Below are 112,486 nucleotides of genomic sequence, written 5' to 3'. Positions count from 1 at the left end.
ACGCCGTCGGCACCCCGGACGACTGCGTGGAGTCCCTGGTGGCGACCGTCGAGCGAACCGGCATCCGGCACCTGATCCTGCTGGTCGAGGGCACCGGCGACCCGTTGGAGAACATCGGCCGCCTCGGTGCCGAGGTCCTCCCCCGGATCCGCGCGCACTTCTCCGACTGAACCGGCGGAGGTTATCCACAGGTTCGGCAAGTCCGGTCACAGGCGGCTCCGGATCGGTAACTTCGGGTGGAGACCGCCCCCGGTCACCTGCCGGTGGCGACCCCCGATCCCGCGAGCGAAAGGCCGGTGCCATGTCCTCTGCCAGGTCGTCGCACAGACCCCGAACCCGTGACATCCGACCAACCCCCGATCAAGAAAGGCGGGTGTTAGCGTCATGAGCATGGCGAGCATCGAGTGGCCCGAGGGGATGGACGAGCGGATGCGCGCGCTGGTGAGCCTGGACCTTCAGCGCAATGCCATCCTGCTGTCCGCCATCGAGTCCAGCGTCCAGACCGTCCGCGAGGACGTGCAGCAGTCGCAGGCGGCGAACGTGAAGATGTTCAACGTCATGCGCGATGACCTCACCGACCTGCGCACAGAGGTCACGGTCGTCGGCCAGAAGGTCGATCGCCTCGACCGGCGGTTCGACGGCCTCGACCAGAGAGTCGACGGGCTCGACCAGAAGGTCGACCACCTCGACCGCAGGTTCGACGGGCTCGAGCAGAGAGTCGACAACCTGGACCGCAGGTTCGACGGACTAAGCCAAGAGTTCCGTGATCTCGGCCAGAGGTTCGACGGGCTCGAGCACAAGGTCGGGACTCTCGACGAGAAGCTGGACCTCGTGCTCACCAAACTCGGCTGAGTCCCCCGAGCCGGACGAAGGCGGGGATGTTCGGAGACGGCCGTCTCCGAACATCCCCGCTGTAGACCCGCCACCCGAGGCGGATCAGAAGGCGATCCGGAACCAGATGGTGGTGCTGCCGTCCTCGATCTCGACACCCCATTCGGTGGCGAGTTCCCGCATGAGGAGGATTCCCCGGCCGCTCTCGGCCATGAGATCGCCGTTGACCTCCAGCCTGACCTCGTCCGAGCCCTCGTCCACCACGCTGATCTGCACGAGGCCGTCGCCGGTCGCGACCACGACGGTGATCTGCCCACCGTCACCGGATCGGCTGTGCTGTAGCGAATTGGTAAAAAGCTCACACATGGCGATATTGGCGTCGCACATCGCCGGGTGATCAGAGCCGAGTAGGTCCCGGACGAATTGTCGGGCATATGCCACCGAGCGTTCCATCCCCGGCAGGGTGAGTGTGCCGAGAACCGTCATAGCGCCCATGCCGCCGTCCCTTCACCTCTTGGATATCGCCGTCAGCTTCGTCGCAGGCCGGGACGCCATCAATACAGTCGGCCAACAGGGTCGACCGACGAGGTGCAATTTTGTCCCTCGCCGTTTTTCCATACCGGATGGATTCCCATCGGTCAGAATGTTCAGATGGGCACGATCAAGCCGACCATCCGGTTACGCCGTCTCGGTCTGGAGTTGAAGGGCCATCGCGAGGCCGCCGGCTACAACCTGGCACAGGCGGAACGGCTACTGAAACGTTCAGCCTCGTCCATCAGCCGCATCGAAAAGGGTCTGCACCACCCTCCCGAGCGGGACGTCGAGTACTTCCTCAACAAATACGGTGTGACGGAAGCGGGCATTTACCAACGCCTGTACGCGCTGTCCCGCGACGGCCGCAAGCGTGGTTGGTGGCAGAGGTACGGAACCGACCTGTCACCGGAGACGATGGACCTCATCGGTCTCGAGGCCGATGCCGTCTCCATCGACTTCTTCGAACTCTGCCTGATTCCTGGCCTGCTGCAGACCGAGGACTACGCCCGCGCAGTGATCAGTACGGGTCCTTTCGGATCAGTGCAAGAGCAACTCGATCGGCTGGTCACGGTACGGATGAAACGTCAGGAGGTCCTGATCAAGCCCCGTCCCCCGCATGTCTGGGCGATCATCGATGAGTCGGCGCTGCATCGCCCGGTCGGCTCTTCGGACGTCATGCGGATGCAGCTCAGCCATTTGGTCTCGGCGGCCCGCCTCCCGCACGTGAAATTGCAGGTGCTCCCCTTCCAGGTCGGTGAGCACCCGTGCATGACCGGGGCCTTCAAAATCCTGGACATCGGCGAGCGCGGGGACCTGCAAGTCGTGATCGTCGATTCACTGACGCAGATCACTTACCGCGAAGAGGAGGCCGAGGTCCGCAGATATGCCGACGCTTTCCACCGGTTGAAGGCCGCCGCGCTGCCCGAAGCCGATTCCCTGGCACTGATCGAACGGCTAGTGTCGGAAACATGACCCAAGATCTGTCCCCGGCTCTATGGCGCAGGAGCAGTCGCAGCGGCCCGGAGGGCGGCGACTGTGTCGAGGTGGCCGTTTCGGGGCGGGCAGAGCCATTGATCTCTGTGCGGGACTCGAAGAACCCGGACGGTGTGGTCCTGACGTTCGCGCCCGCCGAGTGGACCGGCCTGGTCCGGCGTATCAAGGCCGATCGCCTCACCGGCTAGCGGCCGTCCTCCCGGCTCCGCCGCTCGCTCAGGCGGGGTCGAGGCGGCGGCCCATGAGGATGTCGTCCACGAAGGTGCCGTCGAGGAAGAACTCTCCGGGCAGCACACCTTCGACGACGAAGCCCATGGACTCGTACAGCCGCCGGGCTTTGGTGTTCACCGACAGGACCCGCAGCGTGATGCGGAGCGCACCCTGGCGTCTGGCCTCGTCCAAGGCGGCGTCGAGCAGGGTGCGGCCGAGACCGCGACGGCGCTCGGCGGGGTCGACGGCCAGACCCTGGATCTGGCGGACGTGGGCCCCGCTCGGCACCGGGACCGCCTGCACCAGGCGGACGAAGCCGATCAGGCGGCCGTCCCGTTCGGCCACCAGGAACTGGTCCGGCAGGTGCCAGTGGTCGAAGAACGCCGAGCCCTTCTCGGGCTTGGGGGTGATCGCGTTGTCGGGAGCCCAGGTACGCCGATCCAACTCGGTCAGCGCCGCCTCGTCGGAGCGGACGGCGGGCCGGATCCTGATATCGCTCACCCGACCAGTCTGCCCGGCTGATCCCTTTTCGGCAGCCTGATCCCGCCAGGGGGCCGACCGGCTCGCCGGAGGGACAGGAGCACATCCGGTGTCGGCGAGCACGCCCCGGCGGCACCGTGGGCTGGGTAGGCTCCATCAGCGTGCGTCTCGTCATCGCGCGGTGCAGCGTCGACTACGTCGGCCGGCTGACCGCCCATCTCCCCATGGCTCCGCGGCTGATCCTGCTCAAGGCGGACGGATCGGTGTCGATCCACGCCGACGACCGGGCCTTCAAGCCGCTGAACTGGATGAACCCGCCGTGCTCGCTCCGTGAGGAGCCCTTCGAGGAGAACGGCGCGATCGCGAAGTGGACGGTCACGCACGGCAAGTCGGGCGAGAAGCTGATCCTCACCATCACCGAGATCCTGCACGACCACTCCCATGAGCTCGGGCTCGACCCGGGGCTGCAGAAGGACGGCGTCGAGGCCCACCTGCAGGAGCTGCTGGCCGAGCACATCACCACGCTGGGCGACGGGTGGACGATGATCCGCCGGGAGTACCCGACCGCCATCGGGCCGGTCGACATCCTCTGCCGCGACAAGGGCGGCGCGACCGTGGCGATCGAGCTGAAGCGGCGCGGGGACATCGACGGCGTGGAGCAGCTGACCCGCTATCTCGAACTGCTCAACCGCGACTCGCTGCTCGCTCCGGTGCGCGGCATCTTCGCGGCGCAGGAGATCAAGCCGCAGGCCAAGGTCCTCGCCCACGACCGTGGCATCGAGTGCGTGACCCTCGACTACGACGAGCTGCGCGGCATCGAACGGGACGGCACCCTCTTCTGATCCTGGCCGGGTGACTGATACGGGTGCCTGGTACAGGTGCCGGGCACGGGATGCCTGGAAGGTACCTGACAGTGGATGACAGCCGGGTGACACCAGACTGGCAGCGCCCGAGGGGACGCTGTTCCCTGTCATCCACCTCCCGGACCTTCGAGGAGATCCCGTGAGCACTCACGCGACCGGCACGTTCGACATCGGCAGCTGGGACGAGCTGTCCAGCGAGGAGGAGATCGGTGCCACGCTCTCCCGCGTACGCCTGACCAAGACCTTCCAGGGCGACCTGGCGGGCACGAGCGTCACCGACATCACCACCGTCGCCACGTCGGCGGGCCCCGCCGCCTATGTCGGGATCGAGCGCTTCGAAGGCTCCCTGCACGGCAGGAAGGGCGCCTTCGTCCTGCAGCACAGCGCCGGCAGCGAGGATGGCACACCCGGCACGGCCTGGCTGCGGTGGGTCATCGTGCCGACCTCGGGTACCGGAGAGCTCTCCGGAGTCCGGGGCGAGGGCCAGATCGTCAACGATGACGGTGCGCACTCGTACACGCTCGATTACGAGATCGGCTGACCGGGCGTCCCGCGCGCCGCCGGGGCGGATCAGCCGCGGCCCCGGACCTCGGCGGTCGCCGGGACGGCCGCCGCGCGGGCATGCGCCTCGTCGATCTGCGGGTAGCGGATGCCGCTGCGCAAGGCCCGGGTGAGGGCATGGCCGGCCGCGCGGGCGGCCAACGGGGTCAGGGCCGTACGCGGTCTGAGACCGAGCAGGTTCTTGGCCCATTCCGGCAGCAGGTCGGTGGCGATCCGGCTGATCAACCGGCTGGAGGTCCGGGTCATCCGGTCCGGGCCGTACGGATTGCGCAGGAACGTCACGGCCTCCAGCGTCTCCTCGCTGACGGTGAGCCGGGGCCGCATCATCGTGAGGTAGTCCTGGACGGCGGCCCGGGACGCCGGTACGTCCACCCCGCCCAGCCTCGAGGTGATCACCGCGTAGTCGGCGAAGTAGCGATCCAGGTCCTCGTCCCGCAACGGCCTGGGGTGATAGACGCTGTGCGCGCGGGCGATGGCGTACGCCTGGGTGACTCCGGTCCAGGTGACGTCGTCGGAGCCGGTGGCGGAGAAGGGCCGCCCGTCCGGCATGGTTCCGTGCACCCGCTGGTGCATGGCCGTGATCATTGCGACGAACCTGTCCGTGACCTGCGTCGAGGCGTACGTCATGCCCAGCACGAACGACGCGGTGAAGCCGAGCCTGCGCATCGGGTCCTGCAGGTAGTCGGAGAACCGGTTGGTGCCATGGGTCACCGGCTCGTTGAGCGTGCCGAGCAGCAGGCCGGCGACCCCGCCGAGCACGCCGGTGACGTCCCCGTGGACGTACCAGATGGCGGAGCCCGGTCCGAAGAGCCCCGGATCGCCGGCCGGCTCGGTGTACTGCTCACCGGGCAGGCGCACACTGGCCATGGTCTGCCAGTAGGCCTTGTCGATCGCCGCGCGGATGGCCATGTGTTTCCTCCGAAGCCGAGTGATCCCATACTCGCCGACCTTGCAACATAAGGCAATATTTGTCTCACGTATCACAGATCACCGGCCGGTAGGCTGCCCTCATGCCGTCCGTTCGTACCGACACCACCCGGGACCGGATCGTCGAGGCCGCCGACGCCTGCTTCGCGAGGTACGGCGTCGCCAAGACCACCGTCGAGGACATCGCCGCGGCCGCCGGGCTGTCCCGGGCGACGGTCTACCGGGCCTTCACCGGCGGGCGCGACGAACTGATCCTCGCGGTGGTCCTGCGCGATCTGGCCCGGTTCCTCGACCGGCTGGCGGTGCGGTTGGCCGGTCAGCACTCGGTGCCGGACGGGATCGTCGAGGGAGTGCTGGACGCCGTCTCCTTCGTCCGGAGCGAGCCGCAGATGGCGCAGTTCCTCGCCCCGGAGGCCGCCGGGCACACCCAGGCGGTCGTGGCGGGGGCGGCCGAGCGGGTCCTGGAACTCTGCTGCGACTACGTACGTCCTTACTTCGACCTGGCTCAGCGGGAGCGGCTGCTGCGCAGCGACGTGGACGTCGAGGGTGCGATGGAGTTCCTGTTCCGGATCATCTCCTCGATGACCGTGATGCCGCTGCACCGCGACGACGCCGCCACCCGGCGGTTCGTCGAGACCTATGTGGTGCCCGCGCTGGTCGCCTGATCGGATAGCGTCAGGCTCGACGAGGTCGGGCAGGACGCGGAAGGACGCGCATGGGCACGGTGCACGAGATGCGGAACGACCGGTCGGCCGTTCAGCCGAGCCCGGTGTTCCTGGGAGTCCTCGGGGCCTGCGTGCTCTTCGGCCTGATGACCTGGCGGTACGGCGCGATCCCGTTCACCGATCCGCCCGGGTCGTACGCGGCGCCGCGGCTCGCGCTGTTCGGTTTCGTGCTGACCGGCTGGATCGTCTCGCTGTGCCTGCATGAGTTCGGGCACGCGTACTTCGCCTACCGCTCGGGTGACCACAGCATCGCCAGCAAGGGCTACCTCACCCTCAACCCGCTGAAGTACGGCGACGTCATCCTCAGTTTCGCGATCCCCGTGCTGTTCGTGCTGCTCGGAGGCATCGGCCTGCCCGGTGGCGCGGTCTGGATCGACCGCGGTTCGATCAAGGGCCGGTTGCGGCACAGCCTGATCTCCGCCGCCGGGCCGATCGCCAACCTGATCTTCGCGATCGTGCTGGCGGTGGCCGTCAGCAACCTCGCCGGCGGCACGCACGGCTACTTCTGGACCGGCCTGGCCTACCTCACCTTCCTCCAGGTCACCGCCGCGCTGCTCAACCTGCTCCCCGTCCCCGGCCTGGACGGGTTCGGCATCATCGAGCCGTACCTGCCGCGCAAGTGGGTCCAGCAGGCCAACGAGATCGGCGGCTACGCGTTCTTCGGCCTGATCGCGCTGCTGTGGATACCGGCGGTCAACAAGGCCTTCTTCAGCGGCATCTTCCACATCACCGACCTGCTGCACGTCAACCAGACCCTCATCGCCCTGGGCGACTACCTCTTCCGCTTCTGGCGCTCCTGACACCGCGCGGACGTTCCCGGCGCCGACGTTCAAGGCCCGGACGTGGCACTGAGCCGATCCGTCCATCCACCGATCGGTGGACACGGGCCTAACCGGGCGGACGATCGCCCCAGCCATGATCCGGCCGGACAGTGGTGCCATGACCGCTGTGCGCGTGAGAGACCTCCATAAACGTTACGGCGACACCTCCGCCGTCGACGGTGTCGACCTGGACATCGCCGCCGGTGAGGTGTTCGCCCTGCTCGGGCCCAACGGGGCGGGCAAGAGCACGACCGTCGAGATCCTGGAGGGCCACCGCCGCCGTGACGGCGGCGAGGTCTCCGTGCTCGGCGTCGACCCCGGGGAGGCGACCAGGCGGTGGCGCGCCAGGATCGGGATCGTGCTCCAGACCTCCCACGAGTCACCCGAGCTGACGGTGCGGGAGCTGGTCCGGCACTTCGCCGGCTACTACCCCTCACCCCGCGACCCGGACGAGGTGATCGAGGCGGTCGGGCTGACCGCCAAGGCCGGCGCCAGGCCCGCGCAGCTCTCGGGCGGTCAGCGCCGCCGGGTGGACGTGGCGCTCGGCATCATCGGCGACCCGGAGCTGGTCTTCCTGGACGAGCCGACTACCGGCTTCGATCCCGAGGCCCGCCGCCGGTTCTGGGGACTGATCGAGGGCCTGGCGGACGGTGGCACCACGGTGCTGCTGACCACGCACTATCTGGACGAGGCCGAGGCCCTGGCCGACCGGGTCGGCGTGATCGCCCGTGGCCGGGTACTGGAGATCAACACTCCCCGGGAGCTGGGCGGACGCTCCACCGCGAAGGCCCGGGTCGCCTGGGCGGAGCCCGGCGAGGGCCGCAAGAGCCTGGAGACCGCGACACCGACCCAGGTGGTGGCGGAGCTGAGCCTGCGTTTCGGCGGCGAGGTGCCCGGGCTGACCGTCACCCGGCCGTCCCTGGAGGACATCTACCTGAACATGATCGGAGATGGGTCATGACCACCCCGGCCCGCACCACCGCCGCGAAGACGCCCGCCGAGGCCCCCGCCGGAGCTCTGCCGTCCGCGCCGGCCATCGGGCTGTCGCGCGGTGTCCTGGAGCTCAAGAGCTTCTTCCGCGAACGGCAGTCCGTCGTCTTCACCTTCGCGATGCCGGTGATGTTGCTGCTCATCTTCGGCACCGTCTTCAAGGGTGAGATCGGCACCACCGGTGTCGACTTCCGGCAGTACTTCGCTGCCGGGATCATCGCCAGCGGCATCATGTCGACCACCTTCGTCAACCTCGGGATCGGCATCGCCGTCGAGCGCGACGACGGCACGCTCAAGCGGCTCTACGGCACGCCGCTGCCCCGGTCGGCGTACTTCCTGGGCAAGGCGATCGCGGCGTTCGTGCTCTCCGCGCTGGAGGTGGTGGTGCTGTTCGCGCTGGGCAGCCTGCTGTTCGGGCTGGAGCCGCCGAGCTCGCCGGCACGCTGGCTCACCTTCGGCTGGGTGCTGCTGCTCGGGGTCGTGACCTGTACGCTCCTCGGCATCGCGATCAGCAGCGTACCGAGATCGGGCCGGAGTGCCGCCGCGGTGCTCCAGTTGCCGTACCTGGCGTTGCAGTTCATCTCGGGGGTGTTCTTCACGTTCGGCGACCTGCCGGAAGGCGTGCGGCAGGTCGCGGCGTTCTTCCCGCTGAAGTGGATGTGCCAGGGCCTGCGCTCGGCCCTGCTGCCGGATTCGCTGCTGGTCCAGGAGCCCGCGCACGGCTGGGAGCACGGGCGGATCGCCCTTGTCCTGATCGCCTGGTCGGCCGCAGGGTTGGTGCTGTGCCTGACGACCTTCCGGTGGAAGAAGCGCGGAGACGGATGACCGACCACGCCTGGCAGCGCCCCGGCCTGCTCTGGGACGTCTACTTCGGGATGGTCCTCGCCGCCACACTGATCATCGTCCAGCTCCAGGACCACGCGACCGGGACCGAGCGGCTGACGGCCACCGTGCTCCTCGCGGCGATGGCGCCGTGGTACGTGTTCGTCGGGCGGCCGATGGTGGGCCGGCCGGACGACAGCCGGCGCGGCACGCTCTACGTCCTCGGCCTGCTCCCGCTGCTCGGCTTCGCCCAGGCCAACGTGCCCGCCGGCTCGTTCGTGCTCTTCGGCCTCCCGGCCCAGTGCTTCATGCTGCTGTCGGTACGCCGCGCGATGCTCGCCATGCTGGGGCTCTACCTCGTCCCGGCGTTCCTCGTCATCGGGGACCGCTACCACGGGCATCCGAAGTCGATCGCGGTCGCGGCCCTGCTCGTCCTGGTCGGCTTCACGTTCGCCACCGCGTTCGGCGCCTGGATCGACCGGATCATCAGGCAGAGCAGCGAACGCGCCGTTCTGATCGAGCAGCTCGAGGCCACCCGGGCGGAGCTGGCGGAGGCACACCGGCTGCAGGGCACGCTGGCCGAGCGGCAGCGGCTGGCCGGAGAGATCCACGACACCCTGGCCCAGGGCTTCACCAGCATCCTGATGCTGCTCCAGGCCGCCGATCCGCATGTGACCGAGGAGCCCGCCCGGCGATCCCTGGAGCTGGCCGGCCGTACCGCCCGGGAGAATCTCGCCGAGGCCCGCGCGCTGATCGCCGCCCTGTCCCCGGCCGCACTCGGCAGCGCGCCGCTGGCCGACGCCCTGCGGCGGCTGTCCGGGCAGCTGGGCGAGGAGATGGACGTCGCGGTGACGTACGAGACGGGTGGTGTGCCGCGGGTGCTCCCGGCGGGCATCGAGGTGGTGCTGCTGCGCGCGGCCCAGGAGGCCCTGGCCAACATCAGGAAGCACGCCGGGGCGACCTCGGCGAGCGTCCGGCTGGAGTACGGCTCCGCGGCCGTACGGCTCGAGGTGTGCGACGACGGGGTCGGCTTCGAGCCGCGGAGCCCGCACAACGGGCACTTCGGCCTGCGCAACATCCGCGACCGGGTCACCCAGGCCGGTGGCCGCGCGACCATCGACACCGCCCCCGGCCAGGGCACCGTCCTGACCCTCGACCTCCCCACCACCCCCGCCACCCCGCCCGCCCTCTCCACCCCGTCCACCCCGCCGCCGTGATCCTGCAATCGATCGACGATCGATTGCAGGATCACGGAGAGATGAGGTCTCGCATGATCAAGGTGCTGCTGGTGGACGATCACCCGGTCGTGCGCATGGGCCTGCGCGGCATGCTCGCGACCGAGGACGACCTCGAGGTGGTGGCGGAGGCGGGCGGCGCCGCCGAGGCGGTGGCGGCCGTCCGCCTGCACGAGCCCGATGTCGTGCTCATGGACCTGCGGATGCCGGGCGGCGACGGGGTGGAGGCGACGGCCCGGGTGCTGGCGCAGCGGCCCGCCGCGCGGGTCGTGGTGCTGACCACGCACGAGACCGACTCCGACATCCTGCGGGCGGTGGAGGCCGGGGCGGCCGGCTACCTCCTCAAGGACGCCTCGCGGCAGGACCTGGCCCAGGCCATCAGGGCGGCGGCACGCGGCGAGACCGTGCTGGCCCCGTCGGTGGCGGCAAAGCTGATGTCCCGGATGAGGTCGCCGGTCGACCTGTCGCTCCGCGAGATCGAGGTCCTCCGGCTGGTCGCGCAGGGCGGCACCAACGCCGAGATCGGCCGTGAGCTGTTCATCAGCGAGGCCACCGTCAAGACCCATCTGCTGCGGACCTTCGGCAAGCTCGGCGTCTCCGACCGTACGGCGGCCGTGACGGCGGCCCTGCGGCGCGGAATCCTGCCGCCGCCATGAAGTAAGTGATCGATTATTGCCCGCCGGTGGGCGGGTGATTTACTGTGCGGTAATCCGAATCGAGTTCCATGCATGCTGCCCCGGGAGGTCCCAGATGTCCGTGACAACGGAGGCCGGGAGCACGACGTTCGAATCGCTCAACCCGGCCACGGGTGAGGTCGTCGCCGAGCACCCCGTCCATGACGAGAAGGCCGTCGGCGAGGCCGTCGAGCGCGCTCGCGAGGCTGCGGTGTGGTGGGCGGCGCTGGGCTGGAAGGCACGGCGGCTGCGGTTGCTGAACTTCAAGGGCGCGCTCACCCGCAACCTCAACCGGATGGCGGAGCTGGTCCACGAGGAGACCGGCAAGCCGGTCCAGGACGCCCAGCTCGAGACCGTCATGGCGATCACCCACCTGGACTGGGCCGCGCGGAACGCGCAGAAGGTCCTCGGCCCGCGCTCGGTCTTCCCCGGCGTGATGAACATCAACCAGAAGGCCGTGCTGGAGTACCGGTCGCTGGGCGTGGTGGGCGTCATCGGGCCGTGGAACTACCCGGTGTTCACCCCGATGGGCTCGATCGCGTACGCCCTCGCGGCCGGCAACGCGGTCGTGTTCAAGCCCTCGGAGTTCACCCCGGGCGTGGGCGTACTGCTCGCCGAGCTCTTCGCCGACGTGGTCCCGGAGCAGCCCGTCCTCCAGGTCGTCACGGGGCTGGGGCCGACCGGCGCGGCGCTCGCCCGCAGCGGCGTCGACAAGATCGCATTCACCGGCTCCGGGCCCACCGCCAAGAAGGTCATGGCGGCCTGCGCCGAGAACCTCACCCCGATCGTCGCCGAGTGCGGCGGCAAGGACGCCTGCCTGGTCGACGAGGGCGCGGACCTGGACGCGGCGGCCGGCGCGGCCGTCTGGGGCGCCATGTCCAACGCCGGCCAGACCTGCATCGGCGTGGAACGCGTCTACGTCGTCGAGAAGGTCTACGACTCCTTCGTGGAGAAGGTGACCGCGGCCGCCAAGGACCTGCGGGCCGGGGACGACAGCGGCGCCGCGTACGGCCCGATCACGATGCCCGGCCAGGTGGACATCATCGAGCGGCACATCAACGACGCGCTCGCCAAGGGCGGCAAGGCCGTCGTGGGCGGTGCCGCGTCGGTGCACCGCCCCTACGTCGAGCCGGTGGTGCTCACCGACGTGCCCGACGACTCGTCGGCGGTCTCCGAGGAGACCTTCGGCCCGACCATCACCGTGCACAAGGTCAAGAACCTCGAGGAAGGCCTGGAGAAGGCCAACAAGACCACCTACGGGCTGGCCGGGTCGATCTTCTCGGGCAACAAGTCGCACGCGATGGACGTCGCCCGCCGGATGCGCAGCGGCATGACCTCTATCAACGCGGTGCTGGCCTTCGCCGCCATCCCGGCGCTGCCGTTCGGCGGGGTCGGCGAGTCCGGCTTCGGGCGGATCCACGGCGCCGACGGGCTGCGGGAGTTCGCCCGCCCAAAGGCCATCACCAGCCAGCGGTTCGCGCCGCCGATGGACCTGCTGTCCTTCGACCGCACCGACAAGACCATGCAGCGCATCCTGCAGGTCGTCACCATGCTGCACGGCAAGCACTACAAGCGCTGACCGCACCCGCCGGCCGGCGATGGCGGTCGGCCGGGCTCGGCCGAGGGCGATTCTGGGCGCTCTGCTCAGCGATCGCCCCCGGCCGGGAGGTGGCGCCGGAGTCGGCCTTGCCCGAATTCGGGCTACCCGATCGGGACAATGTCGTCATACTTCTGCATATGCAGCGGAACGAGAACAGAGGGTCCAATGCAAATGCCCAGCCGAAATCCAGCTATCACCTGATCGGGAACATCACCGACCGGCGCCCGGACAATGGCGTAACGGACGTCATGGAAACCTGGTCACACGTGGACAAGCTCGTTCGCGATCATGGCGAGGACCCTCTTCGCACCGTTTCCCACATCGCAAAACTCAGCGGTCTGCCGTCCCGGCAGATCGGCCACCTTCGGCAAGTCCGTAATCTCTGTGCGCATTCGGCGGACGACGGCTGGCCCTCGCAGGCGGATCTCGATCAGGCGCTGGTGACGGCTTACGCGTTGCGACAGCTCGTCCTGGGCATCTGATCCCCGGGCCCCCGTCCCGCCGCTCACGGCCGGACCATGCCAGGCGGACATGCCCAAGACCCGCCCACCCTCCGCCCCAGGTCAGGGAGTCACGTGGCGATCACGGCCTCGGCCGGTCCGGGACACATGGCCCCTACCTCGTTGTAGAATCCGTGGATGGGCGCGGGGGCCTGACCAGGTCGATGCCCATGGCGGGGTGCGCCTGGAGACACGGGCCGGCACAGACCAGCCGCCGGCGACCGAACACCGGGACGGTGTCCCTCCCGGGTCCTTCCCGCCATCGAGTTCACGGGGACGCCGACCGGCCCGTGGTACGTCAGGAACACTCGCACGGAGGAAGAATGAAGCCCTTCCAAGTACTCTCGGCCGGCCCCGAGGACACAAGGAAGATCGCTGCGGCGCTCGCGCCCCATCTCCAGGCCGGAGACGTGGTCCTGCTCGCCGGCGGGCTCGGCGCGGGCAAGACCCTCTTCGTCAGCGCGGTGGTGAGCGCCCTGGGCGGCTCGGAGAGCGTGACAAGCCCGACGTTCACGCTGGCGAACACCTACAGGACGGCACGGGCGGAGATCCTGCACATCGACACCTACCGGCTCGAGAGCATCCCCGAGTTCCGCGATCTGGGGCTCCTGGACTACGTGGAGGACTCCATCACACTGATCGAATGGGGCGACGCGGTGGCCAGTGAGTTCCCCGACGGCCTCAGGGTCTCGATCGAGGGCCGGGACGGTGCGGACGACGAGCGTCACATCACGATCGGCTCCGCGGACGACAGGTGGGCATCGGTGCTCGAAGAACTGCGGCAGAGCCGTCCAGAGGTGCTCTCATGACCTGGCTGATGGCACTGGAGACCTCCTCGCGGAACTACTCCGTCGCGCTTGGCACCGGTTCTTCGCCCGAGGTGTTCCTCGAGCGGTCGCGGCGGGATCCGGCGTTCGACGGGATCGCCGGCATGGCCCGGGAGCTCGCCGAGGCGCAGGGAGTGTCGCTCCGCGACCTGGGGTCGATCGCGGTCAACGCCGGCCCGGGTGACCGGATCTCGGTCCGCGCGGGCATCTCCTACGCAAACGCGCTGGCGTACTCGCTCGGCATCAACGTGCGCGCGGTGGACGGGCTCGAGTTGATGGCCCTGGAGGCCGCGCCGGGGCGGGACCAGGCCGTCATCTCCCTGCGGAAGGCCGGCGGCGCCGATGTCTACGGGGCGATCTCCCGGCCGGGCGAGGACCTCCGCTACCGGTACGGCGCGATCTCCGAGGTCGTGCCGGCGCTGGTGCGGGGCTGTGACCGCGTGCTGGTGGCCGGGTCGTACGACGCCGCGGAGGTCGGCCGGTTCGCGGAGGTCGAGTTCGCCGACAGTTCGGTCGTCGTATCCTCGGCGCGTACGCTGTTCCGGCGGATCCAGGGGGAGGCCGTGGGCGCCGCGCCGGTCACGTCGTCCGTCTCGCCTGTGACCGAGGAGGCCGGCATCTTCCATGGTTGAGCCGGAGCACGTCTTCCGCGCGAGTGAGCTGACCCGTGGCGGGTCGCTGTCGGCGCGCGCCCTCAAGATGATCGCCGGCAAGCTCATGCAGCGGGGTTTCGTGATGCTGCCGAGCGACACGTGCTATTCCGTGGCGGCGCTGCCGCTGAACGAGCACGTGAGAAACAAGATCAACAAAATGCTCGGCCGGCCGGACATGGAGATCTCGCTGGCCTTTCCGTCGGCCCATTCGGCGCGTAAGCACGTTCGCCTCGGCCTGGCCGGGGAGATGCTCCTCCAGTCCTTCTGTCCCGGCCCGATCACCATCGTCTGCCCGACCAACCCGAAGCGGATCCCGGCGGGCTTCGCCCGCAACATCGCCGCCCCGGACCAGACCATCGGCGTCCGCATCCCCGACTCGATCATCGAACGAGACGTCGCGGGCAGCACGGAGTATCCGGTGACGACGGTGGCGGTGCGGGACGGCGAGGGAGACGGCGTACGGTCCTTCGAGCAGGCACTGGAGATCGTTTCTCGTGGGATGAAACGCATCGACGGGCCCGGCTGGTTCGCGATCGAAGGGGCCGACTTCTACGAGCGGCACTCGACCGTGGTGCGCGTGGCCGGCCCCTCCGACGTCCGGCTGCTGCGCGAAGGCCACATCCCGTTCACGGTGATCCAGGCGGCCGTACGGCAGCTTCCGGCAGTGGACCCCGAGGAATGGAGCTAGAGGTGTCGCTCGACCGGGACTACGACACGCTGCTCCGGCAGGTCCGCGAGAACACCTTCGCCGATCAGCAGGCGGTCGAGAAGATCGTCGCTGAACAGCAGGCCGGGAGCATCGACCAGCGGGAGGCCAAGAAGTGGCTGCTGGCCCTCGACCAGGGGGTCGAGCTGGGGCCCTTCGACATCTCCAAGCAGCAGGTGGACACCGAGTGGGTCACCCTGCTCAACGAGATGAGCGCCGAGGCGACGGAGTGGCAGGGGATCGCCAAATCCCAGTTCAGGCAGGGCTTCTATCTGCTGCCGGCCTCGATCTTGGTGATCTTCCTGATCACGCTGTTCGCCGACCACAACCTCGGCGCCAAGGACGCCGTCCTGTATCCGCTCGCGGGCGCCTGCCTGGCCGCCGTCGCCGCCCATTCGTTCTTCGTCTTCCGCGTCCATCAGCAGGCCCGGCTGGCGGCGGAGCGGCTGAGCGAGAAGCGGGCCGCCATTCTCTTCCTCCGGCTCGCGATCGGCCGGTCCAACGACTCCGAGAGCGCACAGATCCTGACCGCGGGCACGGCCATGTTCCTGGGACATCACGCCGCGGCCGCCGTTCCCTTGCAACCCGAAGATTTCTCCAAGAAGTGATGCACGATGACCAGAGTCAAAGTCCACCCCGCCGTCGCCCGGGCGATCGACTGCCTGCGCTCCGGGGGCGTGGCGCTACTGCCCACCGACACCGTGTACGGCCTGGCCGTCCGGCCGACGTCGCCGGACGGCGTGGACCGCATCTACGCGATGAAGGGGCGCACCCGGGGCAAGAACCTGCCGGTGATGGTGGCGCACCCCGAGGCGCTGGACGACCTCGGCGTGGAGCTGTCCCCGGCCGCGCATCGGCTGCTGGCCTCGCGGCTCATCCCGGGTCGGGTCACGATGGCGCTGGGGTTCCGCGACGAGGGCGTGCCGGCCTGGCTGGCCGGGAGGGAGGAGGTGGCGGTCCGCATCCCGGATCACCCCACGATGTCCTTCATCCTGGAGACGGTCGGGCCGCTGCTGGTGACCAGCGCGAACCTCGCCTCCCAGGCGACGCGCGAGTCGGTGGACGACATCGTGCCCTCGCTGCACGAGCAGCCCGACGCGACGGTCGACGAGGGCAGGCTCGAAGTCGTCCCCTCGACCCTGGTGAACTGCAGACTGGATCCCCCGGTCATCGAACGGGTGGGCGCCGTGCCCGCCGCCGCCATCGAGGAGGTACTCCGATGAGCCTTCAGGGTGAGCTGATGCTGGGCATCGAGACCTCCTGTGACGACACGTCGGTGGCGGTGGTGGATCGCCATGGTGTGGTGCTGTCGTCGGTGATCGCGTCCCAGGAGGAGATCCACTCCCGGTACGGCGGGGTGTATCCGGAGATGGCCGGCCGCGCGCACGTGGACAAGATGATCCCCACGGTCCGGATGGCCATGGAGGACGCCGGTATCACTCCCCGGGATCTCGCCGGGATCGGGGTGACCCGGGGCCCCGGCCTGATCGGCTCGCTGATGGTGGGCGTCGACAGCGCCCGCGGCCTGGGACACGGCTGGGACGTCCCCGTGCTGGGGATCAACCATCTCCGCGGGCATCTGCGCAGCGCCGACCTCAACGAGAAGCGCGTGAAGTACCCGGCCCTGGTCCTCCTGGTGTCCGGCGGCCACACGCTGCTGGCCAGGATGGAGTCTCCGCAGTCGGTCGAGCTGATCGGCAGCACCCGCGACGACTCCGTGGGAGAGGCCTACGACAAGGTCGCGAGGATGCTGGGCCTGGGCTACCCGGGCGGCCCCGTCGTGGACAGGCTGGCGAGAGACGGTGTCGCGAGCATCCCCTTCCCGAGGCCCATGATGGACAACGGGCTGGACTTCTCCTTCTCCGGCCTGAAGACCGCCGTGCGCAACTACCTGGCCGCCCGGCCGGAGACCCCCCACGCGGACGTGGCCGCGTCCTTCGTGGCGGCGTGCATGGACGTGCTCGTGGGGAAATGCGCCAAGGCGCTCGCCGGATACCCGGCCGAGTCCCTGGTCGTCGTCGGCGGCGTGTCGGCGAGTCCGCAGCTGCGGGAGTCGGCCGAGGAGCTCTGCGACGGCCTGGGCGTGAAGCTCTGCCTGCCGCCGCTGAAGTGGTCCACCGACAACGGGGCGATGATCGCGCTGGCCGCCTGGGACTACCTGGACGCCGGTGTCGGGCACTGGCTCGGGCCGGTGGCGACGCTGAGCATCGAGGACTTCTAAGGCCCTCACCGGCCTAGGCAGAGGGCCTCCGCGGGGCTAAGGCGGAGCAGGCCGGGAAGGTAGGGCTTCGTCCCGATGCGGGACAGGGGACCTTACGGCGAACCTTGATCGTGAGAGGCCGGAGCAGAGCCGGTCTCACCGATCGGGGGGCCGTCCATGCACCACCACGACATCGCGTACTCGATCATGCAACAGCGGGTCGCCGGCCGCATCGCCCAGGCCGCCGCCGACCGGCTGGCCGCCGAAGCCCGTCGTACGCGCCGATCCCAGAAGCTCCGCCGATCCCAGAAACCGGCGGATTCACCCCTACGGCCGGACACTCCCGGCACCCTCGCCGGTGACCCCGCCGCCTCGGCCCACGACCCCGACCCGATCCCCTCCGTGATCATGCAATCAATCGTCGCTTGATTGCATGATCACGGAGGGGTGAGGTGGCGTGATCAGGGAGGGATGGGGAAGTCGAGAGGCTTCCGGCCGCGGATCAGGTCGGCGGCCCGTTCGGCGAGCATGATGGTCGTGGCGTTGGTGCCACCGCGCGGGATCTCCGGCAGCACGGAGGCGTCGACGACCCGCAGCCCTTCGACACCCCGCACCCGCAGCTCCGGATCGCACACCGCCGTCTCGGCGCCGCCCATCGCGCAGGTGCCGGTCGGATGGTGGGCCGTGGCACTGCGGCCCCGGATCCACTCACCGAGCTCGGCGTCACCGGTCAGCTGCTCCCCCGGCGCCGACTCGCCCGCGACCAGCCGGCTCAGCGGCTGCTGGGCCGCGATCTCCCGGCTCAGCCGGACCCCGCGCAGGAACAGGTCGAGGTCGGCGGGCTCGGACAGGTAGGCCGGGTCCATGGCCGGCTTCCAGCGGGGGTCCGCGGAACGCAGCGTCACCCGGCCCCTGCTCGCCACGGTGAGCGGAGTGATCAGCACGGACAACGTCCGGGTGGTCGGCTCGGCGAGTCCCTGGCGGAGCACGGGCGCGGCGACCACGTGATACTGCAGGTCCGGGGCGGGCAGCCCGTCCCGGCTGCGGACGAAACCGCCGCCCTCGACCAGATTGGAGGCCAGCGGACCGCGCCCCAGGGTCTGCCACAGCACGACGTTGCCCGGGTTGCGGTACTCCCACAGGCCCTTGGTAGTCGGGGTGTGCCACATCATCGCCAGCGTGGGATGGTCCTGCAGCCCCACCCCCACCGGGGCGTCGATCCGGACGTCGATCCCGTGCTCGCGGAGATGATCGGCCGGCCCGATGCCGGAGAGCATGAGCAGGTGCGGGCTGTTGACCGCACCACCGGAGACGATCACCTCCCGCTCCGCCGTGGCCGTTCGCTCGGCACCGCCGTGGAGGTAGCGCACACCGGCCGCGCGGCCGCCCTCGATGACCACCTTGGTGGCAAGCGCGTCGGTGTGGACCGTGAGGCCGGGCGGCGGCCGGCGGCGACCGTCCCGGCCGGCCGGTCCGGTCCGCAGGTAGGCGTCGGCGGTGGACCAGCGGCGCCCTCGCCGCTGGGTCAGCTGGTAGAAGCCGACCCCGTCCTGTACGGGCCCGTTGAAGTCGTGGTTGGCCGCCAGCCCGGTGGCGCGGGCGGCCTCCACCCAGGCGCGGACCAGCGGGTGTTTGTAGCGCGGATCCTCGACGCGCAGCGGGCCGCCCACCCCGTGGTACGGCGACTCCCCGCGCTGCTGGTCCTCGGCCTTGAGGAAGTACGGGAGCACGTCGGCGTAGCCCCAGCCCGCACAGCCGTGCAGGTCACGCCAGGTGTCGAAGTCGTACGGATTGCAGCGGACATAGGTCATGGCGTTGGTCGACGAGCTGCCCCCGAGCGTCCGGCCGGCCGCCCAGTAGACCGTCCGGCCCTGGGCGTGCTCCTGCGGGGTCGTCTCGTGGCCCCAGTCGTAGCGGCTCTTGAACAGGCCGGTGAACGCGGACGGCATGGCGATCTCCAGCGCGTCGTCCGGTGGCCCCGCCTCCAGGAGCAGCACTCGTACGCCCGGATCCTCGACGAGCCGCGCGGCCAGCACACAGCCCGCACTGCCGGCCCCGACGATCACGTAGTCATACGTCATGTCCACGATGCCGAGACTATCGCTGCCGGTGGGCCGTGCCATGCCTCGCCCGTCCCTGGACTCGGCGCCCGGAGCCCGCCGCGAGCCGACGAAATAGGGTGGTGCCATGGCGAAGAAGCGTGACGAGAACCCGGTCGTACTGTCCCGGATCTACACCCGGACCGGTGACGACGGCACGACCGCGCTGGGCGATACGAGCCGTACCAGCAAGACCGACCCCCGGCTCGCGGCCTACGCCGACGTGGAGGAGGCCAACGCCGCGATCGGCGTCGCCGTCACCCTGGGCGGCCTGCGCGAGGACGTGACCGTGGTGCTCGCCCGGATCCAGAACGAGCTGTTCGACGTCGGCGCCGACCTGTGCGCGCCCGTCGTGGAGGATCCGCAGTGGCCGCCGCTGCGCATCGACGAGCCGTACGTCACCCGCCTGGAGACCGACTGCGACACCTTCAACGCCGAGCTACGGCCGCTGCGCAGCTTCATCCTGCCCGGCGGCACCCCGGGGGCGGCGCTGCTGCATGTGGCCCGCACGGTCGTACGGCGCTCCGAGCGCACCACCTGGCAGGCCATCGAGACGCACGGCGACGGGATCAACCCCCTCACCGCGCGGTATCTCAACCGGCTCTCGGACCTGCTGTTCATCCTGTGCCGGATCGCCAACGTGGACCCGGACGGGGCGAGCGGGGACGTGCTGTGGAGGCCCGGCGGCGACCGCTGAGCCCGAGCGCCGCCCGGGGGTGGGGATAGCCCCACCCCCAAGAGGCTGGTGAGCCTGCTGGCCGCGATGTCCCCCTATCGCCAATCCTGGGGGTACACGGCATAACGACGCAGTAAGGGGACATCGTGAAGAGCCTGGCGGGTGCGGTCCTGATGACCGGAGCGGCGGTGGCGGCACTGACCGGGTGTGGTGCGAATTTCACCTCGACGACTTACCACGCTGACAACAACTATCCCGTCCTCGGTCAGATCGGGAAACTGAAGGTGAGGCTGGACTCCGACAACGTGCGGATCATCGGAGGCGACTCCGCGACGATCTCCGTGCACGAGCGCCTGTCGTACACCAAGAACCGCAGGCCCGCCCCGTATCACACGACTGAGGGCGGCACCCTGGCGCTGGGCTACCGGTGCCCGGACGGGCTCACGATCGGCTTCAACCGGTGCAGCGTGTCCTACACCATCCAGGTCCCCCGCGGGATCTCGGTCGACGTGAACAACGACTCCGGGAGGATCACGATGAGCGGGATCGGCGGCGATGTGAACGCCAGCGTCTCCTCCGGGGACTTCACCGGCACCGACCTGCGCGGCAACCAGGTGACCGTGGACGCGGACTCCGGGAACATCCGGCTGGTGGGGGTGGCCGGCTCGGTACGGGCCAGCGCCTCCTCGGGCAACATCTACGGCGAGAACCTGCGCGGCGGCAAGCTCAACGCCGACGCCGACTCCGGCAACGTGACCCTGAAGTTCGCCGCCGTGCCCTCCGACGTGATGACCAAGGCCTCGTCGGGCAACATCCGGCTGTGGCTCCCGGGCGGCCAGAGCTACGCCGTGAACGCCAGCGTCGACTCGGGCAACAAGAACATCGACGTGCCGACCGACCCGGCCTCACCGCACCGGATCCGGGCGATTGCCGACTCCGGCAACGTGAGCGTCATCCCCGCCGACGCTCCATGATCGGCTAGCCGGTCAGGACGAGATGTCGACCGGGAAACCGGGCGGGGCGGCCTCCAGCCAGGCCAGGAAACCGGTCAGCGCGGCGGCGCCCATCGCCAGCTCCACGGTGAGGTCGCCGTCGCGGACCTCGATGATCCCCGCGTCCGGCACCAGCGCGGGCGCCTCGGTGTCCTCGGGGAGCCGGCGATTGGAGATGACGAGACCCCGGCGATGGATCACCTGCCGGGGTCTCGACCGGAAACCGAACACCCGGTGCCAGTGCAGCTCGTCGCCCTTGTAACGGCCGATCCCGAGACGCCACACACCCGCCTCGCCGTCGTGCGGGAGGGTCCGCAGGCTGCACTCCACCGTGCCGCCGCCGCGCTCGAACAACCACCGTCGTACGGACATGACGACGAAGACCAGGATGGCGCCGAGAAAGACGGCGGCGAGCACCCCGCCGATGTCCAGTGCCAGGTGCTCGCCCAAGTCCGTCCAGGCCTCTGCTAAGCCTCTACGCCGGCCGCGCGCAACCGCGCCCTGGCGCGCCGCTCCGCCGCCGCCGTGCCGTCGCCTCCGGCCTGCGCCTGGCTCAGCGCCTCCCGCGCCTCCGCGACGTCGATGTCCTCACCGAGCTCGGCGTGCTCGGCGAGCACCGAGACCTCGTTGCCCGCCACGGAGAAGAATCCTCCGCCGACCACCGCCGACACCCAGTCCCGGCCGTCGGAGGGCTTGATGCGCACGACACTGCCGTCCACGAGGACACCCAGGACCGGGGCGTGCCCGGGCAGGATGCCCATCGAGCCCACGATGGTCTGGGCGATCACATGATCCGCCTCGCCCGCCCAGAGCTCACGCTCCGGCGAGACGAGCCCGACCTTCAGCTTTGCCACTCACTACCTCCGACCCCCTGGCGGGCGACCCGCCACCGGCGTCCTGCGATGGAGCCGATCCGGTGGGCCGGGGCGTGCGCGGCCCACCGGATCGGACTCACTTCTCGAGTTCCTTGGCCTTCTTCTCGACGTCCTCGATGCCGCCGCACATGAAGAACGCCTGCTCCGGGATGTGGTCGTACTTACCCTCGCAGAGCGCCTTGAACGAGGCGATGGTCTCCTCCTTGGAAACCGTGACGCCGGGCTGACCGGTGAAGGCCTCGGCCACGTACATCGGGTGCGACAGGAAACGCTCGATGCGCCGCGCCCGGTTGACCGTGACCTTGTCCTCCTCGGAGAGCTCGTCGATACCGAGGATGGCGATGATGTCCTGCAGCTCCTTGTACTTCTGCAGGATACGGATCACCTCCTGGGCCACGCTGTAGTGCTCCTCGCCGATGACCTGCGGGTCCATGATCCGCGAGGTCGAGTCCAGCGGGTCCACCGCCGGGTAGATGCCCTTCTCGGTGATGGCCCGGGAGAGCACCGTGGTGGCGTCGAGGTGCGCGAACACCGTGTGCGGAGCGGGGTCGGTGATGTCGTCCGCGGGCACGTAGATCGCCTGCATCGAGGTGATCGAGTGACCGCGGGTCGAGGTGATCCGCTCCTGCAGCTGGCCCATCTCGTCGGCCAGGGTCGGCTGGTAACCCACCGCGGACGGCATACGGCCGAGCAGCGTGGAGACCTCCGAACCCGCCTGGGTGAACCGGAAGATGTTGTCGATGAACAACAGCACGTCCTGCTTCTGCACATCGCGGAAGTACTCCGCCATGGTCAGCGCGGACAGGGCGACCCGGAGCCGGGTGCCCGGCGGCTCGTCCATCTGGCCGAAGACGAGGGCGGTGTCCTTGAGGACGTTCGCCTCCTCCATCTCCACCCAGAGGTCGTTGCCCTCACGGGTGCGCTCGCCGACACCGGCGAACACCGAGGTGCCACCGAAGTTACGGGCGACCCGGGTGATCATCTCCTGGATGAGCACCGTCTTGCCCACACCGGCACCGCCGAACAGGCCGATCTTCCCACCCTGGACGTACGGGGTGAGCAGGTCGATGACCTTGATGCCGGTCTCCATCATCTCGGTCTTCGACTCGAGCTGATCGAACGGCGGAGCGGGGCGGTGGATGCCCCAGCGCTCGCCGACCTGGAGGGAGGCCGTCGGCACGTCCAGCGACTCGCCGAGGGCGTTCCACACGTGGCCCTTGGTCACGTCACCGACCGGCACCGAGATCGGCTTCCCGGTGTCGGACACCGCGGCGCCCCGGACCAGGCCGTCGGTCGGCTGCATGGAGATGGCACGGACCATGCTGTCGCCCAGGTGCTGGGCGACCTCGAGCGTGAGGGTCCGGACCTCCTCGCCGAACTGCACGTCGACATGGAGTGCGTTGAAGATTTCGGGCATGTCATCGGCGGGGAACTCCGCGTCGACGACCGGCCCGATGACCCGGGCGACGCGACCGGTCGCGGTCGTGGTCTCTACCTGAGCTGTCATGGCTTGTTTACTCACTCCCCGCGCTTGACTCGGCAAGCGCGTTGGCGCCACCGACGATCTCACTGATTTCCTGGGTGATCTCGGCCTGCCGCGCCTGGTTGGCCTGGCGCGAATAGAGCCCGATCAGGTCATTCGCATTGTCGGTCGCCGACTTCATCGCCCGCCGCCGCGAGGCGTGCTCGGACGCCGCCGACTGGAGCAGCATGTGATAGATGCGGCTCTCGATGTAGTTCGGCAGCAGCAGGTCCAGCGCGGCCGCGGCCGACGGCTCGAAGTCGAACGTGGGCAGTGCGCCCCCGGCCGGCGGCTCCTCCTCGTCGGTGACCGCCAGCGGCATCAGCCGCCGCACCTCGACCTGCTGGGTCAGCATGGAGACGAACTCGGTGTAGACCACGTGGATCTCACCGACCGCGCCCTCCTCGTCCGCCTTCTTGAGGAAGTCGCCCGCCAGCCGCCGCCCGATCCGCTCGGCGTCGGCGAAGCTCGGCCGGTCGCTGAAACCGCTCCACTCCTCGGCGATCTCCCGATCGCGGAAGCGATACCAGATCGACCCCTTGCTCCCCACGATGTACGGAACCGGGGCCTTGCCCTCATCGCGCAGCTTGCGGATGAGCGACTCGGCCTCCCGGATCACGTTCGCGTTGTAGCCACCGGCGAACCCGCGGTCACTGGTGATCACCAGGACCGCGGTCCGCTCGACGTCGGAGCGCTCCTTGAGCAGCGGGTGGTCGATGCCGGAGTTGGAGCTGACCAGCGCCGACAACGCCCGCGTGATCTGGACGGCGTAGGGACGGGACGACTTGACCCGCTCCTGCGCCTTCACGATGCGCGATGTGGCGATGAGCTCCTGGGCGCGGGTGATCTTCGCGGTCGACTTGACCGATCGGATCTGGCGCCGGAGGGCCCGTAGCTGTGCACCCATCGCCGATCAGCTCTTCTTGACTCGGGTGATCGTCTCCTGCTCGACGTCCTCGTCCCCGAGCGGCTCGACGGTCTCGTCCTCACCGAGGAACGCGCCGGCCGAGGTCTGGAAGCCCTTCTTGAACTCCGTGACGGCGTCCTTGAGGGCGGTCAGAGCATCGTCGGAGAGCTGGCCGGTCTCGCGGATCCCCTGCAGGATCCCGCCGTGCTCGCGCTCGACGTAGTCCAGGAACTCGGTCTCGAACCGCCGGATGTCCTCGACGGGTACGTCGTCGAGCTCGCCGGAGGTACCGGCCCAGACCGAGACGACCTGCCGGTCGACCGGGAACGGGTGGTACTGCGGCTGCTTGAGCAGCTCGACCAGGCGGGCACCGCGCTCCAGCTGGGCACGGGAGGCCGCGTCGAGGTCGGACGCGAAGGCCGCGAACGCCTCCAGGTCGCGGTACTGCGACAGCGACAGCCGGAGGGTACCGGCCACCTTGCGCATCGCCTTGACCTGTGCGGAGCCACCGACCCGGGAGACCGAGACACCGACGTTGATCGCCGGCCGGACACCCTGGTTGAACAGGTCGGTCTCCAGGAAGCACTGACCGTCGGTGATCGAGATGACGTTGGTCGGGATGTACGCCGACACGTCGTTGCCCTTGGTCTCGATGATCGGGAGACCCGTCATCGAGCCCGCGCCGAGGTCGTCGGACAGCTTCGCGCAGCGCTCCAGCAGGCGGGAGTGCAGGTAGAACACGTCGCCGGGGTAGGCCTCACGGCCCGGCGGGCGGCGCAGCAGCAGCGACACCGCGCGGTAGGCCTCGGCCTGCTTCGACAGGTCGTCGAAGATGATCAGGACGTGCTTGCCCTGGTACATCCAGTGCTGGCCGATCGCCGAACCGGTGTACGGCGCGATGTACTTGTACCCCGCGGGGTCGGAGGCGGGAGCGGCCACGATCGTGGTGTACTCCAGCGCGCCGGCCTCTTCGAGGGTGCCGCGCACCGCCGCGATCGTGGAGCCCTTCTGGCCGATGGCGACGTAGATGCAGCGCACCTGCTTCTGCGGGTCGCCGGACTCCCAGTTCTGCTTCTGGTTGATGATCGTGTCGACCGCGATCGTGGTCTTACCGGTCTGCCGGTCACCGATGATCAGCTGCCGCTGGCCCCGGCCGATCGGCGTCATCGCGTCGATCGCCTTGATGCCGGTCTGCAGCGGCTCCTTGACCGACTGCCGCTGCACCACGGTGGGTGCCTGCAGCTCGAGTACGCGGCGCCCCTCTGCCTCGATGGGGCCCTTGCCGTCCAGCGGGTTGCCCAGGGAGTCCACCACACGACCGAGGAAGCCGTCGCCGACGGGCGCGGACAGGACCTCGCCCGTCCGGCGGACCCGCTGGCCCTCCTCGATGTTGCTGAAGTCACCCAGGACAACCGCGCCGATCTCACGTACGTCCAGGTTCAGAGCCAGGCCACGCGTGCCGTCCTCGAATTCGAGGAGCTCGTTCGCCATCGCCGAGGGCAGGCCCTCGACGTGGGCGATCCCGTCGCCGGAATCGACAACGGTGCCGACCTCCTCGCGCGCGGACGCTTCAGGCTCGTACGACTGGACGAAGCGCTCCAGCGCGGTCCGGATCTCATCCGGACGGATCGTCAGCTCCGCCATGATTCCTCTCTTCGGCTTTCAGCTCGCGAGTCGCCGGCGGGCGTCATCCAGCCGCCCGGCGATCGTGCCGTCTATTGCCTCGTCCCGGATCTGGATGGACAAGCCACCTACGACCGTGGGATCGAGTTCGATGTTCAGGTGTACGTCGTGTCCGTAAGTCGCCGACAGGGCCGCTCCCAGCCGGGTGCGCTGCTCCTCCGTGAGGACGACCGCGCTCCGCACCAGGGCGACGAGGCGGCTGCGCCGCTCCGCCACGAGCCGTCCGTACTCGGCCAGTCCACGCTCCAGGCTACGTCCCCGCGGGTCGATGGCGACCTCGGTGATGAGCCGCAGCGCGGACGGGGTCACCTTGCCCTCGAGGAGCGAGGCCACCAGAGCGCTCTTGCGCTCGGCCGGAATGCCCGGACCGGCCAGGGAACCGCGCAACTGCGGCTCCCGCTCGATGATCCTGGAGAACCGGAACAGCTCGTCCTCCAGGTCGTCCAGCCTGCCGTCGGCCTCGGCCCGGGCGGCCTCGGCGGCCACCGCGAGCCGCTCGATCGCGTCGGTCAGCTCACCCGGCCGCGTCCAGCGCAGCCGTACGACGTGTGCGGCGAGCTCCACCGCCGGCTCGGAGATCTTGCCTTCGAGCAGGATCCGGACGAGCTGTGCCTTGTCCTCGCCCGCCCGGGAGGGGTCGGTGAGCGCGCGGCGCAGCCCGTGCTCACGGCCGAGCAGATGCAGCACCGAGAACAGATCAGCGCCCAGCGTGGTCAGATCCGCCGAGGAGAGGACGGCCTCGAGCCGCTCCTGCGCCTCGGCCAACGAGGCCCTGCTGATCGCTCCGCTCATGACGAGACCTGCTCCGTGCGGGCACGCTCCTCGAGCTCCTCGAGGAAGCGGTCGACGGTACGGCGGCGCCGGGCCTCGTCCTCCAGGGACTCGCCCACGACACGGCCGGCCAGCTCGACGGCGAGCGTGCCGATCTCGGCGCGCAGCTGGTTGAGCGCCTGCTGGCGCTCGCCCTCGATCTGCGCGTGCGCCGACTCGACGATGCGGCGGGCGTTGGCCTCGGCCTGCTCGCGCATCTCGGCGATGATCTCAGCGCCCTGCTCGCGAGCCTCCTCGCGCAGCCGGGACGCCTCGTGCCGCGCCTCGGCCAGCTTGGCGCGGTACTGCTCGAGCGCCTTCTTGGCCTCGGCCTGTGCCTCTTCGGCGTGCCGCAGCCCACCTTCGATCGCCTCGGTGCGCTCGTCGAGCTGCTTCTGGATGCGCGGCACCAGAACCTTGCCCAGCACGAAGAGGACGACGAGGAAGGCGAAGATGCCGAAGATCGCTTCGGCGGGGTCGGGCAGCAGCGGATTCGGGTTCTCCTCCGCGCCGGAGGCCAGCAGCCCCGCAGCGTGTGCAGCCAGGATCATGGCGTGGACACCCTTCCGTCAGATGGGGTCATCGATCAGGTGTAGACGAACGGCATGACCAGACCGATGAGAGCCAGCGCCTCACTGAAGGCGAAGCCCAGGATCATGTTCTGGCGGATCACGTTGGTCATCTCGGGCTGGCGGGCCATGGCGTTCACGCCCTGACCGAAGACGATGCCGACGCCGATGCCGGGGCCGATCGCGGCGAGGCCGTAGGCGATCGACCGGAGGCCCGGGTTGATGTCATTGGCGGCGGCGAGGATCTGCGGGATCTGCGACATTCCTGTTCCTTACGGTCGGCCGATGGAATTCCCACCGGTCAGGTCGTGGTGGTACTCGGTCGGGTCTCAGTGTTCGGCGTGGAGGCCGCTGCTGATGTAGAAGGCGGCCAGCAGCGTGAAGACGTACGCCTGGACGGCCTGCACGAAGAGCTCGAATGCGGTCATGATGATCGTGAACAGCACGCCGAGGATTCCGACGCCGAAGCCCAGCGGGGTCACCTTCTCCCACAGGAAGTGGAAGGCCACCAGCGAGAACAGCGCCACCAGCAGGTGGCCGGCGAACATGTTCGCGAAGAGCCGGACCGCGTGCGTGAACGGCCGCACCAGCACGGTCGAGACCAGCTCGATCGGCGCCAGCAGGACATAGATCCACTTCGGCAGGCCGGGGGGGAACATCATGTTCTTGAAATAGCCGAGGGGGCCCTGGTTCTTGATGCCGAGGACCAGCATGGTCAGCCAGATCCCGCCCGCGAGCACCGCCGGGAAGGCGATCCGCGAGTTCACCGGGAACTGCGCGACCGGGACGACCGACATCAGGTTGCCGACCCACACGAAGAAGAACAGCGGGACCAGCAGCGGCATCCACCGGTCGCCGTCCTTGCCGAGCATCGGCCGGGCCACCTGGTCGCGGACGAACAGCAGGGCGACCTCACCGACGTTCTGGACCCCGCGGGGCACCAGCTTCGGTTTGGCGAAGGCGGACCAGAAGAATCCGATGACGACGGCCATCACCACGAGGACCAGGACGATCGGCTTGGCCACTTCCAGCGAGCCGATGTGGAACAGGGGCTTCCACTCGAACAGCCCGAGTCCGGGACCTTCGAAATCTTTGGCGAGGACGTGCGGCGCACTCACGCGTCGATCCTTTCGCAGTCGTAGCTCATCAAGGCGGCAACCTTGCTGTCGTCTCGGTGGGCTACGGCCCCGCCCGGCGCACTCAGCGGCCGTAGCGGACGTAGACCAGGTAGAAGGCGAAGACGAGGCCCAGCACCAGCCCGATGGGAAGGAGCGCCGGAACGTGCAGCCACCGACTGAGCAGCCAACCCACGCCGCCGTACACCAGCATTCCCGCCAGGATGGTGGCGGGGGCCGCCGACGCGGCGTTGCTGAAGGCGCGGTTCTCCGCTTCGTCGGGCCAACGCCCGTCTTCGTACTTCGCTGACCGGACCATAGCAGGCCACCTCCCGCGTGGTCATATTGGAGTAGTCCATTACCGTCACGAGTCTCGGTCGGGGGAACTACCTGCGGACTTTGCGGGCTCTTTACCCGGCGCGAGGTCGATCACTCTGACCTGCAGCGAGGTCCGGGTCTCGGCCACGATCCACACGAGGGTCAGCCCGACGACGGTCCAGGCGAAGGCCTTCGGATTCCAGAAGGTGACGTCGCGGAGCGCGAGCACCACGGCGAGCACGACGATGAACTTGGCGGCATAGCTCAGCAGGCCGGCCATCATCATCGTCTCTGGCGAAATCTTTGCCGTGTAGCTCACCACGACCACGCTGATGGTGAAGAATGCGACCACCACCACGGCGCCGATCGCGGCCCCCAAGGCACCCTTGGACCCGGCCGTCACCAGGCTCGCCGCGATGGCCACCACGCCGGCCACGCCAGTCGGGATCACGGCGCCGCGGAGAATCCGGGCGTCGGAGGACTCCATGTGGGCTCCGTTTGGTCACTATTGGTGTTCGATGCTTGTTCGTGAAACGTATCACAAGCAGTTCGAGGGACTGCAATTACCTGCGACGTAGCCGCACGTTGCCGCAGCTCACCCTGCCGATGAGGCCCGCCCGGCAGCGCTAGGAGACGGCTTCACGGGGCCGTTCGGCGGCAGCGGCGGCGGACACCGGCGCCGGGCGGCGCAGCCGCGGGATCACGACCATGCCGACCACGCCGGTGACTCCGACCAGCACGGTCGCGGCGACCGACACCGTGAGGGTCAACGCGGTGGTCACGTGCAGAGCCTCGGCGATCGGCTTGGCCAGGGCGAGCTCGATCACGCAGGACGCCAGCAGCCCGACCCAGAAGTACATGATCAGCACGGCCCGGCGATGGGAGTGGCCGAGCTCCAGCAGCCGGTGGTGCAGGTGCAGCTTGTCCGGGGCGAACGGGGACTTCCCCTGGTTGGTACGGCGCCAGACCGCGAGCAGCATGTCCATGAACGGAATGGCGACCACCGCCGGGACCAGCAGCAGCGGCACGAAGACCGGGAACAGCTTGTACGACCCGACCAGGGAGGAGTCGAACTGCCCGGTCAGCATGATGGTCGAGGCGGAGAGCATCAGGCCGATGAGCATCGACCCGGTGTCGCCCATGAAGATCCGCGCGGGGTTGAAGTTGTGCGGCAGGAAGCCCACGCACATCCCCGCCAGGATCGCGGTGATCAGCGTGGGCCAGGTCAGCAGGTCCACGCCCACGGAGTCCGACAGCAGGTAGGCGTAGCTGAACAGGGCCACCGCGGCGATGCCCACGGTGCCGGCGGCCAGCCCGTCCAGTCCGTCGATGAAGTTCACCGCGTTGATCGTGGCGACGATGATGATCACGGTGAGCGGGACGCCGAGCTCCGGGGGCAGGATCAGGATTCCGCTGGGCAGCGGGATCCAGAACAGCTGCACCCCGTTCATGATCAGCAGGCCCGCCGCGGCGACCTGGCCGGCGAACTTGGTGAGCGCGTCGATCTCCCACTTGTCGTCGGCGATGCCGATCAGGGTGATCAGCCCCCCGGCCAGCAGCAGCCCGATCCCGACCCCGCTGGAGCTGGAGGAGGTGAAGATCTCGCTCATCCTCGGCAGCCTGGCGGCGACCACCAGCGCGCCCACCATCCCGAAGAACATCGCCAGGCCGCCCAGCCGCGGGGTCGGGATGGCGTGCACGTCCCTGGCGCGTACCTCGGTCATCGCGCCGAACCAGATGGCGAACCTGCGCACGGCCGGGGTCATGAGATAGCTGATGACGGCGGCGGCGAGGAAGGTGAGCAGGTACTCGCGCATGCTCTCCCCTTCCTTTCCGGCCATGCCCGCCGAGGCCGCGCCCACCGGTGGCGCAGACGCCCCTACTACTACAGATGACCGCCGGGCCGGTTCGGTTCACCGGCAGGGCGGTCGAAGCCCAACTCTATGCCGATCGCCCGGAAAGTTCCGGAAATCCGGTCACTCCAGTCCCGGTGCCGACCACGGGCGCGCCGCCCAGACCAGCGCGGTGCCCACGGCCGCGGCCGACACCCCGATCAGGGCGACGTCACCGATCGAGGCCTCCCAGAGCCCTCCTCGCAGGATGTCGTCGGCCAGGTCCCACGACACCGCGACAACGCCCGCGGCGAGCAGGATGGTTCCCCCGAGCAGCACCGGGCGCCGGCCGGCCGCCGGGCGCCGGGCCAGCCACACCGCCATGACCAGCAGCAGCCCGGCGATCAATGCCCATGATCCCGCCGCGGAGCCGCGGAAGTGCGCCGGGGCGTAGCGCGGCGGCGGCACCCTGATGACCCCGTCGGGCAGCGCGATCCGGATCATCATGCCCTCGTGCGGCTGCAGCCCGGACTGGGTGAACTCCACCGAGTGCCTGCGTCCCCGGGTCGCGCCGCACCGGCCCGTCTCGCCGGGACGGCCCGCCGCGCAGTCGGCCCCGGCGAGCGGCACGGGCGACACCACCCGGACCGCCGCGTCCGCGATGGGCACGTCCCATCCGGTGCCCAGGGCGTCCCAGGCGAGCTCGTCGCGGCCGCCGTGGGGGGTGAGCGCACCGGTGACGTCGTAGTCCAGAACGTACGCCTGGAGGCCACCGACCGGCTTCCGCTCCTCGCCGACGCTGATCCGCAGCTCGTGCATGAACTTGGCGGTCCGGACCTTGGCGGAGGCGCCGGTGGAGCTGCTGGCGCGCACCCGGGCGATCCCGTACAACCGGTTGTCGATGCGGTACGGGACCGTGCGCACGATGCCGTAGCCCTTGGCGTCGCCGAAGTCGTAGGTGATCGTCTCGTGGACGTGCAGGACGCCGTCGGTCCGGACGGTGAGCACCGCGTCGTAGGTGGGGATGCTCTCCTTGCGCGGCCCGGCGGGCGGCCCGGCGGCGGGCTCCGTGGCGGGCTCCGTGACGGGCTCGGTGACCAGGTCGGCGGCGGGGTCGGCGGGCGTGGCGGCGGCCGAGGGCAGAGCCGCCAGCGCCATCGCGGTCGTCGTGACCAGGACGATGACGCCGAACCGGATGTGACCCGGCAGTCGCATCACAGCGCTCCACATTAAGCGGACATATTCCGGCTCAACCAGCACCGACGCGTAATGATATCGTCACTCCCCGAGACTTTCCGCAGGCCGGAAACCCGTCCCTCGCTAGTGTCCGCCCCGTGAGGACCTCGGGGCGGGCGCGTGCGGCCACCAGGTCACTCGCCCTGGGCACTCTGCTCTTCCTTCCCCCGGGTGCGGTGCTGGCCGGCTGCCACCACGGTCCCGGGCTGTCGGAGTCCGCCGACCAGCTGCGGGCCGACACCCGGGCGATGCTCGCCTCCGCGGCCGGCCGTCTCGGGCCGCCCGGCGCCCGGCCCCGCGTCCTGCTCGACACCCTCCGGCCCTGCACCGGGGGCAGGGCCCGGCGGCTGTTCCGGGCGGAGGTGCCGTTGCGGCCCAGCGCGGACCGCGAGGTACTGCTCGACCGGGCCACCGATCTGTCACTGAGCACGATCACCGCCCGCGGCTACCGCCTCGAGGCGCCACCGCACGGCCGGTCCCCGCGGGTGTTCACGATGACCCATGACCTTCCCGCGGTCACCGTCACCGTACGCCTGTGGAGCGGCCGCCGACCGGCCATGCGGTTCGACGCCCGCACGCCGTGTCTTGCCAGGAGCTGACCCCTGGGCCGCCCGCCCCAGTGCCGATGTGGCCAAAACTCCCGAAAGGGCAACTCGGCCAAAAATGTGATGAGTATCACATGCAACTCTGCGTCCGGCCGGCTTCCCCGCATCCCTCCAGGTCAGCCGAGCTCATCGTGATCTGCTCACACTGGACGCACCCTCTTTGAGTGCGCGGGGGCTCATTCGGTTCCCATGACGGGCCGGTTTCGGCCATCGAGCCGCAGACGTATGCGGAGCATAAGAATGATCTTGGTCGCGCTGTTACGGTTACGCCCGCATACCTGGAAAAACCGATACAGGAGGAATTAATGCGGCGTATCGCAACCGTAGCGCTGGCCACCGGTGTGGCCATGGCCGGTCTCGGCGCGGTGGCCACCACTGCCGACGCGGCCACGCACTCGTGGACGACCAAGAACGGCTGGGCCAGCCTCAAGGCCGGCGGCACCTACAGCCGCACCAGCACCAAGGTCTCCACCAGCGGATGGTTGCAGGACTTCAAGAACAACGGCTGGTCCCCCGCCGTGCAGTTCAAGGCCACCGAAGGCAGCAAGACCCAGTGGTCGAACGTGTTCTTCCTGACCTACAAGGGCAAGCCGGCCGACTTCCCGTTCAAGCACAGCTACGGCCATTTCTTCACGTCCTACTACACCTCGCACCTGTACGTCCGCGAGGCAGGCATCAAGGAGTCGAACCGGAACGTCGTTCGATACGGCGCCTGGAAGAAGCTCTACTAACCCTCAGGCCAGCGATGGGCGCCGCCTCCCAGGCGGACCGCCCGATGAATCTGGAGACCCCCCATGCGACGTTTCGCAGCGGTAGCGCTTGCCGCGGGCGCGCTACTCACCACCACCGCCATCGCCACCCCCGCCGAAGCCGTGCCGAGCGGTGTCCACAACTGGAAGTACCCCGGCGGCCTGTCCGGCACCTGGGCCTGGGGCTCGTACCAGCCCAGCCACTGGGGCAGCAAGGCGACCGTGCTGCTCCGCTTCAAGATCAAGGACGTCAAGGCCGACAAGCGGTCCGCCTGCATGCAGGCGAGGTTCTGGTCCGGCAACTCCTGGGAGCAGTACACCTTCATCAACTACCACGGGGCCGGCACCACCGCCTCGGGTGGCCAGCACTCGTACTACCGGAGCCACCTCTACATCCGGGAGTGCCTGGGCTACTACTACAAGAGCGGCACCAAGAAGAAGTTCAAGGTGACCAACGTCTCCAAGTGGCGCAGCTACTACTGATCATCCCCCGCCTGATCGAACGAAGGGGCCCCGCCGACCGGCGGGGCCCCTTCGCGTACGTCTGGCGGCGCCCTACTCGGCGGCGGACTCGCCCCCGGTCCTGCCCTCCGGCTTGGCCAGGCTGACCGGCGCGGCCGGGGTGCCGTCGGCCGTCCCCGGCGCGGGGTCCGCCGCCTCCGCCGGGTCCGCCGCCTGCTCGGCGGCCACCACCTCTTCGGCGGCCGCCACCTCTTCGGCGGCCGCCATCTCCTCGGTGGCCACCACCTCCGCGGGGTCGGCCAGGAGATCGTCCTCGTCGTCCTCCACGCTGAGCAGGACGCCGCAGACGCCGCGGATCTTGTCCTCCGAGATCGCCCCGGCCCGCAGCAGCCTCGGGACGGGGCCGGTGAGATCGACGATCGAGGAGGCCTCGCCCTCCCCGGACGGGCCGTCGTCGAGGTAGACCGCCACCACCTCGCCGAGCGTCTTGCCGGCCTCGTCGGCGGCACGGGCGGCGGGGACGCCTCGGGTGTTGGCGCCGCTGACCGCGAGCGGGCCGGTCTCCTTGAGCACCTCCAGGGCGAGGGGGTGCATGGGCATGCGCACCGCCACCGTGCCCTTGGTCTCGCCCAGGTCCCAGGTGAGGTTGGGGTTGGCCCGGCACACCAGGGTCAGCGCGCCCGGCCAGAATTCGTCGATCAGGTCCTGGCCGTAGGTCCCGGTGTCCTCCAGCAGCGCCTGTGCGGCCCGTACCGAGCCCACCAGCACCGAGGGGGGCGTGGCCCTGTCCTGGCCCTTGGCGTCCAGCAGGGCGGCCACGGCGGCCGGATTGAAGGCGTCCGCGGCGATGCCGTAGACCGTGTCGGTGGGCAGGACCAGAAGCTCGCCACGCCGGACGGCCGCGACGGCCTCCGCGACCCCCCGGGTCCGCTCCATGGGGTCCGAGCAGTCATAACGTCGGCTCACGTTCACTCCTCGCTGAGGCGGGCCGTGACGAAACGGTCCCGGTTGGTCAGGTCGCGCCGGTTGCGCACGTCACGCCAGCCGTTCTCCTCGGCGAAGACCCAGTACACGGCGTTGCCCTGCAGGTCGCTGTGCTCGACCGCCACGTAGCCGCCGGGCCGCAGCAGCCGGCGGGCCGACCGCTCCACCACCCGGATCGCGTTGAGGCCGTCGTCGCCGCCGCCCCACAGGGCGTCGGGGGGATCATGGTCGCGGACGTCGGACGGGACGTACTCCCACTCGCTCATCGGGATGTACGGAGGGTTGCTGACGACCAGGTCGACGGTGCCGTTGAGGTCGGTGAGGGCATCGGCGAAGTCACCGAGGTGCAGGCGCACCCGCCCGCGCTCGTCCACCGCCTCGACGTTGCGGGTGGCGTGGACGTAGGCCCTGGGATCCTTCTCCACGGCATGCACCCGCGCCCGGGGCGCCTCCTGCGCGATGGACAGCGCGATCGCCCCCGACCCGGTGCCCAGATCCACCACCAGCGGCTCGCTGACGTCCATGTCCCGCAGAGTGTCGAGCGCCCAGCCGGTCATCACCTCGGTCTCCGGGCGGGGTACGAACACGCCCGGCCCGACCCGCAGCTCGAGGTAGCGGAAGAAGGCGCGGCCGGTGATGTACTGCAGCGGCTCGCCGGCCTCACGGCGGGCGATGCCCTCCCAGAAGCGGGCGTCGAACGCCCCGTCCGGGACGGTGTGCAGCTCGGCCCGCTTCACCCCGTGCACGGCCGCCGCGAGCTCCTCGGCGTCCGCGCGCGGCGACGCGACGCCGGCGTCGGCCAGCCGTGCCGTCGCGCGGGCTATCTCGTCGAGGAGGAGGTTCATGACTGGGCTTCGGCGAGCCTGCGTTCGATGTCGGCGTCGACCAGGGCCTGGATGACGTTGTGCATATCACCGTCGAGCACCTGGTCGAGGTTATACGCCTTGTAACCGACCCGGTGGTCGGAGATGCGATTCTCGGGGAAGTTGTAGGTGCGGACCCGCTCGGAACGATCAACGGTGCGGACCTGGCTCTTGCGGTCGGCGGAGGCGGCGGCGTCGGCCTGCTCCTGCGCGATGGCCAGCAGCCGGGACCGCAGGATGCGCATCGCCTGCTCCTTGTTCTGGAGCTGGCTCTTCTCGTTCTGGCAGGAGGCCACCACCCCGGTCGGCACGTGCGTGATCCGCACCGCGGAGTCGGTGGTGTTCACGCTCTGCCCGCCGGGCCCGCTCGACCGGTAGACGTCCACGCGGAGATCGTTGGGGTCGATGTGGACGTCGACGTCCTCGGCCTCCGGCGAGACCATGACCCCGGCGGCGCTGGTGTGGATGCGGCCCTGGGACTCGGTGACGGGCACCCGCTGGACCCGGTGCACCCCGCCCTCGAACTTCAGCTGAGACCAGGCGCCGTCCTTGCTCTTCACCACCAGGGTGACGTCCTTGTAGCCGCCGAGATCGGAGTGCTGCGCATCGATGATCTCGGTCTTCCAGCCGACACGCTCGGCGTACCGGGTGTACATCCGGAGCAGATCGCCGGCGAACAGGGCGGACTCCTCGCCGCCCTCCCCCGCCTTGATCTCGAGGATGACGTCCTTGTCGTCGCTGGGATCGCGCGGGATCAGCAGCTTCTGCAGCTTGGCCTCGAGCTCGGCCTTGTGCCGCTCGAGCTCGACCGCCTCCTTGGCGAAGGCCTCGTCCTCCGGCGCCAGCTCCAGGGCGGCGCTGAGATCGGCCTCGGTGCAGCCGATCTCACGGTAGGTCTCGACGATCGGCCGCAGATGGGCATACCGCTTACCCAGCGTGCGCGCCAGCTTCTGGTCGGAGTGCACCGCCGGGTCGGCGAGCTGCTGCTCGATGTCGCCGTATTCTCTGATGAAGTCGTCGAGATTCACGTTGTGATCCTGGCCCCGCATCCCACGGGCTCTGCGGTGAGCTGTGCGGTGGACAGACCGGCCGGGCCGGAGGCGTGCGCCTCCGCCCGGCCTGGGTCCGCGGGACTACTTGCTCTCGGCCTTCTTGCCCTTGCCGAACCGCTTCTCGAACCGGGCCACACGGCCGCCGGTGTCGAGGATCTTCTGCTTGCCCGTGTAGAACGGGTGGCAGGCGGAACAGACGTCGGCGTGCATGCTGCCGCTCGACGCGGTGCTCCGGGTCTGGAAGGTGTTGCCGCACGTGCACGTCACGGTCGTGACGACATAGTCCGGGTGGATGTCAGGCTTCACGGTTTCTCCTCGCTGGTGGCGGTCGCCGGGTCGCCGCTTTGCCGTCCGAGACGGTCGCAGTCATGCGGGCGTGAACCGGTACCGCAGCGGTTGCACTCCAAGTGTGCCAGATGGATGAACGTCCCGAGGTCACGGGGCATTCCTGCCGGGCCGGGCTATTCCGTGGCCCGGCCCAGATAGACCAGGACCGCCATGACCCGGCGGTGGTTCTCCTCGGCGAGCTGCAGGCCGAGCTTGAGGAAGATGTTGGAGATGTGCTTCTCCACCGCGCCCTCGGTGACGGTGAGCTTCCGGGCCACCGCCGCGTTGGACAGGCCCTCCGCCATCAGGCCGAGCACCTCCCGCTCCCGGGGCGTGAGGGTCTCCAGCCGGTCTCCGCCGCGCCGGCGGCCCAGCAGCTGCCCGATCACCTCGGGGTCGATGACCGTGCCCCCTGAGGCGATCCTGCGCACGGTGTCGATGAACTCCCGGACGTCGGCGACCCGCTCTTTCAGCAGGTAGCCGACGCCCTCCGCGCCGCCGCCGATCAGCTCGGTGGCATAGCGCTCCTCCACGTACTGCGACAGCACCAGGATGGGGGTGCCGGGCACCCGGCGCCGCGCCTCCAGCGCCGCCCGGAGCCCTTCGTCGGTGAACGACGGGGGCATCCGCACGTCCACGATCGCCAGGTCCGGCCGGTGCTCGGCCACGATCTCGACCAGGCCGGGGCCGTCCCCGACGGTCGCCACCGTCTCGATCCCCTCGTCGGCCAGGAGCCGGACGAGGCCCTCCCGCAAAAGCACCGAATCTTCCGCAATCACCACCTGCATGATCCTCACCCTAGGGTGTCGCCGCTCCCGGCTTCACCAGACGCAGGGCAGGTCCGCGCGGATCACGGTGGGGCCACCGGCCGGGCTGTTGATCGTCAGGATGCCGTCGATGCCCGCGGCCCGGTCCGCCAGCCCGGCCAGGCCGCCGCCGGGGGTGGCGACCGCACCGCCCACGCCGTTGTCGCTGATCTCGACGACCACCCACTGGTCCTCCCTGGTCACCCGTACTCCCGCCCGGGTGGAGCGGGCGTACTTGGCGATGTTGGTGAGGGACTCGGCCACGATGAAGTAGGCGATGCTCTCGACCGCGGCGGGCGGCCGGGTGGGCAGCTGCACCTCCACCGTCACCGGGACGGGCGCCCGGCCGGCCAGCGAGGACAGCGCGGAGTCCAGCCCCCGGTCGGTGAGGATCGCGGGATAGATCCCCCGGGCGAGGTCGCGCAGCTCGCCGATGGCCTCGCGGGTGCCGGCGTGCGCCTGCTCGATGAGCTCGCGGGCGCCTTCGGGGTCGTTGTCGAGCTTGGTCCGGGCCCGGCCGATGTCCATGGCGACGGCCAGCAGCCGCTGCTGGGCGCCGTCGTGCAGGTCCCGTTCGATCCGGCGCCGCTCGGCCTCCGCGGCGTCCACTCCGCGGGCCCTGCTGGCCTGCAGATGCGCGGTCCTGGCCTCGAGCCGCTCGGCCTGGGCCCGCAGGCGCTGGTTCTCGCTGGGCCCCAGCAGCAGCCGGGCGAAGGAGGCGTGCGCCACGGCCACCGTCCGGGTCACGTACAGCGAGATCACCAGCAGCACCAGCCCGACCAGGGACGCCGGCAGGGCCGCCACCGGCTGGGTGATGACGAAGGCCAGGCCGTTGCCGGCATCGACGTAGACCGGCGAGTCGTCCACGAGCACGATCAGCGGGAGGAACAACATCAGCCCGGTGGCCGCCCACATCGTCACCGAGATGACGAACTCCACCAGAGTGATCGGGAAGAGCACCGCGAGGTAGGCCAGGTCCTTCCAGGTGGCGGGGTCCGCCGCCATCGTCCGGAACTTGCGGAAGGGGCCGCCCGCGGGGAGCCGCCGGTAGGGGCTCGCGATGGTGAGGCCGAAGGCGGCCTTGACCAGCAGCCGCTCGAGCATCGCCCCGCCGCGCCAGGCGATCATCAGTAGGGCGAACAGCGGCACCCCGACCCAGATGATCAGGAGTCCCGCCGACAGCGAGATGCCGGTGACCAGGATGACGAACCAGGCCAGCCCGAAACCCATGCTCACCAGCAGGTAGATCGCGGCACGCCAGGTCAGCGGGTCCCGGACCACCTGCAGGGGCGCCCATGAGCGTCCGTCAAGGATGCCGTTCGCAGGTCCGTCGCCGCCGTACGCCATCGCGTTCACCGCTCCTCCTCATGTGGCTCCAACCGTACGGCTCCAGCGTGACCGCCGGCCGTCTCGATCGCCATGGAGCGATCCGCCGTTGTCCGGGTGGGGCTAGCCCCACCCCGGAGCGGCCCCACCCTGGGTGGCCCACCACGACGAACGGCGTCCCGAGCACACAAGGGTGTGCTCGGGACGCCGTTCGTCCGACGGTGGGTGCACCGGCTCCGGGGCACGGAGCCGGCGCGCGTCGTACGGAGGTCCCGCGGGTGCGGGTCGCTCAGCGGTCGTCGGAGACGGTGGTCTTCTGGACCTGGAGCATGAACTCCGCGTTGGACTTGGTCTCCCGCATCTTCTCCAGGAGCAGTTCCAGCGCCTGCTGCGTCTCGAGCGCGTGCAGCACCCGGCGCAGCTGCCAGACGACCCGCAGCTCGTCGGCCGGCATGAGGATCTCTTCCTTACGGGTACCGGACGCGTCCACGTCCACCGCCGGGAAGATCCGCTTGTCGGCGAGCTGCCGGTTGAGCTTGAGCTCCATGTTGCCGGTGCCCTTGAACTCCTCGAAGATGACCTCGTCCATCCGGGAGCCGGTCTCCACCAGCGCCGTCGCGAGGATCGTCAGCGAGCCGCCGTTCTCGATGTTGCGCGCCGCGCCGAAGAACCGCTTCGGCGGGTAGAGCGCGGTCGAGTCGACACCACCGGACAGGATCCGGCCGGACGCCGGCGCGGCCAGGTTGTAGGCCCGGCCCAGGCGGGTGATGGAGTCCAGCAGCACGACCACGTCGTGGCCCAGCTCGACCAGCCGCTTGGCCCGCTCGATCGCCAGCTCGGCGACCGTGGTGTGGTCCTCGGCGGGGCGGTCGAAGGTCGAGTGGATCACCTCGCCCTTCACCGACCGCTGCATGTCGGTGACCTCTTCCGGCCGCTCGTCGACCAGCACGACCATCAGGTGGCACTCGGGGTTGTTCTTGGTGATCGCGTTGGCGATCGACTGCAGCACCATCGTCTTACCGGCCTTGGGCGGCGAGACGATCAGCCCGCGCTGGCCCTTGCCGATCGGGCTCACGAGATCGATCACCCGGGTGGTCAGGATGCCGGGGTCGGTCTCCAGACGCAGCCGCTCCTGGGGGTACAGCGGGGTCAGCTTGCTGAAGTCCACCCGGCCCCGGGCCTGCTCGGGCTCCATGCCGTTGACGGTGTCGAGCCGGACCAGCGCGTTGAACTTCTCGCGCCGCTCGCCGTCACCGCTCGGCTGCTTCACGGCGCCGGTGACGACGTCGCCCTTGCGCAGGCCGTTCTTGCGGACCTGGGCCAGCGAGACGTACACGTCGTTGGGGCCCGGCAGGTAGCCGGTGGTCCGGACGAACGCGTAGTTGTCGAGGATGTCGAGGATGCCGGCGACCGGGATCAGGACGTCGTCCTCGTTGACCACCGGGTCGGCCTCGTACCGCTCGCGGCCCCCGCCACGGCCCCCGCCACTGCGGTTGCGCTCCCGGAAGCGGCGCCCACGGCGGTTGCGGCCGCCGCCGTCGTCGTCGGAGTCGGAGCCCCCGCCGCCCTGGCCCTGGTTGCGGCGCTGCTCGTTGCCGCGGTTGTCGCCCCGGTCGGTGTTGCGGTTGTCCCCGCGGTTCTCGCCCCGGTCGCGGCCGCTGCGCTGCCGCTGACGGCCGCCCTCACGGGGGTTGTCCCGGCCGCCCTCGCGGTTGCCCGCGCCGTCGCCGCCGTCCTCGGCGGAGCCGGAGGTGCGCCCGGCGGGCGTGGTGGCAGGCTGGCCGGCCTGGGCCGTCTGACCCGCCTGCGCCGTCTGAGCGGCCTGGGCGGCCTGCACGGACTCGCGGGCGGCCTGCTTGCCGTCCTCGGCGATGGTGAGCTGCTCTTCGCCTTCTTCACGCTTGGCCGCGTTGCGGCGGGAACGCGTGGCGCGCTCCGGCCGCTCGGCCCGCTCGACGGGTGCCATGGTGGCCTCCGCGTGGTTCGAGGTGGAGGCCCGCTCGGCCTGCACCGTGACAGCGGCCTTCGGAGCGGCGCCGGCATCACCGGACGCCGCACCACCGCCCTGCTTCTCCTGGATGGCCGCGATGAGCTGGCTCTTGCGCATCGCACCCGTTCCGCTGATGCCAAGGCCGGACGCGAGCGTCTTGAGCTCGGGCAGCACCATGGCCGACAGGCCGGTGCCGGTGCGGCGGCGCCTCGGCGCGACGGCCTCGGCACCGCCGTCCGCGGCGACCGGCGCCGTGCCGGAAGCGTCCGTAAGAAGTTCGCTGGATTCGCTCACTAAGGGTCCTTCCCAGGGAGCGGGTAGAGGCCTCCGTCGGCCCGTCAACCCGGTAGTGCGATACGGCGGGGGCGCCGAATCGTGCTCGGCCGATCACGATGGGGTCGTCACCGGCAATGTCTGGGCGCAGCCAGATGGTCGGGACGGATTGCTCGCTTGGTTCCCCGATCCCGCCACTTCCGAGACTTTGCTGGAATGCCAGACAGCGGAAAGTCGCGATGTCGGGGAGCCACGTGCGCGGGGCGGACACGACCTGTCGGCCGGCCCGGCGGTGCGTGGCTGACGAGCACAAGGCCCCGAGTGGGGCATCTGGTGCGTCACTCAGCCTAACATCACCAGGGCACACTGCTATTCCTTGGAGGTCAAAGTCGCGTGTCACGCGGCCGTGGCAGCTGAACGTGCGCACCCCGGAGGTCCACGTGCAGCGGGTGTTCGTGCCACCCATTACCCACTTCCACATCCATTGAATCGACCTGTGATGCTGTTGTGAACGCGAGGACAGTAGGGCCCGCCCCAGAGATCACAGCGGGCACTCCCGCCTCGCGCAGCCGGTCCACCAGCGCCGCCGAGGCCGGCATGGCCGGTGCCCGGTAGGACTGGTGCAGCCGGTCGTCGGTGGCGTCCAGCAGGACGTCGGAGCCCAGATCGCGCCCGGCGGTCCCCGAGGTCAGCGCCGCGATCAGCAGGGCCGCCCGGGCCGTGTTGGCCACGGCGTCCGCGTGCGAGACGAACTCGGGCAGCAGCCCGCGCGCCTGCTCCGTCGCGAGCCGCTGGTCCGGTACGAAGGCCACGACCTCGAGCTCCAGGTCGAGCCGTACCAGCCGGGGCCCGCCGGGACGGGTCCAGGCGATCGTGAGCCCGCCCACCAGGCAGGGAGCCACGTTGTCGGGGTGGCCCTCGATCTCGGTGGCCAGCGCCAGGGCCGCCTGGTCGTCCAGCACGGAGCCGTACGGGTGCAGGGCACGGGCGGCGGTCAGCCCGGCCACGATCGCCGCTGAGGACGACCCCAGGCCCCGGCTGTGCGGGATCCGGTTGACGCAGCTCAGCCGCAACCCGGGCTGTTCCAGCGCGACCCCCGCGGCGGCGTTGATCGCATCGAACGTCCGCCTGATCGTCTTGATGATCAGATGACCCTCGCCGCGGCCCGCCAGTTCGGTGCCCTCGCCGGAGATCTCGATGGCCACCCCCCGCGGCGCGACGGCGGCCTCGACGTCGTCGTAGAGGGTGAGCGCCAGTCCCAGCGAGTCGAAGCCCGGCCCCAGATTGGCACTGGTGGCGGGCGCCCTCACCCGTACGGGATCACTCCCCCAGCTCATGCTCTCCTTCAAGATCTCCATATGCGGAATTCCGGCATCCGCATGGCATCCCCTGTGAAACCCCGACCCGGGCCGGACCCGGCGACCCCCGGCACCTGCCGCGAACGGCCGTGCGCCGACCTGCCCCGAGGGCGTCGTCCCGCCCCGCGGGCGCCGGCCGGCCGAGAGGCAGGTGGCGAGGTGATCGTGCACCGAAGCGAGACCGCGCGTCAAGAGCGGAGTACGCCGCCGCGGCGGACTCGCCGCCGAGTCAGGCCAGTCCGAGGGCGGAGGCCGCGGCGTGCGCGTCCACCTGGACCGTCGTGGGAGCGGGCGCGCCGGAGATCGCCCAGTCGGGGTCCTTGAGACCGTTACCGGTCACCGTGCAGACCACCCGGGAGCCGGCTTCGACCAGGCCCTCCTGGTGGGCCTGCAGGAGACCGGCGACGCTCGCCGCCGAGGCGGGCTCGACGAACACGGCCTCCTCGCGGGCGAGCAGCCGGTAGGCGGCCAGGATCTGCCGGTCGGTGACCGCCTCGATCGCGCCGCCGGAGTCGTCGCGGGCGGCCACCGCCAGATCCCAGGACGCGGGGTTGCCGATCCGGATGGCGGTGGCGATGGTCTGCGGCTTGAGCACGGGCGCGCCGCGGACGAAGGGGGCGGCCCCGCTGGCCTGGAAGCCGAGCATCCGGGGCCGCCGGGTGGCGACGCCGTCCGCCGCGTACTCCCGGTAGCCCATCCAGTAGGCCGAGATGTTGCCGGCGTTGCCGACCGGCAGGCAGTGCGCGTCGGGGGCGTCGCCCAGGGCGTCGACGATCTCGAACGCGGCGGTCTTCTGGCCCTGCAGCCGGTACGGGTTGACCGAGTTGACCAGCGCCACCGGGTAGTCGACGGCCAGCTTGCGGGCGAGTTCCAGGCAGTCGTCGAAGTTGCCGTCGACCTGCAGCAGCCGGGCGCCGTGCACCAGGGCCTGGGCCAGCTTGCCCATCGCGATCTTGCCGCGGGGCACCAGCACCGCGCAGGTCATCCCGGCCCGCACCGCGTACGCGGCGGCGGAGGCGCTGGTGTTGCCGGTCGAGGCGCAGATCACCGCCTTCGCGCCGTCCTCCGCGGCCTTGCTGATGGCCATGGTCATCCCGCGGTCCTTGAAGGACCCCGTGGGGTTGGCGCCCTCGACCTTCAGGTGGACCTCGCAGCCGGTGAGCTGCGACAGGCGCGGGGCGGGCAGCAGGGGCGTGCCGCCCTCGAGCAGCGTGACGACCGGCGTCCGCGGCGTGACCGGCAGCCGATCGCGATACTCCTCGATGAGCCCACGCCATACCCTGGTCATGGTTTCCCCCATGCTCGGATGACCTGCGGTCCGTCCGCAGAGTCTATGAGGTGCGGGTCAGTGCGTGTCGCCCTCGACGCGCATCACGCTGGCGACCTCCCGCACGATGTCGAGCCCGCTGAGCCCCTCGACGGTCGCGGCCAGTGCCGCGTCGGTGGCCCGGTGGGTGACGATGACCAGCTGGGCCTCGTTGCCGAGCCCCTCCTGCCGCACGGTCTGGATCGACACATCGTGCCGGGCGAACTCCTCGGCGACCTGGGCGAGCACACCCGACCGGTCGGCGACGTCGAGCTGCACGTGGTAGCGGGTGACGGTCTCGCCCATGGGCAGCACGGGCAGCGCCGCGTAGGTCGACTCGACCGGCCCCCTGGTGCCGTTGGCCTTGTTGCGGGAGACCGCGACCAGGTCGCCGAGCACCGCCGAGGCCGTCGGGGCCCCGCCGGCCCCGGCGCCGTAGAACATCAGCGAGCCGGCCGACTCGGCCTCGACGAACACCGCGTTGTAGGCCTCGCGCACGTTGGCCAACGGGTGCGACAGCGGGATCATCGCGGGGTAGACCCGCACCGACACCCCCCGGCCGTTGCGCCCGTCCGCCGAGGGGACCCGCTCGCAGATCGCCAGCAGCTTGACCACGCAGCCCATGGCCTTGGCGCTGGCGACGTCGTGGGCGGTGACCTCGGTGATGCCCTCGCGGTGCACGTCCGCCGCCGTGACCACGGTGTGGAAGGCCAGCTGGGCCAGGATGGCCGCCTTGGCCGCCGCGTCGAACCCCTCGATGTCGGCGGTCGGGTCGGCCTCCGCGTAGCCCAGGGCCTGCGCCTCCTCCAGTGCCTCCGCGAAGCCGGCGCCGTGGCCGTCCATCTGGTCGAGGATGTAGTTGGTGGTGCCGTTGACGATGCCCAGCACCCGCTGCACGTGGTCACCGACGAGCGACTCGCGCAGCGGCCGCAGCAGCGGGATCGCCCCGGCCACCGAGGCCTCGTAGTAGAGGTCCACGCCGTACTCGCGGGCCGCCCCGAAGATCGTCTCGCCGTCCTCGGCGAGCAGCGCCTTGTTGGCCGACACGACCGCCTTGCCGTGCTTCATGGCGGCCAGGATGAGCGAGCGGGCGGGTTCGATGCCACCGATCACCTCGATGACGATGTCGACGTCCTCGCTGGTGACCAGGCTCAGCGCGTCGGTGGTGAGCAGCGCCGGATCGATGCCCGGGCGGGGCCGGTCCAGCCGCCGTACGGCGATGCCCGCCAGCTCCAGCGGGGCACCGATCCGGGCCGTCAGGTCGCTGGCCTGCTCGCGTAGCAGCCGTACGACCTCACTACCGACCGTGCCGCAGCCCAGCAGGGCGATACGCAGGGGTTTCAAGGTGTTATCTCCGCATCCAGCCGCAACAGATCATCCTCGGTCTCCCGGCGCACGATGACCCGCGCGGCGCCCTCTCGCACCGCCACGACCGCAGGGCGCGGGACATGGTTGTAGTTGCTCGCCATCGATCGACAGTACGCACCGGTGGCCGCGACCGCCACCAGGTCACCAGGCGCAAGATCCTGCGGGAGCCATAGGTCCCGCACGACGATGTCGCCGCTCTCGCAGTGCTTGCCGACCAATCTACTGAGCATCGGCGCGGCGTCGGACGCCCGGCTGGCGAGCACGCTGGTGTACTCGGCGTCGTACAGCGCGGTCCGCAGGTTGTCGCTCATCCCGCCGTCGACCGAGACGTAGGTCCGCAGCCCCTCGACGTCCTTGATCGTGCCGACCTCGTACACGGTGATGCCGCCCGGCCCGACGATCGCGCGCCCCGGCTCCACCGTCAGGCGGGGCATCGGCAGGTCGTAGGACCGGCACTCCCGGGCCACGATCCGGCGCAGGTTGTCGGCGATCAGCTTGGGGTCCAGCGGCTCGTCGCCGGGCAGGTAGGCGATGCCGAGGCCGCCGCCGAGGTCCAGCTCGGGCAGCTGCAGGCCGTGCTCGTCGCGGATCGCGGCCAGCAGCTCGACCAGCCGGTGCGCCGCCACCTCGAATCCGTCGGTCTGGAAGATCTGCGAGCCGATGTGGGAGTGCAGCCCGACGAGCTCGATCTGCTTGAGCTCCAGCACCCGCCGCACGGCCTCCAGCGCGGCCCCGGTGTTGCGCGACAACCCGAACTTCTGGTCGTCGTGGGCGGTGGCGATGAACTCGTGGGTGTGCGCCTCGACGCCGGTGGTCACCCGGATGAGGATCTTGGGCCGGTAGTCCAGCGACTGGGCGAGGTACCCGACCCGGGCGATCTCCTCGAAGGAGTCGACCACGATCCGGCCGACCCCGCTCTCCAGCGCCCGGACGATCTCCGCGCCGGACTTGTTGTTGCCGTGCAGGGTGATCTTCTCCGGGGCGACGCCCGCGGCCAGCGCCACGGTGAGCTCCCCGCCGCTGCAGACGTCCAGGCCGAGCCCCTCCTCGGCGACCCAGCGGGCGACGGCCCCGCACAGGAAGGCCTTGCCGGCGTAGTAGACGTCCTCGCCGGCGAACGCGGCGCGGTACTCCCGGGCCCGCGCGCGGAAGTCGTTCTCGTCCAGGACGTACAGCGGGGTGCCGTACTCGGCGGCCAGGTCCCGTACGTCCATCCCGCCGACCGTGACGGCACCGTCGACCCGCTCCGCGCTGCGCGGCCAGACGGCCGGCGCCAGCTCGTTGAGATCGTCGGCCGGTGGCAGCGGATAGGTCTCCGGGAGGACGTCCGCGTGGCGCCCTCCGGCCGGGTGGGCGGCTCTACTCATAGCAACTCTCTTGGGGTCTCTCCGAGCGTGTGCAGCCCGTTGTCCAAACTGATACGTACGGCCTCGGCCAGGGTGAGGCGGGCGCCGTGCGCCCGGGTCGGCTCCTCGTCACCCACCGGCAGCGCCGGGCACCGCTCGTAGACGTCGTGGTAGACGTCGGCGATCCGCTCCAGCTGGCGTTTGAGCGGATCGGCGTCCCGCTCGCGTTCGGCCTGCCCGGCGCGCGAGGGCAGCTCCGCCAGCAGGCCGAGCAGCCTGATCTCCGGCGGTTCGTTCAGGGGACCGGGGTCCGCGCGCTCGATCCGCAGGTCGCGGGCCCGCCGCCCGATGGCGGCCGCCCGCGAGTACGCGAACCGTACGCAGAAGCCGGGATTGCCGAAGGTCCTGGGCCGGTCCGGCCAGCGGGCGCCGGCCACGGGGAGCTCGGCACGGGCGTACCGCTCTCCCGCGGCGACGATGGCCGCGGCCAGCGCACCGGGGGCCCGCTCGGTGATCGTCAGGAAGCCGGGGCCGGTGACGTCGACCCGGCGGACTCCCGGGGCCATGGCCAGCCGCTCGGCGATGACCCCGGCCACCTCGTGCGCGGGACGGCCCGCGCCGGCGGCCAGCCGCAGCGCCAGGGGGGAACTGTAGGCCCCGCCCGCCCAGCTCAGCGGTGCCCCCTCGGGAATGGGCACAGCGAGCTCACCTGCGGCGACGGCGTCTCGCACCGCGGCCACGAGGGCACTGCTCAGCTCCGCTCCGGTCACCCTCGTGAGACTATCCGACCAGCATGTGGACAGCCGTCCCACGCCCGCGCTCCCCCCTCCTGCCGTGATCATGCAATCGTTCGTCGATGGATTGCATGATCACGAAAGGGCGGTGCGGGCGCGGGGCGCTCAGCCGTCGGCGCGCGCTCCGGCGAGCTCCCGGACCGTACGGATCAGCTCGTTGGGGTCGAAGGGCTTGGTGACGTAGGCGTCCACCCCGATCTCGTGGCCGCGCCGGATGTCGTGGTCCTGCGCCCTGGCCGTGATCATGACGACCTTGATGCCCTCGGTGACGGGGTTCTCCCGCAGTTTCACCGCCGTCACCCAGCCGTCCAGCCGGGGCATCATGATGTCCAGCGTGATCACATGTGGCCGGATCGCCTGGACCTTCTCCAGGCAGTCCTGACCGTCGACGGCGGTGGAGACCTCGAAGCCCTCCAATTGCAGGTTGACGGCGATGAGCTGCCGGATCACCTCATCGTCATCGACGACCAGTACGCGTCCCAGTAGCTCGGTCACGGGCGTTAAGTTAGCTGTTCCATCGTCGCCACGCACGGTGAACACCGAGGTGCACGACCGCGTGGGAAGCCTGGTAATCTTCTATCGCACTGAGCCCCCGTAGCTCAGGGGATAGAGCGTCGGCCTCCGGAGCCGGATGCGTAGGTTCGAATCCTACCGGGGGCACAAACGCTGCTTCATTTGGCCGTTGTACTGCCAAGACTTGACCAGCTCTTTGCCCCGTATTTCGCACGGCGACTACCGTGAGGTTATGACTGCGGCGCAGCGCGAAACCCGGTTCGAGCCCGAGATCGTCCGTGATCGCGTCATCGAGACCGCGACCCGGCTGTTCGCCTCGCTCGGCTACGACGGGACCTCCACCCAGCTGATAGCCGACGCCGCCGGGGTCGGCGTGGCCACCATCACCGAGCTCATCGGCACCAAGCGGGACATCTACGTCGCGGTGATGACCTGGGCGTCGCTGGCCGAGAAGGCGGTCTTCGACGCGGCGTTCACGGAGTTCACCCCCGACCGGGCCGGCATCCACATGCTGGCGGACCGCTACCTGGACTTCTGCGTGGACCACCCCGAGGTGCCCGCGCTGTGGCTGCACCGGTGGCAGTCGGACGCCACAGACATCACCGAGCTGGAGAGCATGTACGTCAAGCCCGGCCAGGAGCGGATCACCTCGGTGATCCAGGAGTTCATCCGGACCGAGGTGGACATCGAGTACGCCCTGTGGACCGTCAGCTGGTGCATCCACGGCTTCTGCGTCGGCGGTGTCATCAACAAGGCGGGCCGGCGTGAGGGCCCGCACAACACCGTGCTGCTCCGCCGGTTCCGGGCGCATCTGCACCAGCTCATCGACCGGATGCTCCAGCTGGACCGGTGAGGCCTCCCGTTCCGGGGACGCTTCGGCCCAGTTCCAGGGCCATTGTTCAAGTGTCGATGAAAATTGCAGAGACCATTACAATACAAGATTACCTGTATTGCCTTGACTACAGATCTGACTGCACATCGAACTTATCATCGTCAACTGGTGCCAGACACTCTCCCGATAGCGCCCTAATCGCATAACCTCTATGGAGAACCGTTCCGCGAACGGGTATCAAGACATCGTGTGGAACGCTCTACAAGAGGAGTGGCCAATGTCCGGTGGGTCGTTTTACTTCCGGGACAACCCGGCTTTCACCGGGGGGTCGCCGCAGGCGATCTATGAAGAGCTGTGGGAGCGCGGGCGGCGCCAGCGGCTCATCCAGCGGGGCATCATCGCCGGAGTCTGCCTCGTGCTGGCCGGCAAACTGTTCTCACCTGCGTGGGGAGTGTTCGCCGCGCTGCTCGCGGCCGGTGCGGACATGGCCTACCACGGGTGGCGGCGGGCCATACTGCGCGTCTGGCGCCGGGGCCAGCGCGGCGAGCAGCGCACCGCCCGGGTGCTGCGGTTCACCCTGGAATGGCGGGGGTATCGCGTGCTGCACGGCCGCTCCGTTCCGGGGCAGGGGAATGCCGACCATCTGGTGATCGGGCCGACCGGGGTATGGGTCATCGACAATCAGGCCTGGGACCCGGAGACCGAGTTCGCCGTCTATGGCGGGAAACTGTTCATCGGTAAGGATTCGGCCTCACGAACGGCGGTGCGGCTGCAGAAAATGGCCGATGTGATCGCCGAACTGCTGTCCCGGGAACTGCAGACCGGGATCAGGGTCTCCCCGCTTCTCATCGCGCACGGCGGCAGGCTCCCGCGCAAGGGACTGACCGGAAGCGGGATCACCGTGCTGCGGGTCTACCGCCTTCCCGGCCGGATCCTGCGGACCGGCACCGGCAAAGCGGACGCCGGCGGCGACCTGCTCACCCCCGAGCAGATCGACGCGGTGACCCAGGCCGTCATCCACCGGCTTCCGATCAGGGATCACACCGTGGCGGTGCACTGACCGGCGGCCTGGACGGCTCCCGCTCAGGCGTTGCGGCGGGAGCCGTCCAGTGCGATCACCTGGGCGGACGACGACTCCGGCTCGGCGCCCTCCCCGGCCAGCGCGATCCAGACGTGCAGCACGATCTCGAACTCCAGCCGGGCGTCCGGGTCGTACAGCTGCTCGCCGAACAGTTCCTCCAGCTGGTGCAGCCGGTACCGCACGGTCTGCGGGTGGACATGCAGCCGGGCCGCGACCTCGGTGGCGTTGAACCCGTTCTGCAGGCAGGCCAGGAGCGTGTGCGCCAGCCGCTCGCGGTGCCGGGGCCGTACCTCCAGCAGCGGCCCGAGCCGCTTGGCGGCCACGGCGTTGACCAGTTCCTCGTCCTTGAAAATGATCAGGCTGGGCATGTGGTCGGCCGCGCGGATCAGGCCCTGGTCGGGGATCACGCCCCGGCGGGCCAGCACCAGCGCCTCACGCGCCCAGCGCAGCGACTTGGCGGCGTCGCCGATCGCCACCGTGGGCCCGACGGCCGCCACCCAGTCACGCAGCGCGGTCTGCAGCATCTGGCCGCGGCCCGGCCCATCGGGGTCGGGCACCAGCAGGCACGGCTCCCGCCGGTTGATGTCGGCCAGCACGTCGGGCGGCAGCGAGGGATGCGAGAAGCGGTCCTGGCCGCGCTCGTAGAGCACGACGGCCGCGACGCTCCGCGGCACCCGCCACTGCGCCATCCGGGCCAGGTCCGCCAGCGCCTGGGCGCCGGCGGGCGGTTCGGCGAGCAGCATGTCGAGCAGGCGCCGGCGGCGGTGCTCCAGCTCGCCGGCCACCTCCTCGCGGGCCTTGGTGTAACCGAGGGTGGCCGCCGCGGCGATCTCGTCGAGGAAGGCGAAGATGGCCTCGGCGAGCATGCCCAGTGTCTGCCGGGAGACGTTGAGCCGCTCGGACTCCTCGGTCAGCCGCCGCCAGGCCACCCGGGCCCCCAGCCGCAGGGCGGTCTGCAGGGCGTCCAGGCTGCGGCCCTCCCGGGCCTCGAGCCGCCCGACCTCTCCGTAGACGTCGACGACGTTCTTCCAGGAGGCCATCGGGTCGTCGATGAGGTCGACGAACTGCTGGAGCGCCCCCTCCACGGCCAGCCGGACCATCCGCACGTAGGCGTCGTCGAGCGGCCGGGCGTACTCGGGCACGCCCTGCTGGATCTCGCCGATCATCTCGTCCGCGACCCCGCTTAGATGCGGGCGGAAGACCTCCGCGATCTCACCGGGGACGCCGTACCAAGGCTTGCGGGGCGCGTGCTGACCCATCCCGCACCTCCTGGAACGCACGTGGGCTGAAACGTACCTGGCCGACTAGGGCGGAAACTATCGGTGTCCGGCGACTGGTTCTGCTGGTTCAGAGAAGCATTCGCCGCAGATCGTTGTCACCAGGATGACAAGAGCCGCAGGCGGTCACATGCTCCCCGGCAGTCGCATCCGTGGTCGTGACCCTCGCCGGGCGGCCTACGAGAGCGCGCCGGCCAGGATCAGGCGGGCGGCCGTCCGGACCATCGCGACGACCTCCTCGGTGGGACGGCGAAGCGCGGTGAGGCTGACCAGAGCGGCCAGCAGCACGTGGCCCAGCACGATCTCGGCCTCCTCCTGTGCCGGCGGCGGGTCGCCCATCACCGCGGCCAGCCGGGCCCGGACGAACAGGAACAGCTCGGTGCGGGCGTCCTCGAGGGCCGGATCGGGCGAGGTCACCGCCTGGATGATCGTCGAGGTGAGGGTGAGGTCGGCCGCCGCCACCTCCACGATGCGCTCGAGCAGGTCGCCGAGCCGCTGGGCCGGCGTCGCGCCGCCGGACGGCTCCGTGCCGGCGGCCAGCACGATGTCCGCCGTGACCGTCCGGGCCCAGTCGGCCGCCACCTCGGTGAGCAGATGGTCCTTGGACGCGAAGTAGCGGTACACGGTGGCCCTGGCCACGCCCGCGCGGTCGGCGACGTCGTGCATGGTCACCGCGGCGTAGCCGCCCTCGTCGGCGAGCCATCGGGCCGCCTCGACCAGCCGCACCCGGCGGGCCTGCTGCTCCTTGCTGCGAGCACGCGTCACCGTGATCTGCGCATCGTCGCCCTGCATCACCGGCTCGCCTTCCGTCGCCGACCCCCATCCTCCCCTATTTCAGAGGCCGGGTCTGCGGTCCCTCGTCGGCTAGAGACCCTACGAGACAGGCGATCCGCGATCTGCCCCGCCCCCCGCGGCACGGGTGGGCGGCCGGCGCCCGGGGCCAGGGCTGCGGCCTATCGCTTGCTTGGTACGGGCATTAGGTTGGACTGCAGTCTCATTCCTGGAGGATGAATGTTCACGACCTCCCCGGCCACCGGTGTGATCGTCACCGGCGGCGCCTCGGGCATCGGAGCCGCGTGCGCCCGCGCGCTGGCGGAATCGGGCCGCCCCGTCGCCCTGTGGGATCGGGCCGACGCCGGGCCACTGGCCAAGGACATCGGCCTGGCCTGCGACGTCGCCACCCTGGCGGTCCAGATCGACGTCACCGACGGCGCGGCCTTCGCCGAGGCGGCCGACAGCACCCGCGCGGCACTCGGCACCATCGGCGGGCTCGTGCACGCCGCCGGGGTCGTCCGGCCCGACCCGGTCGGCGATCTCACCGAGGAGCGCTGGGACTTCGTCCTCGACGTCAACCTGCGGGCGGAGGCATTCCTGGCCCAGGCCCTCCTCGGGGACCTCCGCGGCAACCCCGGCTCGGCGATCGTCGGGATCTCCTCGATCGAGGCGTTCCTCGGCCAGGCGTTCATCCCGGCCTACTGCGCGTCCAAGGCCGGTCTGCTCGGACTGACCCGGTCGCTGGCGCACCTGCTGGCCGCGGACGGGGTCCGGGTCAACGCGGTCTGCCCCGGCTACATCGACACCCCGATGCTGCGGGGCGCCACCCCCGCCGAGATGATCGCCGACTTCGCGACCAAGGCCCCGCTGGGCCGGCTGGGCGCCCCCGAGGAGGTGGCCAAGGTGGTGCGGTTCCTGATGAGCGACGAGGCCTCCTTCGTCACCGGCACCCAGGTGGTCGTGGACGGCGGCACCACGGCGGTGGACCGATGAGCCCGCTGGCCGGGACGGCCGCCCTGGTCACCGGGGGTGGCAGCGGGATCGGCCTGGCATGTGCCCGCCGGCTCGCCGCGGACGGCGCCGCCGTCACCATCTGCGGGCGTACGGAGTCGCGCCTCCGGGAGGCGGCCAAGGAGATCGGCGCCCGCCACGTCGTCGCCGACGTGACCTCCGAGGAGCAGGTCGCCGCGGCGGTGGCCTTCGCCGCCTCCGACCACCCGCTCCGGGCGGTCGTGGCCAGCGCCGGCGGCTCGACCTCGATCGGGCCCATCAGGCATCTGGACGCCGCCGCCTGGCGGGCCACGCTCGAGCTCAACGCCACCGGCACGATGCTGACGATCAAGCATTCCGCGCGGGCCATGGCCGGGACCGGCGGGGGCGCGGTCGTCGCCATCTCCTCGATCGCCGCGTCGAACACCCACCGCTGGTTCGGTGCCTACGGCGTGTCGAAGGCCGCGGTCGACCACCTGGTGCTCCTGGCCGCCGACGAGCTGGGCGCGGCGGGCATCCGGGTGAACGCGATCCGTCCCGGCCTCGTCCGGACCGAGCTGGTGGCCGGCATCACCGACCCGGGGCCGGTCCTCGACGACTACCTGGCGTGCATGCCGCTCGGCCGGGTCGGCGAGCCGTCGGACATCGCCGACGCCGCGCGGTTCCTGGTGGGCCCGGAGTCGTCCTGGATCACCGGCCAGGTCGTCAACGTGGACGGAGGTCACCATCTGCGGCGCGGCCCCGACTACTCGGCCCTGTTCGAGCCCATGTTCGGCGCCGAGGCCCTGGAGGGCCGGGCATGAAGATCGATCTGCTCGACGGGGAGATGTACGCGGGAGACCCCGACCCCGTCTACGCGTACCTGCGCCACGAGGCACCCGTCTACCACGATGCCGAGAACGGGCTGTGGGGCATCTCCCGGCACGCCGACATCTTCGCCATCGAACGCAACGCGAAGGTGTGGACCAACTCGGGGGGCTACCGCCCGCAGCTCCCCTCCGACCCCTCCATGATCGGCATGGACGACCCCGAGCACGCCCACCGCCGGCGGATGGTCTACCAGCGCTTCACGCCGCGCGGGGTCTCCCGCTACGCGGAGCGGATCCGGGCGACGTCGGTGGAGCTGATCACCACCGCGCTGCGGCAGGGCTCCGTCGACGCCGTCCCGGCGCTGGCCGCGCCGCTGCCCGCCCGGGTCATCGGCTGGCTGCTGGGCTTCCCCGAGGAGGACTGGCCGCAGCTCGTGCACTGGTCGGAGACCGCGGTGTACGCCGGGGGCGGCATGCGCTACGTCACCGAGGAGGCGACGCTGGCGGTCGGGGAGTTCGCGCTCGCCGTGCTGGAGATGGCCAAGGAGCGGCGTTCGTGCCCCGGCCAGGACCTGCTGTCGATCTGGAGCAACCCCGGCCCGGGCCAGCCGGACTACGACGACGAGCACTTGGCCCACGAGGCCCTGCTCCTGCTGGTCGGCGGCGCCGAGACCACCCGGACGGTCATCGCGACGGCCATCGACGCGCTGATCCGCAACCCGGCCCAGTGGGAGCTGCTGCGCCGCGACCCGTCGCTCGTGCCCGGTGCGGTGGAGGAGTTCATCCGCTGGACGACCCCGATCCTCAACATGTGCCGGGTCCCCAACCGGGAGGCGTCGGTGGCCGGGGTGACCATCCCGGCGGGCGGCCAGGTGCTGCTGATGTACGGCTCCGCCAACCGCGACGAGTCCGTGTTCACCCGTCCCGGCGACTTCGACGTCACCCGGGACCCGGGCGGCCACATCGCGTTCGGGCTCGGCGCGCACTTCTGCCTGGGCGCGTCCCTGGCCCGGCTCGAGCTGCAGATCTTCTTCGAGGAGTTCATCGCGCGGGTGGGCAGCGCGTCCTGGGCCGACGACCAGGGTCCCCGCATCCTGCGCAACGCCTTCGTCCGCGGCGTCACCGCCTTCCCCCTCACCCTGTCCCCCCGCTGACCCCCACCACCCCAGCCCTCACCCTTCGTGATCATGCGATCGTTCGTCGAACGATCGCATGATCACGAAGGGGTGTGCGCGAAACGGAAGCCAGCCGATGACCGCTTTCAATCTCGCCGACCTGTTCGAGATCGTCGCCGACGCCTGCCCGGACCGGATCGCGCTGGTCACCGATGCGCCGCCGGGCGGCACCGCGGGCCGGCCGGCGGGGACGACCTTGCGGCTGACCTATGCCGAGCTCGACGCGCGGGCCAACCGGGTGGCCCACCACCTGTCCGCCGCCGGAGTACGGGCCGGCGACCACGTCGGGATCCTGTCCTACAACCGGGCCGAGTGGCTCGAGTCGATGATCGGCTGCTTCAAGCTCCGGGCCGCCCCGGTCAACGTCAACTACCGCTACGTCGCCGACGAGCTCTCCCACCTCCTGGGCGACTCCGCCTGCGTGGCACTGATCGCCGAGCGCTCCCTGCTGGCCCGCGTCGACCGCGCGGCACTCCCCCGGCTCCGCCACGTCCTGGTGATCGAGGACTCACCGGACGGGGACGTCTCCGGCACCCCGGGGGCGGCGCCCACGGGGCACGCCACGGCCCGGATGTACGAGGAGGCGCTGGCGCAGGCGCCGGACGTACGGGACTTCGGGCCGCGCTCCGGGGACGATCCGTACCTGCTGTACACGGGGGGCACCACCGGACTGCCCAAGGGTGTGCTGTGGCGCAGCGAGGACATCTTCTTCGCCGCCATGGGCGGCGGCAACTTCGGCGGCCCGCCCATCGAACGGCCCGAGCTGCTCGCCGCCGCCGCCGGACGCGAGCCGCTGCGGGCACAGGTGCACGCGCCGCTCATGCACGGCGGCGGCCAGTGGATCAGCTGGATCACGCTCACCACCGGCGGGACGATCATCCTGTGGTCCGAGCGCAGCTTCGACGCCCGCCGGTCCCTGCGGCTGGCGGTACGGGAGCGCAGCCAGATCCTCATGCTGGTGGGCAACGGCATGGCGCAGCCCATCGCCGACGAACTGGCCACCGGTTCCCACCCGGACCTGGCGGTGTTCGCGTTCGGGTCCGGTGGCGCCCCGCTCTCTCCCGACGTCCGGCAGCGGCTGCTGGCCGCGGTGCCGGGCGCGTACGTCTCCGACAACCTGGGCGGCTCCGAGACCGGGGCGATGGGAGCCTCGGACGGGAGCGGCCGGTTCCGGCTGGGCCCGGAGTTCGCGGTGCTCGGCCCCGACCTGGTGCCCGTCGGGGCCAGGCCGGGCGCGGTCGGCATCGTCGCCCGCACCGGTCACATCCCGCTGGGCTACTGGGCGGACGAGAAGAAGACGGCCGAGACCTTCGTGCGGAGCCCCGACGGACGGCGCTGGGTCCTGCAGGGCGACTACGCCCGGGTAGAGGAGGACGGTGCGGTCACCCTGCTGGGCCGGGGCTCACTGGTGATCAATACGGGCGGGGAGAAGGTCTACGCCGAGGAGGTGGAGACGGTGCTGCGCGCGCATCCCGCGGTGGCCGAGGCCATGGTGATCGGTGTGGCGGATCCCCGGCTCGGCCAGCGCGTCACCGCGGTCGTCGCGGCGGCCCCCGCCGCTGTTCCCGGCGCCGAGCCGGCCGCGGCGCCCGCCGGGTCCTTCGTCCTGGATCAAGAGGCCCTCGCGCGGGAGCTGATGGCGCACTGCCGGTCCTCGCTGGCGGGGTACAAGGTGCCGCGGGAGTTCCGCTTCACCGAGGGCGTGCGGCACACGCCGGTCGGCAAGCCCGACTATGCCTGGGCGAGGTCGCTCTTCGCGGCACCCGGCTGAGACGCCGGGCGGGGTGTCAGCCGACGAGCCACTCTCCCGTCTCGACGCTGACCAGGCCGCTGCGGGCGGCCTCGATGACCGCCTCCCGCTGCGAGTGCACCCCGAGCTTGGTGAGCACGCTCTGCACGTGGCTGCGGGCGGTGCTCCTGGTGACGCCCATGTCCTTGGCCAGCGTGGCCGTGGACTCGCCCCGGGCCAGCCGGGTCAGCACCTCGCGTTCGCGCGGGGTGAGGAACCGCGCGACGTGCTGTGCCTGGTTGCGCGGCGAGCTCGGGGCGGCCCGCCCGGTGGCGTCGTCGACCACCAGCTCTCCGTCGTGCACCCGGCTCAGCAGCTCGATGATGTCCCGGGCCTGCTGGCCCTTGTGGGCGAAGCCCCGGACCCCGGCGTCCACCCCGGCGTCGAGCACCTCCTGCTCCAGGAAGCCCGTCAGCACGACGAAACGGGTGTCCGGCGCCGCCGCGCGAAGCTCGGGCAGCCGTTCGAGGACGCTCTCGCCCGGGAAGTGCAGGTCGATCAGGCAGACGTCGGCGGAGGCGGCGCGCAGTGCGGAAAGCGCGTCGTCGGGGCTGTAGGCGACCCCGACGACGCTGTGACCCGCATCGGCGATGACCAGCGCCAGCGAATCCGCGAAGACCGCGTGGTCATCACAGACGATCACTTTCACGGGCCGCCGCCCGCCGTCGGCAGCAGGATGCGCACCCGGGCTCCGCCGAGCTCGCAGTGCCGGATCTCCAGGTTGCCCCCGTAGCCGGAGATCAGGTCGTGCACGATGCCCAGACCCAGCGAGGCCAGGCCCCCCTTGCCGGCGGAGCCGGAGCCGAACCCGGGCCCGTCGTCATCGACCTGGATCGCGATCCAGCCCTGTTCGTGCTCGACCTTGACGTCCACCCGGCTGCCGGCCACCCGGCAGGCGTTGTCGAGGACGTTGCGCAGCGCCCGCCACAGCGCCAGCGCGTCCATGTGCGCCCAGGCCGGCTGGGCGGTGAAGCCCACCTCGTGGGACGTGGCGAGCCGCAGCCCGGCGACCACCTCGGCGGCGAGCTCGTCGACCCGGATCCGCTCCGGGCTCGGCAGCGGCTGTGCGTCGTCGTCCTCGTCCAGCTGCCGCAGCAGATGGTCGAGCCAGCGCGTCTCGCCCAGCAGTTGTTCGATGAGTTCCCTGCTCTTGTCTCCTATGTCGTCGGACACCGCCACCGCCGAGGCCAGCATGATGATCGTGCCGAGCTCGTGTCGGATGTCGTGCCGGAGACGCTGGCGCCAGAGCGCGGCATCACCCGGCGCCGGCTCCTGCGGATACGTCAGGCCATTGTTGCGACTCCAGCCCCCTGGAAGCCGATCAGCCCGCTCCGGCCCGGTCACGCCCACCGATGCGGTGAATGTGGCGGTGTATTCGGGCGTGTCCGGGATTGACCGAGACTGCCCGTTGATCATTGATGGACCCCCGTCCGTATTTAATGCACCCACCTCGACGTTCGCCCCGCACAGAGCCCATGTCCAGTCGATTAGCCGCTATAGATTCGACCGTGACCGGATGTGGTCACGGCTATGTTGGCGGTAAACCAAAGCCTATTTTTGCGCGTCGTACTACAGTTATAAACTTATCCCAAAGGACCTTAATACCGAAAAGTATCCATAACATTCGGTGAACGTCACCCGAGGTGCCGAAGCGGGCCGCGTAAGCGGTTCAGGGGCCGCCGCGAGGACCCCCGGTAGGTGTCGTCCAGCACGGCCCCGAGGAACGTCGGCGAATACCGCTCACCGAGCCGGTCCCGGGCCCGCTCCGTCATCGCCCGGGCGGCGACCGGGTGCTCCAGGATCCAGGTGATCGCCTCGGCGAGCGGCACCGGCCGGGCCGGCACCAGCAGGCCCGTCTCCCCCGGCTGCACCAGGTCGTGGTTGGCCGGCACCGCGGTCGCCACGAGCGGGATGCCCGCGCCCACCCCCTCGACGAGCACCGACGGCGAGCCTTCCCAGCCGCTGGTCACCGCCATCACGTCGAAGGCGGGCAGCACCTCGGCCACGTCGTCGCGGTGCCCCAGCCACCGGACCCGGTCGGTGAGCCCCAGCCTGGTGGTGAGCCGGTCGAGCCGGTCGCGCATCGGCCCGTCGCCGGCCCACAGCCCGAACACGTCGTCCGGCATCCGGGCCAGCGCCCGCAGGAAGAGGTCGGGGCCCTTCCCCGGGACGAGGCGGCCGACCGATCCGACGACCTTGACGCCGATCGGCAGATCGAGCCGCCGCCTGGCCTGCGCCCAGGTGGCGTCCGCCCGTTCGAACGCCGTGAGGTCGACCGCCGGCCAGGACTCCCTGATCCGCTCCGGCCCGGCCAGCCCGAGCCGCACCGCCTCGAGGACGGTCTGCGAGCCGACGGCCAGGAACGCGTCGGTGTGCCGTGCCGCCAGCCGCTCCAGCCCGAGTGAGACCTGCCTGCGCGGCCAGGGCTGGGACTCGTGGAAGGGCAGCCCGTGCCAGGTGTGCACGATCCGGGGAACGCCCGTACGGGCCGCGGCGAACCGGCCGAGAAGCCCGCTCCTGGCACTGTGCGTGTGCACGACGTCGTACCCGCCCTCGCCCAGCACCCGGATCAGGGCGCGCAGCGCGGCCAGGTCACCGCGCGGCGAGAGGGGCGGCTCCAGCCCGGCCACCCGGATGACGTTCATCCCGGCGGCGAGCGCCCGCGGTGTGAGATCCCCCGGGACCGCGATCGCGGCGCTCCCCGCGCCCTTCGGCGCCGCGTCCTCCCGGCCGCCCCCGCCGGTCACCACCGTCGCCTCGTACGCGGCGGGGTCGAGGGCGAGCGCGCCGGACAGCGCGACCTTGCCGACGCCCCCGCTGAGGCGGCCGATCACTGTGGCGACCCGCAGGCGAGCCACCTCAGAGGACCTCTGGATCGGTCGTGCCGGTGGGGGCGAACGTCGGCCCGGGCCGGCGTACCGGGTGGTATTCGGGCAGCAGCCGGCGCAGCAGGATGCGCACCTCGGGGTCGTCCCCCCGGTCGGCGGCCTCGTATAGCGCGCCGAGCAGCCGGGGCAGACCGGGCGGCAGCGGCGCCGGGCGGGTCCCCCAGATCTTCGGATGCGCGGTGCGGACCTGCCGCTCGCCGTCGGAGAAGACCTTCTCGGCCAGCTTCTCCCCCGGTCCGAGCCCGCTGAACCGGATCGTCACCTCGGGGAGGCACAGCTGTTCCGCGTAGCGGTGCACGAGCTCGACGACCGGCACCGGACCGCCCATGTCCAGCACGAACGTCTCGGCCTCCTCGGCGAGGGCGGCGGCCTCCAGCACCAGCCCCGCCGCCTCCTCGACCGTCATGAAGTGCCGGGCGACCTCCGGATGGGCGAGGGTGACCGTCTCGTTGCGCGGGATCCGGCTGGCCAGCACCGACAGCAGTGAGCCGGGCGTCCCGATCAGGTTTCCCAGCCGTACGGTCGCGAAGCAGGTGGGGCCGCCCGCGGCGGTCTGCAGCACCATCTCGGCGAGCCGCTTGGTGGCTCCCAGCACCGAGGCGGGGTCGGCCGCCTTGTCCGTGGACACCAGCACGAACCGCTGCGTCCCGAGCCGTACCGCCGACTCGACCATGTGGTGGGCGGTCCGCACGTTGGTCCGGACGGCCTCGCAGGGATCGGCCTCCAGCGGCGCCAGCTTGGACCGGCCCGCCAGATGGAAGACCAGCTCGGGCCGGATCTCGTCGAACACCCGCGTCAGGCGTTCCCGGTCGCGCAGGTCGGCCGCCACCTGCCGCGACCCCGCGATCTCCCGCTGCACCAGATCCAGTCGCCCGGCGTCCTGGTCGAGCAGCCAGAGGCCGGCCGGCCCCAGCCGGGCGATCTCCCGGGACAGGGCGGCCCCGACCGTGCCGGACGCGCCGGTGACCAGCACCCGCCGGCCCTCGATCAGCCGCCCGGCCCGCGAGCCCGCCACGCTGACCTCGTCCCGGCCGATCACCCAGGAGAGCCGGATCTCGCGCAGATCCTGGATCCGTACGCCCCGCCGTCCGTGCTCGGGGCAGGCCGGCAGCCAGCGCAGCGACAGACCGGCCGCCCACGCCCGGCCGGCCAGCTCGGCCACGTCCTCCCTGGACATCGCCGGGTGCGCCAGCACCACGGCCCGCGCCCCGGTGCGCGCCGCGACCTCGGCGATGTCCTCGGGCCCGCCGAGCAACGGCAGGCCGCAGACCCTCTCGTGCGGGGAGTCGGCGTCGAGGAAACCGATCGGCCGCATCCGTCGCGGGTCGGCGAGCAGCGCCTGTGCGAGAACCCGCCCCGTCGACCCCGCTCCGATCATCAGAGTCGGGACGCCGGGGGGATCGGTCTCGCGCGCACGGCGCCGCGCGAATCTCAGCACGGCCACCCCCTGGTCTCCGTTGGGCCGAGCGTAGGAACCGGAACTCAACGCCAAATCGCCCAACGAGACGATGGGCGGCTACGTCATTTGATGGGCAGGGAGGGCGTGTCCTATGGCGCCCGCTTCGACGAGGGGGGAGGATCTTCGGGAAGTGTCAGCGATCCCCGGGAACCCGGGTGATCCCCTGGACCCGAGGGGCGCATGCCAGAGCGCATCGCGAGCGTGATGGCCTCCAGCGCCGAGTGGGTGTCCAGCTTGGCGAGCAGGTTCTGGGTGTGCGTGCGCACGGTGTTGGCCGACATTCCCAGCCAGGCGGCGATCTCGGCCCGGCTCTGCCCGTCGACCATGCACTGCAGCACCTCCCGCTCGCGCGGAGTGAGCTCGGCCAGCCGCTGCGGCCCGGTGGCCGGCTCTGGGTTCTCCGGTGCCAGCCGGCGCAGCACCTCGCCGAGCAGGTCCGGTGGAATCCAGCCGCCCCGCCGGGCCGCACTGCGCACCACCCGGGCCACCAGGTCGGCGCCCTCGGTCTTGGAGAGCCAGCCGACGGCACCGTGGCGGACCGCCTGCACGATGGCGTCGACGCCTCTGGTGGCAGTGAGAATCACCACCCTGACGTCGGGGTATCCATCCCGGATGTGGTCGAGCACGTCAAGGCCGTTCTCCGCGCCGAGCCTCAGATCCAGCATCACCACCGTGGGCCGTTCCGTCCTGATCAGGGCGAGCGCGCGGCGCACGTCGCCCGCGACGGGCAGGATCACCAGATCCGGCTCGCGGCTCAGCCGTGCCGCCAGCGCCTCCGCGAACAGCGCGTGGTCGTCCACGATGAGCACCCTGGTGGGCTGCTGATGAGTAGGCTGCATGTCCGCAGGATCCCCGCTCCACGCGTCGAGCGGATCCCGCAAACAGAGGATGACGAACACCCCATGGATCGCGCTCCCTCCGAGCAACCCTTTGGCGTCTCGCGGCCTCTTATAGGGGTGAGGGTCATCCTGGCGCCGGCCGGGGGGTCGGTCAGGTTCGTCCCGGAGAGGACGGACACGGTAGTGAAAGGTGCCCTGTGGAACTGACGAGCACAGGTCTCATCAGCCTGCTGTTCCTGGCCGCCGTCGGTGTCACGGCGGCCACGGTCCTGCTGTGGCCCCGTTTCGCCGCCCGGGGGGTCCGGCCGGTGCTCTCCCGGATCGCCCTGATCCTCGGCAGCCAGGTGACGCTGACCCTGGCCCTGGTGGCCGCCATCAACTCCTACTTCCTGTTCTACGGCAGCTGGGGCGAGCTGCTCGGCACCCAGCAGGAGAACGCCCAGGTCACGCATAACGACCGCGGCGGCACCGTGAGCCCGGCCAACCCGCTGGGCAGGTCGTTGTCCGGGCTGGTCGACGGCGACCGCAGCAAGGATCCGGCGAAGTACGGTCAGCTCGAGAACATCAGCATCCCCGGCGCGCGGACCGGCTTCACCCAGCACGCGTACGTGCTGCTGCCGCCGGAGTACTTCCAGCAGCGCTTCCAGAAGCGCCGGTTCCCCGTCGCGATCATGCTCACCGGCTACCCCGGCAGCACGAAGAGCCTCATCACCCGGCTCAAGCTGCCGGAGTTCGTGCACAAGGGCGTCGCCGCGGGCGCTCTCGCCCCGGCCATCTACGTGATGATCACTCCTACGGTGGCGCCGCCCCGTGACACCGAGTGCACCGACGTGCCGGCCGGACCCAAGGCCGCCACCTATTTCGGGCAGGACGTGCCGGAGGCGCTGGCCGGCTCCTACCGGGTGGCCGCCGACCGCAACGGCTGGGGCATCATGGGCGACTCGACCGGCGGGTACTGCGCCGCGAAGATCGCCATGATGTACCCCGACCGCTACTCCGCGGCGGTCAACATGTCCGGCCACTTCCGCGCCATCAAGGACATGACCACCGGCGACCTGTGGGGCGGCAGCCCGACCGTCCGTAACGAGAACGACCTGATCTGGCGGATCCAGCACCTGCCGGCGCCGCCGATCTCCCTGCTGATCACCTCGGCTGAGCGCGGCGAGCGGTCCTACCCGCAGGCCAAGCAGTTCATCCCGCTGGTCCGGCCGCCGATGCAGCTCGACACGCTCATCCTCAGATCGGGCGGCCACAACTACCAGACCTACGGCGAGGTCTTCCCCTCCGTGCTGGAGTGGATGAGCCAGCACCTCCGGGCCGGGTAGCCGCCCGCGCCGCGCGCCGGCTAGGCGACCCGGAAGCTGTCGTAGATGGCGGTCAGGGTGGCCTGCGAGCCGGCCCAGTCCTTCTCCAGGCTGCGGAAGTAGATGGCGTACGGCCTGTCGTCCAGCTTCACGAACCGGTCCACCGCGTGCGCCGGGCCACCGTGCGAGTCGGTGTAGGTGAACTCCAGGTCCGCGGCCTGGGTGCCCTTGTACGCGACCGGGTCCCTGATCTCCTGCCTGGTGTAGCCGGGGAAGACGTTCGTGCGCTGGGCGAACGACTCGTCCGAGGTGGCCGCCTGCGCGGAGACCGTGCTCACCGACCAGGGCGTCTGGCCGATCTGCAGGAGGGTGGTGCCGTCGGGAGCGTGGAAGAACACCCCGTCGGTCCGCTGCTCTCGCCGCCAGTCCGCCGGCACGGCGACGAGGTAGCCGTTCTCCTGCTGGAGGTGGTACCCGGCCGGCACCGCCTGGCCACCCCCGGAGATCGCGCTGTTGCCGGAGGAACCGGAGGAGCCGCTCGCCGAGGCCCTGTTCTTGAGGATGACGGCGCCCGCGATCAGCGAGGCCGCCACCACGATGGCCGCGAGGAGCACGAGCACCACGGTCCTGGTGCGGCGGGGCGGCCGCTGCCGGTGCGGCTGGTACGGCTCGTACCCCGGCGGGTGGGTGGAGCCGGGCAGCTGCCAGGAGTCGTGCTCGGCGGGCTGCCAGGAGCCGTGCTCGGGCGGTTGCCAGTCCGGCTGGATCTCGGTGCGCTGCTCGGCCTCCGGCCGCCGGGCGGGCTCCTGGGGACGGGACGTCGCGGGCCCTCCCGCTCCCCGGCCCGGGTCCGCACCGTCCCGGGGACGGAACGTCGCGGGCCGCACCATGCCCTGGCCCGCCGCGCTGTCGCGTACGGCCCGCTCGATCGCGGCCGAGTCCAGCACGGTCTCCAGCGCGCCCGAGGCGGGCCCGGCGGGCGGCCGGTCCATCATCGTCGCGTCCGCGGCGGGGGCACCGCGCGGCGGGACCACCCGCTCGCCGGCCACCTCGATCAGCAGCGGCATCGCGGTCTCCGCCGTCATCCGCTGGGCCGGGCTGCGCGTCAGCAGACCGTCGAGGACCCGGCGCAACGAGCCGGCGTTGCGGGGCGGCGGCACCTCCTCGGTGAGCGCGGCGGCCAGTGCGGCCATCGCGTCCGAGCGCTCGTAGGGCGCCTTGCCCTCGACCGCGGCGTACAGGGTCGCGCCGAGCGCCCACAGGTCCGAGGCGGGCACCGCACGCTCTCCCTGCACCCGCTCCGGCGGGATGTAGGCGGGCGACCCCATCACCAGGCCGGTCTGGGTGAGCGCCGCGTCCCCCTCGACCTGGGCGATGCCGAAGTCGGTCAGCACCGCGCGGCCGTCATCGGTGATCAGGACGTTGCTCGGCTTGACGTCGCGGTGCAGGATGCCGGCCCGGTGCGCATGGCTGAGCGCGGCCAGCACCTGCCGGCCGATGTCGGCGGCGGTGCGCGGGGCGACCGGCCCGTCGTCGTCGATCACGTCCTGCAGCGACCGGGCCCGCACCAGCTCCATGACGATCCACGGCCGGTCGTCCTCGCTGAGGACGTCGTGCACGGTCACCACACCCGGGTGGCTCAGCCGCGCGGAGGCGCGGGCCTCCCGGAACGTCCGCTGGTAGAGCACCTCGCGCTCGGCCGGGCTGAGCCCCGGCGGGAGCAGCACCTCTTTGATCGCGACCTCGCGGTCGAGGGTCTCGTCGTAGGCGCGCCAGACGGTCCCCATGCCGCCCCGTCCCACCGCCGCCACGAGCCGGTACCGATGACCGAGCAGCCGACCCTGATCCTGCGTCATGACGTTATGGTCCCCCGGACGATGGACAACTGACCAGACGAACCCCGTAGCCGTCTGCCGTGCGAGTGCCTACGTGGGACGCGCGAGACGGCCCAGCGGTTCAATCATCGTCCCTACGGATGGAATGAATCGAGGAAATTGTCGACATTCTGGCTGCGGGACGTCCACTGGGCGACCGGAATGGAGACGAAGACCGCGTACGACCGGCCGCCGGCCTGCACGCCGCGGTCCACCGCGTGCATCGCGGTGCCTCCCTTGGTGAGGTAGGTGAACTCGAGGTCCGCCGCGTCGTAGCCGGCCCCGGTCACCCGGTTCAGCGCGACCCGCTGGTAGGAGCGGAGCGCACCGTCGGCGATGGCCCGCGGCTCCCAGGCCTCCCAGTGCGCGTACGGATCTCCCGTCCAGCCCGTGCGGTCCACCTGGACGAACGCGCCGGTGGCCGGATCGCGCCAGATGACGCTGTTGCCGCTCGTGCTGCGCGCCCAGCCGGTGGGCACGTCGAGCGAGTAACCGGGACCGGTCACGGTGTGCAGGCCCGGGGGCGGCCGGTGCGCGGCGGCACTCGTCGGGCTCGTCGGGCGGGGTGTCGTGCTTCCGCCGGGCTGCGCGCCGGCGGACTGCACCGAGGGACTGGCGGACGGCTTCGCACCGCTCTGGGGGTGGAACGCCACGAACCCCACCAGGACGATCACCGCGACCGCGAGCAGGCCGACAGCGGCCAGCAGACCGGAATTGATCCCCCGCCCCGGCCGGCCCGGCGCGGACGGTGCGCTCGGGGCGTTCGGCGGGAGGCCACCGGGCGGCTGGTGTCCGGGATGCTCCCGGAACCCGCCGTGCGCGGACACCACCGTGTGCGGCTGCCAGGGCGGCGGATCCGAGGTGTCTCGCCGGTCGTCGGGCCTGGTCTGGGTACGCGATCCGGCGGGCGCCTCGGCCCACGTCGCCGCCGCGGTCGGGACGCTCGGCACCGGCCGGGTGCGCGTCTCGGTGACGACGCCGGTGAGCTGGTCCAGCGCCGCCTCGGCCGTCAGCCGCCGCCCGGGGTCGCGGTCGAGCAGCCCCAGCAGGACCGGGGTGAGCGACCCGCCGGCGCGGGGCGGCGGCGCGTCCACGGTCAGCACCGCGGCCAGCGTCGCCATCGCGTCGGTGCGCTCGTGCGGCGGCCGCCCGTCGCAGGCGGCGTAGAGGGTCGCGCCGAGGGCCCACAGGTCGGTGGCGGGGGTGGCACGCTCGCCCTTGGCCCGCTCCGGGGCGATGTAGGCGGGCGAGCCCATGACCAGCCCGGTCTGGGTCAGCGTGGTGTCGCCCTCGACCTGGGCGATCCCGAAGTCGGTGAGGACGGCCCGGTCCTCGTGGTCCTCGCGCAGCAGCAGGACGTTGGCCGGCTTCACGTCGCGGTGCAGGATGCCCGCGGCGTGGGCGGTACGGAGCGCGCCGACGAGCTGCCGGCCGATCGCCGCCACCTGCGCGGGCGGCAGCGGGCCGTCCGCGTCGATGATCTCCTGCAGCGAGCGGGCCCGGACGAACTCCATGACGATCCAGGGCCGCCCGTCCTCCTCGATGACGTCGTGGACGGTCACGATGCCGGGGTGGTTGAGCCGTGCGGTGGCCCGCGCCTCACGCTTGGTGCGCTCGTGCAGTACGCCGCGGTCGGCGTCGCTCAGCCAGCGGTCGATAAGAACCTCTTTGACCGCGACGTCTCGGTCGAGCAGTTCGTCCCGCGCGCACCAGACCGTGCCCATGCCGCCCTGACCGACATGCGACAGCAGCCGGTAACGTCCGGCCAGCACCCTCCCCGCACCTTCTGACACGCGCGCGACCCTACCGACTCCAGCTAACGGATCGGCAACGCACCACCCGGGATCAGGATGTGGACGCGGGCCGGAAATCGGCGAAGACGGGGGCGAGCTGCGCGCGGGTCTTGTCCCATTCGTCGTCCGGCGCCGCGATGACGATGGCATACCCGTGACCGTTCATGACGAGGCCACGGCTCAGCACGTGCTTGCGTCCCGGCCCGGACTGCCAGGTGTACTCCCAGTCCGCGGCCTTGGCGCCGGTCGGATCGGCGATCGGGCCGCCCTCGGTGGCCGGTCCGAGCCGTATGCGCTTGTAACCGGCGAACCGGCCGGCCACGCTGGACTCCTGGTCCTTCCAGTCCTTGAGGGCGCTCGGGTTGGGATCGGAGGTCTGGTCGATCTGCAGGTAGCTGCTGCGGTCCGGCGAGTAGAAGAAGTCCCCGCCGGACTTGCGCTCGGGGCCGCTCCAGCCCTTGGGCACGAGGACGGAGTAGCCGGAGGAGTCCTTGTGGCTCTTGAAGCCGGCGGGCACCGCCGCCGACGTGGCCGGGGGCGAGGTCTTCGCGAGCGTACTGGCGGAGGCCTTCGGCGAGCCGGCCGCGGAGGTCGTCGCCGAACGCGGCGCGGAGGACGGCTTCCCGCCGCCGTCGTTCGAGGTCAGGGCGAGCGCGACGCCGCCGAGGGCGAGCACGCCGACCAGCGCGGCCGCCGCCCACAGCACGGGCCGGCGGGCGGCCCGTTCGCGCGAGCCGACCGTGGGCTCTCCCAGGTCGTACGCCATGACGGCGTCGGAGGACTTGGTGGCGTCGTCGGGGCCCGGCTGTACGGCCGCCGGGCGGGAGGCGGGGGCGGGGACGTGCGAGGCGACCGGGACGGCCGGGTCCGCGGACGGTCCGCCGGCCGCGGGCAGGTCCTCCGCGGCGGGAGGCTCGCCGGCGGCGGGCGGGTCGCCGGCGGCGGGGGACTGCGCCGGGAGCGGTACCGGGCGGGTCGCGTCGGGCTGGTCCAGGTCGCCGAGGAGGAGCCCGTCGAGCATCTGGCCGGCCTGGTAGGCCGTCAGCCGCCGGTCGGGATCCTTGTCCAGGAGCCCTTCGATGACCGGCCACAGCGGCCCGGCGGCGGCCGTCCACGCCGGGTCGTCGGAGATGATGGCCACCAGCGAGGCCATCGGCTCGGACCGCTCGAACGGTGACTTCCCGTCCACCATCGCGTAGAAGGTGACGCCCAGCGACCACAGGTCGGAGGCGGGCCCGGCGGGGCGGCCACGGGCCCGCTCCGGGGCGACGTAGCTCGGCGAGCCCATCAGGAGCCCGGTGCTGGTCAGCGTGGCGTCACCGGCCGAGGTGGCGATGCCGAAGTCGGTGAGCACCGCCCGGTCGCCCGCGGCCAGCAGCACGTTGCTCGGCTTCACGTCACGGTGCAGGATCCCGGCCTCGTGCGCGGCGTGCAGCGCGCCGAGCACCTGGCGGCCCACCTCGGCGGCGCGCCGCCAGGGCAGCGGGCCGTCCTTCTTGATCACCCGGTCCAGGGAACGGGCCCGGACCAGCTCCATGATGATCCACGGGCGGCCGTCCTCCTCGACGACGTCGTAGACCGTGACCACGCCGGGGTGGCTCAGCCGTGCGGTGGCCCGCGCCTCCCGCTTGGTGCGCTCCTGCAGCACCTCGCGCTCGGCGTCCCCGAGCCCGGGGTGGACCAGGACTTCCTTGACGGCGACGTCACGGTCGAGCACCTCGTCACGGGCGTGCCAGACCGAACCCATGCCGCCTCGGCCCACCTGGGCCAGCAACCGATACCTCCCGGCCAACAACCGACCCACGCCCTCCCCACCAGTCGACATACGCAATCCGCCTGATCCCCCCTTATAGCGCGATCATGCAGTTAATCCTGGAACGATTGCGTGATCAAGCAAAAGCGCGGCTCAGGTGGTGGGCTTGAAAAAGGTGAAGACCGGCTTCAGGTGGTCCAGATCCTGCTGCCAGGAGCCGATCGGGAGCAGCACCGTCAGCCCGTACGCCCGCCCGTCCACCACCACGGTGCGGTCGAGCACGTGCTTGCGGCCGCCGTTGGAGTTCCACTCGTACACCAGGTCCGCGGCCTTCGTCCCGGTGGGATCCGCGCCGGGTTCGGCCGCCGCTCCGAGCTTGAGGATCGTGAAGCCCGCCTTGCCGGCCAGCGCCTCCGGCTTCCTGGCCTTCATCGTCTCCAGCGCGCTGGTGGCGCCGCCGGGCAGCGCGCGGAGGATCAGCCGGGAGTTCGGCCCCTCCCAGAGGACCCCGGGCGTGTCGGTGTGGTGGCTCGGGCCGTCCCAGTCCGAGGGCACGACGGTGGAGAAGCCGTCGCCGGTGTAACGCCTGAACCCCGGCGGAACCGGGCTCTCACTGGGCGTGGGAGTCGCGGCCGGGCTGTTCGCGGGCTTCTCCGGGAGTTTGGCCGTGCTCCGGGGATCGCCGGACGACAGGGCGAAGATGGCCCAGCCGAGCCCGATGATGGCGACCAGCACCGCGGCTCCCCACACCAGCCGCGTGCGGACGGGCGGGCCGGACCAGCGGTCCGGCGTCGCCGTGGTGGGCTCGAGGACGGCCGCGTTCCCGGTGGGCGGGGCCTGCTCGGTGAGCGGTGCCTGCTCGGCCAGCGCGACGGGCTGTTCCTCCGGGCGGGGAGCGGAAGCCCGCTTCGCGGCGAGCTTCCGGAGCCGGGCCGGACGCTTCCCGGCCAGCGCGGAGGTCTCCCCCTCCGGCGGATCCGGCGCCGGCTCCGCCGCCGGGACGCTCCGCGCGGGCCGCGGGGCGACCGGGAGCCGGAGGGTGCCGTCGTCGGTGACGGAGTCGTTGCGGACGATGTCGTCGAGCACCAGCCCGGCCTCGTGCGCCGTCATCCGCTGGTCGGGGTCCTTGTGCAGGAGCCCTTCGATGACCGGCCACAGCGGCCCGGCGGCGGCCGTCCACGCCGGGTCGTCGGAGATGATGGCCACCAGCGAGGCCATCGGCTCGGACCGCTCGAACGGCGACTTCCCGTCCACCATCGCGTACATCGCGACGCCCAGCGACCACAGGTCGGAGGCGGGCCCGGTGGTGCGGCCGCGGGCCCGCTCGGGCGCGATGTAGGCGGGTGAGCCCATCACCAGGCCGGTGGTGGTGAGGGTGGTGTCGCCCACCGAGGTGGCGATGCCGAAGTCGGTGAGCACCGCCCGGTCGCCCGCGGCCAGCAGCACGTTGCTCGGCTTCACGTCACGGTGCAGGACGCCGGCCTCGTGCGCGGCGTGCAGCGCGCCGAGCATCTGCCGCCCGACGTCGGCGGCGCGGCGCCAGGGCAGCGGGCCGTCCTTTTTGATCACCTTGTCGAGGGAGCGGGCCCGGATCAGCTCCATGATGATCCACGGGCGGCCGTCCTCCTCGACGACGTCATAGACCGTCACGACACCGGGATGTGCCAGCCGGGCGGCCGTGCGGGCCTCCCGGAAGGTGCGTTTGTACTGGGTGTCGCGCTCTTCGTCGGTCAGGCCGTACGGGAAGATGACCTCTTTGACGGCGACGTCACGGCCGAGGACCTCGTCGTAGGCCTGCCAGACCGTGCCCATGCCGCCCCTGCCCACCTGGGCGCCCAGGCGGTACCGTCGGGCGAGCAGTCGACCCCCGTCGTCAAGCGTGATCTCGGGGCCGGATGCGTGATCATCCGGAGTCGACTCATTTGGCATATTTGTGACCGTCTCGACATTGCGTGCAACCTTGAACGTAGCCTACGGGCTCCAGGTCACTCCCCCAGTACCCGACGAGGCCATCCTCTCGATTGCCATGTTCCGGCAGTGAGAGTCGGTACAAAGGTGGGAAGGACTGAACTCGACTCGGGGGCGGGATGACGACACACAGCGGACTGTCCGGCGCATGGCAGCGCCTGATCCAGGCCGTACCGACCACTTTCTTTTGGTACGTCCGGCTGTCCGGTGTGGTGTCGATTTTGACGTGGATGTCGTCAGAGCTCATCGAAGAGATCGATGGTGTCTGGCTGCTTCACTGGATCAACTACCTCGGTTGGTCGGCGAGTCTTCCCTACGGGCTGTTCCTGGTCTTGCTGTCCATGGGTGTGCGGCGGCGCAAGAGGGCCGCCTGGCGCATCCTGGTCATTCTCTTCGCGTTCTACACCCTCGTCACCCTGGTCGGACTCACACAGTACGGCGGTACCGGTGAGTGGATCGCATTCATCGGTTATGGATCCGCCCTCACCTTGCTGATGGCCGGCCGGGACGAGTTCTCCACTCTGCCCGACCGGGCCAACCGGCGGCTCGCACTGCTGGTCTTCACCGGCCTGCTCCTCACCAACGGCATCATCGGCACGGTCATCGTCACCCTCGGCGACCGGAACCCCAAGGGCGACTTCTGGACCCACCCGGTCTACGTGGCGCTGCAGACGCTCGTCGGCGCCGGGATCAAGGGCAAGCCGATCGACGTCTCGGTGCCGACCTGGGTGGACTTCAGCCTGGGCGTGATGGGCAGCGGGCTGCTGCTCATCACCGTCTGGGCGTTGTTCCGCCCCGGGCGGGGTGAGGCGGTTCTCACCCCGGAGGAAGAACTGCCCGCCCGGGCATTGCTCGCGAAATACGGCGAGAACGACTCGCTGGGCTATTTCGCACTGCGCCGTGACAAGGACGTCATCGTGGCCCCGAATGGCAAGGCGGCGATCGCCTACCGGGTGGACGGGCCGGTCTGCCTGGCCAGCGGTGACCCGCTCGGCGACCCGGAGGCCTGGGACGGCGCGATCGAGGCCTGGCTGGCCGAGTGCTACGCGCACGCCTGGATCCCCGGGGTGATGAGCGTCGGGGAGCGGGGCGCGCTGGCCTACGGGCGGCACGGCATGGACGCCCTCGAGCTCGGCGACGAGGCCATCCTGGACCTGAGCGAGTTCAACCTGGACGGCCGCGACATGCGCCAGGTGCGCCAGGCGGTGCGGCGGATCGAGCGGGCGGGCTACACCGTCCGGATCCGGCGGCACGCCCAGATCTCGCCGGAGGAGATGGCCGGCCTGATCGCGCACGCCGACCGGTGGCGGGACGGCGCGGCCGAGCGCGGCTTCTCGATGGCGCTGAGCCGGCTGGGCGACCCGGCGGACGGCCGGTGCGTGATGGTGGAGGCCTTCGACGCCTCCGGCGCGCTGCGCGGGATGCTGAGCTTCGTGCCGTGGGGCCGGGCCGGGCTGTCGCTGGACCTGATGCGCAGGGACCGGGCGGCGGAGAACGGCCTCAACGAGTTCATGGTCGCCAAGCTGGCCGAGAACGCGGCCACCGTCGGCGTCACCCGGCTGTCGCTGAACTTCGCGGTGCTGCGCTCGGTGTTCGAGCGGGGCTCGCAGATCGGCGCCGGCCCGATCCTGCGGATGGCCTACGGCCTGCTGTCGGCCGCGTCGAGGTTCTGGCAGCTCGAGTCGCTGTACCTGGCCAACGCCAAGTACCAGCCGACGTGGAAGCCGCGGTTCGTGTGCTTCGCGCAGTCGCGGGACGCGATCCGGATCGCGCTGGCCGCCGCCCGGGTGGAGGGCTACCTGCCGACGCTCACCAAGCCGAAGCTGGCCGCCCGCGCCGCCCCGTCGCCGCAGCTGATCGCGGCCATCGAGGCGATGGAGGAAACGGTCGACGCGGCGAGGACTCCCGTGCCGCGGCTGTCGGAGCAGGAGCGCGTGCGGCACGCCAAGCTCGACGACCTGCGCGCCGCCGGCATCGACCCCTACCCGATCGGCTTCGACCGGACCGACCACGCCCACGACATCCGGGCGCGGCTGGGCGCGACGCCGCCCGACACCCGCACCGGCACCGTGGTCCGGATCGCGGGACGCGTGGTGCTGGCCCGCCAGCACGGCCGGCTGTGCTTCGCGCAGCTGCGGGACGAGACCGGCGAGCTGCAGATCATGCTGGCCGCAGACCAGGTCGGCGCGGACGCCCTCCGGGCCTGGAAGTCCTTCATCGACCTGGGCGACCAGGTGGGAGTGGTCGGCGAGGTCATCACCTCCCGGACCGGCGAGCTGTCGGTGCTGGCGACCTCCTGGACGCTGACCGCCAAGTGCCTGCGGCCGCTGCCGAACACCCGCAGCGGCATATCGGACGAGACCCGGATCCGGCAGCGGTACGTCGACCTGATCGTCAACGACGACTCGCGGCGGATGATCCGGGCGCGCGGCGAGGCGGTGGCCTCGATCCGCGAGAACCTGCGCGGGCGCGGCTACCTCGAGGTCGAGACCCCGATGCTGCAGCCGGTCCACGGTGGCGCCACCGCCCGGCCCTTCACCACCAAGATCAATGCGTACAACATGGAGCTGTACCTGCGGATCGCCCCCGAGCTGTACCTCAAGCGGCTGCTGGTCGGCGGTGTCGGCAAGGTCTTCGAGCTCAACCGCAACTTCCGCAACGAGGGCGTCTCCCCGCGGCACAATCCCGAGTTCACGATGCTGGAGGCGTACGAGCCGTACGGCAACTACGACACCATGGCCGCGCTGACCCGCAGCCTGGTGGTGGACGCCGCGCGGGCCGCGCTGGGCACCACGGTGGTGGTGCACGACGGCGTGGAGCACGACCTCGCGCAGCCGTGGGACGAGATCACCGTGTACGGCTCGGTGTCGCAGGCCATCGGCGAGACCGTCACCCCGGACACCCCGGTGTCGAGCGTGCAGAAGCACGCCGACCGGACCGGGCTGAAGTTCGACCCCGAGTGGGGCCAGGGCAGGCTCGTCCAGGAGCTCTTCGAGGAGCTGGTCGAGAGCACGCTGATGTTCCCGACGTTCGTCCGCGACTACCCCGCCGAGACCTCGCCGCTGACCCGCCCGCACCGTAAGGACCCCCGGCTCGCCGAGAAGTGGGACCTCATCGTGTTCGGCCTGGAGCTCGGCACCGCCTACTCCGAGCTGACCGATCCCGTGCTCCAGCGGCGGCGGCTGACCGAGCAGTCCCTGCTGGCCGCGGGCGGCGACGCGGAGGCCATGGAGCTGGACGAGGACTTCCTGCGCGCCCTGGAGTACGCGATGCCGCCCGCGGGCGGCCTGGGCATGGGGATCGACCGGCTGCTGATCACTCTCACCGGCCGGACCATCCGGGAGACCATCGCCTTCCCGCTGGTCCGCCCGGGCGGCTGACCGTTCCGCCACCGCCCGCTCCACCACCGTGGCCGTCCAGTCGGCCTGGGCCCGGACTGCACGACCACGGTGGCACGGAGCGCGCCGGGGTGAGGCTCCCGGCGATCAGAGTTCGAGGAGGCAGCCCTCGGTGTCGACGCGATCGGCCTGGTCCTCGTCGAACCAGATCCCGCCGGTGCCGAGATAACGGAACCGGTGCACGCCGGGGGTGAGGGTCACCGAGACACTGCGCGTGCCGTTCCGCCGCCTGACCAGCTCGTGCCGGCCGGGCTCCCATCCGTTGAAGTCACCCACCACGCTGACCACGCCGGGCGGCTGGTCCTCCGTGATGCTGAAGGTGACCCGTGTCTTGCGACCGAACAAGGGCGAACGTCTGATCATCCACATCTCTCCCGATAGGGTGCGAACTCCCAGTTTCCCGTCCGTCCCAGCACATCTCACGAGAGATCATTACCCGTAACGAAGAATTCACGTCCCAGCGCCGGGGCCGGTCCTCACCTGCTCGTGACCTGTCCGGTGCAGACCGGGGCATGTCCGGCCGAACTGTGGGCATGTCCGGGAACTTGCGCGGTGTTTCCCGCGGATTTCAGTATGGGACCTGGCCGCCGCATGAGATGAATAGAGGCGGAGGGGGGAGTCGCTGTGCTAGCTGGCGCCGACGCTGAGGACACGGTCTTCGCAACGACGGTGCAGCTGATCCGGTACCTCCGTGAGCTGACCCGGGCGCGCCGCGAGACCGTGCGGGACGTCGCCGCGTACGAGGCGGTCCACTGGCTCTCCGAGCTGCCCGGTGAGGTCTATGTCGAGACCGACGCGGCCGCCGGCGACGTGCTGTTCAGCGTCCCGGTCATCCCGATCACCCCGCCGGCCGCGCTGGAGGAGTTCGACGGCTGGCTCGGGCTGCGCCGCTGGTACCGCACGCTGCGCACCCTGGCCGGCCAGGTCGGCCACGAGTACGAGCTGGTGCTGGCGACCGGTCTGCTGACCTGGCAGTCCACCGACGGGGTACGGGTGCGCAACCACCTGCTGACCACTCCCGTCGAGATCGTGGTCGACCCGCAGACCGAACGCGCCGACGTGCTGCTGGTCGACCGGCCCGTCGTCATCACCGACCGCGAGCTGCTGGAGGGCCTGGCCGGGTTCCGCCCGGCCCGCACGGACTGGGTCCGCGACGCGGTGCGGTCCGGGCGGGGCTACGGCCTGCAGAACTCCGCCGCCGACGTGCTGCGCAAGTGGTGCGCGCTGGCCTTCGAGGACGGCACCGTCGGGTTCCGCGAGGACTGGGCCGACGACCAGACGGCGGGCGGCGCGTCGCGGGTGCGGCTCGCCCCCGCGCTGGTGCTGCGCAAGCGCGACCACACCACGACGATGGACTACTACGACGCCATGCTCACCGAGCTGATCGGTCACGGCGCCGAGGTCCCCACCGGGTTCGCCCGCTTCGTCACGGGCCCGCCGCAGCGCAACCTCGCCCAGGTGGCGGACCGCAGCCCGCGCGCCGTCTCCGAGCTGCTGGTGGCGCTGCTCGCCCGCGGCCACCGCGTGCTGGTGACCGGCTCGGCCGCCGCGGACCTGACGGCGGAGCTGCCGGCCGAGATCGCGCCGCTGGTCGCCACCCCCGCCACCGCCCGGCAGAGCCTGGCCATGCTCGCCGACCGGTTCACCGCGCACGACCCCGAACGGCATCGGCAGGTGCTGACCGAGCAGGAGTCGCGGCTGGCCACCGTCAAGGGCATCGAGAGGGACCTGCGCGAGCGGCTCGAGTCGCTGCACGAGGAGGAGACCTACGACCTCGCGCCCGGATACAAGGGCACGCTGACCGAGCTCACCCGGCGCGTGGCGGACCTGGCGGACAGGTTCGCCTGGCTGCCCGCCGACGAGCCGATCCCGCCGAGCCCGCCGCTCACGGCGGACGAGGCCGCCGAGCTGCTCGGCCTGCTGGCCGACCGGACTCCGGAACGCGCCGCCCGCACCGGCCAGCTGCTCCCCGACCCGGCGGCGCTGCCGGACGCCGAGCGGGTCCAGACGCTGATCGAGACCGAGCGGACCGCACTGGAGCGTGCCGGGCGGTCGGCCTCGGACCTGTCCGCGCGGCTCGTCGAGTGCGACCCCGCCATGCTGAGCAGGCTGGACGCCTGCGCGACGGCGGTGCAGAGCGCGCTGGGCGAGCTGGGCCTGCCGGCGGACCCGCAGCAGTGGGATCCCGCCGACTGGCCGGTGCGGGCCCTGCGGGACGGCCTGTCCCGGCGCCCCTCGGCGTGGGAGCACGTCTCCGATCTCGCCATGCAGGCGGGCGCCGCCGACCGGGCCCTGCGCAGGGTCGGCGACCACCGGCTGGCGCTGCCCCCGGTGGAGCCGAGCACCGTGCTGCCCACCCTGCGGGAGCTGCGCGACTACCTCGCCGCGGGCGGCGGGCTGCGCCGCGGGCCGCTGCGCCCGTCGGTACAGAAGAACGCCGAGCCGCTGCTCAACGGAGCCTCCGTGGACGGCGCCGCGCCGGTCACCGCCGAGCTGCTCGACATCGTGATCGCCGGGCTGGAGTGCATGGCCGCCTGCCAGGCGCTGTCACACGGCTGGCAGCTCGCCGGTGTCACCTTTCCCACCGGCCTGCCGCTGGCCCACTCGGTCGCGCTGTTCAGCCAGGCCTACCGGCGGCTCGGCCAGGTCCGTACGGCGCTCGCCGCGGTCGGCGAGACGTCGGCCGTGCTGTTCGGCGCGGGCCTGCAGGTGCCGCTGAGCAACCCGGCCGAGTGGCGGGCCTACACGGCGGCGCTGGGCGGCGCACGGCTCCGGCTGGCGGCCGTCCGGGCCACCGCCGCGGTGACGGCGCTGCAGGACGCCCTGGAGCTCGAGGTGCGCAAGGGCCCGCCCCCGCCCGAGCTGACCGAGGCCGTCTCGGCCATCACCGCCCGCGACGCCGCCGCCTACCGGCGCTCCGTGGCCGCGCTGGCCGAGGCCCCCGAGGAGCGGCTGGCACAGGCCCGCTGCGAGGAACTGCTGGCCCGGGTCCGCGCGGTGCACCCCCAGCTGGCCTCGCTGCTGGCCGAACACCCCGACGACCCGGTCTGGACCGGCCGGCTGGAGACCTGGGAGCAGGCCTGGAGCTGGGCGTACGCCTCGGTGTCGCTGCGCAACCGGCCGCAGTCGGACCTGGAGCGTCAGCTCGGCGAGTCGCTCCAGGAGACGGCCGACCGGCAGGCCTCGATCTTCGCGGAGTACACCGCCGGGCAGGCCTGGGGCTGGTCCCTGTCCCGCATGACCGCGAGCCCCGGCTCGGTGAGCCTGGACACCCTCCCCGCACTGGTGGTGCCGCTGTGGCAGGTGCCCGAGACGGTTCCGCGCCGGGCGGACTCCTTCGACGTCGTCATCGTGGACGAGGGTGCCGCCGAGCCGGTGGAGGCGTTGTTCCTGCTCTGGCTCGCCGGACGTGTGATCATCATGGGCCCGGGCCCGGCCGCCGCCACGGAGCTCTCCGTGAACGGCGCCGGGGAGCCCTCCGTGGCGAACCTGCCGGACGGGCTCCGCGAGGCGGTCGGGCCGTCGGCGACCCTGTACGACGCGCTCCAGGCGCGTCTCGGGCCGGCCGTCGGCTCCTCCGGTCCGTCCCCCGTCACGGTCCTCGAGACGGCGCCGAGCCCCGAGCCCGCCGCCGACCCGGCCCGAGGGGATCTGCCGGTCCGGCCGGGCCGGTCGATCGTCGAGTACAAACGCGACGAGCTGGTCCAGCTGATCCAGCACCTCGCCGAGAGCGGCCAGTCGCTCGGCGACGAACAGCTGATCATGTACGCCCGGACGGTGCTGGACTGCCCCGAGGACGAGGACCTGCTCACCACCGCACGGCTCCGCTACGCCCTGAAGGCGTTCCGCGCCGGCGAGTCCTGACCGTCCGCCGCGGACTGGCCGAACACACGCTCATCCATGTCCGCGGGCCGGGACGCGGTGCGGCCCGGCCTGGACTGGACTGGACTGGACGATCCTGCGGCCGCCGAGGCTCAGCGGGCGTTGTGCGCGGCTACGAGGGCGGGCAGCCCGGCCAGGTCGTCGAGGCGGAACCGGCAGCGCGCCAGGGCCTCGTCGTCCTGCTGGATGTGCCCCCAGGGTCCGCGCCGGAGGAAGGCGGCCTGCATGCCGGAGGCCAGTGCGGGCCGGACGTCGTTGTCGATCCGGTCCCCCACGTACAGGATCCGCTCCGGCGCGAGACCGGCCTCCTTCGCGCAGCGGGCGAAGAACTCCGGGGACGGCTTGTGCAGCTGCCAGATGTCGGAGATGCCCAGCACATCGGTCTCCAGGCCGAGCGCCGCGAACTGCTCGGCGGCCTCCACCGGCTGGTTGCCCGCCACCCCCACGAACAGGCCCTGGGCCCGGAGGGCGCCGAGGCAGTCGCGCGCGTCCGGATAGAGGTCGGCGGCGCCGAAGCCGTTGGGCACCCCGGCCGCACGGCGGCGTCCCTCCTCCGCGGCCAGGTCGAAGCCCGGCCGGAAGTGCTCGAAGAGGTCGAAGGCGGTGCCGCCGGTGGCGAGCACGGCGCCCAGCTTGGTGAGGAAGGTGTGCCGGGGCACGCCCAGCCAGTCCGCCCACCGGCCGTAGATCTCGCCCTCGTTGACGAGCGTCTCGCCGATGTCGAAGAAGACCGCCTCGATCCGCATTGCCCGGCCTCCCGTTCGCTGCGCCTACACGTCGATGAACTCGCCCGGCCGCAGGCGCCGGTAGTCCTTGCCGGTCCGCTCGGCCTCGCCGGCGAGGGCCGAGTCGACGAGCTTCAGACCGGCGTCGTTGAGCAGCCCGTCGTGGATGGAGTACGCCCGGGCCGGCTCCAGCTCGCGCAGGTAAGCGTACATGTCGGTGACTTTCATCCAGGGTGCGCTGGTCGGCGTCAGCAGCGTCGGCACCGCGACCGGCGGGACGGTGAACGCGTCGCCCGGGTGGAAGACCTGGCCGTCGACGAGGAACCCCACGTTCTCGACCGGTGGCAGGTCGGGGTGGACGATCTCGTGTTTCCGCCCGAGGACCGCGATCTCGAAGCCGGCGACCGTCACCGAGTCCCCGTCGCCGACCGTCCGCACCCGGCCGCCCAGATCGGCCAGGCCGGCGGCGACGGCCCCGCAGGTCAGCACCTCCAGGTCCGGGTCGTCGCGGACGGCCCGGCGGAGCCGGCCGGCCTCGAAGTGGTCGAAGTGCTCGTGGGTGATCAGCACCGCGTCGGCGCCCTCGAACGCGTCCTGTTCGGGCGTGAGCGCGCCGGGATCGACGACCAGGGTCCGGTCGTCCTTGTCGAGCCGTACGCAGGCGTGTCCCAGTTTGGTGAGCCGCATCCTTCGATGGTCGCATGCGCCTCCGGCCGTCCCGATGCGCGGCCCCGCCGCCGGGCGACGGCAATCGGGCCAGGTCACAGCCCCGGCACTGACCGGTCAGGGCGGATCGAGGGTACGCCGCCAGCCGCCGGCGGCCCAGATGCCGCCGTCGACGTGGAGGGTCTCACCAGTGACGAACCGGGCCAGATCCGAGGCGAGGAAGAGCACCGCGCCGGCCGCGTCGTCCGGTGATCCCAGGAAGCCGAGCGGCGGCAGCCGTACGGGCTCGTACCCGGTGGGCGTCCGGCCGGCCGAGACCTGATCGGCGAGCATCTGGTCGCGTACGGCCTGCTCGCCGCCGGTGGGCAGGGCGTCCGGCGCGATGGCGTTGACCCGCAGGCCGCGGGGTGCGAGTTCGAGCGCGAGGGTACGGGTCAGCGACTCCACCGCGGCCTTCATCGCGGCGTAGACCGCGAAGCCCGGCGCGGCCTGATGGGCCTCGGAGGAGGTGATGTTGACGATCGACCCACCGGCGGGCATGAGTGGGACCAGCAGCCGGATGAGCCGGGTGACCTGGGTGAAGTTCTCCTCGATCAGGGTGGCCTCCCCCTTGCCGGAGACCTCGAGGAAGGGGGCGTGGAAGGTGCCGCCCGCGTTGTTGACCAGCACGTCCACCCGGCCGAACCGGTCCTCGACGGCTTCGGTGAAGTGCCGGACGGCGGTGTCGTCGCGTACGTCCAGGGTGGCCGCCAGCACCGGGCAGCCGAGCATCGCCGCCGCGTCGGCGGTGCCGGACGGCGGGTCACGATCGCACAGCGCCAGCGAGGCGCCCGCGGCCGCGAAGAGACCGGCGGTGGCGGCCCCGATCCCCTTCGCCGCCCCGGTGACGAGCACCACCCGGTCATCGCATCGGATCACCGCCCCATCGTGGCGTGCCGTGGGCCCGGTGGCCAGGGGCCGCGGCACCCAGCGAGCGCTTGATCGGCTGGACCATTGACGCCGCCGACCCCCGTTGATAGAACACGTTTCACTTTCAGAGTGCACAAAGGCGCAAGGAGGCGGCGCATGCCCGTACCCGACCAGCGCGATCCCGAGGTCACTCGCACGGTTCTCACCGCATGGCTCGGCCGGCACCTGCCCGGAGCACGGATCACCCACCTGCAGACCCCGGCGACGAACGGGTTCTCCAACGAGACACTGCTCTTCGACGCCGAGCACGAGGGCGGCAAGGAGGCGCTGGTGGCCCGGGTCGCCCCGCACCACTACCAGATCTTCCCCGAGCCGCGATTCGAGGAGGAGTACCGGCTGATGCGGATCCTCGCGGAGCGGACGGACATCCCGGTGCCGCCCATCCGCTGGTACGAGCCCTCGGCGGAGGCGCTCGGCGCGCCGTTCTTCGTGATGGGCCGGATCGACGGCAAGGTGCCGACGGACATGCCGCCCTACCACCAGGGCGGCTGGGTCACCGAGATCTCCGCGGAGGAGCGGGCCGCCATGTGGTGGAACTCGCTGGAGATCATGGCCCGGCTGCACCGGCTGGACCACAAGGCCCTCGGCCTGGAGTTCCTCGACCAGCCGCGCTGGGGGCCGACCGGGCTGGGCCAGCGGCTCGGCTACTACGAGCACTACCTGCACTGGGCCTATCCGGGGCCGAAGGACGTCGCGCTGGAGGCACTGGCCTGGCTGAAGGCCCACCGGCCGGCCGAGCCCGAGCCGGTGGCGCTGTGGGGCGACTCCCGCATCGGCAACATCATCTTCCACGGGGGCGTACCGCGGGCGGTGCTCGACTGGGAGGTCGCCGTGCTCGGCCAGCCCGAGGAGGACCTGGCCTGGTTCCTGTTCCTGGACCGGCACCATTCCGAGGGCCTCTACGTGCCCCGGCTGGAGGGCTTCCCCTCGCCCGAGGAGACCGTGACGAGGTACGCGGAACTGCTCGGCCGCCCGATGCGGGACATGGCCTACTACGAGGTGTTGTCCGGCTTCAAGTTCACCGTGATCATGTCCAGAGTCGGCCAGGCGATGATCGACTTCGGGATGATCGAGCCGGACAGCGACTTCCCCCACAACAACAACTGCTCACAGCTCCTGGCGAAGATCATGGAAGGCCTGCGATGACCCTGTCCCCGCTGGACGACTACCCGATCCACCAGGTGCCGGAGGTCATGCGGCATGTGGGTACCTCAGACCGGAACTTCTACGACCGGTACTACTTCAACTGCCACCCCTGCTCGGACGAGCTGATGCTGATCGTCGGGGTGGGGCAGTATCCCAACCTGGGGGTCACCGACGCGTTCGCCGTGGTCCGCAAGGGCCCCGTCCACAAGGTCGTACGCGCCTCCCGCGAGCTGGGCGCGGACCGCATGAACACCGAGATCGGGCCGTTCCGGATCGAGGTCATCGAGGGGCTCAAACGGCTCCGGGTGGTGCTGGCGGACAACGAGCACGGGCTGTCCTTCGACCTGACCTGGGAGGGCTCGATCCCCGCCCAGGTGGAACCGCAGCACTACCTGCGCTGGCAGGAACGGGTGGTCTTCGACTCCAAGCGGATGGCGCAGACCGGCCGCTGGACCGGCTCCATCACCGTCGACGGCGAGACGATCGAGGTCACCCCGGACCACTGGTGGGGCACCCGGGACCGCTCCTGGGGCATCCGCCCGGTCGGCGAGTCCGAGCCGCCCGGCATCCAGGTCAAGAACGCCGGCACGTTCTACTGGCTCTACACCCCCATCCAGTTCGAGGACCACTCGATCCTGTGCATCATCCAGGAGGACGAGAAGGGGCGCCGGGTCCTGGAGGAGGCGGTACGGGTGTGGCCCGACCCGGCGCGCGAGCCGGAGTACCTCGGCCGCCCGGAGTACCGGCCCGAGTACGTGGCGGGCACCCGCGAGGTCGTCACCGCGACGCTCTCCTTCAGCCCGCCGGGCGGCAAGCCCTTCGAGGTGCAGGCCACGCCGATCCTGCCGGTGCACCTGATGGTCGGCACCGGGTACGGGCTGGAGCCGGACTGGAAGCACGGGATGTACCAGGGCCCGGAGCTCAAGGTGCAGGGCGTCACCTACGACACCGGCCGGGACGAGGACGCCGCCCGGATGTGGGGCCTGGTCGACGCCGTCGGCCGGTTCGAGTACGACGGCCAGGTCGGTTACGGCCTGTTCGAGTACTGGGCGCTCGGCCCGCACCCCTCCCTCGGCCCCGAGAACCCCGGCTGACTCTCTCTTTTTCGGCCTCGCTCCGCTCGGCGGCTCGGGGCGCCTTTGAGGCGGTGTCTTCCCTCGTCGCGTGCTCGCTCGTACCTCGCTGCGCGCGCTCCTCAGTCCAGACACCGCCGCGCCCCTCGCAGTGCTCATGGCCTCGCTTCGCTCGACGGCGAGGAGCGCCTTGATGGCGGTGTCTTCCCTCGTCGCGTGCTCGCTCGTACCTCGCTGCGCGCGCTCCTCAGTCCAGACACCGCCGCGCCCCTCGCAGTGCTCATGGCCTCGCTTCGCTCGGCGGCGAGGGGCGCCTTGATGGCGGTGTCTTCCCTCGTCGCGTGCTCGCTCGTACCTCGCTGCGCGCGCTCCTCAGTCCAGACACCGCCGCGCCCCTCGCGGTGCTTTCGGCCTCGCTGCGCTCGACGGAACGCCCGCGGCGCGGCAGACTCCGGTCATGAGCGAGTGGGTGCGCAGGAGCGCGGCGGAGATCGCGGCGGCGGTGCGGGCGGGCGAGGTCACGGCGCGGGAGGTCGTCCGGGATCACCTGGACCGGATCGCGGCGCTGGACGGGGACCTCGGGGCCTTCGTCCGGGTACGCCGTGAGGCGGCGCTGCGTGAGGCGGGTGAGATCGACGCCCGGAGCGACCGGGCCGACCTGCCGCTGGCCGGGGTGCCGGTCGCCATCAAGGACAACGTCCCGGTCGCCGGGGAGCCGATGCGCTCCGGGTCGGCGGCCACCCCCGACGGGCCCCAGGAGAAGGACCACGCGGTGGTGGCCCGGCTGAGGGCGGCCGGAGCGGTCGTGGTGGGCCTGACCAACCTGCCCGAGCTGGGCATCTACCCCTTCAGTGACAGCGTGTACGGCATCACCCGCAACCCGTGGAACCGCGCCCGGACGGCGGGCGGCTCGTCCGGCGGGTCCGCGGCGGCGGTGGCCTCCGGCATGGTCCCGGCCGGGCACGGGAACGACGGCGCCGGCTCCATCCGCATCCCGGCCGCCAACTGCGGGCTCTTCGGCATCAAGCCCGGCACCGGCGTGGTGCCGGCCGAGCTGGGCGGTGACGACTGGGCGGGCATGTCGGAGAACGGCCCGCTCACCACCACGGTCGCCGACGCGGCGCTGATGCTCGCGGTCATGGCGGGTGACGACTCGCTCGCCGCCCTCGCCACGCCGGAACGCCTGCGGATCGCGATCTCGGCCAAGCCGCCCGCGGCGGGAGTGGTCGTCGACCGCGACTTCGCCGGGGCGGTCCGGGCGACCGGCAAGGCCCTGGTCGGGCTGGGGCACACCGTCGCGCACGACGACCCGCCCTATCCGGCCTGGGCGGCCACCGCCGTGACCTCGCGCTGGCTGGCCTGCCCGGCCGCCGACGCGGCCCCGTACCTCTCCGATCCGCGGCTGGAGCGCCGGACCCGCCGGCACGCCGCCGCGGGACGGCGGCTCGCCGGGGTACGCCCGCCGCGTGCGGAGGACCGGGAGCGCCTCCGCCAGGCCCTCGCGCCCTTCTTCGAGCGGCACGACGTCCTGGTCATGCCGACGCTGGCCCAGCCGGCGCCGGCCGCGCGCCGGTGGGGCGAAGGGTCCTGGCTGCACAGCGTGGTGACCTCGGTGCGGTACGCCCCGATGACCGGGGCCTGGAACCTCGCGGGCTACCCGGCGGCGTCCGTGCCCGCGGGAGTGGGCCCGCGGGGACTGCCCCTGGCCGTCCAGCTCGTGGCCACTCCGGGCAGGGAGTCGCTGCTGCTGGGGCTGGCCGCGCAGCTCGAGCGGGAACGTCCCTGGCCGAGGCACGCGCCACTGACCTGAGCCTCAGGTGGGACCGACGAGCCGCTCGCTGATCCACTCGTACGCCTTGGGCAGCATCTCCTGCCAGACATGGGCGTTGTGGCCGCCCCGGGGCACGATGTAGGTGAAGATCTGTGTCGGCGGCCGCGCCGCCTTGCTCATCAGCGTCACCAGGGAGACGGTGTCGCCGTCCTGGGCGGTGCCGGCCAGCAGCAGCGAGACCGCGGGCCCGGTGCCGAGCAGCTCGTAGGCGTTGTTGGCCCTGGCCAGCACGGGGTCCCGGGTGAGGTCGGGTGAGGCCGGCGCGAAATATCCGGCCAGGCTGACTCCGGCGCGGAACATCGCCGGGTGCTGCTCCGCCAGCTTGGCCGCGCAGAACCCGCCGGTCGAGTACCCCATGGTCGCCCAGGACTCCGCCCCCGGCAGGACCCGGAAGTTCTCCGTCATCACCTGCCGGATGTCCGTGGTCAGCCAGGTGGCCACCTGCGGGCCGCGGGGGATGTCGGTGCACTCGGTGTCGCGGCCCGGCTGGACCGTGATGGTCGGCGCCACCAGGATGTACGGTTTGGCCTGCCCGCGGCGCATGGCCTCGCGGAGCCGCTGTCCCGCGTGCAGCGCGTTGAACCACGTCGAGGGCGTACCCGGATAGCCGGGGAACAGCTCGATCACCGGGAACCTCGCGTTGGCGTACGCCGAGTGGCCGTACTCCGGGGGCAGCCAGACTCGGACCAGCGAGCGCACTCCCGAGGCGCGCCCGGTGAAGGTCGCGCTGTAGGTCTGGCTGCCGTGGTCGTATCGGAACCTGAGCCGGCTGCCGGCGCTGCGCACGGCCAGCCGGCCGCGCACCGGCGGGTTGCCCGCCGGGCCCGCCGCCTGGACGGAGCCCCCGGCACCGCCCGCACCGAACAGGTCGTCCCAGGAGGCGTAGAGCTGGAAACTGCGGTTGACCAGCAGGCCCGCCAGCAGCAGCGCGGTCACCTGGCAGCCCGCGATCAGGCCGAGCCGGCCACCGTACCGAAGCGCCACCGGCCCGCTGATCCGGTTCCACATCAGGAGGCAGGCGACCGGGGCGGCGATCGCCAGCACGATCGAGAGGAGCAGTAACGAACCGTCCAGCAGACCCATGTCGTGGTCCCCCCGAAGATCACGCACGTTGAGAAGAGTCGGCGATGCTAGACCAGCCAAGCAGCCGCAACGGAAACGGCGGGTTAACGAGCCGCCGGCGGGCGGGCCGTCACCACGTCCGGGGCCGCCAGGTCAGCCCGCGGTGGGGGCGAGGGCGCGTACGGCGTCAGGCATCGAGAGGCCTCCGCCGGGCAGCACCGCGAGGACCGGGGTGTCCAGCCCGTTCTCCTGGTACTCCCGGATCCGGCTCCGGCAGGCGTCCGGCGAGCCGTGCACGATCAGGTCGTCGACCACCTCGTCCGGGATGACCTCCAGCGCGCCCTTGCGGTCACCGGCCGACCAGGCCTCGTGCATCGGCTTGAGCGCGTCCCCCCGGCCCAGCCACTCGTGGAACGCCGCGTACACCGGCACGGTCATGTAGGCGGCGATCATCCAGCGGCCCAGCCGCCGGGCCTCGTCCGCGTCCTCGGTGGGGCAGACGAAGATCCGTGCGATCAGCTCCTTCTCGCCGCCCAGCTCCGCGCGCACCTTCCGCACGTCGTGCGGGGCCAGCCAGTTGGTGATGGCGCCGTCGGCCTCGCGCGCCGCCAGCCGCAGCATGCCGGGACGCAGCGCCGCGAGCACGATCTTCGGCGGGGTGCCGGGCACCAGGTCCAGCTTGAAGCCCTTGACGCCGAGGGCCTCGTCGGTGACCTTCTCCCCGGCGAGCGCGCGCCGCAGGAAGCGCAGGGTGTCCCTGACCTTCTGGTACGGCTCCGTGAACGGGATGCCGTTCCAGCGCTCGACGATCGCCGGCGAGGACGTCCCGATGCCGAGCACGAACCGGCCGGGGGCCAGCTCCGCCAGGGTCGCGGCCTGCTGGGCCAGCAGCGCGGGGCCGCGGGTGTAGACCGGCACGATCGCCGGGCCGAGCCGCAGCTCCGGTGCCCACTGCGAGGCCAGGGCCAGCGGAGTGAAGGCGTCGGCGCCGTTGGTCTCGGCGGACCAGGCATCGCTGTAGCCCAGCCCGGACAGCTCGGAGATGATCTCCCGCTGCTCCGGCAGCGCCATCCCTGTCAGCGGAATCGTCAGTCCCCAGCGCAAGGTCATCCTGCTCTCCTTCTTCCTCTGCCGTTGCCGTTGCTTCTTGCCCCGCCCCCTTCCGTGATCATGCAAACGATCGTCGATCGTTTGCATGATCACGGAAGGGGGCGGGTCGGTGTTCAGGCGATGGACGGTCGGATCATGGCGCCGCCGTCGACGACGAGGGTCTGCCCGGTCATCCAGGATGACGCGTCACCGGCGAGGAAGACGGCCGCGCTGGCGATGTCCTCGGGAACGCCGAGCCGGCCGAGCGGCATGTACTTGCTGATCGCCTCTTCGTTGCCCTCCCAGAGGGCCTTGGCGAGGTGGGTCTTGACCAGGCCCGGGGCGATGGCGTTGACCCGTACGCCCGGAGCGAGCTCCATGGCGAACTGCCGGGTCAGATGGATCACCGCTGCCTTGGTGGCGTTGTAGTAGCCGATGCCGTGCTCGGTGACGAGGCCGCCGACGCTGGCCATGTTGATGACCGAACCGCCGTGCTCGGCCATCCACGCCTTCACGGCGAGCTGTGTCCACTGCACCACCGCGAACTGGTTGATCTGGACCGTCTTCGCGGCGGCCGCGGCGTCGATGTCGGCCAGCGGCCCGAAGTGCACGCTGGTCCCGGCATTGTTGACCAGCACGTCTAGGCCGCCGAACTCGGCGATGGTGGCGTCGATGCACGCGCGGGCCTGGTCCTCGACGCCGACGTGCGCCGCCCTGGGCAGCACGCCGACCCCCGGATGGGCGGCCCGCAGCTCCTCCGCCACCTCGTCGAGGGCCTCCTGGCGACGGGAGGAGAGCACGACGTTGGCTCCCTCCTCGGCCAGCGCGAAGGCGATGGCCTTGCCGATGCCCCGCGAGGCACCGGTGATCAGCGCCGTCTTCCCCTGCAGTCCAGTCCGCATGTACGCACTCCTCGTGTCGCGCCCGTACGTGGCCGAATCCCGCTCGGTCGCCACTGTAGCGAGGCGACCGACCGGTCGGTATGTGGGCCCCGGCGCTTCCGTCCAACTAGAACGCGTTATAGATTTGAGCGGTCGCTTGTTCAAATGACGGAGGTCGCTCGAGTGCCGCAGACCAAAGAACAACGCCCCGCCGTCGAAGGCTGGTTCACCACCGGCGAGGGCGAGGTGCGCCTGCTCGGCACGCGCTGCACGAGCTGCGGCACGCCGTACTTCCCCCGGAACGAGCTGGCCTGCCGCAACCCCTACTGCCAGGGGCCCAAGGACGGGTCGGAACTCGAGGAGTACGCGCTGTCCAACCGCGGCCGGGTCTGGTCGTACGCCGACTCCCGCTACAAGCCCCCGCCGCCCTACATCGCCGCCGAGCCCTTCGTGCCGTACACACTGGCGGCCGTCGAGCTGGAGGCCGAGCAGATGGTGATCCTCGGCCAGACGGTGCCCGGCGTGGGCGTGGCCGACCTGGCCGTCGGCATGGAGGTCGAGCTGACCACCGGCACCCTCTACGAGGACGACCAGTACGCCTACACCACCTGGCTGTGGAGACCCGTCCCCGAGCACCCGGAAACAGCGAGCGGAGCGAGCCAGTGAACCGTGAGCGGCCGCGCGGCGGCTGGACTGAGGAGCGCGCGCAGCGAGGAACGAGCGAGCACGCGACGAGGGAAGCCGTCGCGTCGAGGCGGCCGCGAACAGCGAGCGGAGCGAGCCAATGAACAGGGACATCGCCGTGCTCGGGGCGGGCATGCACCCGTGGGGCAAGTGGGGCCGCAACTTCGTGGAGTACGGTCTGGCCGCCGCCCGTGCGGCGCTGGCGGACGCCGGGCTGAGCTGGCCGGACGTGCAGTACGTCGCCGGGGCCGACACCATACGCAACGGCTACCCGGGCTTCATCGCGGGAGCGACGTTCGCCCAGGCGCTCGGCTGGTCCGGTGCCCGGGTGTCGAGCTGCTACGCCGCCTGCGCCTCGGGCGCCCAGGCGATCGCCACCGCGCGGGCGCAGATCCTGGCGGGGCTCTGCGAGGTCGCGCTGGTGGTGGGCGCGGACGCCGCCCCCAAGGGTTTCTTCAAGCCGGTGGGCGGTGACCGGCCGGACGACCCGGACTGGCTGCGGTTCCGGCTGCTCGGCGCGACCAACCCGATGTACTTCGCGCTGGCCGCCCGGCGCCGGATGGCCCTGCACGGCGCGACGCTGGACGACTTCGCGGCCGTCAAGGTGAAGAACGCCCGGCACGGGCTGGCCAACCCGAACGCCCGCTACCGCAAGGAGGTCTCGATCGAGGACGTCCGCGAGTCCGCCGTGGTGGCCGACCCGCTGCGGTTGCTCGACATCTGCGCCACCAGTGACGGCGGCGCGGCCCTGGTGATCTCCTCGTTGGACTTCGCGCGGCGGCACGGCGTCAGCGATCCGGTACGGATCCCGGCGCTGTCCACGGTGACGCCGACCTTTCCCAAGACGGTCCTCGACCTGCCCGACTTCGCGACCGACTCGGCGATGACCGTGCCCGCGCCGGCCCGGCCGTTCCGCTCGGCGCTCGCGGACGCGGCGTACGAGGAGGCGGGGATCGGCCCGTCGGACCTGTCGCTCGCCGAGGTGTACGACCTGTCCACCGCGCTCGAACTCGACTGGTACGAGGACATCGGGCTGTGCGCGCCCGGCACGGCCGAGTCGTTGCTGCGCTCGGGGGCGACCACGCTGGGCGGGCGGATCCCGGTCAACCCCAGCGGTGGGCTGGCCTCGTTCGGCGAGGCGATCCCGGCGCAGGCGATCGCCCAGGTGTGCGAGCTGACCTGGCAGTTGCGCGGTCAGGCCGAGGGTCGCCAGGTCGACGGCGCCCGCGCCGGGATCGCCGTCAACCAGGGCCTCTTCGGCCACGGCTCCGCCATCATCACCGTCCGCTGACGCCTTCCCCGCCCGCCCGGCAGGAAGGACGGCGCGCACTTCCGACCGAGGGCATTCCCCCGACCTTGGCACCGCGGACGCCATGATCGCGCGCGAAGCGGGGAGAAGCCCGGCTCAGCCTGCGGAGCGGGCCACTTTGACGGCCCACACCACCAGGGGGACCTGCAACGGCAGCCGGGCGTACGCCCCCGCCCTGAGCGGCAGCGGCCGGTCGCGCCAGTCCAGCGCCATCTTGACGTTGGCGGGGAAGACGCCGACGAACAGCCCCGCGGCGGCCAGCGCACCGAGGCGGCGGGTGCCGGGGTTCACGACCGCGGCGGCGACCGCGAGCTCGGCCACGCCGCTGAGGTAGGTCCAGGTCCGCGGCTTGCCGGGCAGCGCCTTCGGCACGATCTGGTCGTACGGTCTCGGCGCGAGGAAGTGCGTGACTCCGGCGCCCGCCAGGAGCGCGGCCAGGCGGCGAGCCGATCGGGACGCGGTGCTCATGGCCCCGCACTCTCTCACGGATCATCGCCTCAAAGTAGACGGATCGTCCAAAAGGGGCCCGCCCGGAGAGGTGAGACAGATCACCGGGCGCTATGCCAAATGATGTAGCGCTCTGTACTAATTTTGTACTGACCAGTCAGTACGAACGGGTAGATTTTGGAGCGGTAGTGAGCAGCGGGCAGGACTCCGGGGCGCGGGCTGACGAGCCCGATCACCCCGTTCCGGCCCGGCCCCTACCCCTGGATCCGGTGGTGACTTCTCTGGAGAAGCCCCGGACCCGGAAGGAACCGGGGGCGGATGACGCGGCTGGGGGGTCCGCGCCCGTCCCCGGGATCCTGCCCTCACCTGAGCCCCCCATGACACCCGAGCCCTCCGAGACACCCGACGCATCCGACATACCCGGGGAGCCCGGCTCTCGCGGAGCCGCGGTCGAGGCCACGGGCCTGTCGCTGAAGGCCGCCCGCGGCTGGGTGTACCGCGACGTCGACCTCTCGGTGTCCCCCGGACGGCTGGTCGCCCTGGCCGGCGAGGCGGGTACCGGCCGTACCGCCCTCCTGCTCACCCTGGGCGGCAGGATGCGCCCCACCGCGGGCCGGGCGCGGATCGGCGGCCATGAACTCCCCGCGGAGATGCGCGCGGTGCAGCGGATCGCCGCGCTCGGGGTGATCGGCGGCGTCAACGACCTGGAGCCCACGCTCACCGTCAGGGAGCAGGCGGGCGAGGCGCTCGACCTCCATCTCGGGCTCTTCGGGCCGCTGCGGCCGAAGGCACGGCGCGCCCGGATCACCGCCGCGCTGGCCCGGGTGGGCCTGGACCTCGACCTCGGCCTGGCGGTCCACGAGCTGCCGCCCGACGAGACGCAACTGCTCGGAGCGGCGCTGGCCCTGCTCGGCGAACCCCGGCTGCTGCTGCTCGACGAGGTGGACGCCCGGCTGACCCCCGACCGCCAGCACGCCCTCTGGCAACGGCTGCACGCGATCGCCGGGTCCGGCGTCACCGTCATCGCGACCTGCCACGACCCGGCGCCCGCCGCCGGACTCGCCGAGACCGTCCAGATCCCCCCGCACCGCGAAGGACCCAGCGATGGCTGAACGCCGCCGAGGACGCCGTCCCGCCGCCGGAAGCACGACGCACGAGAGCCCCCGATGAGACTCCCCGCGCTGTCCCTCGGCGGCCTGGAGCTGCGCCGGTTCGCCCGCGCCCGGATGACCCGGATCGCGGTCGCGGGCCTGGTGCTGCTGCCCCTGCTGTACGCGGGGCTCTACCTGTGGTCGTTCTGGGACCCGACCGGCCGGCTGTCCCATCTGCCGGTCGCGATGGTCGTCGAGGACAGGCCTGCCGACGCCGGCGGCCGGAGGGTCACCGCGGGCGCGGATCTCGCCAGGCAGCTCCGGGACCGGCGGATCTTCGACTGGAAGGTCGTGAACGCGGCCGAGGCGAGGCAGGGCGTCGAGTCCGGCAGGTACTACATGTCGCTGACCATCCCGGCGGACTTCAGCGCCCGGATCGCCTCCCCCGACGGCGACGGCGTCCCGGCTCCCGCCACCCTTCAGGTGCATCTCAACGACGCCAACAGCTACATCGTCGGGTCCATCGCCAGGGCGGTGTTCGACGAGGTGAGCGCGGCGGCCGGGGCCGAGGCCATCCGGAGCTACTTCGACAAGATCTTCGTCTCCTACGGCACCCTGCACGGCAAGCTGCGGCAGGCGGCGGACGGCGCCGGCGAGCTCGCCGCCGGTGCCGGGCGGGCCGAGGACGGCGCGGGACGGCTGGCCGCCGGCGCGGGCCAGGCCGCGGACGGCGCGGGCACCCTGCACGACAAGCTCGGCGACGCGCGGACCGGAGCCGGCACGCTGCAGGACGGCGGCCGGCAACTCGCCGCCGGGCTCGGCACGCTCAACGGGGGCGCGGCCCGGCTGGCCGCCGGCAGCGCGCAGGTCTCCGGCGGCGTCCAGCAGATCACCGCCATCGTCGACCAGGCGTCGGACACGCTGGTCCCCCTGCTGCAGCGCTATCCGGACCTCATCCGTACCTCCGCGCTCTCCGTCGCGGACGGAGCCGACGCCCTCGCCGAGGCGTCGGCGAAGCTCCCGCTGCAGACCAGGCAGGCCGTCCGGCTGGCCCAGCGGGCACGCGCCGACCTGGAGGTCTACCTGGCGGCCCACCGGGAGATACCGGCGGCGCTGCGGCAGGAGCTGCGCCGGTCCGCCGACCTGGTCGTCACGGTGGCCAAGGGGATCGACTCCTTCGTCGGATCCCGCCCGCAGCAGCTCGCGCAGCTGTCCGCCGATGCCCGTACCGTCGCCGCGCTGTCCCGGAAGCTGGCCGCCACCCACGACCTGGCGGGCCAGGTGGTCGCCGCCCGGCGGCAGGTCGATCGGCTCAACGCCGGGGCCCGGCAGGTGGCCACCGGCGCGAGCCGGCTCCGCAGCGGCACCGGCCAGGCACTGGCCGGCGCCGACCGGCTCACCGGCGGGCTCGGCACGCTGCGGTCCGGCATCGGGCAGCTCTCCACCGGCGCCGGGCGGCTCGAGTCGGGCGTCGGGCTGCTCTCCACCGGCGCGGGGCGACTCGAGTCGGGCATCGGCGACCTCTCCGCCGGGGCCGGCCGGCTGCGGAACGGGCTGGACGACGGAGCACGGCAGGTCCCCGACTACGGCAGGAGCGAACGTGAGCGGCGGGCCGACATGATGAGCGCCCCGGTCCGGCTGGACACCACGAAGGACAACGAGGCCCCCGAGTACGGCACCGGCTTCGCGCCGTTCTTCGTGCCGCTCTCCCTCTGGGTGGGCGCAATGATCATCTACATGCTGCTGCGCCCGCTGAACCAGCGGGCGCTGGCGGGCACCGCCCCCGCGTGGCGGGTGGCGCTGGCGGGGTGGCTGCCCGCCGCGCTGATCGGCATCCTCCAGATGCTGGTGGTGCTCGCCGTCCTGCACGGTTTCTCGGTGTTCGGACTGTTCCGGTTCGGCCTGCGGTTGCAGGCCGCGCACTGGGCCGGGCTGATCGCCTTCCTGGCCCTGGCCACCGTGACGTTCGTGGCGGTGGTGCAGCTGGTGAGCGCGAAGTTCGGGCCGATCGGCCGGGTCGTCGCCCTGGTGCTGCTGATGCTCCAGCTCACCTCGGCCGCCGGGACCTACCCGATCGAGACCAGCCCCGCCTTCTTCCAGTGGATCCAGCCGTTCCTGCCGATGCCGTGGGTCGTGACGGGGATGCGCCATCTGGTCAGCGGCGGGAGCCTCGCGGCGGTGTGGCAGGGCGGCGCGGTGCTGTCGGCCTTCCTGGCGGGGGCGCTCATGCTGACGACGCTGACCGCACGCCAGAACCGCGTGTGGACCATGAAGCGCCTCCATCCCGTGCTGAAGCTCTGATCGCCGTGACCGTCAGCGCACGGCGCGAGGTCACCCGGCAGCGGCTGCTCGACGCCGCCGTCGTGCTGATCGCCGACCAGGGCTTCACCGCGACCACCGTCGACCAGATCGCCGAGCGGGCCGGGGTCGCCAAGGGCACCGTCTACTACAACTTCCGCAGCAAGGCGGCGTTGTTCTCCGCGCTGCTGGAGTACGGCATCGAGCGGCTGGCCTCCCGGCTCCGCGAAGCCGCCGGTCTCGTGGTCTCCGGCGCGGACCCCGAGGGCGCGTACGGCACCCCGGATCCGCTGGAGGCACTGGAGGCCGTGGTCGCCGCGGAGCTCGCCTTCATCGGCGAGCACGAGGCGTTCGCCCGGCTGCTGATCGCCGAGACCTGGCGGGCCGGCGGCGACTGGCAGCACGCCGCCCGGCTCATCCGGGAGCGGGCCGTCGGGGTGATCTCCGAGGTGCTCCGCTCCGCCGTGACCCGCGGCGACCTGCGCGCGGACCTGGACACCGAGATGGCCGCGTCGGCGGTCTTCGGCATGGTGCTCACGGTGGCACTCGACTGGCGGGCCCTCCAGCCCGCCCGGCCGCTCGCCGAGATCCAGGCCACGCTGATGGACCTCCTGCGCGGCCGGCTCACCACCTGACCGCTCGTCCAGGAAGACCGAGGTGTCCAGGACCGGAAAGGGCGTGGCGGCTCCTCAGACGCGCGGCCGGAAGGCGGTGCCGCGCAGGCGGTCCAGGCCCAGCCCGGCGACACACCGGAAGGTGCGGGCGCCCTGGTCGTACTGCGCCTGGGTGGGCGGGAGCACGTCGATCTGCCAGCCGGCGGCGCGGTACCGCACGGCCTTGCCGGTCAGGGACCTGGAGACGACCGCACGGGCGCAGATCTTCCGCACCGTGGGGTTGTGCGACACGTCGTCCTGGTTCCAGGTCTGGGCGTCGGCCGGCAGCGGGGCGATGGCGAACGTCTCCCACGTATGGGCCAGGGTGCAGTCGACCCGGCCGGCCCGCGCGCTCCCGAACTCCACGACCATGCCACCCCAGCATTCGGCGGTCTTGACGCATCGGGCCCGCCCACCCGGCACGGTGGCCGCCGGGCAGTTCTCGGTGACGGTCTGCGCTCCCCCGTAGGCGTTCGCGCCTGCCGCCGCCGCGCCGCCGGGAGAGCCGGCGGCCGAACCGCCGCCCGTGGGGCCGTGGCCGGGGTCGCCACCGGAGAGCGCCACCAGCGCGCCGGTGCCGACGATGGCGATCGCGATCAGTGCTGCCGCGCCGTACACCACGCCACGGGAGACACCGCGCCGGGACTCCGACGCCGACACCGTCCTGTGGGACCCGCCCGACCCGGGCGGCTTCCCGGGGCGCGGTGGAATGGTCCGCTCGGCAGACCCGGTCTGCGACCCGGCCGACGCGGCTCCGAAGCCGGGCCCGGATCCGAAGCCGGCACCGGAACCGGGCCCGGAGCCGGAAGACTCGGACCAGGTGGGCTCGCTCGGCATGGAACCGGGGGCACCGGCGGCGACCGGCGGCGAGTCGTACGGGCTCGGCTGCGGCGCGCCGGGCGGGACGGGGCCCGCATAGGCCGACCGGCCTCGATCGGCCGGGCTCAGGTCGGCGGCGGCGAGGGCGTCGCGGAGGGCGGCGGCGCTCGGCTGACGGGCGGCCGGGTCGTAGGCCATGGACTGCCGCAGCACGGCGGTCAGCGCCGGCGGCACTCCGGGCAGGTCGGGGACCGGCCGCAGATGCGCGGCCATCAGCGCGTGGATGCTGGGCTGCCGGTCCGGCGGGAAGTGCGGGGGCCGTCCGGACAGCAGTGCATAGAGCGTGGCACCGAGCGAGTAGACGTCGCCGGCCGGGCTGGGCTCCTCCAGCCGGAACGCCTCGGGGGGCGCGTACGCCGGGGTGAGCGCCTCACGGGTCGCGGAGGACTCCAGACCCGGCTGCGGCATGGCGGCCAGGCCGAAGTCGGCGAGCGCGACGCCACCGTACTGGTTGACCAGGATGTTGCCCGGTTTGATATCGCGGTGCAGAACCCCCGCGGCGTGCGCGGCGGCGACGGCGTCGGCGATGCGCACGCCGATGTCACGGACCTCCTCCGGCGGGAAGGGGCCCTTGTCGTGCAGGCGGTCCCCGAGGGAGCCGTTGGGGCACAGCTCCAGGACCAGGTACGGCCGGCCGTCGGCGAGCAGGCCCGCGTCGTACAGCGCGACCACGTGCGGATGCCCGGACAGCTGACCCGCGGCGGTGACCTCGCGCATGAAGCGGCGCCTGTCCCGCTCGGTGGCCAGCACCCGACTGTCGATCTTCAGCGCGACGGCACGCTGGACGGCCAGCTGGCGGGCTCGGTAGACGGTGCCGAAGCCGCCCTGCCCGAGTAGATCGGCGATCTCATAACCGGGAAGGTCCATGACAGAACGCACCTTATCGGCGCGCCTCAGCGCGTGACCCGCACTTGCTTGATCCCGAAATCGAGCATGGCCGAAGCCGGGCAGGCCTCAGGACATGGCCTGTACTTCCTTGATCACGCCCGGCATGGCCTCGTTGTTGGTCCGGGCGAAGTCGAGCAGGAACTCCAGCTGCTCGTCGGTGTAGGCGGCGAACCGCGCCATGACCGACCGACCGATCGGCTCGAAGTAGGTGCTCAGCAACGCCACCTTGTCCCGGACCGGCTCGATGATCACCTTGCGGCGGTCGTCGGGGTCGCGGCTGCGCAGGACGTACCCGGCCTTCTCCAGCCGGTCGACGACCGCGGTGATGGCACCGCCGGTGGTGAGCCCCATCGACTGGGCGAGCTGTCCCGGCGTCATCGGGCCGTCCAGCGAGAGGAGGTTCAGGCACTGCAGATCGGTGACGTTGATGCCGGCCTTACCCGCGACGGTGTGATGCAGCAGCACCGTCCACATGGTGTTGCGCTGCATCGCCAGCTGGAGCTCGACGGCCATCTGCTCACGGGTCGACGCCTTCACCGCGCCCCCACTTTCTCTTCAGGAGAGAGACTCCTTGGTAGAGCGACTCGCGTGAGGTGAGCCTAGCCGCCCGCGGGCCGTCCGGCCAGGAGCGCCCCGGCCGCGTCGCGGGGCAAGGGAACGGCCGGGCCCGTGCCGGCGGGCCCGGCCGGTCACCTGGGCGGACCTGCCGGAACGCGCCGCGGGACTACGTCCCCGCCGACTTCTCGGCGATCTCCTTGGCCCAGCGGTAGTCGGCCTTGCCGGCCGGCGACCGCCGCATCTCGGCGACGAAGGCGTACGTGCGGGGCACCTTGTAGCCCGACAGATGGGCACGGCAGTGCCGGTCCAGGTCCCCGGCCGCCGTACCGTCCTGGTACAGCTGGACCACGGCGGCCACCCGGGAGCCGAACCGCTGGTCCGGGATACCGGTCACCACCGCGTCGTAGACGCCGGGGTGCCCCTTGAGGACCGCCTCGACCTCCTCGGGGAAGACCTTCTCCCCGCCGGTGTTGATGGCCTGGGAGCCGCGGCCGTACACCGAGATGGTGCCGTCGGACTCGACGGTGGCGATGTCACCGGTCAGCAGCCAGCGCCTGCCCTCCACGACGGGGAACGTGCGCGCGGTCTTCTCCGGGTCGTTGTAGTAGCCGCGGGCGATGTATCCGCTGCGCGCCACCTGGCCCATGACGCCGGAGCCCGGTTCGACCGGCCGCAGGGAGTCGTCGAGCACGACGATGTCGGCCACGTCCGGGGCGAACCGCAGCCCCTTCTCCGGGCTGGACCCCGGCACCGCCTCGGCCGTGGATCCGGACTCGGTCGAGCCGAACCGATCCATGATCATGACGTTGGGCAGCAGCTCCTGGATCCGGTCCCGGACCGTACCGGTGAGGATCGCTCCGGTGGAGACGTAGGCGAACAGCGAGGACAGGTCGTACGAGTCGCGGGCCCGGGCCAGCTCGTCGGCCATCGGCATGGCCATCGCGTCCCCGGTGATGGTGAGCGAGTTGACCTTCTCGCGTTCGATCGTCCGCCACACGCCGGCGGCGTCGAACTTGCGGACGTAGACGATGGTGGCCCCCATCCACCACGCGATGAAGGTGCCCATCTGGGCTGCTCCGTGCATCAGCGGCGCCACCGGCATCATCACCATCGGGCCCGACGCCGCCGCGAAGGCGATCACGTCCTCCGGCTTGGCCGGCGGCGGCATCGCGGGGTTGGCGAAGGCGAAGAACAGGTCCCGCATCCCCCACATCACGCCCTTGGGCATGCCGGTCGTACCGCCGGTGTAGATGATGTAGGTGTCCTCGCCGGACCGCTCCGGGAAGCCCCGGGTGGCCGGCCCGCCCGCCAGCGCGTCCTGGTAGGCGATCGCCCCCGGCACGGCGGTGGGGCCGCCGACCGCGATGAGATGTCGCAGCGCCGCCACCTTGGGCGCGGCGGCCGCCACCCGGTCGTCGAACTCCACGTCGTAGACCAGCGCGACCATGTCGGAGTCCTGGTAGAGGTAGAGCAGCTCGCTCTCGACGTACCGGTAGTTCACGTTGATCGGCACGGCCCGGATCTTCATCGCGGCGATCACGGTGGCGATGTACTCGACGCCGTTGTAGAGCTGAATGCCCACGTGCTCGCCGGGCCGCACCCCGGCAGCGGTCAGGTGGTGGGCCAGCCGGTTGGCGTGCGCGTCCAGCTCGGCGAAGGTCAGCCGGTCATCGCCGACGACCAGTGCCAACCGGTCGGGCAGCGTGTCGGCCACCCCTTCGAACAGGTCAGCGAGATTGAACTCCATCGGGCTTCTCCTCCGGAGGCGCCCCCTCGTGATCATGCGATCGTTCGTCGATCGATTGCATGATCACGAAGGGGAAGGGGGTGGGTCAGGGCTTGTCCGATCCGACGATCCACATGGCGAAGAACTGCGCTCCGCCGCCGTACGCGTGACCTAGTGCCTTGCGGGCACCGTCGACCTGGTGCTCGCCGGCCATCCCCCGGACCTGCAGCGCCGCCTCGGCGAACCGGATCATCCCGGAGGCGCCGATCGGGTTGGAGGACAGCACCCCGCCGCTGGCGTTCCACGGGATGTCGCCGTCCAGCGCGGTGGCGCCGCTCTCGGTGAGCTTCCAGCCCTCCCCCTCGCCGCAGAAGCCGAGGTTCTCCAGCCACATCGGCTCGTACCAGGAGAACGGGACGTACACCTCCGCGCAGTCGAGCTCGCGGCGCGGATCGGTCACCCCGGCCTGCCGGTAGACGTCGGCCGCGCAGTCCTTGCCGCCCTGTGGGCTCACCGTGTCACGGCCCGCGAAGAAGATCGGCTCGGAGCGCATGGCGGTGCCGTGCACCCAGGCCGGCCGGTTGGGGGCCCGCTTGGCGGCCTCGTCGGACGCCAGCACCATCGCGACCGCGCCGTCCGACGACGGGCAGGTCTCCAGGTAGCGGATCGGCTCCCAGAGCATCGGCGTCATCTCCACCATCTCGCGCGAGATGCCGGGGATCTTGAGATGCGCGTACGGGTTCTTCAGCGCGTTCTGCCGGTCCTTGACCGCCACCAGCGAGCCGATGTGGTCGGGGGCACCGGAACGCCGCATGTACGCCCGGATGTGCGGGGCGAAGTAGCCGCCCGCGCCGACCACCAGCGAGGTGTTGTACGGGCTGCCGTTGGTCAGCGCCCAGGTGGCGTTGGACTCCGACTGCTTCTCCCAGGCGACGGTGAGGACCCGCTGGTGCACGCCGGCCTCGATGAGACCGGCCGCCACGATCGCCGTCGAGCCGCCGACGCTGCCGGCGGTGTGCACCCGCATCATCGGCTTGCCGGTGGCGCCGAGCGCGTCCGCGAGGTACGCCTCCGGCATCATGACGCCCTCGAAGAGGTCCGGGGCCTTGCCGATCACGACCGCGTCGATGTCGTTCCAGGTGAGCCCGGCGTCCTCGATCGCCCGCTGGGCCGCCTCCCGGACGAGCCCGGCGATGGAGACGTCCAGGCGCTTGGTCTTGTACGCCGTCTGACCGATGCCGATGATCGCGCAGGGATTACCCACGGCGGTCTCCTTCCAGGACGCAGACGAGGTTCTGCTGGAGGCAGGGGCCGGCGGCCGCGTGACCGAGCGTCCTGCCCGCCGCGCCGGCGTGGATGCGGGCCGCGGCCTCACCGATCCGGACCAGGCCGGTGGCCATCACGGGGTTGGCCGACAGCGCTCCCCCGGAGGGGTTGACCACCACCTCGTCGGAGAGCCCGAGGGCCTCGCGCAGGATGAGCTCCTCGTGGCTGAACTGCGCGTGCAGCTCCGCCACCTCGATCCCCGTCGCCCCCGCCTTGACACCCGCGATCCGGGCGGACTCGGACCGGGACAGGTCGCGGACCCCCGGTGAGTGCGCGTCGCTGCGATGGTCGATGCCGCGGATCCACGCAGGACGCTCGCACAGCTCCCGCGCCCGGTCGCCCGAGGCCAGCACGATCACCGCCGCTCCGTCGGCGTCCGGCGCCCGGTCGTGCGCCTTGAGCGGCGCGACGTCGTACGGGGCGTCGGCCACGGGATCGTCCAGATGGAGGGCGTACGGATTGTCGCGCCCGTTCTGCCGGGACCTGGCGGCGACGGCCAGCAGGTCGTCCTCCTTGGCACCGGACCGGTCGAGGTACGCCCTGGCCTGCAGCGCGGCGAGGGACACCTGGTCCACGCCGAGCGGGGCCAGGTAGTACGGGTCGAGCTGCTGCGTCATGATCTCCCGCAGCGAGCCCTGCGAAGGCTTGCCGAACCCGTAGACCAGGGCGGTGTCGATCTCGCCGTACTGCAGCTTGACCCACGCCTCGTACAGCGCCCAGGCCCCGTCCATCTCGACATGGCTCTCCGAGATCGGCGGCCACGCGCCGACCGCGTCCAGCGCCCCCACGAACGAGAAGGGCGCGCCGGCCACATAGTCGCACGACCCCGAGCAGGTGAACCCGAACCGGTTCAGCCCTGTCGTGGCCTTGACCTCCTGCAGGATCGGCAGGAGCAGCTCGGTCTCCGACAGCCCCTGGTCGGTGGCACTGTGATGCGTCTGCGAGAACGCGACGACCGCAACGTCTCTGCTCATGTGCTCGCTCCCGTGTTCATGGCCTCGCTCCGCTCGGCGGCGAGCGGCCATCCGAACGCGACGGCTTCCCTCGTCACGTGTAGTCCTTGATGGCTTCGAAGGGGGCGTCGGGTTCGCCGGAGGGCTCGAACCACCTGATGTTCTGGATAGTGCGGCCCCATTCCTCGCGCGGCTTCCAGTCGGCCTTCACCCGCATGCCCATGCGGACCTGGTCGGCGGGGACGCCGGCGACGAGCGTGAGCATCGCGATGTCGGCGCCGTCCAGCAGCACGTAGGCCGACACGAACGGCACCTCGGGGGCTCGCGGGTCCGGGATGTTGTTGACCGCGAAGGTGGTGATCGTGCCGGTGTCGGCGATCTCGACCTCCTCGGTGGTGGGCACGCCGTCCGTCGGGCACAGGCCCTTCATCGGGACGACGACCTTGCCGCAGACGCCGCACTTGTGGCCGAGGATGCGCCCCTCGGCCATGCCCTCCAGGAACCGGTCGAGCGCCCTGCCGGGCTTCACCTGGTACTCCAGCCGGCTCGGCGCGATCATCATGGTCACCTCGGGCAGGAAGGCCTCGATGTCGGTGATCCGCCCGGTGCGCTCGGTGGTGAAGCGCGGGCGTACCCGCATGCCGGTCTTCAGCCCGCGGGGCGGCTTGGCGCCGCGGTCGAAGACCCCCATGTCCAGCGCGTGCAGCAGGGCGGTGTCCGCGCCGTCGGGCTTGACCAGCGCCCACGCGAACGGCCGCTGGAACGGATGCGAACCGAGCGGCTCGGGCACCCACGACCAGGACTCGACGGTGCCGACCGGCCCGACCTCGACGTACTCCCCGGTGACGGCGTCGCCGTTGTCCGGGTCGTACTCGGTGGGCGGGAACAGCACCCGACCGGCGCTGGTGCGCACGCCCACGAGGCGGCCGTCGCGCAACTCGGACAGGAAACGGCCGATGACCGGTCCCACTGAGCGCGTGTAGCCGCCCGGGAACTCCAGGACGTGGTTCGGATCAGATGGCACTCTGCCGGTCCTTCCAGTACGGGTCGCGCAGCTTCCTCTTGAGCAGCTTGCCGTTGGGCTCGCGGGGCAGCGCCTCGACGAAGTCGATGCTCTTGGGCCACTTCATCCTGGCCAGCCGGCCCTCGAGGAACGCGAAGATCTCGGCGGTGAGCTCCGGGCCGGGCGTCACTCCCTCGGCGGGCTCGACCACCGCCTTGATCTGCTCGCCCCACTCGTCGTCGGGGATGCCGAAGACGGCCACGTCGGCGACCTTGGGGAACAGGATGATCTCGTTCTCGATCTCGGCGGGATAGATGTTCGCCCCACCCGAGATGATCATGTCGGCCTTGCGGTCGGACAGGAACAGGAAGCCGTCCTCGGTCAGGTAGCCGATGTCGCCGACGGTGAAGAAGTCACGGAGCCGGTCCCGCTCCGTCTTCTCCTTGTCACCCTTGTACTCGAACTCGACACCGGCCATCTTCATGTAGATGGTGCCGGACGTCCCGATGGGCACCTCGTTGCCCTCGTCATCGACGATCAGCAGCTCACTGATCGGCCAGGCCTTGCCCACGGTGCCGGGATGCGCGAGCCAGTCCTGCGGGGAGGCGATGGTGCCGCCGCCCTCGGTGGCCGCGTAGTACTCCCAGATGCACTCGCCCCACCACTCGATCATCTGGTGCTTGAGCGGCACCGGGCACGGCGCGGCGGCGTGGATGGCCCACTTCATGCTGGACACGTCGTACTTCGCACGGGTCTCCGCCGGCAGCGACAGCAGCCGCTTGAAGTGGGTCGGCACCATGTGGGTGTTGGTGATCTTGTACTTCTCGATCACCCGGAGGGTGTCCTCGGCGTCCCACTTGTCCATGTAGACCACCGTGTGCCCCATGTGCAGGGCCGAGCCGCCGAACTGGGTGACCGCGGTGTGGTAGTTCGGCGAGGTGATCAGGTGCGCCTCGTGACCGCCGCCCGCCGGCCGGCCCGCCGTGAAGCCGAACAACGTCAGCAGGAAGGTCATCAGCTCGGCGGAGTCGTCCGGGTCGATCCCGGCCAGCCTGCGCCTGACGCCCTTGGGCCGGCCGGTGGTCCCCGAGGTGTAGTGCATGGTGGCGCCGTTGCTGCGATCGGCCGGCGCTGTTTCGGGCTGCCCCTCGACCAGGTCCTCGACGGACCGGAATCCCCCGACGTCGCCGAAGGCGAACCGGCGGTGCGCGTCCAGCCCCGCCTCCTCCGCGCCCTTGATGCCCTCGGCGGCGTGCCGGACGTCGACGAAGAACGCCTTCGCCTCGCTGTCGGCCACGATGTACGCGATCTCCGGGCCGGTGAGGTGCCAGTTGATCGGCGTGTAGTACCAGCCGGCCTGAAGCGCGGCGAGATAGAGCACCAGCCCGTCGGCGCCGTTGGGCACCAGCCCGCAGATACCGTCACCCGGCTCGAGCCCCAGCCCGCGCAACGCGTGGACCAGACGGTTGGATCTGCTCAGTAGCTCACCGGCGGTGTGTTCGGTGCCATCTGGATCGACCGCGGCGATCCATCCCGGATCCTGCTGTGCCAATCGCCAGAAGCCCAACGACCCCATCGGCTCTCCCTGCCCTTGTCGGCGTGTCCCCGTTACGACGCCAGCCGTACGGTGTGGTCAGGCGTGTCCATGGGGTTCACGGCACGCCGCGCCCTGTTTTCGGTTCCAAAGTAGATCACGTTTCAGTTTTGCTCGGCAAGACCTGTCCACCGGCCCGTCCAATTACTAGAATCTGTTCTTGTTTTCCGGCTGGAACCGACCTTCGGGACCGGCTCCCGAGCAAGGAGAGAGCATGGCCGAGCTGCTGCCGATCAGCACCCCGCACTGCACCGTCGAGCAGGACGGGCAGGTCGTCATCGTCACGATGAGCCGGCCCGCGGCACGCAACGCACTGAGCTCGGACATGCTCGTGGGACTGGCCGACGCCTGGGCCTACATCTCCGCGACCCCCTCCGTCCGGGTCGGGATCCTGACCGGGGCCGAGGGAGTGTTCTGCGCGGGCGCCGACCTCAAGGCGATGGGCTCACCGTCCCAGGACCCGCAGGTGCAGCAGCGGGCCCAGGAGATCCCCAACTACCACTGGAAGGGCCTGCTGCGGGACGGCCAGCCGACCAAGCCGCTGATCGCGGCGGTGGAGGGGTACGCCGTCGCGGGCGGCACCGAGTTGCTCCTCGGCACCGACCTGCGGGTGGCCGGCGCCTCCGCCACCCTCGGCCTGTTCGAGGCCAAGCGCGGGCTGTTCCCGATGGGCGGCAGCGCCATCCGGCTGCCCCGCCAGATCCCGTACGTCCACGCCATGGACATCCTGCTCACCGGCCGTTCCGTCACCGCGCAGGAGGCGCTGAGCTACGGCCTGATCAACAAGGTGGTGCCGGACGGCTCCGCGCTGCAGGCCGCACGCGAGCTCGCCGACGACGTCGCCGCCTCCGCGCCGCTGTCGACCCAGGCCATCCTCCGCGCCTACCGGGAGACCGTGCACCTGCCCGAGGAGGAGGCGCTCAAGGTCTCCGACGAGATCGGCTGGCCGGTGATCGGCTCCGAGGACGCCAAGGAGGGCTCCCGCGCGTTCAAGGAGAAGCGCCCGGCCGAGTATCACGGGAAGTGACGGTCCCGCCCGGCCGGATCAGCCCCGGCCGGAGCTGATCCGGTCAGCCGCACAGCGTCGGCCGGACGGTGCCCCGCACCGGGTGCACGCAGTTCCTGTCCCACTCGAACGACTGCCCCTCGTGTCCGGTGAGCTTCCACACCTGCCGGACGCGGCCGGCGGTGTCGTACGCGATGACCGACTCGACGCGCTCGGTCCGGATGTGCCAGGCGCCGGCGATGACATGCCCGTTCCTGTCCCTGTCCGGCAGCATGCGGCCGTCCGTGCGCGCGATGAAGAAGCCATTGCGCACCGTCGCGTCTGCGTGGCGCCCCCGATCCCAGGTCACGGTGACGCGGACGACGCCGGGCTTCACGCGCCCGGCGACGACATGGTGAAGGTCCATGAGCGCCGGACCCCTGTATGCGGTCGTGCTCATGCTCGCGATGACGTCGATCCGCACATCACCGGTGAAGGGCGGTATCCGCCGCCCCGTGGAACCCGGCCAGGGATGGAAGCCGGGCGGTTGGAAGTTGGTCCCCGTATCCATCACGCAGAGGACGAACCCCCTGACACTTCCGACCATGGCGACCGTCTGCTGCCCGATCCGGAGTGAGGTCAGCAGCCGGAAGTCCTCCTGCCTCCCGAGGTCGGGCCGGGGCTCGGCCAGCGATCCGGTGGGCGGGCCGTTCCGCATGCACCGCTGGGTGATCCGCCGTTCGGCGGCGTCATCGACCGGCAGCGCGGGCCCCGCCCCGGCTCCGGGCTCCGCCCGCCGAGCCGGGCCGTTCGTCCCGTTGACGACCGCGAACGGGAGGAGCGCGAGCACGACCGCGGCCGCCGCGCCGGTGGTCACCAGCGCCGCGCGACGGCGGGTGGCCCTCCGGATCGCCGTCTGGGCGAGCCCGTCCACGGGCTCGGCGCGTTCGGCGATCCGGTGCAGTGCGTCGGTCAGCATCTCATGTGTCATGACGGCTCCCGGCGTGTTCGAGGTCGGAGGCGAGTTCGGAGGCGAGTTCGGGCGCCAATCGGCGCAGGCGGGCGAGGGCGCGGTGAGTCTGGCTGCGTACGGTGCCCACCGAGCAGCCGAGGATCGCGGCGACCTCCAGCTCTGGCAGATCCTCGAAGTAGCGCAGGACGAGCACGGCGCGCTTGCCCGGCGGCAGCGCCAGCAGCGCGTTCTCCAGGCAGAGGCGGAGTTCCACCTCGTCGCTGCGATCACGGACGGCCGGTTCGGGCAGGATCGCGGCGGCCGACTCCCGGCCCCGGCGCCGCCAGCGGCTCACCTGCTCGTGGTACATCGCCTTGCGCACGTACGCCTCGGGATTCTCGCGCACGTGCCGCCAGCGGCCCGCGGTCTTGGTCAGGGCGCTCTGCAGCAGATCCTCGGCGGAGTGCTGGTCACCGGTCAGGACGTACGCCAGCCGCATCAGGCCGTCCGATCGCGACGCGACGAACTCCGTGAAGCTCTCGCGGGCATCTCGGTTCACTGCGCCTCCTCGCCTCACCCTCTAAGACGCAGCGGAGCGTCGTGGCTATGCCGCCCGACCTCGCATATGTCGCGGCACGTTCCGGGCGGACGACACCCGCTCGCGATAGCCGGTGTTTAGAACACCTCTCCTGAGGGACAACGCGGGCACATGGACCTGCCCCCGCAGGAGGAGTGAGTCAACGATGGCCGTTCAGATATGGCGCCGGCGCCGGACCGCGGACCCCGCGATCGACAGTGCCGAGGGCGAGACGGAGACCGCCCGCCCCCGCCTGTTCCCCAGGCGTACGCCGCCGGAGACCGAGGCCGGCACCGCACCACCCCGGCGGCTCGGCCGGCTCAAGGACCCGGACGCCAAGCCGCGGACCGTGCCTGCGAAGAAGAAGACCCCGCGGCGCTGGCGGAACCGGCGCAACCCGATCAGCACCGCCATCTGGATGGCGGCCGTGGCCGCGGCGGCGGTTCTCGGCCTGGGCATGCTGCTCACCTACAGCGACGCCAACCAGGCCAACGACGTGGTCCACGCGATCATGCGCACGGGCGACTGGCTGGCGACGCCGTTCCGCGACATGTTCGTCAACGCCGATCCCAAGCATCAGCTGTACCAGAACTGGGCCGTGGCGGCCGGGGCCTACCTGGTCCTCGGACGGGCCCTCGCCTGGCTCACCCGCTGGTGATCACGCCGCTCTCCCGGGCCTTCGCCGGGATCTGACGATCACATCGTTCCCCGGGCCCCGGCCGGTCGGCAGGGGTCCGGAGCGGTGGATCAGAGGTCCAGTTCGCCGCGTTTGATCCGCCGAGCCAGCCCGGCGAACGCCGCACGGCTCACGGCATGATGACCGGCCTCGGGGTTCTTGGAGTCCCGCAGGCCGACGAACCCGGAAAGCTCGGCGACCTCCACACAGTCACCGCCCTGAGATCCACTCCGGCTACTCTTACGCCATTCCGAGCCGTCCACTACATGGCCTCCGCGATCTGTCTGATGAGATCCCGTGAAGGGCTTTCCGGCAATGCCAACCGGCTGATGCGGTCGTAGTTGATCGAATAGAGCCGCACTTCCGCAGCTGAGCCCCCGCCGCCCGAGGGACCACCCGTATCGCGATGTTCGGAGCCTCGGAAAGGTTCCAGCAGATGAGCATCGTCAGGGAACTCGCCGTGGGGCGAGCAGGCTATGCCATTTTCCGCAAACGAGCGTAAACGGCGTATCACCACAAATCATGTATCGCAAGTGATCCATTCTATAAAGGCCTGGTGTGCTCCGATGGCGTTCGCTAGTGTGTTCTAAGAAGCGTTCTCGACTTCTGCTCGGGGGGTGAGATGTCCGTAGTCGCAGTGGACTTCGCAACGGCGCCACGTGGCCGAGGCGTCCCCGGAGGGGATCCGGGGCCCGCGATGGCCACCGCGCTGGACACCCTGCGGATGGCCGAGCTCACCGACGACGAGCTGGTCTCGGTGATGGTGGCGTGGCGGCGGATCACCTCCTGGGCTCAGTCCTGTGAGCTGGCGGCGGTCGCGGAGCTGGTACGCCGTCGTGAGGAGCGGCATCCCGGCGGCCCTCCCCTGAAGGTGGCCGAGTCCATCGCCGACGAGATAGCCCTCGCGCTGACCCTGTCCGGTGGCGCGGCCGGGATGTGGGCCGGTCTGGCGTGCAGACTCACGGAGCAGCTTCCCGCGACCCGGCAGGCGCTCGCCCAGGGGCGCATCGATCTGCCCCGGGCCAAAGCCATCGCCGATGGGCTGCTGGGCGTCGACCGGGAGACCGCGTGGCTGGTCGAGCAGGCCGTCATCGGAGCCGCGGAGCGGATGCCCGTGGCCCGGCTCCGGCACCGGGTGCGCGCGGCGATCAAGGCCGTGGATCCGCAGGCCGCCGAAGAGCGCAGGCAGCGGGCTCGTAAGGTGCGCAGCCTGGAGATGTGGGCGACCGCCGCCGGCACCTGCGAGCTCGCGCTTCGCGAGGTCTGCGAAGAGGACGCCGAAGCGATCTACAACCGGATCAACGCCGCCGCCCAGGCGATGAAGGCAGATGGCGACGCTCGCCCGATCGATGCGATCCGCCATGACCTGGGCGTCGCTCTGTTACGCGGCACCCCGCTCCCCGAGGCCGCTCGCGATCTGCGCCCGGCCGACGCCGGGCCCTGCACCGCCACGGAGCGCTCCACCGCCGAGGACCGGCCACAAGCTCGCCCCTGCCTGGATCCGGGATGCCCCGCGGCGGACACCACGGCGGACGCCGTCGCGGACACCACGGCGGACGCAGTGGCGGACACGGCGGCCCAGATCACCCGGATGCTCGCCGAGGTCATCGACGAACGGCTGGGCTCCGTAGCCGAGCTGCATCGTGCCACCGGGCGCCGTACCGGCCGGGCGCCACGCATCAACGCCGCGATACAGACCATGTCCGATGCGCTTTCGGATCTCAAGCACCACTGGTGCCGGTCAACTGCCCCGCCGGGAAAGAACACCGTCCCGCCGGGAGGCGCCGCGCAGACCGGGGAGACCGCTCCTACGGCCCCGACTGAGCCAAGAGGCCCCACAGGCCCCGATCACAGAGGCCACCCGGTCACCGATCAACACCCTCGCGACGAACACCCGCGCGACGAACACCGTCATAAGGAGCAGCACCGTCATGACGAGCAACGCCACGGGCAGCACCATGAGGGGCAACACCGTGACGAGCAGCACCGTCACGGGGACCACAACGACGTGCAGCAGCCTGGGCGGCATCAGCACGGCCATCACGGTTACCGGCCACCGGCCGGGATGCGGCGGCTGGTCGAGCGGACCCACCGGACGTGCGTCTTCCCGACGTGCGACCGGCCCGCTGCCCAGTGCGACCTCGACCACACGCTCGCCTGGAACCGAGGCGGGCCGACCTGCGCGTGCAATCTGGCGCCGCTATGCCGACGGCATCACAAACTGAAACAGCACCCGCACTGGCGGCTCTTCCAGCCCTGGCCCGGGCTCCTCGTCTGGCTGACGCCCGCGGGCACGTGGCACATCCACCACCCCCGCCCGAACAGGTTCGACTTCCCATGACGGGCCTGTGCTGAGCCCGTCTTGGGCAGGGCCGTATGCCGGTCAGGTGCGCGCGAGAATCCCGGCCAGCATCTCTCTCGTCGCCTCTGGAGAATGTGCGGCGACGACCAGCCCGTCCATGATTCTCGCGTACGTTTCCACGTCATCGCGCCGGTCGAGGTAGAGCGCACTGGTCACCTGTTCGAGATACACCATGTCCGGAAGATCCGGCTGGGCGAATCGCAGGATGGCGAACGGACATCCGACCACGGCCAGGTGGGTCGCGGAGAACGGGATCACTTGGAGACTGACATTGGGCAGCGCACTGATCTCGAGCAAGTGCTCCAACTGCGATCGCATGGCCTCCCGCCCCCCAAGAGAGCGCAGAAGCACCGCCTCGTCCAGCACGAACCACAGGGTCGGCGCATGCGGCCGGGTGAGCAGCCGCTGGCGCCTCATGCGGAGATGCACCCGGCGTTCGATCTCCTCTTCCGGCGCACTCGCATGGGCGAGCTTGACGACCGCGCGCGCGTAATCCTCGGTCTGGAGCAGCCCATGGACGAACTGAACTTCGTAGCTGCGGATAAGAGAGGCCGCCTCTTCCAACCCGACATACACCTCGAACCAACTGGGCAGGACATCGCTGTACCGGTGCCACCAGCCGGGGATATGAGATTGCCGCGCGAGTGCGAGCAGCGTCTCACGATGTTCTTCGTGAACAACGCCGTAGTGGTTGAGCAGTTCAGCGACGTCACGCTCTTTGAAACTGACACGGCCCAGTTCCATGCGGCTTATCTTGGATCCGCTGCCACGGATCGCGTATCCGGCATCCTCACGGGTCAATCCCCGCGCCTCACGCAGCCGACGCAGTTGAGCGCCGAGAACGACCCGCAAGACCGTTGGCCCGGCCCCGGGACTCACCGCGGCGGCAGATGCCAAATCGTCAAAGGGCAGCTGCCTTCCCGCCTCGGCCATACGGCTCCCTGCAGCTCCATCTCGTCAACCCGCTTGAGCACGAACATGTCAACCCTAGAGGAGTGAGCCCGAAGTCCGCTCTGGGTAGGCGCTCACGTCAACGGATGCGCTGCGGGCCCGCAGAGCGCACACCCGAACCTCCGTCTTTCACGTCCTGGAGAAACGCCATCATCGCGGTCCGGGTGTAGACCAGCGTCGGACCGCCGGGGGCGCGAGAGTCTCGAACGGCGATCGACCCGTCCGGCATGGCGCTCAGTTCCACGCAGCTCCCACTCGAGTTGCTGCGGCGGCTCTTGCGCCAGCCTGATCCCCGCGGGCGGGGGGCGGGGACACCACCGTGGCTCTCGTACATCGTCCTCCGTTGTGACCCCGGCATGACGGTTGTGATCCCGGCGTGACGTGGGTGCCGAACCGCGCCGCGGCCGCACATGTAGGGGCAATGTCCCCGGACGGACCCTACATGCACATGTAGGCGGGTTCACGCGCAGTCCAGCGGGCTAGTCGATGCACATGCATTGGCATGTGCGTTCAAATGCACGTGCAGTGCGAATCGCTTGCGCCGAGGAGACCGACTAAAGCAGGATGGCCGCATCAACAGCAGCCGCCCCATCGGCCACAGGATCCGGATGCCCCGCGCGCATCGGGCGTTCGAGACCGTCGGGGCATCGGTGAGAGCGACAGGCGCTGCGGCCGGCGACGAGAGGACCCGGCCCGGAGCGTGTAAGAGAACGAGCGGCCCCCTGTGGCTAGACAGGGAGCCGCTCTCGTCCATCCCCTGGATCTGACCGCGAGAGAAGGACCTGGCACATGAGACTATCTCGGCGAAACCCCGGAGAGGGCGGGCGACGTGCAGATCAACCCGGCGGGCCCGCGGACCAACCCGCACGGCTGCCTCAACGCTGGGCGATCATCCTCGGACTGGCGAGCACCGCGACCATCACCTTGAGCATCGGGGTCAACATCGCCACGGGCGCCACCGTCGGGCTCGGCATCATCGGTCTGCTGCACGCCATCATCGACTGAGGGCCGCCGGAGGAGGCCTGCCGCCGGAGGACCACGGCCGGACCTCGAGGGCGGGCCAGGCCGCCGGATGGCGGCGGGACCTCGTCATCGGCTCGCCCCGACGGTCGTACCAGTCGTACCGGTCGTGGCCAGGCGATCGCCCACCGGCGGATCGCATGGCCACGAAGGAACGTGCGTCAGCCCTCGGTGACGGCGTTGAGCCGTTCGATGGCGTCGATGTACTCCTCGATCATGTCCAGGATGACCTTGCTAGCCGGTTTGACGTGGTTCATCGAGCCGACGATCTGGCCGACCGGGAAGGTGACCAGTTCCCCGTCTCCGGACCGAGAGATCCGGCCCAGGGCGTCGGAGATGAGCATGAACTGCATCGGCATCGGCAGGTAGCCCGGAGACTTCTCGCTCTCCCAGGCCTCGGTCCATGCCGTCTTGAGGAACCTGGCCGGCTTCCCGGTCCAGGCACGGGACCGTACCGTGTCGCGCGAGGTGGCCTTGAGCAGCTTGGGCAGCGCACCCTCGGGGGTGTCGGCCTCTTCCACGGTCAGCCAGATCGAGCCGGTCCAGACGCCCTCGGCGCCCAGGGCCAGCCCGGCCGCCATCTGACGGCCGCCGCCGATGCCACCGGCCGCCAGCACGATGGTGTCCGAGCCGACCGCGTCGACGACCTCGGGGATGAGGACCATGGTCGAGACGTCACCGGTGTGACCGCCCGCCTCGGTGCCCTGCGCGACGATGATGTCGACGCCCACCCCGACCTGCTTGCGCGCGTGCCGGGCGTTGGAGGCGAGACCGGCGACCTTGACCCCGTGCTCGTGCGCCAGCTCGACCACGTCGGCGGGGGGCGGGCCGAGCGCGTTGGCCAGCAGCGCGATGGGGTGCCTGAGCGCCACCTCGACCTGCGGCCGGGCGGTCTGGTCGGTCCAGCCCAGCAGGGCCCGGCCGGCGGTGTCGGTGGAGGGTTCCACACCGTGTTCGGCCAGCAGTTCCTCGAGGAACACCCGGTGCTCCTGGGGGATCATTCCCTGCAGCTTGCCGAGGAGTTCTTCGGCGTCACCGAGGTCCGCGCCCTCGTACTTCGCCGGCATCACCACATCGACGCCGTACGGCTTGCCGCCGACGTTCTCGTCGATCCACTTGAGCTCGATCTCGAGCTCCTCGGGGGTGAAGTACAGCGCGCCAAGGACGCCCATGCCGCCAGCGCGGCTCACCGCGGCGACGACGTCGCGGCAGTGACTGAACGCAAAGATCGGGTATTCGATACCGAATAGCTCGGTTACACGTGTCCGCACACGCCGACTGTAGGCGCAGCCCTGCAAAACTGCAACAGGTTCTAGTTGGATCCGCTCCCATGAGAAGCGCCCTGGGAGATGTCCTCCGCAGGGCGCTGTAACAGGTATCAAATCAGGATCGGGTCGAGTACCGGTCCCGGGCCGGCAACCTGCGTTCGGCTTCCGACCGCGGGGCCGAGCGGACACCGCGGGCGGGCCCGCCCTTGCGGTTCGGGCTGGGCCGCTTGTCCCGGCCACCACCGCTCTCGAAGAGCGGCAGGAGCGCCCCGGAGGCCAGCATGAACAGCCCGAAGACCAGCGAGCCGACCGGCAGCCACTCCTGCACGGCGACGAACTTCCACGCGTAGCCGTTGGAGAGCTTGACGAGGGCCTGCTGGGACTCCGGCACCGTCTTGAGATCGGCGGTGGACAGCGTCAGCTGGCCCGCGCCGTCCTTCGTCCGCGCGGTGGACCGGATGTTCTCCTCCTGGCTGACCGGCACCCCGGTGCGCGGGTCCACCCACATGGTGATCGTCGCCTGGAACATCAGATCGGCCGGCAGATTGCCCTTCTTCTTGTCGAGTCCGAGCAGGTCAGCGGGGATTCCCGGAATGGCGCTGACCTTGGTCTCGGGTATCGTCTGGACGAACCGGTAGGTCGAGATCCCCCCGATCCTTTCCTCGCCGTCGAAAGTCATGGGCCAGGCCCGCCGGGTGTTCTGATCAAAGTAGGAATACGTCCGCTTCTGGACATTTCCGATCGGCCAGAGCAGCCCCAGCCCGGTCTGCTTGACGGTGGTGTCCTGGTCCACCGCGGCACCGCAGCAGTTCACCAGCTGGCCGCTCCGGCGGTCGAAGGCGAACCGGCGGCCCTGGACCGTGACGTCCGATCCGCTACCTGGGTCGATCATGGAGGTGAAGGAGTCCCAGACCGCGGTCTTGTCGTCGCTGGCCTTCGGGTCTCCCCGGGTGGTGTTCGTCAGGACCAGGGTGACGTTCTTGCGCACCTTGGGGCCGGTCATGTCCAGATAGGAAGCCCCCTCGGCCCGGAGGGTGGTCTTCTGCCAGAA

Annotated in this window: 110 protein-coding genes and 1 tRNA gene (2 of these 111 cut by a window edge); 48 read left to right on the top strand and 63 right to left on the bottom strand. The window is 70.9% G+C overall.

All coding sequences use genetic code 11. The features are described 5' to 3' along the window. On the top strand, positions 1–170 hold the final stretch of the coding sequence (locus ACRYCC_RS03430; RefSeq protein ID WP_433808571.1) for an LLM class flavin-dependent oxidoreductase. Its footprint begins 862 nt before the window's first position; 170 of the gene's 1,032 nt are visible here — the last part of the coding sequence; its start codon lies off the left edge, out of view; the stop codon is at positions 168–170. A 220-nt stretch (positions 171–390) separates the two neighbouring features. Further along, positions 391–852, top strand: coding sequence for a hypothetical protein (locus ACRYCC_RS03425; protein ID WP_433808569.1), 462 nt, complete (start codon positions 391–393; stop codon positions 850–852). An 84-nt stretch (positions 853–936) separates the two neighbouring features. Here ACRYCC_RS03425 and ACRYCC_RS03420 read toward each other — a convergent pair whose 3' ends face one another. Then, the gene (locus ACRYCC_RS03420) at positions 937–1,284 is read right to left on the bottom strand and encodes an ATP-binding protein (protein ID WP_433808567.1); all 348 of its coding nucleotides are present in this window, start codon (positions 1,282–1,284) and stop codon (positions 937–939) included. Positions 1,285–1,482: 198 nt separating this feature from the next. Between ACRYCC_RS03420 and ACRYCC_RS03415 the strand changes: the two genes are divergently transcribed. Together ACRYCC_RS03415 and ACRYCC_RS03410 are read left to right on the top strand one after the other, a co-directional pair. Further along, on the top strand, positions 1,483–2,337 hold the full coding sequence (locus ACRYCC_RS03415; RefSeq protein WP_433808565.1) for a helix-turn-helix domain-containing protein: 855 nt from the start codon (positions 1,483–1,485) through the stop codon (positions 2,335–2,337). Beyond that, on the top strand, positions 2,334–2,546 hold the full coding sequence (locus ACRYCC_RS03410) for a DUF397 domain-containing protein (protein WP_433808563.1): 213 nt from the start codon (positions 2,334–2,336) through the stop codon (positions 2,544–2,546). The genes ACRYCC_RS03415 and ACRYCC_RS03410 overlap by 4 nt, the downstream gene beginning before the upstream one ends. A 28-nt stretch (positions 2,547–2,574) precedes the next feature. On the opposite strand, the gene ACRYCC_RS03405 is transcribed toward ACRYCC_RS03410, so the two are convergent. Further along, positions 2,575–3,069: a GNAT family N-acetyltransferase gene (locus ACRYCC_RS03405; RefSeq protein ID WP_433808561.1), complete on the bottom strand. Its 495-nt coding sequence runs from the start codon at positions 3,067–3,069 to the stop codon at positions 2,575–2,577. A gap of 140 nt (positions 3,070–3,209) precedes the next feature. Here ACRYCC_RS03405 and nucS point away from each other — a divergent pair, with 140 nt between their 5' ends. Both nucS and ACRYCC_RS03395 read left to right on the top strand, forming a co-directional pair. Then, entirely contained in the window at positions 3,210–3,890 is a 681-nt protein-coding gene (nucS, locus tag ACRYCC_RS03400) for an endonuclease NucS (protein WP_433808559.1), read from the top strand. A 160-nt stretch (positions 3,891–4,050) separates the two neighbouring features. Beyond that, entirely contained in the window at positions 4,051–4,452 is a 402-nt protein-coding gene (locus ACRYCC_RS03395; RefSeq protein WP_433808558.1) for a DUF3224 domain-containing protein, read from the top strand. 29 nt (positions 4,453–4,481) lie between these two features. Here the strand turns inward: ACRYCC_RS03395 and ACRYCC_RS03390 are convergent, their stop codons facing one another. Continuing rightward, the gene (locus ACRYCC_RS03390; RefSeq protein ID WP_433808556.1) at positions 4,482–5,381 is read right to left on the bottom strand and encodes an oxygenase MpaB family protein; all 900 of its coding nucleotides are present in this window, start codon (positions 5,379–5,381) and stop codon (positions 4,482–4,484) included. Positions 5,382–5,482: 101 nt separating this feature from the next. On the opposite strand from ACRYCC_RS03390, the gene ACRYCC_RS03385 reads away from it, so the two are divergent. The 15 genes from ACRYCC_RS03385 (at position 5,483) to ACRYCC_RS03315 (ending at position 17,581) form a co-directional block, all read left to right on the top strand. After that, complete coding sequence (locus ACRYCC_RS03385; protein WP_433808554.1) at positions 5,483–6,064, top strand: TetR/AcrR family transcriptional regulator; 582 nt, start codon at positions 5,483–5,485, stop codon at positions 6,062–6,064. 50 nt (positions 6,065–6,114) lie between these two features. Then, positions 6,115–6,924, top strand: a complete 810-nt coding sequence (locus tag ACRYCC_RS03380; protein ID WP_433808552.1) for a site-2 protease family protein — start codon at positions 6,115–6,117, stop codon at positions 6,922–6,924. Positions 6,925–7,063: 139 nt separating this feature from the next. After that, on the top strand, positions 7,064–7,906 hold the full coding sequence (locus ACRYCC_RS03375) for an ABC transporter ATP-binding protein (RefSeq protein WP_433808550.1): 843 nt from the start codon (positions 7,064–7,066) through the stop codon (positions 7,904–7,906). After that, positions 7,903–8,760, top strand: coding sequence for an ABC transporter permease (locus ACRYCC_RS03370; protein WP_433808549.1), 858 nt, complete (start codon positions 7,903–7,905; stop codon positions 8,758–8,760). The genes ACRYCC_RS03375 and ACRYCC_RS03370 overlap by 4 nt, the downstream gene beginning before the upstream one ends. After that, entirely contained in the window at positions 8,757–9,974 is a 1,218-nt protein-coding gene (locus tag ACRYCC_RS03365; RefSeq protein WP_433808547.1) for a sensor histidine kinase, read from the top strand. The genes ACRYCC_RS03370 and ACRYCC_RS03365 overlap by 4 nt, the downstream gene beginning before the upstream one ends. 53 nt (positions 9,975–10,027) lie before the next feature. Next, on the top strand, positions 10,028–10,648 hold the full coding sequence (locus ACRYCC_RS03360; protein ID WP_433808545.1) for a response regulator: 621 nt from the start codon (positions 10,028–10,030) through the stop codon (positions 10,646–10,648). A 94-nt stretch (positions 10,649–10,742) separates the two neighbouring features. Further along, positions 10,743–12,245 (top strand): aldehyde dehydrogenase family protein, encoded by a 1,503-nt coding sequence (locus ACRYCC_RS03355; protein WP_433808543.1) that lies wholly within the window; start codon positions 10,743–10,745, stop codon positions 12,243–12,245. A gap of 158 nt (positions 12,246–12,403) precedes the next feature. Beyond that, positions 12,404–12,748 (top strand): hypothetical protein, encoded by a 345-nt coding sequence (locus ACRYCC_RS03350; protein WP_433808541.1) that lies wholly within the window; start codon positions 12,404–12,406, stop codon positions 12,746–12,748. Between the two features lie 341 nt (positions 12,749–13,089). Next, positions 13,090–13,575 carry a tRNA (adenosine(37)-N6)-threonylcarbamoyltransferase complex ATPase subunit type 1 TsaE gene (gene tsaE, locus ACRYCC_RS03345; RefSeq protein ID WP_433808539.1) on the top strand — a complete coding sequence of 162 codons (486 nt, stop codon included), beginning with the start codon at positions 13,090–13,092 and terminating at the stop codon, positions 13,573–13,575. Next, positions 13,572–14,225 (top strand): hypothetical protein, encoded by a 654-nt coding sequence (locus tag ACRYCC_RS03340; RefSeq protein WP_433808537.1) that lies wholly within the window; start codon positions 13,572–13,574, stop codon positions 14,223–14,225. The genes tsaE and ACRYCC_RS03340 overlap by 4 nt, the downstream gene beginning before the upstream one ends. After that, entirely contained in the window at positions 14,218–14,934 is a 717-nt protein-coding gene (locus tag ACRYCC_RS03335) for an L-threonylcarbamoyladenylate synthase (protein ID WP_433808535.1), read from the top strand. The genes ACRYCC_RS03340 and ACRYCC_RS03335 overlap by 8 nt, the downstream gene beginning before the upstream one ends. Beyond that, positions 14,925–15,560, top strand: coding sequence for a hypothetical protein (locus tag ACRYCC_RS03330; protein ID WP_433808533.1), 636 nt, complete (start codon positions 14,925–14,927; stop codon positions 15,558–15,560). Before ACRYCC_RS03335 ends, ACRYCC_RS03330 begins: the two co-directional genes overlap by 10 nt. 6 nt (positions 15,561–15,566) lie before the next feature. Then, positions 15,567–16,175, top strand: a complete 609-nt coding sequence (locus ACRYCC_RS03325; RefSeq protein ID WP_433808531.1) for an L-threonylcarbamoyladenylate synthase — start codon at positions 15,567–15,569, stop codon at positions 16,173–16,175. Then, a complete protein-coding gene (gene tsaD, locus ACRYCC_RS03320) occupies positions 16,172–17,173 on the top strand; it encodes a tRNA (adenosine(37)-N6)-threonylcarbamoyltransferase complex transferase subunit TsaD (protein WP_433808529.1) in 1,002 nt (333 codons plus the stop codon). The genes ACRYCC_RS03325 and tsaD overlap by 4 nt, the downstream gene beginning before the upstream one ends. 156 nt (positions 17,174–17,329) lie before the next feature. After that, positions 17,330–17,581: a hypothetical protein gene (locus ACRYCC_RS03315; protein WP_433808527.1), complete on the top strand. Its 252-nt coding sequence runs from the start codon at positions 17,330–17,332 to the stop codon at positions 17,579–17,581. A gap of 32 nt (positions 17,582–17,613) precedes the next feature. Here the strand turns inward: ACRYCC_RS03315 and ACRYCC_RS03310 are convergent, their stop codons facing one another. Beyond that, the gene (locus ACRYCC_RS03310) at positions 17,614–19,341 is read right to left on the bottom strand and encodes a GMC family oxidoreductase (protein ID WP_433808525.1); all 1,728 of its coding nucleotides are present in this window, start codon (positions 19,339–19,341) and stop codon (positions 17,614–17,616) included. On the opposite strand from ACRYCC_RS03310, the gene ACRYCC_RS03305 reads away from it, so the two are divergent. Beyond that, positions 19,340–19,948: a cob(I)yrinic acid a,c-diamide adenosyltransferase gene (locus ACRYCC_RS03305; RefSeq protein ID WP_433808523.1), complete on the top strand. Its 609-nt coding sequence runs from the start codon at positions 19,340–19,342 to the stop codon at positions 19,946–19,948. The genes ACRYCC_RS03310 and ACRYCC_RS03305 overlap by 2 nt on opposite strands. A gap of 125 nt (positions 19,949–20,073) precedes the next feature. After that, a complete protein-coding gene (locus tag ACRYCC_RS03300) occupies positions 20,074–20,901 on the top strand; it encodes a DUF4097 family beta strand repeat-containing protein (protein ID WP_433808521.1) in 828 nt (275 codons plus the stop codon). A gap of 12 nt (positions 20,902–20,913) precedes the next feature. Here ACRYCC_RS03300 and ACRYCC_RS03295 read toward each other — a convergent pair whose 3' ends face one another. The 13 genes from ACRYCC_RS03295 to ACRYCC_RS03235 all read right to left on the bottom strand — a co-directional run bounded on the left by ACRYCC_RS03295 (position 20,914) and on the right by ACRYCC_RS03235 (position 31,765). Continuing rightward, on the bottom strand, positions 20,914–21,369 hold the full coding sequence (locus ACRYCC_RS03295) for a DUF2550 domain-containing protein (RefSeq protein ID WP_433808519.1): 456 nt from the start codon (positions 21,367–21,369) through the stop codon (positions 20,914–20,916). Positions 21,370–21,386: 17 nt separating this feature from the next. Then, the gene (locus tag ACRYCC_RS03290; protein ID WP_433808517.1) at positions 21,387–21,773 is read right to left on the bottom strand and encodes a F0F1 ATP synthase subunit epsilon; all 387 of its coding nucleotides are present in this window, start codon (positions 21,771–21,773) and stop codon (positions 21,387–21,389) included. 97 nt (positions 21,774–21,870) lie between these two features. Further along, entirely contained in the window at positions 21,871–23,301 is a 1,431-nt protein-coding gene (gene atpD / locus ACRYCC_RS03285) for a F0F1 ATP synthase subunit beta (RefSeq protein ID WP_433808515.1), read from the bottom strand. Positions 23,302–23,308: 7 nt separating this feature from the next. Beyond that, positions 23,309–24,223, bottom strand: coding sequence for a F0F1 ATP synthase subunit gamma (locus tag ACRYCC_RS03280; protein ID WP_433808513.1), 915 nt, complete (start codon positions 24,221–24,223; stop codon positions 23,309–23,311). A 6-nt stretch (positions 24,224–24,229) separates the two neighbouring features. Next, a complete protein-coding gene (atpA, locus tag ACRYCC_RS03275) occupies positions 24,230–25,867 on the bottom strand; it encodes a F0F1 ATP synthase subunit alpha (RefSeq protein ID WP_433808511.1) in 1,638 nt (545 codons plus the stop codon). A gap of 18 nt (positions 25,868–25,885) precedes the next feature. Further along, entirely contained in the window at positions 25,886–26,698 is an 813-nt protein-coding gene (locus tag ACRYCC_RS03270) for a F0F1 ATP synthase subunit delta (RefSeq protein WP_433808509.1), read from the bottom strand. Further along, complete coding sequence (locus tag ACRYCC_RS03265; RefSeq protein WP_433809905.1) at positions 26,695–27,240, bottom strand: F0F1 ATP synthase subunit B; 546 nt, start codon at positions 27,238–27,240, stop codon at positions 26,695–26,697. Before ACRYCC_RS03265 ends, ACRYCC_RS03270 begins: the two co-directional genes overlap by 4 nt. A gap of 62 nt (positions 27,241–27,302) precedes the next feature. After that, entirely contained in the window at positions 27,303–27,548 is a 246-nt protein-coding gene (gene atpE, locus ACRYCC_RS03260; RefSeq protein ID WP_433808507.1) for an ATP synthase F0 subunit C, read from the bottom strand. A 66-nt stretch (positions 27,549–27,614) separates the two neighbouring features. Next, entirely contained in the window at positions 27,615–28,403 is a 789-nt protein-coding gene (gene atpB / locus ACRYCC_RS03255; protein ID WP_433808505.1) for a F0F1 ATP synthase subunit A, read from the bottom strand. Between the two features lie 82 nt (positions 28,404–28,485). Further along, a complete protein-coding gene (locus ACRYCC_RS03250) occupies positions 28,486–28,719 on the bottom strand; it encodes an AtpZ/AtpI family protein (protein ID WP_433808503.1) in 234 nt (77 codons plus the stop codon). A gap of 45 nt (positions 28,720–28,764) precedes the next feature. Continuing rightward, entirely contained in the window at positions 28,765–29,205 is a 441-nt protein-coding gene (locus tag ACRYCC_RS03245; RefSeq protein ID WP_433808501.1) for a Cg1360 family ATP-synthase-associated protein, read from the bottom strand. A gap of 139 nt (positions 29,206–29,344) precedes the next feature. Beyond that, a complete protein-coding gene (locus ACRYCC_RS03240) occupies positions 29,345–30,535 on the bottom strand; it encodes an MraY family glycosyltransferase (RefSeq protein WP_433808499.1) in 1,191 nt (396 codons plus the stop codon). A gap of 159 nt (positions 30,536–30,694) precedes the next feature. Next, positions 30,695–31,765, bottom strand: a complete 1,071-nt coding sequence (locus tag ACRYCC_RS03235; RefSeq protein ID WP_433808497.1) for a DUF2207 domain-containing protein — start codon at positions 31,763–31,765, stop codon at positions 30,695–30,697. 119 nt (positions 31,766–31,884) lie between these two features. On the opposite strand from ACRYCC_RS03235, the gene ACRYCC_RS03230 reads away from it, so the two are divergent. From ACRYCC_RS03230 to ACRYCC_RS03220, 3 genes are all read left to right on the top strand, one after another. Further along, positions 31,885–32,385, top strand: a complete 501-nt coding sequence (locus tag ACRYCC_RS03230; RefSeq protein WP_433808495.1) for a hypothetical protein — start codon at positions 31,885–31,887, stop codon at positions 32,383–32,385. A 311-nt stretch (positions 32,386–32,696) separates the two neighbouring features. Continuing rightward, positions 32,697–33,122: a hypothetical protein gene (locus tag ACRYCC_RS03225; RefSeq protein WP_433808493.1), complete on the top strand. Its 426-nt coding sequence runs from the start codon at positions 32,697–32,699 to the stop codon at positions 33,120–33,122. Positions 33,123–33,185: 63 nt separating this feature from the next. Beyond that, positions 33,186–33,623 (top strand): hypothetical protein, encoded by a 438-nt coding sequence (locus ACRYCC_RS03220; RefSeq protein ID WP_433808491.1) that lies wholly within the window; start codon positions 33,186–33,188, stop codon positions 33,621–33,623. A 72-nt stretch (positions 33,624–33,695) separates the two neighbouring features. Here ACRYCC_RS03220 and ACRYCC_RS03215 read toward each other — a convergent pair whose 3' ends face one another. From ACRYCC_RS03215 to ACRYCC_RS03155, 13 genes are all read right to left on the bottom strand, one after another. Next, complete coding sequence (locus ACRYCC_RS03215; RefSeq protein WP_433808489.1) at positions 33,696–34,568, bottom strand: L-threonylcarbamoyladenylate synthase; 873 nt, start codon at positions 34,566–34,568, stop codon at positions 33,696–33,698. 2 nt (positions 34,569–34,570) lie between these two features. Beyond that, positions 34,571–35,431, bottom strand: coding sequence for a peptide chain release factor N(5)-glutamine methyltransferase (gene prmC, locus ACRYCC_RS03210; protein ID WP_433808487.1), 861 nt, complete (start codon positions 35,429–35,431; stop codon positions 34,571–34,573). Beyond that, entirely contained in the window at positions 35,428–36,477 is a 1,050-nt protein-coding gene (gene prfA, locus ACRYCC_RS03205) for a peptide chain release factor 1 (protein WP_433808485.1), read from the bottom strand. The genes prmC and prfA overlap by 4 nt, the downstream gene beginning before the upstream one ends. A 105-nt stretch (positions 36,478–36,582) precedes the next feature. Continuing rightward, complete coding sequence (rpmE, locus tag ACRYCC_RS03200) at positions 36,583–36,807, bottom strand: 50S ribosomal protein L31 (protein ID WP_433808483.1); 225 nt, start codon at positions 36,805–36,807, stop codon at positions 36,583–36,585. 155 nt (positions 36,808–36,962) lie between these two features. Then, positions 36,963–37,616, bottom strand: coding sequence for a response regulator transcription factor (locus ACRYCC_RS03195; RefSeq protein WP_433808481.1), 654 nt, complete (start codon positions 37,614–37,616; stop codon positions 36,963–36,965). Positions 37,617–37,649: 33 nt separating this feature from the next. Next, complete coding sequence (locus tag ACRYCC_RS03190; protein WP_433809904.1) at positions 37,650–38,981, bottom strand: sensor histidine kinase; 1,332 nt, start codon at positions 38,979–38,981, stop codon at positions 37,650–37,652. Between the two features lie 268 nt (positions 38,982–39,249). Then, on the bottom strand, positions 39,250–41,244 hold the full coding sequence (gene rho / locus ACRYCC_RS03185; RefSeq protein WP_433808479.1) for a transcription termination factor Rho: 1,995 nt from the start codon (positions 41,242–41,244) through the stop codon (positions 39,250–39,252). 362 nt (positions 41,245–41,606) lie between these two features. Continuing rightward, positions 41,607–42,560 carry a homoserine kinase gene (thrB, locus tag ACRYCC_RS03180; RefSeq protein ID WP_433808477.1) on the bottom strand — a complete coding sequence of 318 codons (954 nt, stop codon included), beginning with the start codon at positions 42,558–42,560 and terminating at the stop codon, positions 41,607–41,609. 250 nt (positions 42,561–42,810) lie between these two features. After that, positions 42,811–43,869: a threonine synthase gene (gene thrC, locus ACRYCC_RS03175; protein ID WP_433808475.1), complete on the bottom strand. Its 1,059-nt coding sequence runs from the start codon at positions 43,867–43,869 to the stop codon at positions 42,811–42,813. Positions 43,870–43,926: 57 nt separating this feature from the next. Continuing rightward, entirely contained in the window at positions 43,927–45,231 is a 1,305-nt protein-coding gene (locus tag ACRYCC_RS03170) for a homoserine dehydrogenase (RefSeq protein WP_433808473.1), read from the bottom strand. Then, complete coding sequence (gene lysA, locus ACRYCC_RS03165) at positions 45,228–46,622, bottom strand: diaminopimelate decarboxylase (protein ID WP_433808471.1); 1,395 nt, start codon at positions 46,620–46,622, stop codon at positions 45,228–45,230. The genes ACRYCC_RS03170 and lysA overlap by 4 nt, the downstream gene beginning before the upstream one ends. After that, the gene (locus tag ACRYCC_RS03160) at positions 46,619–47,371 is read right to left on the bottom strand and encodes a DALR anticodon-binding domain-containing protein (RefSeq protein ID WP_433808469.1); all 753 of its coding nucleotides are present in this window, start codon (positions 47,369–47,371) and stop codon (positions 46,619–46,621) included. Before ACRYCC_RS03160 ends, lysA begins: the two co-directional genes overlap by 4 nt. Positions 47,372–47,500: 129 nt before the next feature. Beyond that, complete coding sequence (locus tag ACRYCC_RS03155) at positions 47,501–47,890, bottom strand: response regulator transcription factor (RefSeq protein WP_433808467.1); 390 nt, start codon at positions 47,888–47,890, stop codon at positions 47,501–47,503. A 93-nt stretch (positions 47,891–47,983) separates the two neighbouring features. Between ACRYCC_RS03155 and ACRYCC_RS03150 the strand changes: the two genes are divergently transcribed. From ACRYCC_RS03150 to ACRYCC_RS03140, 3 genes are all read left to right on the top strand, one after another. Beyond that, positions 47,984–48,055: transfer RNA gene (locus ACRYCC_RS03150), tRNA-Arg, on the top strand. A gap of 85 nt (positions 48,056–48,140) precedes the next feature. Then, positions 48,141–48,761 (top strand): TetR/AcrR family transcriptional regulator, encoded by a 621-nt coding sequence (locus tag ACRYCC_RS03145; RefSeq protein ID WP_433808465.1) that lies wholly within the window; start codon positions 48,141–48,143, stop codon positions 48,759–48,761. A 256-nt stretch (positions 48,762–49,017) separates the two neighbouring features. Continuing rightward, positions 49,018–49,800 (top strand): nuclease-related domain-containing protein, encoded by a 783-nt coding sequence (locus ACRYCC_RS03140; RefSeq protein ID WP_433808463.1) that lies wholly within the window; start codon positions 49,018–49,020, stop codon positions 49,798–49,800. Positions 49,801–49,823: 23 nt separating this feature from the next. Here ACRYCC_RS03140 and ACRYCC_RS03135 read toward each other — a convergent pair whose 3' ends face one another. Together ACRYCC_RS03135 and ACRYCC_RS03130 are read right to left on the bottom strand one after the other, a co-directional pair. Next, positions 49,824–51,080, bottom strand: a complete 1,257-nt coding sequence (locus ACRYCC_RS03135; RefSeq protein ID WP_433808461.1) for a PucR family transcriptional regulator — start codon at positions 51,078–51,080, stop codon at positions 49,824–49,826. 195 nt (positions 51,081–51,275) lie between these two features. Next, positions 51,276–51,890, bottom strand: a complete 615-nt coding sequence (locus tag ACRYCC_RS03130) for a TetR/AcrR family transcriptional regulator (RefSeq protein WP_433808459.1) — start codon at positions 51,888–51,890, stop codon at positions 51,276–51,278. 219 nt (positions 51,891–52,109) lie between these two features. Between ACRYCC_RS03130 and ACRYCC_RS03125 the strand changes: the two genes are divergently transcribed. The 4 genes from ACRYCC_RS03125 (at position 52,110) to ACRYCC_RS03110 (ending at position 56,617) form a co-directional block, all read left to right on the top strand. Next, complete coding sequence (locus ACRYCC_RS03125; protein WP_433808457.1) at positions 52,110–52,865, top strand: SDR family NAD(P)-dependent oxidoreductase; 756 nt, start codon at positions 52,110–52,112, stop codon at positions 52,863–52,865. After that, positions 52,862–53,665 carry an SDR family oxidoreductase gene (locus ACRYCC_RS03120; RefSeq protein ID WP_433808455.1) on the top strand — a complete coding sequence of 268 codons (804 nt, stop codon included), beginning with the start codon at positions 52,862–52,864 and terminating at the stop codon, positions 53,663–53,665. Before ACRYCC_RS03125 ends, ACRYCC_RS03120 begins: the two co-directional genes overlap by 4 nt. Further along, positions 53,662–54,825, top strand: a complete 1,164-nt coding sequence (locus ACRYCC_RS03115; RefSeq protein WP_433808453.1) for a cytochrome P450 — start codon at positions 53,662–53,664, stop codon at positions 54,823–54,825. Before ACRYCC_RS03120 ends, ACRYCC_RS03115 begins: the two co-directional genes overlap by 4 nt. Positions 54,826–54,922: 97 nt before the next feature. After that, positions 54,923–56,617 carry an AMP-binding protein gene (locus ACRYCC_RS03110; protein ID WP_433808451.1) on the top strand — a complete coding sequence of 565 codons (1,695 nt, stop codon included), beginning with the start codon at positions 54,923–54,925 and terminating at the stop codon, positions 56,615–56,617. 16 nt (positions 56,618–56,633) lie between these two features. On the opposite strand, the gene ACRYCC_RS03105 is transcribed toward ACRYCC_RS03110, so the two are convergent. The 5 genes from ACRYCC_RS03105 to ACRYCC_RS03085 form a co-directional block, all read right to left on the bottom strand. After that, a complete protein-coding gene (locus tag ACRYCC_RS03105; RefSeq protein WP_433808449.1) occupies positions 56,634–57,284 on the bottom strand; it encodes a response regulator in 651 nt (216 codons plus the stop codon). Further along, the gene (locus ACRYCC_RS03100; protein ID WP_433808447.1) at positions 57,281–57,829 is read right to left on the bottom strand and encodes a sensor histidine kinase; all 549 of its coding nucleotides are present in this window, start codon (positions 57,827–57,829) and stop codon (positions 57,281–57,283) included. The genes ACRYCC_RS03105 and ACRYCC_RS03100 overlap by 4 nt, the downstream gene beginning before the upstream one ends. A gap of 440 nt (positions 57,830–58,269) precedes the next feature. Then, positions 58,270–59,493, bottom strand: a complete 1,224-nt coding sequence (locus ACRYCC_RS03095) for a glycosyltransferase (RefSeq protein ID WP_433808445.1) — start codon at positions 59,491–59,493, stop codon at positions 58,270–58,272. Position 59,494: 1 nt separating this feature from the next. Then, the gene (locus tag ACRYCC_RS03090) at positions 59,495–60,967 is read right to left on the bottom strand and encodes a polysaccharide biosynthesis protein (RefSeq protein WP_433808443.1); all 1,473 of its coding nucleotides are present in this window, start codon (positions 60,965–60,967) and stop codon (positions 59,495–59,497) included. 104 nt (positions 60,968–61,071) lie between these two features. Beyond that, on the bottom strand, positions 61,072–61,821 hold the full coding sequence (locus ACRYCC_RS03085) for a response regulator (protein WP_433808441.1): 750 nt from the start codon (positions 61,819–61,821) through the stop codon (positions 61,072–61,074). A 197-nt stretch (positions 61,822–62,018) separates the two neighbouring features. Between ACRYCC_RS03085 and ACRYCC_RS03080 the strand changes: the two genes are divergently transcribed. Next, positions 62,019–63,146, top strand: a complete 1,128-nt coding sequence (locus ACRYCC_RS03080; RefSeq protein ID WP_433808439.1) for an alpha/beta hydrolase — start codon at positions 62,019–62,021, stop codon at positions 63,144–63,146. A 20-nt stretch (positions 63,147–63,166) separates the two neighbouring features. Here ACRYCC_RS03080 and ACRYCC_RS03075 read toward each other — a convergent pair whose 3' ends face one another. The 4 genes from ACRYCC_RS03075 to ACRYCC_RS03060 all read right to left on the bottom strand — a co-directional run bounded on the left by ACRYCC_RS03075 (position 63,167) and on the right by ACRYCC_RS03060 (position 70,474). Continuing rightward, a complete protein-coding gene (locus tag ACRYCC_RS03075; RefSeq protein ID WP_433808437.1) occupies positions 63,167–64,981 on the bottom strand; it encodes a serine/threonine-protein kinase in 1,815 nt (604 codons plus the stop codon). A 113-nt stretch (positions 64,982–65,094) separates the two neighbouring features. Beyond that, a complete protein-coding gene (locus ACRYCC_RS03070; RefSeq protein ID WP_433808435.1) occupies positions 65,095–66,792 on the bottom strand; it encodes a serine/threonine-protein kinase in 1,698 nt (565 codons plus the stop codon). Between the two features lie 52 nt (positions 66,793–66,844). Then, a complete protein-coding gene (locus tag ACRYCC_RS03065) occupies positions 66,845–68,596 on the bottom strand; it encodes a serine/threonine-protein kinase (RefSeq protein ID WP_433808433.1) in 1,752 nt (583 codons plus the stop codon). A gap of 102 nt (positions 68,597–68,698) precedes the next feature. Beyond that, a complete protein-coding gene (locus tag ACRYCC_RS03060) occupies positions 68,699–70,474 on the bottom strand; it encodes a serine/threonine-protein kinase (protein ID WP_433808431.1) in 1,776 nt (591 codons plus the stop codon). Between the two features lie 158 nt (positions 70,475–70,632). Here ACRYCC_RS03060 and lysX point away from each other — a divergent pair, with 158 nt between their 5' ends. After that, complete coding sequence (lysX, locus tag ACRYCC_RS03055; RefSeq protein ID WP_433808429.1) at positions 70,633–73,893, top strand: bifunctional lysylphosphatidylglycerol synthetase/lysine--tRNA ligase LysX; 3,261 nt, start codon at positions 70,633–70,635, stop codon at positions 73,891–73,893. A gap of 105 nt (positions 73,894–73,998) precedes the next feature. Here lysX and ACRYCC_RS03050 read toward each other — a convergent pair whose 3' ends face one another. Then, positions 73,999–74,274, bottom strand: a complete 276-nt coding sequence (locus tag ACRYCC_RS03050) for an isoamylase early set domain-containing protein (protein ID WP_433808427.1) — start codon at positions 74,272–74,274, stop codon at positions 73,999–74,001. A gap of 261 nt (positions 74,275–74,535) precedes the next feature. On the opposite strand from ACRYCC_RS03050, the gene ACRYCC_RS03045 reads away from it, so the two are divergent. After that, entirely contained in the window at positions 74,536–77,775 is a 3,240-nt protein-coding gene (locus ACRYCC_RS03045) for a hypothetical protein (protein WP_433808425.1), read from the top strand. Positions 77,776–77,885: 110 nt separating this feature from the next. Here ACRYCC_RS03045 and ACRYCC_RS03040 read toward each other — a convergent pair whose 3' ends face one another. The 3 genes from ACRYCC_RS03040 to ACRYCC_RS03030 form a co-directional block, all read right to left on the bottom strand. Next, positions 77,886–78,539 carry an HAD family hydrolase gene (locus ACRYCC_RS03040; protein WP_433808423.1) on the bottom strand — a complete coding sequence of 218 codons (654 nt, stop codon included), beginning with the start codon at positions 78,537–78,539 and terminating at the stop codon, positions 77,886–77,888. 24 nt (positions 78,540–78,563) lie between these two features. Then, the gene (locus ACRYCC_RS03035) at positions 78,564–79,205 is read right to left on the bottom strand and encodes an MBL fold metallo-hydrolase (RefSeq protein ID WP_433808421.1); all 642 of its coding nucleotides are present in this window, start codon (positions 79,203–79,205) and stop codon (positions 78,564–78,566) included. A gap of 96 nt (positions 79,206–79,301) precedes the next feature. After that, positions 79,302–80,102: an SDR family NAD(P)-dependent oxidoreductase gene (locus ACRYCC_RS03030; RefSeq protein WP_433808419.1), complete on the bottom strand. Its 801-nt coding sequence runs from the start codon at positions 80,100–80,102 to the stop codon at positions 79,302–79,304. 147 nt (positions 80,103–80,249) lie between these two features. Here ACRYCC_RS03030 and ACRYCC_RS03025 point away from each other — a divergent pair, with 147 nt between their 5' ends. The 3 genes from ACRYCC_RS03025 to ACRYCC_RS03015 all read left to right on the top strand — a co-directional run bounded on the left by ACRYCC_RS03025 (position 80,250) and on the right by ACRYCC_RS03015 (position 84,182). After that, positions 80,250–81,299, top strand: a complete 1,050-nt coding sequence (locus ACRYCC_RS03025) for a phosphotransferase family protein (RefSeq protein ID WP_433808417.1) — start codon at positions 80,250–80,252, stop codon at positions 81,297–81,299. Further along, positions 81,296–82,393 carry an Rv3169 family protein gene (locus ACRYCC_RS03020; RefSeq protein WP_433808415.1) on the top strand — a complete coding sequence of 366 codons (1,098 nt, stop codon included), beginning with the start codon at positions 81,296–81,298 and terminating at the stop codon, positions 82,391–82,393. The genes ACRYCC_RS03025 and ACRYCC_RS03020 overlap by 4 nt, the downstream gene beginning before the upstream one ends. Positions 82,394–82,829: 436 nt before the next feature. After that, positions 82,830–84,182, top strand: coding sequence for an amidase (locus ACRYCC_RS03015; protein WP_433808413.1), 1,353 nt, complete (start codon positions 82,830–82,832; stop codon positions 84,180–84,182). Positions 84,183–84,185: 3 nt separating this feature from the next. Here ACRYCC_RS03015 and ACRYCC_RS03010 read toward each other — a convergent pair whose 3' ends face one another. From ACRYCC_RS03010 to ACRYCC_RS03000, 3 genes are all read right to left on the bottom strand, one after another. Then, positions 84,186–85,313: an alpha/beta hydrolase gene (locus ACRYCC_RS03010; RefSeq protein WP_433808411.1), complete on the bottom strand. Its 1,128-nt coding sequence runs from the start codon at positions 85,311–85,313 to the stop codon at positions 84,186–84,188. 105 nt (positions 85,314–85,418) lie between these two features. Then, positions 85,419–86,375: an LLM class F420-dependent oxidoreductase gene (locus tag ACRYCC_RS03005; protein WP_433808409.1), complete on the bottom strand. Its 957-nt coding sequence runs from the start codon at positions 86,373–86,375 to the stop codon at positions 85,419–85,421. Positions 86,376–86,488: 113 nt separating this feature from the next. Then, on the bottom strand, positions 86,489–87,256 hold the full coding sequence (locus ACRYCC_RS03000) for an SDR family oxidoreductase (protein ID WP_433808407.1): 768 nt from the start codon (positions 87,254–87,256) through the stop codon (positions 86,489–86,491). A 144-nt stretch (positions 87,257–87,400) separates the two neighbouring features. On the opposite strand from ACRYCC_RS03000, the gene ACRYCC_RS02995 reads away from it, so the two are divergent. Next, positions 87,401–87,901, top strand: coding sequence for a Zn-ribbon domain-containing OB-fold protein (locus ACRYCC_RS02995; protein WP_433808405.1), 501 nt, complete (start codon positions 87,401–87,403; stop codon positions 87,899–87,901). Positions 87,902–88,019: 118 nt separating this feature from the next. Next, a complete protein-coding gene (locus tag ACRYCC_RS02990) occupies positions 88,020–89,210 on the top strand; it encodes a lipid-transfer protein (RefSeq protein ID WP_433808403.1) in 1,191 nt (396 codons plus the stop codon). A 114-nt stretch (positions 89,211–89,324) separates the two neighbouring features. On the opposite strand, the gene ACRYCC_RS02985 is transcribed toward ACRYCC_RS02990, so the two are convergent. After that, positions 89,325–89,696 carry a DoxX family protein gene (locus ACRYCC_RS02985; RefSeq protein ID WP_433808401.1) on the bottom strand — a complete coding sequence of 124 codons (372 nt, stop codon included), beginning with the start codon at positions 89,694–89,696 and terminating at the stop codon, positions 89,325–89,327. A 356-nt stretch (positions 89,697–90,052) separates the two neighbouring features. Between ACRYCC_RS02985 and ACRYCC_RS02980 the strand changes: the two genes are divergently transcribed. Genes ACRYCC_RS02980 through ACRYCC_RS02970 form a run of 3 tightly spaced genes read left to right on the top strand, consistent with a single transcriptional unit; the run spans position 90,053 to position 93,699 of the window. Then, positions 90,053–90,787: an ATP-binding cassette domain-containing protein gene (locus ACRYCC_RS02980; protein ID WP_433808399.1), complete on the top strand. Its 735-nt coding sequence runs from the start codon at positions 90,053–90,055 to the stop codon at positions 90,785–90,787. Between the two features lie 54 nt (positions 90,788–90,841). Continuing rightward, entirely contained in the window at positions 90,842–93,067 is a 2,226-nt protein-coding gene (locus ACRYCC_RS02975; RefSeq protein WP_433808397.1) for a YhgE/Pip family protein, read from the top strand. 5 nt (positions 93,068–93,072) lie between these two features. Next, positions 93,073–93,699 carry a TetR/AcrR family transcriptional regulator gene (locus ACRYCC_RS02970; protein WP_433808395.1) on the top strand — a complete coding sequence of 209 codons (627 nt, stop codon included), beginning with the start codon at positions 93,073–93,075 and terminating at the stop codon, positions 93,697–93,699. Between the two features lie 54 nt (positions 93,700–93,753). Here ACRYCC_RS02970 and ACRYCC_RS02965 read toward each other — a convergent pair whose 3' ends face one another. From ACRYCC_RS02965 to ACRYCC_RS02935, 7 genes are all read right to left on the bottom strand, one after another. After that, complete coding sequence (locus ACRYCC_RS02965) at positions 93,754–95,463, bottom strand: serine/threonine-protein kinase (protein WP_433808393.1); 1,710 nt, start codon at positions 95,461–95,463, stop codon at positions 93,754–93,756. Between the two features lie 87 nt (positions 95,464–95,550). Then, on the bottom strand, positions 95,551–96,021 hold the full coding sequence (locus ACRYCC_RS02960; RefSeq protein ID WP_433808391.1) for a MarR family winged helix-turn-helix transcriptional regulator: 471 nt from the start codon (positions 96,019–96,021) through the stop codon (positions 95,551–95,553). A gap of 187 nt (positions 96,022–96,208) precedes the next feature. Then, the gene (locus ACRYCC_RS02955; RefSeq protein WP_433808389.1) at positions 96,209–97,789 is read right to left on the bottom strand and encodes an acyl-CoA synthetase; all 1,581 of its coding nucleotides are present in this window, start codon (positions 97,787–97,789) and stop codon (positions 96,209–96,211) included. 85 nt (positions 97,790–97,874) lie between these two features. Then, positions 97,875–99,032: a thiolase family protein gene (locus ACRYCC_RS02950; RefSeq protein WP_433808387.1), complete on the bottom strand. Its 1,158-nt coding sequence runs from the start codon at positions 99,030–99,032 to the stop codon at positions 97,875–97,877. Then, complete coding sequence (locus ACRYCC_RS02945) at positions 99,025–100,068, bottom strand: thiolase family protein (protein WP_433808385.1); 1,044 nt, start codon at positions 100,066–100,068, stop codon at positions 99,025–99,027. The genes ACRYCC_RS02950 and ACRYCC_RS02945 overlap by 8 nt, the downstream gene beginning before the upstream one ends. A 73-nt stretch (positions 100,069–100,141) precedes the next feature. Continuing rightward, positions 100,142–101,071 carry a Zn-ribbon domain-containing OB-fold protein gene (locus ACRYCC_RS02940; RefSeq protein ID WP_433808383.1) on the bottom strand — a complete coding sequence of 310 codons (930 nt, stop codon included), beginning with the start codon at positions 101,069–101,071 and terminating at the stop codon, positions 100,142–100,144. Further along, positions 101,061–102,626, bottom strand: coding sequence for an acyl-CoA synthetase (locus ACRYCC_RS02935; protein ID WP_433808381.1), 1,566 nt, complete (start codon positions 102,624–102,626; stop codon positions 101,061–101,063). The genes ACRYCC_RS02940 and ACRYCC_RS02935 overlap by 11 nt, the downstream gene beginning before the upstream one ends. 232 nt (positions 102,627–102,858) lie before the next feature. Here ACRYCC_RS02935 and ACRYCC_RS02930 point away from each other — a divergent pair, with 232 nt between their 5' ends. Next, the gene (locus ACRYCC_RS02930) at positions 102,859–103,671 is read left to right on the top strand and encodes a crotonase/enoyl-CoA hydratase family protein (protein ID WP_433808379.1); all 813 of its coding nucleotides are present in this window, start codon (positions 102,859–102,861) and stop codon (positions 103,669–103,671) included. A gap of 43 nt (positions 103,672–103,714) precedes the next feature. On the opposite strand, the gene ACRYCC_RS02925 is transcribed toward ACRYCC_RS02930, so the two are convergent. Further along, positions 103,715–104,620: a hypothetical protein gene (locus ACRYCC_RS02925; RefSeq protein WP_433808377.1), complete on the bottom strand. Its 906-nt coding sequence runs from the start codon at positions 104,618–104,620 to the stop codon at positions 103,715–103,717. Further along, positions 104,610–105,140, bottom strand: coding sequence for a SigE family RNA polymerase sigma factor (locus ACRYCC_RS02920; protein WP_433808375.1), 531 nt, complete (start codon positions 105,138–105,140; stop codon positions 104,610–104,612). The genes ACRYCC_RS02925 and ACRYCC_RS02920 overlap by 11 nt, the downstream gene beginning before the upstream one ends. Before the next feature lie 184 nt (positions 105,141–105,324). On the opposite strand from ACRYCC_RS02920, the gene ACRYCC_RS02915 reads away from it, so the two are divergent. Next, positions 105,325–105,816, top strand: coding sequence for a hypothetical protein (locus ACRYCC_RS02915; protein ID WP_433808373.1), 492 nt, complete (start codon positions 105,325–105,327; stop codon positions 105,814–105,816). A gap of 89 nt (positions 105,817–105,905) precedes the next feature. Here the strand turns inward: ACRYCC_RS02915 and ACRYCC_RS02910 are convergent, their stop codons facing one another. Next, positions 105,906–106,097: a DUF397 domain-containing protein gene (locus ACRYCC_RS02910; RefSeq protein ID WP_433808371.1), complete on the bottom strand. Its 192-nt coding sequence runs from the start codon at positions 106,095–106,097 to the stop codon at positions 105,906–105,908. Positions 106,098–106,531: 434 nt separating this feature from the next. On the opposite strand from ACRYCC_RS02910, the gene ACRYCC_RS02905 reads away from it, so the two are divergent. Further along, on the top strand, positions 106,532–108,175 hold the full coding sequence (locus ACRYCC_RS02905; protein WP_433808369.1) for an HNH endonuclease signature motif containing protein: 1,644 nt from the start codon (positions 106,532–106,534) through the stop codon (positions 108,173–108,175). Positions 108,176–108,217: 42 nt separating this feature from the next. On the opposite strand, the gene ACRYCC_RS02900 is transcribed toward ACRYCC_RS02905, so the two are convergent. Then, positions 108,218–109,129: a Sco1979 family transcriptional regulator gene (locus ACRYCC_RS02900; RefSeq protein ID WP_433808368.1), complete on the bottom strand. Its 912-nt coding sequence runs from the start codon at positions 109,127–109,129 to the stop codon at positions 108,218–108,220. 97 nt (positions 109,130–109,226) lie between these two features. Then, positions 109,227–109,481, bottom strand: a complete 255-nt coding sequence (locus ACRYCC_RS02895; RefSeq protein WP_433808366.1) for a DUF397 domain-containing protein — start codon at positions 109,479–109,481, stop codon at positions 109,227–109,229. A gap of 455 nt (positions 109,482–109,936) precedes the next feature. Here ACRYCC_RS02895 and ACRYCC_RS02890 point away from each other — a divergent pair, with 455 nt between their 5' ends. Beyond that, the gene (locus ACRYCC_RS02890) at positions 109,937–110,152 is read left to right on the top strand and encodes a hypothetical protein (protein ID WP_433808364.1); all 216 of its coding nucleotides are present in this window, start codon (positions 109,937–109,939) and stop codon (positions 110,150–110,152) included. 176 nt (positions 110,153–110,328) lie between these two features. Here the strand turns inward: ACRYCC_RS02890 and ACRYCC_RS02885 are convergent, their stop codons facing one another. Further along, positions 110,329–111,438, bottom strand: coding sequence for an NAD(P)H-dependent flavin oxidoreductase (locus ACRYCC_RS02885; RefSeq protein WP_433808362.1), 1,110 nt, complete (start codon positions 111,436–111,438; stop codon positions 110,329–110,331). Positions 111,439–111,550: 112 nt separating this feature from the next. Beyond that, positions 111,551–112,486, bottom strand: the 3' portion of a protein-coding gene (gene pgfA / locus ACRYCC_RS02880; RefSeq protein WP_433808360.1) for a cell envelope lipid trafficking protein PgfA. The gene runs 111 nt beyond the window's last position; only the last 936 of its 1,047 coding nucleotides appear in the window; its start codon lies beyond the right edge, outside the window; the stop codon is at positions 111,551–111,553.

The sequence above is a fragment of the Actinomadura scrupuli genome (assembly GCF_050971785.1).
In the GTDB taxonomy this organism is placed as follows: domain Bacteria; phylum Actinomycetota; class Actinomycetes; order Streptosporangiales; family Streptosporangiaceae; genus Actinomadura_E; species Actinomadura_E scrupuli.
Note: the sequence above shows the minus strand (reverse complement) of the source record. Positions and strands in the feature narration are given on the sequence as shown.

Bases quoted from the DNA above. Each gene is read 5' to 3' on its own strand.
- ACRYCC_RS03425 (WP_433808569.1), top strand. From the start codon at position 391: ATGGCGAGCATCGAGTGGCCCGAGGGGATGGACGAGCGGATGCGCGCG.
- ACRYCC_RS03420 (WP_433808567.1), bottom strand. From the start codon at position 1,284: ATGGAACGCTCGGTGGCATATGCCCGACAATTCGTCCGGGACCTACTC.
- ACRYCC_RS03415 (WP_433808565.1), top strand. From the start codon at position 1,483: ATGGGCACGATCAAGCCGACCATCCGGTTACGCCGTCTCGGTCTGGAG.
- ACRYCC_RS03410 (WP_433808563.1), top strand. From the start codon at position 2,334: ATGACCCAAGATCTGTCCCCGGCTCTATGGCGCAGGAGCAGTCGCAGC.
- ACRYCC_RS03390 (WP_433808556.1), bottom strand. From the start codon at position 5,381: ATGGCCATCCGCGCGGCGATCGACAAGGCCTACTGGCAGACCATGGCC.
- ACRYCC_RS03385 (WP_433808554.1), top strand. From the start codon at position 5,483: ATGCCGTCCGTTCGTACCGACACCACCCGGGACCGGATCGTCGAGGCC.
- ACRYCC_RS03380 (WP_433808552.1), top strand. From the start codon at position 6,115: ATGGGCACGGTGCACGAGATGCGGAACGACCGGTCGGCCGTTCAGCCG.
- ACRYCC_RS03375 (WP_433808550.1), top strand. From the start codon at position 7,064: ATGACCGCTGTGCGCGTGAGAGACCTCCATAAACGTTACGGCGACACC.
- ACRYCC_RS03370 (WP_433808549.1), top strand. From the start codon at position 7,903: ATGACCACCCCGGCCCGCACCACCGCCGCGAAGACGCCCGCCGAGGCC.
- ACRYCC_RS03365 (WP_433808547.1), top strand. From the start codon at position 8,757: ATGACCGACCACGCCTGGCAGCGCCCCGGCCTGCTCTGGGACGTCTAC.
- ACRYCC_RS03360 (WP_433808545.1), top strand. From the start codon at position 10,028: ATGATCAAGGTGCTGCTGGTGGACGATCACCCGGTCGTGCGCATGGGC.
- ACRYCC_RS03355 (WP_433808543.1), top strand. From the start codon at position 10,743: ATGTCCGTGACAACGGAGGCCGGGAGCACGACGTTCGAATCGCTCAAC.
- ACRYCC_RS03350 (WP_433808541.1), top strand. From the start codon at position 12,404: ATGCAGCGGAACGAGAACAGAGGGTCCAATGCAAATGCCCAGCCGAAA.
- tsaE (WP_433808539.1), top strand. From the start codon at position 13,090: ATGAAGCCCTTCCAAGTACTCTCGGCCGGCCCCGAGGACACAAGGAAG.
- ACRYCC_RS03340 (WP_433808537.1), top strand. From the start codon at position 13,572: ATGACCTGGCTGATGGCACTGGAGACCTCCTCGCGGAACTACTCCGTC.
- ACRYCC_RS03335 (WP_433808535.1), top strand. From the start codon at position 14,218: ATGGTTGAGCCGGAGCACGTCTTCCGCGCGAGTGAGCTGACCCGTGGC.
- ACRYCC_RS03330 (WP_433808533.1), top strand. From the start codon at position 14,925: ATGGAGCTAGAGGTGTCGCTCGACCGGGACTACGACACGCTGCTCCGG.
- ACRYCC_RS03325 (WP_433808531.1), top strand. From the start codon at position 15,567: ATGACCAGAGTCAAAGTCCACCCCGCCGTCGCCCGGGCGATCGACTGC.
- tsaD (WP_433808529.1), top strand. From the start codon at position 16,172: ATGAGCCTTCAGGGTGAGCTGATGCTGGGCATCGAGACCTCCTGTGAC.
- ACRYCC_RS03315 (WP_433808527.1), top strand. From the start codon at position 17,330: ATGCACCACCACGACATCGCGTACTCGATCATGCAACAGCGGGTCGCC.
- ACRYCC_RS03305 (WP_433808523.1), top strand. From the start codon at position 19,340: ATGGCGAAGAAGCGTGACGAGAACCCGGTCGTACTGTCCCGGATCTAC.
- ACRYCC_RS03310 (WP_433808525.1), bottom strand. From the start codon at position 19,341: ATGGCACCACCCTATTTCGTCGGCTCGCGGCGGGCTCCGGGCGCCGAG.
- atpD (WP_433808515.1), bottom strand. From the start codon at position 23,301: ATGACAGCTCAGGTAGAGACCACGACCGCGACCGGTCGCGTCGCCCGG.
- ACRYCC_RS03280 (WP_433808513.1), bottom strand. From the start codon at position 24,223: ATGGGTGCACAGCTACGGGCCCTCCGGCGCCAGATCCGATCGGTCAAG.
- atpA (WP_433808511.1), bottom strand. From the start codon at position 25,867: ATGGCGGAGCTGACGATCCGTCCGGATGAGATCCGGACCGCGCTGGAG.
- ACRYCC_RS03270 (WP_433808509.1), bottom strand. From the start codon at position 26,698: ATGAGCGGAGCGATCAGCAGGGCCTCGTTGGCCGAGGCGCAGGAGCGG.
- atpE (WP_433808507.1), bottom strand. From the start codon at position 27,548: ATGTCGCAGATCCCGCAGATCCTCGCCGCCGCCAATGACATCAACCCG.
- ACRYCC_RS03250 (WP_433808503.1), bottom strand. From the start codon at position 28,719: ATGGTCCGGTCAGCGAAGTACGAAGACGGGCGTTGGCCCGACGAAGCG.
- ACRYCC_RS03245 (WP_433808501.1), bottom strand. From the start codon at position 29,205: ATGGAGTCCTCCGACGCCCGGATTCTCCGCGGCGCCGTGATCCCGACT.
- ACRYCC_RS03240 (WP_433808499.1), bottom strand. From the start codon at position 30,535: ATGCGCGAGTACCTGCTCACCTTCCTCGCCGCCGCCGTCATCAGCTAT.
- ACRYCC_RS03235 (WP_433808497.1), bottom strand. From the start codon at position 31,765: ATGCGACTGCCGGGTCACATCCGGTTCGGCGTCATCGTCCTGGTCACG.
- ACRYCC_RS03225 (WP_433808493.1), top strand. From the start codon at position 32,697: ATGCGGCGTATCGCAACCGTAGCGCTGGCCACCGGTGTGGCCATGGCC.
- ACRYCC_RS03220 (WP_433808491.1), top strand. From the start codon at position 33,186: ATGCGACGTTTCGCAGCGGTAGCGCTTGCCGCGGGCGCGCTACTCACC.
- prmC (WP_433808487.1), bottom strand. From the start codon at position 35,431: ATGAACCTCCTCCTCGACGAGATAGCCCGCGCGACGGCACGGCTGGCC.
- ACRYCC_RS03195 (WP_433808481.1), bottom strand. From the start codon at position 37,616: ATGCAGGTGGTGATTGCGGAAGATTCGGTGCTTTTGCGGGAGGGCCTC.
- ACRYCC_RS03190 (WP_433809904.1), bottom strand. From the start codon at position 38,981: ATGGCGTACGGCGGCGACGGACCTGCGAACGGCATCCTTGACGGACGC.
- thrB (WP_433808477.1), bottom strand. From the start codon at position 42,560: ATGAGCTGGGGGAGTGATCCCGTACGGGTGAGGGCGCCCGCCACCAGT.
- thrC (WP_433808475.1), bottom strand. From the start codon at position 43,869: ATGACCAGGGTATGGCGTGGGCTCATCGAGGAGTATCGCGATCGGCTG.
- lysA (WP_433808471.1), bottom strand. From the start codon at position 46,622: ATGAGTAGAGCCGCCCACCCGGCCGGAGGGCGCCACGCGGACGTCCTC.
- ACRYCC_RS03145 (WP_433808465.1), top strand. From the start codon at position 48,141: ATGACTGCGGCGCAGCGCGAAACCCGGTTCGAGCCCGAGATCGTCCGT.
- ACRYCC_RS03140 (WP_433808463.1), top strand. From the start codon at position 49,018: ATGTCCGGTGGGTCGTTTTACTTCCGGGACAACCCGGCTTTCACCGGG.
- ACRYCC_RS03135 (WP_433808461.1), bottom strand. From the start codon at position 51,080: ATGGGTCAGCACGCGCCCCGCAAGCCTTGGTACGGCGTCCCCGGTGAG.
- ACRYCC_RS03130 (WP_433808459.1), bottom strand. From the start codon at position 51,890: ATGCAGGGCGACGATGCGCAGATCACGGTGACGCGTGCTCGCAGCAAG.
- ACRYCC_RS03125 (WP_433808457.1), top strand. From the start codon at position 52,110: ATGTTCACGACCTCCCCGGCCACCGGTGTGATCGTCACCGGCGGCGCC.
- ACRYCC_RS03120 (WP_433808455.1), top strand. From the start codon at position 52,862: ATGAGCCCGCTGGCCGGGACGGCCGCCCTGGTCACCGGGGGTGGCAGC.
- ACRYCC_RS03115 (WP_433808453.1), top strand. From the start codon at position 53,662: ATGAAGATCGATCTGCTCGACGGGGAGATGTACGCGGGAGACCCCGAC.
- ACRYCC_RS03110 (WP_433808451.1), top strand. From the start codon at position 54,923: ATGACCGCTTTCAATCTCGCCGACCTGTTCGAGATCGTCGCCGACGCC.
- ACRYCC_RS03100 (WP_433808447.1), bottom strand. From the start codon at position 57,829: ATGCTGGCCTCGGCGGTGGCGGTGTCCGACGACATAGGAGACAAGAGC.
- ACRYCC_RS03085 (WP_433808441.1), bottom strand. From the start codon at position 61,821: ATGCAGCCTACTCATCAGCAGCCCACCAGGGTGCTCATCGTGGACGAC.
- ACRYCC_RS03075 (WP_433808437.1), bottom strand. From the start codon at position 64,981: ATGACGCAGGATCAGGGTCGGCTGCTCGGTCATCGGTACCGGCTCGTG.
- ACRYCC_RS03060 (WP_433808431.1), bottom strand. From the start codon at position 70,474: ATGCCAAATGAGTCGACTCCGGATGATCACGCATCCGGCCCCGAGATC.
- lysX (WP_433808429.1), top strand. From the start codon at position 70,633: ATGACGACACACAGCGGACTGTCCGGCGCATGGCAGCGCCTGATCCAG.
- ACRYCC_RS03050 (WP_433808427.1), bottom strand. From the start codon at position 74,274: ATGATCAGACGTTCGCCCTTGTTCGGTCGCAAGACACGGGTCACCTTC.
- ACRYCC_RS03040 (WP_433808423.1), bottom strand. From the start codon at position 78,539: ATGCGGATCGAGGCGGTCTTCTTCGACATCGGCGAGACGCTCGTCAAC.
- ACRYCC_RS03035 (WP_433808421.1), bottom strand. From the start codon at position 79,205: ATGCGGCTCACCAAACTGGGACACGCCTGCGTACGGCTCGACAAGGAC.
- ACRYCC_RS03025 (WP_433808417.1), top strand. From the start codon at position 80,250: ATGCCCGTACCCGACCAGCGCGATCCCGAGGTCACTCGCACGGTTCTC.
- ACRYCC_RS03020 (WP_433808415.1), top strand. From the start codon at position 81,296: ATGACCCTGTCCCCGCTGGACGACTACCCGATCCACCAGGTGCCGGAG.
- ACRYCC_RS03015 (WP_433808413.1), top strand. From the start codon at position 82,830: ATGAGCGAGTGGGTGCGCAGGAGCGCGGCGGAGATCGCGGCGGCGGTG.
- ACRYCC_RS03005 (WP_433808409.1), bottom strand. From the start codon at position 86,375: ATGACCTTGCGCTGGGGACTGACGATTCCGCTGACAGGGATGGCGCTG.
- ACRYCC_RS03000 (WP_433808407.1), bottom strand. From the start codon at position 87,256: ATGCGGACTGGACTGCAGGGGAAGACGGCGCTGATCACCGGTGCCTCG.
- ACRYCC_RS02995 (WP_433808405.1), top strand. From the start codon at position 87,401: ATGACGGAGGTCGCTCGAGTGCCGCAGACCAAAGAACAACGCCCCGCC.
- ACRYCC_RS02990 (WP_433808403.1), top strand. From the start codon at position 88,020: ATGAACAGGGACATCGCCGTGCTCGGGGCGGGCATGCACCCGTGGGGC.
- ACRYCC_RS02985 (WP_433808401.1), bottom strand. From the start codon at position 89,696: ATGAGCACCGCGTCCCGATCGGCTCGCCGCCTGGCCGCGCTCCTGGCG.
- ACRYCC_RS02980 (WP_433808399.1), top strand. From the start codon at position 90,053: ATGACACCCGAGCCCTCCGAGACACCCGACGCATCCGACATACCCGGG.
- ACRYCC_RS02975 (WP_433808397.1), top strand. From the start codon at position 90,842: ATGAGACTCCCCGCGCTGTCCCTCGGCGGCCTGGAGCTGCGCCGGTTC.
- ACRYCC_RS02965 (WP_433808393.1), bottom strand. From the start codon at position 95,463: ATGGACCTTCCCGGTTATGAGATCGCCGATCTACTCGGGCAGGGCGGC.
- ACRYCC_RS02955 (WP_433808389.1), bottom strand. From the start codon at position 97,789: ATGGAGTTCAATCTCGCTGACCTGTTCGAAGGGGTGGCCGACACGCTG.
- ACRYCC_RS02945 (WP_433808385.1), bottom strand. From the start codon at position 100,068: ATGAGCAGAGACGTTGCGGTCGTCGCGTTCTCGCAGACGCATCACAGT.
- ACRYCC_RS02935 (WP_433808381.1), bottom strand. From the start codon at position 102,626: ATGGGGTCGTTGGGCTTCTGGCGATTGGCACAGCAGGATCCGGGATGG.
- ACRYCC_RS02930 (WP_433808379.1), top strand. From the start codon at position 102,859: ATGGCCGAGCTGCTGCCGATCAGCACCCCGCACTGCACCGTCGAGCAG.
- ACRYCC_RS02925 (WP_433808377.1), bottom strand. From the start codon at position 104,620: ATGACACATGAGATGCTGACCGACGCACTGCACCGGATCGCCGAACGC.
- ACRYCC_RS02915 (WP_433808373.1), top strand. From the start codon at position 105,325: ATGGCCGTTCAGATATGGCGCCGGCGCCGGACCGCGGACCCCGCGATC.
- ACRYCC_RS02905 (WP_433808369.1), top strand. From the start codon at position 106,532: ATGGCCACCGCGCTGGACACCCTGCGGATGGCCGAGCTCACCGACGAC.
- ACRYCC_RS02900 (WP_433808368.1), bottom strand. From the start codon at position 109,129: ATGGCCGAGGCGGGAAGGCAGCTGCCCTTTGACGATTTGGCATCTGCC.
- ACRYCC_RS02895 (WP_433808366.1), bottom strand. From the start codon at position 109,481: ATGTACGAGAGCCACGGTGGTGTCCCCGCCCCCCGCCCGCGGGGATCA.
- ACRYCC_RS02890 (WP_433808364.1), top strand. From the start codon at position 109,937: ATGAGACTATCTCGGCGAAACCCCGGAGAGGGCGGGCGACGTGCAGAT.